Origin of the sequence: Klebsiella sp. w6, assembly GCF_033100215.1 — a bacterium.
GTDB classification, from domain to species: domain Bacteria; phylum Pseudomonadota; class Gammaproteobacteria; order Enterobacterales; family Enterobacteriaceae; genus Klebsiella; species Klebsiella variicola.
Genome location: NZ_CP136907.1, coordinates 1143408 through 1257947, shown reverse-complemented (window position 1 = coordinate 1257947; position 114540 = coordinate 1143408). Strand labels below are relative to the sequence as shown.

105 protein-coding genes, 1 tRNA gene, 3 rRNA genes, 1 other RNA gene and 1 other annotated feature (1 of these 111 cut by a window edge) are annotated in these 114540 nt (G+C 57.9%); of the genes, 40 read left to right on the top strand and 70 right to left on the bottom strand.

Annotated features, from left to right (window positions below; genetic code table 11):
• From iscA to trmJ, 5 genes are all read right to left on the bottom strand, one after another.
• Positions 1 to 249, bottom strand: the 5' portion of a protein-coding gene (gene iscA / locus R0140_RS06190) for an iron-sulfur cluster assembly protein IscA (protein ID WP_002913979.1). The gene continues 75 nt to the left of window position 1, outside the view; the window shows 249 of its 324 coding nt (coding positions 1–249); the start codon lies at positions 247 to 249; its stop codon lies off the left edge, out of view.
• 17 nt (positions 250 to 266) lie between these two features.
• Positions 267 to 653, bottom strand: a complete 387-nt coding sequence (gene iscU, locus R0140_RS06185; RefSeq protein ID WP_002913991.1) for a Fe-S cluster assembly scaffold IscU — start codon at positions 651 to 653, stop codon at positions 267 to 269.
• A 26-nt stretch (positions 654 to 679) separates the two neighbouring features.
• Positions 680 to 1894, bottom strand: coding sequence for a cysteine desulfurase (iscS, locus tag R0140_RS06180; RefSeq protein WP_008803791.1), 1215 nt, complete (start codon positions 1892 to 1894; stop codon positions 680 to 682).
• Positions 1895 to 2073: 179 nt separating this feature from the next.
• On the bottom strand, positions 2074 to 2565 hold the full coding sequence (iscR, locus tag R0140_RS06175) for a Fe-S cluster assembly transcriptional regulator IscR (RefSeq protein ID WP_008803790.1): 492 nt from the start codon (positions 2563 to 2565) through the stop codon (positions 2074 to 2076).
• 252 nt (positions 2566 to 2817) lie between these two features.
• Positions 2818 to 3552: a tRNA (cytosine(32)/uridine(32)-2'-O)-methyltransferase TrmJ gene (gene trmJ / locus R0140_RS06170; protein ID WP_008803789.1), complete on the bottom strand. Its 735-nt coding sequence runs from the start codon at positions 3550 to 3552 to the stop codon at positions 2818 to 2820.
• 120 nt (positions 3553 to 3672) lie between these two features.
• On the opposite strand from trmJ, the gene suhB reads away from it, so the two are divergent.
• Positions 3673 to 4476, top strand: a complete 804-nt coding sequence (gene suhB / locus R0140_RS06165; protein WP_008803788.1) for an inositol-1-monophosphatase — start codon at positions 3673 to 3675, stop codon at positions 4474 to 4476.
• A gap of 46 nt (positions 4477 to 4522) precedes the next feature.
• Here the strand turns inward: suhB and R0140_RS06160 are convergent, their stop codons facing one another.
• The 3 genes from R0140_RS06160 to R0140_RS06150 all read right to left on the bottom strand — a co-directional run bounded on the left by R0140_RS06160 (position 4523) and on the right by R0140_RS06150 (position 7068).
• Entirely contained in the window at positions 4523 to 5359 is an 837-nt protein-coding gene (locus R0140_RS06160) for a hypothetical protein (protein WP_016161641.1), read from the bottom strand.
• Positions 5360 to 5458: 99 nt separating this feature from the next.
• On the bottom strand, positions 5459 to 6439 hold the full coding sequence (locus R0140_RS06155) for a nickel/cobalt transporter (protein WP_012540864.1): 981 nt from the start codon (positions 6437 to 6439) through the stop codon (positions 5459 to 5461).
• Complete coding sequence (locus tag R0140_RS06150) at positions 6430 to 7068, bottom strand: DUF1007 family protein (RefSeq protein WP_012967437.1); 639 nt, start codon at positions 7066 to 7068, stop codon at positions 6430 to 6432. The genes R0140_RS06155 and R0140_RS06150 overlap by 10 nt, the downstream gene beginning before the upstream one ends.
• 124 nt (positions 7069 to 7192) lie before the next feature.
• Here R0140_RS06150 and csiE point away from each other — a divergent pair, with 124 nt between their 5' ends.
• Positions 7193 to 8470, top strand: coding sequence for a stationary phase inducible protein CsiE (csiE, locus tag R0140_RS06145; protein ID WP_012540862.1), 1278 nt, complete (start codon positions 7193 to 7195; stop codon positions 8468 to 8470).
• On the opposite strand, the gene R0140_RS06140 is transcribed toward csiE, so the two are convergent.
• Positions 8467 to 9603, bottom strand: a complete 1137-nt coding sequence (locus R0140_RS06140; RefSeq protein WP_317703957.1) for a 3-phenylpropionate MFS transporter — start codon at positions 9601 to 9603, stop codon at positions 8467 to 8469. The two genes, csiE and R0140_RS06140, sit on opposite strands and share 4 nt — an antisense overlap.
• Before the next feature lie 299 nt (positions 9604 to 9902).
• Here R0140_RS06140 and R0140_RS06135 point away from each other — a divergent pair, with 299 nt between their 5' ends.
• Positions 9903 to 10325, top strand: a complete 423-nt coding sequence (locus R0140_RS06135) for a DoxX family protein (protein WP_012540860.1) — start codon at positions 9903 to 9905, stop codon at positions 10323 to 10325.
• 55 nt (positions 10326 to 10380) lie between these two features.
• Here the strand turns inward: R0140_RS06135 and glyA are convergent, their stop codons facing one another.
• A complete protein-coding gene (gene glyA, locus R0140_RS06130) occupies positions 10381 to 11634 on the bottom strand; it encodes a serine hydroxymethyltransferase (protein ID WP_008803781.1) in 1254 nt (417 codons plus the stop codon).
• A 325-nt stretch (positions 11635 to 11959) separates the two neighbouring features.
• Between glyA and hmpA the strand changes: the two genes are divergently transcribed.
• Positions 11960 to 13150, top strand: coding sequence for an NO-inducible flavohemoprotein (hmpA, locus tag R0140_RS06125; protein ID WP_042947029.1), 1191 nt, complete (start codon positions 11960 to 11962; stop codon positions 13148 to 13150).
• Positions 13151 to 13224: 74 nt separating this feature from the next.
• Here the strand turns inward: hmpA and glnB are convergent, their stop codons facing one another.
• From glnB to purL, 5 genes are all read right to left on the bottom strand, one after another.
• Positions 13225 to 13563, bottom strand: coding sequence for a nitrogen regulatory protein P-II (gene glnB / locus R0140_RS06120; RefSeq protein WP_002914032.1), 339 nt, complete (start codon positions 13561 to 13563; stop codon positions 13225 to 13227).
• Between the two features lie 65 nt (positions 13564 to 13628).
• Entirely contained in the window at positions 13629 to 14966 is a 1338-nt protein-coding gene (gene glrR, locus R0140_RS06115) for a two-component system response regulator GlrR (RefSeq protein WP_110185209.1), read from the bottom strand.
• Positions 14953 to 15639: a two-component system QseEF-associated lipoprotein QseG gene (qseG, locus tag R0140_RS06110; protein WP_023298077.1), complete on the bottom strand. Its 687-nt coding sequence runs from the start codon at positions 15637 to 15639 to the stop codon at positions 14953 to 14955. The genes glrR and qseG overlap by 14 nt, the downstream gene beginning before the upstream one ends.
• Positions 15640 to 15668: 29 nt before the next feature.
• Positions 15669 to 17090: a sensor histidine kinase gene (locus tag R0140_RS06105; protein WP_022064869.1), complete on the bottom strand. Its 1422-nt coding sequence runs from the start codon at positions 17088 to 17090 to the stop codon at positions 15669 to 15671.
• 590 nt (positions 17091 to 17680) lie between these two features.
• Entirely contained in the window at positions 17681 to 21568 is a 3888-nt protein-coding gene (gene purL, locus R0140_RS06100; RefSeq protein ID WP_022064868.1) for a phosphoribosylformylglycinamidine synthase, read from the bottom strand.
• A gap of 175 nt (positions 21569 to 21743) precedes the next feature.
• Here purL and mltF point away from each other — a divergent pair, with 175 nt between their 5' ends.
• Entirely contained in the window at positions 21744 to 23360 is a 1617-nt protein-coding gene (mltF, locus tag R0140_RS06095; protein ID WP_317703956.1) for a membrane-bound lytic murein transglycosylase MltF, read from the top strand.
• Here mltF and tadA read toward each other — a convergent pair.
• Both tadA and yfhb read right to left on the bottom strand, forming a co-directional pair.
• Positions 23357 to 23866, bottom strand: coding sequence for a tRNA adenosine(34) deaminase TadA (gene tadA / locus R0140_RS06090; RefSeq protein WP_032700879.1), 510 nt, complete (start codon positions 23864 to 23866; stop codon positions 23357 to 23359). The two genes, mltF and tadA, sit on opposite strands and share 4 nt — an antisense overlap.
• A gap of 62 nt (positions 23867 to 23928) precedes the next feature.
• Positions 23929 to 24540, bottom strand: a complete 612-nt coding sequence (gene yfhb, locus R0140_RS06085) for a phosphatidylglycerophosphatase C (protein WP_212734955.1) — start codon at positions 24538 to 24540, stop codon at positions 23929 to 23931.
• Between the two features lie 236 nt (positions 24541 to 24776).
• Here yfhb and R0140_RS06080 point away from each other — a divergent pair, with 236 nt between their 5' ends.
• A complete protein-coding gene (locus R0140_RS06080; protein ID WP_004144349.1) occupies positions 24777 to 25625 on the top strand; it encodes a MurR/RpiR family transcriptional regulator in 849 nt (282 codons plus the stop codon).
• Positions 25626 to 25681: 56 nt separating this feature from the next.
• Positions 25682 to 25942, top strand: coding sequence for a YfhL family 4Fe-4S dicluster ferredoxin (locus tag R0140_RS06075; protein WP_004144350.1), 261 nt, complete (start codon positions 25682 to 25684; stop codon positions 25940 to 25942).
• Between the two features lie 12 nt (positions 25943 to 25954).
• Here R0140_RS06075 and acpS read toward each other — a convergent pair whose 3' ends face one another.
• From acpS to rseD, 12 genes are all read right to left on the bottom strand, one after another.
• Complete coding sequence (gene acpS / locus R0140_RS06070; RefSeq protein WP_008803771.1) at positions 25955 to 26335, bottom strand: holo-ACP synthase; 381 nt, start codon at positions 26333 to 26335, stop codon at positions 25955 to 25957.
• Positions 26335 to 27066, bottom strand: coding sequence for a pyridoxine 5'-phosphate synthase (gene pdxJ / locus R0140_RS06065; protein WP_016161646.1), 732 nt, complete (start codon positions 27064 to 27066; stop codon positions 26335 to 26337). The genes acpS and pdxJ overlap by 1 nt, the downstream gene beginning before the upstream one ends.
• An 11-nt stretch (positions 27067 to 27077) precedes the next feature.
• Entirely contained in the window at positions 27078 to 27815 is a 738-nt protein-coding gene (gene recO, locus R0140_RS06060) for a DNA repair protein RecO (protein ID WP_080923923.1), read from the bottom strand.
• 11 nt (positions 27816 to 27826) lie between these two features.
• Positions 27827 to 28732, bottom strand: a complete 906-nt coding sequence (gene era, locus R0140_RS06055) for a GTPase Era (RefSeq protein ID WP_008803768.1) — start codon at positions 28730 to 28732, stop codon at positions 27827 to 27829.
• Positions 28729 to 29409, bottom strand: coding sequence for a ribonuclease III (gene rnc, locus R0140_RS06050; protein WP_002914065.1), 681 nt, complete (start codon positions 29407 to 29409; stop codon positions 28729 to 28731). The genes era and rnc overlap by 4 nt, the downstream gene beginning before the upstream one ends.
• Positions 29410 to 29658: 249 nt before the next feature.
• Positions 29659 to 30633 carry a signal peptidase I gene (gene lepB / locus R0140_RS06045; protein WP_117127243.1) on the bottom strand — a complete coding sequence of 325 codons (975 nt, stop codon included), beginning with the start codon at positions 30631 to 30633 and terminating at the stop codon, positions 29659 to 29661.
• Positions 30634 to 30646: 13 nt separating this feature from the next.
• On the bottom strand, positions 30647 to 32446 hold the full coding sequence (lepA, locus tag R0140_RS06040; RefSeq protein WP_008803765.1) for a translation elongation factor 4: 1800 nt from the start codon (positions 32444 to 32446) through the stop codon (positions 30647 to 30649).
• Between the two features lie 185 nt (positions 32447 to 32631).
• Complete coding sequence (gene rseC / locus R0140_RS06035; protein WP_008803764.1) at positions 32632 to 33111, bottom strand: SoxR-reducing system protein RseC; 480 nt, start codon at positions 33109 to 33111, stop codon at positions 32632 to 32634.
• Positions 33108 to 34064, bottom strand: a complete 957-nt coding sequence (rseB, locus tag R0140_RS06030) for a sigma-E factor regulatory protein RseB (protein WP_012540854.1) — start codon at positions 34062 to 34064, stop codon at positions 33108 to 33110. Before rseB ends, rseC begins: the two co-directional genes overlap by 4 nt.
• Entirely contained in the window at positions 34064 to 34714 is a 651-nt protein-coding gene (gene rseA, locus R0140_RS06025) for an anti-sigma-E factor RseA (RefSeq protein WP_008803762.1), read from the bottom strand. Before rseA ends, rseB begins: the two co-directional genes overlap by 1 nt.
• 32 nt (positions 34715 to 34746) lie before the next feature.
• Positions 34747 to 35322, bottom strand: a complete 576-nt coding sequence (rpoE, locus tag R0140_RS06020; protein ID WP_002914074.1) for an RNA polymerase sigma factor RpoE — start codon at positions 35320 to 35322, stop codon at positions 34747 to 34749.
• Entirely contained in the window at positions 35319 to 35414 is a 96-nt protein-coding gene (gene rseD / locus R0140_RS27785; protein WP_121980491.1) for a rpoE leader peptide RseD, read from the bottom strand. The genes rpoE and rseD overlap by 4 nt, the downstream gene beginning before the upstream one ends.
• 328 nt (positions 35415 to 35742) lie before the next feature.
• On the opposite strand from rseD, the gene nadB reads away from it, so the two are divergent.
• Complete coding sequence (nadB, locus tag R0140_RS06015; RefSeq protein WP_008803761.1) at positions 35743 to 37362, top strand: L-aspartate oxidase; 1620 nt, start codon at positions 35743 to 35745, stop codon at positions 37360 to 37362.
• Here nadB and trmN read toward each other — a convergent pair.
• The gene (trmN, locus tag R0140_RS06010) at positions 37347 to 38084 is read right to left on the bottom strand and encodes a tRNA(1)(Val) (adenine(37)-N(6))-methyltransferase TrmN (protein WP_023323112.1); all 738 of its coding nucleotides are present in this window, start codon (positions 38082 to 38084) and stop codon (positions 37347 to 37349) included. The genes nadB and trmN overlap by 16 nt on opposite strands.
• A gap of 130 nt (positions 38085 to 38214) precedes the next feature.
• On the opposite strand from trmN, the gene srmB reads away from it, so the two are divergent.
• Positions 38215 to 39546, top strand: a complete 1332-nt coding sequence (srmB, locus tag R0140_RS06005; RefSeq protein WP_012540851.1) for an ATP-dependent RNA helicase SrmB — start codon at positions 38215 to 38217, stop codon at positions 39544 to 39546.
• Between the two features lie 45 nt (positions 39547 to 39591).
• Here srmB and grcA read toward each other — a convergent pair whose 3' ends face one another.
• Positions 39592 to 39975 carry an autonomous glycyl radical cofactor GrcA gene (gene grcA, locus R0140_RS06000; protein ID WP_002914084.1) on the bottom strand — a complete coding sequence of 128 codons (384 nt, stop codon included), beginning with the start codon at positions 39973 to 39975 and terminating at the stop codon, positions 39592 to 39594.
• 311 nt (positions 39976 to 40286) lie between these two features.
• Between grcA and ung the strand changes: the two genes are divergently transcribed.
• Entirely contained in the window at positions 40287 to 40976 is a 690-nt protein-coding gene (gene ung, locus R0140_RS05995; protein WP_012540850.1) for a uracil-DNA glycosylase, read from the top strand.
• A gap of 57 nt (positions 40977 to 41033) precedes the next feature.
• Here ung and R0140_RS05990 read toward each other — a convergent pair whose 3' ends face one another.
• A complete protein-coding gene (locus R0140_RS05990; RefSeq protein ID WP_016161649.1) occupies positions 41034 to 42119 on the bottom strand; it encodes a tRNA/rRNA methyltransferase in 1086 nt (361 codons plus the stop codon).
• Positions 42120 to 42322: 203 nt separating this feature from the next.
• On the opposite strand from R0140_RS05990, the gene trxC reads away from it, so the two are divergent.
• The 5 genes from trxC (at position 42323) to R0140_RS05965 (ending at position 48043) form a co-directional block, all read left to right on the top strand.
• Positions 42323 to 42748: a thioredoxin TrxC gene (gene trxC / locus R0140_RS05985; RefSeq protein WP_002914091.1), complete on the top strand. Its 426-nt coding sequence runs from the start codon at positions 42323 to 42325 to the stop codon at positions 42746 to 42748.
• A 69-nt stretch (positions 42749 to 42817) separates the two neighbouring features.
• A complete protein-coding gene (tapT, locus tag R0140_RS05980; protein ID WP_032740256.1) occupies positions 42818 to 43516 on the top strand; it encodes a tRNA-uridine aminocarboxypropyltransferase in 699 nt (232 codons plus the stop codon).
• Positions 43517 to 43550: 34 nt separating this feature from the next.
• Complete coding sequence (locus tag R0140_RS05975; protein ID WP_032755263.1) at positions 43551 to 46202, top strand: bifunctional acetate--CoA ligase family protein/GNAT family N-acetyltransferase; 2652 nt, start codon at positions 43551 to 43553, stop codon at positions 46200 to 46202.
• A gap of 120 nt (positions 46203 to 46322) precedes the next feature.
• Positions 46323 to 47678 carry a CDP-diacylglycerol--serine O-phosphatidyltransferase gene (gene pssA, locus R0140_RS05970; RefSeq protein WP_008803754.1) on the top strand — a complete coding sequence of 452 codons (1356 nt, stop codon included), beginning with the start codon at positions 46323 to 46325 and terminating at the stop codon, positions 47676 to 47678.
• Positions 47679 to 47719: 41 nt separating this feature from the next.
• On the top strand, positions 47720 to 48043 hold the full coding sequence (locus R0140_RS05965; RefSeq protein WP_008803753.1) for a YfiM family lipoprotein: 324 nt from the start codon (positions 47720 to 47722) through the stop codon (positions 48041 to 48043).
• A gap of 3 nt (positions 48044 to 48046) precedes the next feature.
• Here the strand turns inward: R0140_RS05965 and R0140_RS05960 are convergent, their stop codons facing one another.
• From R0140_RS05960 to rluD, 8 genes are all read right to left on the bottom strand, one after another.
• Positions 48047 to 49345, bottom strand: coding sequence for an MFS transporter (locus tag R0140_RS05960; RefSeq protein ID WP_012540846.1), 1299 nt, complete (start codon positions 49343 to 49345; stop codon positions 48047 to 48049).
• A gap of 410 nt (positions 49346 to 49755) precedes the next feature.
• Positions 49756 to 49871 (bottom strand): 5S ribosomal RNA (gene rrf, locus R0140_RS05955).
• 97 nt (positions 49872 to 49968) lie between these two features.
• Positions 49969 to 52872: ribosomal RNA gene (locus tag R0140_RS05950) — 23S ribosomal RNA — on the bottom strand.
• A gap of 319 nt (positions 52873 to 53191) precedes the next feature.
• Positions 53192 to 53267 (bottom strand) — tRNA-Glu (locus R0140_RS05945).
• An 85-nt stretch (positions 53268 to 53352) separates the two neighbouring features.
• Positions 53353 to 54892 (bottom strand): 16S ribosomal RNA (locus tag R0140_RS05940).
• Together the 16S, 23S and 5S rRNA genes with 1 tRNA gene alongside form the textbook arrangement of a ribosomal RNA operon.
• Positions 54893 to 55357: 465 nt before the next feature.
• Positions 55358 to 57931 (bottom strand): ATP-dependent chaperone ClpB, encoded by a 2574-nt coding sequence (gene clpB, locus R0140_RS05935; protein ID WP_008806080.1) that lies wholly within the window; start codon positions 57929 to 57931, stop codon positions 55358 to 55360.
• 129 nt (positions 57932 to 58060) lie between these two features.
• Positions 58061 to 58792 (bottom strand): purine nucleoside phosphorylase YfiH, encoded by a 732-nt coding sequence (gene yfiH / locus R0140_RS05930; protein WP_032740839.1) that lies wholly within the window; start codon positions 58790 to 58792, stop codon positions 58061 to 58063.
• Complete coding sequence (rluD, locus tag R0140_RS05925) at positions 58789 to 59769, bottom strand: 23S rRNA pseudouridine(1911/1915/1917) synthase RluD (protein ID WP_008806082.1); 981 nt, start codon at positions 59767 to 59769, stop codon at positions 58789 to 58791. The genes yfiH and rluD overlap by 4 nt, the downstream gene beginning before the upstream one ends.
• 131 nt (positions 59770 to 59900) lie before the next feature.
• Here rluD and bamD point away from each other — a divergent pair, with 131 nt between their 5' ends.
• The 4 genes from bamD to pheA all read left to right on the top strand — a co-directional run bounded on the left by bamD (position 59901) and on the right by pheA (position 62660).
• Positions 59901 to 60638, top strand: a complete 738-nt coding sequence (gene bamD / locus R0140_RS05920) for an outer membrane protein assembly factor BamD (protein WP_004145664.1) — start codon at positions 59901 to 59903, stop codon at positions 60636 to 60638.
• A gap of 271 nt (positions 60639 to 60909) precedes the next feature.
• Positions 60910 to 61245: a ribosome-associated translation inhibitor RaiA gene (gene raiA / locus R0140_RS05915; RefSeq protein WP_002914111.1), complete on the top strand. Its 336-nt coding sequence runs from the start codon at positions 60910 to 60912 to the stop codon at positions 61243 to 61245.
• 105 nt (positions 61246 to 61350) lie between these two features.
• Positions 61351 to 61475, top strand: a sequence feature (Phe leader region).
• On the top strand, positions 61352 to 61399 hold the full coding sequence (pheL, locus tag R0140_RS05910) for a pheA operon leader peptide PheL (protein WP_100632159.1): 48 nt from the start codon (positions 61352 to 61354) through the stop codon (positions 61397 to 61399). It overlaps the preceding feature by 48 nt.
• Positions 61476 to 61499: 24 nt before the next feature.
• Positions 61500 to 62660 carry a bifunctional chorismate mutase/prephenate dehydratase gene (pheA, locus tag R0140_RS05905; protein ID WP_012540845.1) on the top strand — a complete coding sequence of 387 codons (1161 nt, stop codon included), beginning with the start codon at positions 61500 to 61502 and terminating at the stop codon, positions 62658 to 62660.
• Here the strand turns inward: pheA and R0140_RS05900 are convergent.
• The 3 genes from R0140_RS05900 to aroF all read right to left on the bottom strand — a co-directional run bounded on the left by R0140_RS05900 (position 62657) and on the right by aroF (position 65793).
• Complete coding sequence (locus R0140_RS05900) at positions 62657 to 63529, bottom strand: SMP-30/gluconolactonase/LRE family protein (protein ID WP_012967424.1); 873 nt, start codon at positions 63527 to 63529, stop codon at positions 62657 to 62659. The genes pheA and R0140_RS05900 overlap by 4 nt on opposite strands.
• Positions 63530 to 63591: 62 nt before the next feature.
• Entirely contained in the window at positions 63592 to 64713 is a 1122-nt protein-coding gene (gene tyrA / locus R0140_RS05895) for a bifunctional chorismate mutase/prephenate dehydrogenase (RefSeq protein WP_008806085.1), read from the bottom strand.
• A 9-nt stretch (positions 64714 to 64722) separates the two neighbouring features.
• Positions 64723 to 65793 carry a 3-deoxy-7-phosphoheptulonate synthase AroF gene (aroF, locus tag R0140_RS05890; RefSeq protein ID WP_317703955.1) on the bottom strand — a complete coding sequence of 357 codons (1071 nt, stop codon included), beginning with the start codon at positions 65791 to 65793 and terminating at the stop codon, positions 64723 to 64725.
• Positions 65794 to 66135: 342 nt separating this feature from the next.
• Between aroF and R0140_RS05885 the strand changes: the two genes are divergently transcribed.
• The 3 genes from R0140_RS05885 to R0140_RS05875 are packed head-to-tail and all read left to right on the top strand — an operon-like array spanning position 66136 to position 68357.
• Positions 66136 to 66645, top strand: coding sequence for a regulatory sequestration protein YfiR (locus R0140_RS05885; protein WP_012540842.1), 510 nt, complete (start codon positions 66136 to 66138; stop codon positions 66643 to 66645).
• The gene (dgcN, locus tag R0140_RS05880; protein WP_008806088.1) at positions 66638 to 67861 is read left to right on the top strand and encodes a diguanylate cyclase DgcN/YfiN; all 1224 of its coding nucleotides are present in this window, start codon (positions 66638 to 66640) and stop codon (positions 67859 to 67861) included. Before R0140_RS05885 ends, dgcN begins: the two co-directional genes overlap by 8 nt.
• Before the next feature lie 13 nt (positions 67862 to 67874).
• A complete protein-coding gene (locus R0140_RS05875; RefSeq protein ID WP_008806089.1) occupies positions 67875 to 68357 on the top strand; it encodes an OmpA family protein in 483 nt (160 codons plus the stop codon).
• Positions 68358 to 68365: 8 nt separating this feature from the next.
• Here R0140_RS05875 and R0140_RS05870 read toward each other — a convergent pair whose 3' ends face one another.
• From R0140_RS05870 to ffh, 7 genes are all read right to left on the bottom strand, one after another.
• Positions 68366 to 69733 (bottom strand): PepSY-associated TM helix domain-containing protein, encoded by a 1368-nt coding sequence (locus R0140_RS05870; protein ID WP_008806090.1) that lies wholly within the window; start codon positions 69731 to 69733, stop codon positions 68366 to 68368.
• Between the two features lie 56 nt (positions 69734 to 69789).
• A complete protein-coding gene (locus R0140_RS05865; protein WP_032740840.1) occupies positions 69790 to 70248 on the bottom strand; it encodes a DUF2946 domain-containing protein in 459 nt (152 codons plus the stop codon).
• 118 nt (positions 70249 to 70366) lie between these two features.
• On the bottom strand, positions 70367 to 70714 hold the full coding sequence (gene rplS, locus R0140_RS05860; RefSeq protein WP_002914145.1) for a 50S ribosomal protein L19: 348 nt from the start codon (positions 70712 to 70714) through the stop codon (positions 70367 to 70369).
• A 39-nt stretch (positions 70715 to 70753) separates the two neighbouring features.
• Complete coding sequence (gene trmD, locus R0140_RS05855; protein WP_008806092.1) at positions 70754 to 71521, bottom strand: tRNA (guanosine(37)-N1)-methyltransferase TrmD; 768 nt, start codon at positions 71519 to 71521, stop codon at positions 70754 to 70756.
• A 31-nt stretch (positions 71522 to 71552) separates the two neighbouring features.
• Positions 71553 to 72101 (bottom strand): ribosome maturation factor RimM, encoded by a 549-nt coding sequence (gene rimM, locus R0140_RS05850; RefSeq protein WP_008806093.1) that lies wholly within the window; start codon positions 72099 to 72101, stop codon positions 71553 to 71555.
• Positions 72102 to 72119: 18 nt separating this feature from the next.
• Positions 72120 to 72368, bottom strand: coding sequence for a 30S ribosomal protein S16 (gene rpsP, locus R0140_RS05845; RefSeq protein WP_012540839.1), 249 nt, complete (start codon positions 72366 to 72368; stop codon positions 72120 to 72122).
• A gap of 270 nt (positions 72369 to 72638) precedes the next feature.
• The gene (ffh, locus tag R0140_RS05840; RefSeq protein WP_002914152.1) at positions 72639 to 74003 is read right to left on the bottom strand and encodes a signal recognition particle protein; all 1365 of its coding nucleotides are present in this window, start codon (positions 74001 to 74003) and stop codon (positions 72639 to 72641) included.
• A 163-nt stretch (positions 74004 to 74166) separates the two neighbouring features.
• On the opposite strand from ffh, the gene R0140_RS05835 reads away from it, so the two are divergent.
• Both R0140_RS05835 and R0140_RS05830 read left to right on the top strand, forming a co-directional pair.
• Entirely contained in the window at positions 74167 to 74958 is a 792-nt protein-coding gene (locus tag R0140_RS05835) for a cytochrome C assembly family protein (RefSeq protein ID WP_002914153.1), read from the top strand.
• A gap of 19 nt (positions 74959 to 74977) precedes the next feature.
• Positions 74978 to 76264 (top strand): HlyC/CorC family transporter, encoded by a 1287-nt coding sequence (locus R0140_RS05830; protein WP_012540838.1) that lies wholly within the window; start codon positions 74978 to 74980, stop codon positions 76262 to 76264.
• Between the two features lie 120 nt (positions 76265 to 76384).
• On the opposite strand, the gene grpE is transcribed toward R0140_RS05830, so the two are convergent.
• Positions 76385 to 76975 (bottom strand): nucleotide exchange factor GrpE, encoded by a 591-nt coding sequence (gene grpE / locus R0140_RS05825; RefSeq protein WP_008806096.1) that lies wholly within the window; start codon positions 76973 to 76975, stop codon positions 76385 to 76387.
• 124 nt (positions 76976 to 77099) lie between these two features.
• Here grpE and nadK point away from each other — a divergent pair, with 124 nt between their 5' ends.
• The 3 genes from nadK (at position 77100) to bamE (ending at position 80215) form a co-directional block, all read left to right on the top strand.
• Positions 77100 to 77978 carry an NAD(+) kinase gene (gene nadK, locus R0140_RS05820; protein WP_002914158.1) on the top strand — a complete coding sequence of 293 codons (879 nt, stop codon included), beginning with the start codon at positions 77100 to 77102 and terminating at the stop codon, positions 77976 to 77978.
• 86 nt (positions 77979 to 78064) lie between these two features.
• A complete protein-coding gene (gene recN, locus R0140_RS05815) occupies positions 78065 to 79726 on the top strand; it encodes a DNA repair protein RecN (RefSeq protein WP_012540837.1) in 1662 nt (553 codons plus the stop codon).
• A 147-nt stretch (positions 79727 to 79873) separates the two neighbouring features.
• Complete coding sequence (gene bamE / locus R0140_RS05810) at positions 79874 to 80215, top strand: outer membrane protein assembly factor BamE (protein WP_008806098.1); 342 nt, start codon at positions 79874 to 79876, stop codon at positions 80213 to 80215.
• 69 nt (positions 80216 to 80284) lie between these two features.
• Here bamE and R0140_RS05805 read toward each other — a convergent pair whose 3' ends face one another.
• A complete protein-coding gene (locus R0140_RS05805; RefSeq protein ID WP_004145682.1) occupies positions 80285 to 80575 on the bottom strand; it encodes an RnfH family protein in 291 nt (96 codons plus the stop codon).
• On the bottom strand, positions 80565 to 81002 hold the full coding sequence (locus R0140_RS05800) for a type II toxin-antitoxin system RatA family toxin (protein ID WP_008806099.1): 438 nt from the start codon (positions 81000 to 81002) through the stop codon (positions 80565 to 80567). Before R0140_RS05800 ends, R0140_RS05805 begins: the two co-directional genes overlap by 11 nt.
• A 149-nt stretch (positions 81003 to 81151) precedes the next feature.
• On the opposite strand from R0140_RS05800, the gene smpB reads away from it, so the two are divergent.
• Both smpB and ssrA read left to right on the top strand, forming a co-directional pair.
• Entirely contained in the window at positions 81152 to 81634 is a 483-nt protein-coding gene (gene smpB, locus R0140_RS05795; RefSeq protein ID WP_002914164.1) for an SsrA-binding protein SmpB, read from the top strand.
• Positions 81635 to 81777: 143 nt separating this feature from the next.
• Positions 81778 to 82140: a transfer-messenger RNA gene (gene ssrA / locus R0140_RS05790) on the top strand.
• Positions 82141 to 82418: 278 nt separating this feature from the next.
• Here the strand turns inward: ssrA and R0140_RS05785 are convergent.
• Both R0140_RS05785 and R0140_RS05780 read right to left on the bottom strand, forming a co-directional pair.
• Positions 82419 to 83219, bottom strand: coding sequence for a hypothetical protein (locus R0140_RS05785; protein ID WP_032740842.1), 801 nt, complete (start codon positions 83217 to 83219; stop codon positions 82419 to 82421).
• Between the two features lie 134 nt (positions 83220 to 83353).
• Complete coding sequence (locus tag R0140_RS05780; protein ID WP_032740844.1) at positions 83354 to 84238, bottom strand: LysR family transcriptional regulator; 885 nt, start codon at positions 84236 to 84238, stop codon at positions 83354 to 83356.
• A gap of 211 nt (positions 84239 to 84449) precedes the next feature.
• Between R0140_RS05780 and R0140_RS05775 the strand changes: the two genes are divergently transcribed.
• Positions 84450 to 85022: a flavin reductase family protein gene (locus R0140_RS05775; RefSeq protein WP_022065759.1), complete on the top strand. Its 573-nt coding sequence runs from the start codon at positions 84450 to 84452 to the stop codon at positions 85020 to 85022.
• A gap of 19 nt (positions 85023 to 85041) precedes the next feature.
• Here the strand turns inward: R0140_RS05775 and R0140_RS05770 are convergent, their stop codons facing one another.
• A complete protein-coding gene (locus R0140_RS05770; protein WP_048268071.1) occupies positions 85042 to 85395 on the bottom strand; it encodes a helix-turn-helix domain-containing protein in 354 nt (117 codons plus the stop codon).
• Between the two features lie 333 nt (positions 85396 to 85728).
• Here R0140_RS05770 and oqxA point away from each other — a divergent pair, with 333 nt between their 5' ends.
• Together oqxA and oqxB are read left to right on the top strand one after the other, a co-directional pair.
• Entirely contained in the window at positions 85729 to 86904 is a 1176-nt protein-coding gene (gene oqxA / locus R0140_RS05765; protein ID WP_023298089.1) for a multidrug efflux RND transporter periplasmic adaptor subunit OqxA, read from the top strand.
• 23 nt (positions 86905 to 86927) lie between these two features.
• Positions 86928 to 90080, top strand: coding sequence for a multidrug efflux RND transporter permease subunit OqxB (gene oqxB, locus R0140_RS05760; RefSeq protein WP_023298090.1), 3153 nt, complete (start codon positions 86928 to 86930; stop codon positions 90078 to 90080).
• Positions 90081 to 90146: 66 nt separating this feature from the next.
• Here the strand turns inward: oqxB and R0140_RS05755 are convergent, their stop codons facing one another.
• The 4 genes from R0140_RS05755 to R0140_RS05740 all read right to left on the bottom strand — a co-directional run bounded on the left by R0140_RS05755 (position 90147) and on the right by R0140_RS05740 (position 93110).
• Entirely contained in the window at positions 90147 to 90626 is a 480-nt protein-coding gene (locus R0140_RS05755) for an RrF2 family transcriptional regulator (protein ID WP_032736298.1), read from the bottom strand.
• 272 nt (positions 90627 to 90898) lie between these two features.
• Positions 90899 to 91291 carry a C-glycoside deglycosidase beta subunit domain-containing protein gene (locus R0140_RS05750; RefSeq protein WP_012967411.1) on the bottom strand — a complete coding sequence of 131 codons (393 nt, stop codon included), beginning with the start codon at positions 91289 to 91291 and terminating at the stop codon, positions 90899 to 90901.
• A gap of 11 nt (positions 91292 to 91302) precedes the next feature.
• The gene (locus tag R0140_RS05745; RefSeq protein WP_032740845.1) at positions 91303 to 92316 is read right to left on the bottom strand and encodes a sugar phosphate isomerase/epimerase family protein; all 1014 of its coding nucleotides are present in this window, start codon (positions 92314 to 92316) and stop codon (positions 91303 to 91305) included.
• A gap of 20 nt (positions 92317 to 92336) precedes the next feature.
• On the bottom strand, positions 92337 to 93110 hold the full coding sequence (locus R0140_RS05740; RefSeq protein ID WP_032736300.1) for a TIM barrel protein: 774 nt from the start codon (positions 93108 to 93110) through the stop codon (positions 92337 to 92339).
• A gap of 220 nt (positions 93111 to 93330) precedes the next feature.
• On the opposite strand from R0140_RS05740, the gene R0140_RS05735 reads away from it, so the two are divergent.
• The 3 genes from R0140_RS05735 (at position 93331) to R0140_RS05725 (ending at position 97933) form a co-directional block, all read left to right on the top strand.
• Positions 93331 to 94788, top strand: a complete 1458-nt coding sequence (locus tag R0140_RS05735) for an MFS transporter (RefSeq protein WP_023298093.1) — start codon at positions 93331 to 93333, stop codon at positions 94786 to 94788.
• Positions 94789 to 94916: 128 nt separating this feature from the next.
• Positions 94917 to 96416 (top strand): GMC oxidoreductase, encoded by a 1500-nt coding sequence (locus R0140_RS05730; RefSeq protein WP_012967407.1) that lies wholly within the window; start codon positions 94917 to 94919, stop codon positions 96414 to 96416.
• 269 nt (positions 96417 to 96685) lie between these two features.
• Complete coding sequence (locus R0140_RS05725; protein ID WP_317703954.1) at positions 96686 to 97933, top strand: MFS transporter; 1248 nt, start codon at positions 96686 to 96688, stop codon at positions 97931 to 97933.
• Positions 97934 to 97944: 11 nt separating this feature from the next.
• Here R0140_RS05725 and R0140_RS05720 read toward each other — a convergent pair whose 3' ends face one another.
• Positions 97945 to 98589 carry a TetR/AcrR family transcriptional regulator gene (locus R0140_RS05720; RefSeq protein WP_012967405.1) on the bottom strand — a complete coding sequence of 215 codons (645 nt, stop codon included), beginning with the start codon at positions 98587 to 98589 and terminating at the stop codon, positions 97945 to 97947.
• Positions 98590 to 98791: 202 nt separating this feature from the next.
• Here R0140_RS05720 and R0140_RS05715 point away from each other — a divergent pair, with 202 nt between their 5' ends.
• From R0140_RS05715 to R0140_RS05705, 3 genes are read left to right on the top strand one after another with little or no spacing between them, the layout of a single operon-like run.
• Positions 98792 to 99886, top strand: a complete 1095-nt coding sequence (locus tag R0140_RS05715; RefSeq protein WP_014907086.1) for an LLM class flavin-dependent oxidoreductase — start codon at positions 98792 to 98794, stop codon at positions 99884 to 99886.
• Positions 99887 to 99906: 20 nt separating this feature from the next.
• Entirely contained in the window at positions 99907 to 100530 is a 624-nt protein-coding gene (locus tag R0140_RS05710) for an NADPH-dependent FMN reductase (RefSeq protein WP_012967403.1), read from the top strand.
• A complete protein-coding gene (locus R0140_RS05705) occupies positions 100505 to 102949 on the top strand; it encodes a glycoside hydrolase family 3 protein (RefSeq protein WP_023298094.1) in 2445 nt (814 codons plus the stop codon). Before R0140_RS05710 ends, R0140_RS05705 begins: the two co-directional genes overlap by 26 nt.
• 135 nt (positions 102950 to 103084) lie before the next feature.
• On the opposite strand, the gene R0140_RS05700 is transcribed toward R0140_RS05705, so the two are convergent.
• The 8 genes from R0140_RS05700 to R0140_RS05665 all read right to left on the bottom strand — a co-directional run bounded on the left by R0140_RS05700 (position 103085) and on the right by R0140_RS05665 (position 111259).
• On the bottom strand, positions 103085 to 104395 hold the full coding sequence (locus tag R0140_RS05700) for a carbohydrate porin (protein ID WP_023323147.1): 1311 nt from the start codon (positions 104393 to 104395) through the stop codon (positions 103085 to 103087).
• Positions 104396 to 104592: 197 nt separating this feature from the next.
• Positions 104593 to 105795: an MFS transporter gene (locus R0140_RS05695; RefSeq protein WP_227502216.1), complete on the bottom strand. Its 1203-nt coding sequence runs from the start codon at positions 105793 to 105795 to the stop codon at positions 104593 to 104595.
• Positions 105796 to 106023: 228 nt separating this feature from the next.
• Positions 106024 to 106815 (bottom strand): cyclase family protein, encoded by a 792-nt coding sequence (locus R0140_RS05690; protein WP_023323149.1) that lies wholly within the window; start codon positions 106813 to 106815, stop codon positions 106024 to 106026.
• A 3-nt stretch (positions 106816 to 106818) separates the two neighbouring features.
• Positions 106819 to 107802, bottom strand: a complete 984-nt coding sequence (locus tag R0140_RS05685; RefSeq protein WP_032731116.1) for a fumarylacetoacetate hydrolase family protein — start codon at positions 107800 to 107802, stop codon at positions 106819 to 106821.
• On the bottom strand, positions 107780 to 108139 hold the full coding sequence (locus R0140_RS05680) for a Rieske (2Fe-2S) protein (RefSeq protein ID WP_012967397.1): 360 nt from the start codon (positions 108137 to 108139) through the stop codon (positions 107780 to 107782). The genes R0140_RS05685 and R0140_RS05680 overlap by 23 nt, the downstream gene beginning before the upstream one ends.
• Positions 108139 to 109059, bottom strand: coding sequence for a VOC family protein (locus R0140_RS05675; protein ID WP_012967396.1), 921 nt, complete (start codon positions 109057 to 109059; stop codon positions 108139 to 108141). The genes R0140_RS05680 and R0140_RS05675 overlap by 1 nt, the downstream gene beginning before the upstream one ends.
• Before the next feature lie 22 nt (positions 109060 to 109081).
• Complete coding sequence (locus R0140_RS05670) at positions 109082 to 110239, bottom strand: alpha/beta hydrolase family protein (protein ID WP_012967395.1); 1158 nt, start codon at positions 110237 to 110239, stop codon at positions 109082 to 109084.
• A 120-nt stretch (positions 110240 to 110359) separates the two neighbouring features.
• Positions 110360 to 111259, bottom strand: a complete 900-nt coding sequence (locus R0140_RS05665; RefSeq protein WP_032731117.1) for a LysR family transcriptional regulator — start codon at positions 111257 to 111259, stop codon at positions 110360 to 110362.
• A gap of 185 nt (positions 111260 to 111444) precedes the next feature.
• On the opposite strand from R0140_RS05665, the gene R0140_RS05660 reads away from it, so the two are divergent.
• On the top strand, positions 111445 to 112566 hold the full coding sequence (locus R0140_RS05660; RefSeq protein ID WP_023298097.1) for an FAD-dependent oxidoreductase: 1122 nt from the start codon (positions 111445 to 111447) through the stop codon (positions 112564 to 112566).
• A 177-nt stretch (positions 112567 to 112743) separates the two neighbouring features.
• Positions 112744 to 113367, top strand: a complete 624-nt coding sequence (locus tag R0140_RS05655; RefSeq protein ID WP_012967392.1) for a hypothetical protein — start codon at positions 112744 to 112746, stop codon at positions 113365 to 113367.
• A gap of 195 nt (positions 113368 to 113562) precedes the next feature.
• Here R0140_RS05655 and R0140_RS05650 read toward each other — a convergent pair whose 3' ends face one another.
• Entirely contained in the window at positions 113563 to 114474 is a 912-nt protein-coding gene (locus tag R0140_RS05650; protein WP_002914199.1) for a LysR family transcriptional regulator, read from the bottom strand.
• Positions 114475 to 114540 lie beyond the last annotated feature (66 nt).

The window sequence follows — 114540 nt, the reverse complement described above, 5'->3', positions numbered from 1 at the left end:
GCCTTCTTTGACGAAGTCCAGCTGAGTGCCGTCGAGGAATTGCAGACTTTTGCCGTCGATCACGACCTTCACGCCTTTGTCTTCAAACACGGTGTCTTCTGCCGCCGGCTCGTCAACAAACTCCAGTACATAGGCCATACCCGAGCAGCCGGAGGTTCTCACGCCCAGGCGCAGGCCAAACCCTTTACCGCGGTTCGCCAGAAAGGCATTGACTCGCGCTGCAGCACTGTCGCTAAGAGTAATCGACATAACAAAACCTCAACTAATTATTTTGCTTCACGTTTGCTTTTGTAATCCGCAATCGCGGCTTTAATCGCGTCTTCCGCCAGAATAGAGCAGTGAATTTTCACCGGCGGCAGTTCCAGTTCATCGGCGATATCGGTGTTCTTGATCGCCTGCGCTTCGTCCAGGGATTTGCCCTTCACCCACTCGGTGACCAGGGAGCTGGAAGCGATGGCGGAACCGCAGCCGTAGGTTTTGAAGCGCGCGTCTTCAATGATACCTTCATTGTTGACTTTAATCTGCAACTTCATCACGTCGCCGCAGGCCGGCGCGCCGACCATACCGCTGCCGACGTTCTCGTCGCTGTTGTCAAAAGAGCCGACGTTGCGCGGATTCTCGTAATGATCGATAACTTTTTCGCTGTATGCCATGTTGAATTCTCCTTATCGGTGCCGAATTAGTGATGTGACCATTCAATACTGTTCAAATCCACGCCCTGCTTAAACATTTCCCACAGCGGAGAAAGATCGCGCAGACGGCCGATGGAGTTACGAACCAGTTTGATGGTGTAGTCAATCTCTTCTTCGGTAGTGAAACGACCTAAAGAGAAACGAATAGAGCTGTGCGCCAGTTCATCAGTCATGCCTAACGCGCGCAGCACGTAGGATGGCTCAAGGCTCGCGGAAGTACAGGCTGAACCGGAGGAAACCGCCAGGTCTTTCAGCGCCATAATCAGCGACTCACCTTCAACGTAGTTGAAGCTGACGTTAAGAATGTTCGGCGCGCCCTGCTCGAGGTCGCCGTTGAGATAAACTTCTTCCATATCCTTCACGCCGTTCCACAGACGGTTGCGCAGCGTGCGCAGACGCGCCATTTCGCTTTCCATCTCTTCTTTGGCGATACGGTAAGCTTCACCCATGCCGACGATCTGGTGAACAGGCAAAGTACCAGAACGCATACCGCGCTCGTGGCCACCGCCGTGCATCTGCGCTTCGATACGGATACGCGGTTTACGGCGAACGTACAGCGCGCCAATGCCTTTCGGACCATAGATTTTATGGCCGGAGAAGGACATCAGGTCCACCTTCAGCTGGCTCAGATCGATAGGCAGCTTGCCCACGCTCTGGGTGGCGTCTACGTGGTAAATGATACCGCGGGCGCGACACATCTCGCCGATGGTAGCGATATCCTGCACCACGCCGATTTCGTTATTCACATGCATGATGGAAACCAGGATGGTGTCGTCACGCATCGCCGCTTCCAGCTCTTTGAGATCGATAATCCCGTTGCGCTGCGGCGCCAGGTAGGTCACCTCGAAGCCTTCACGCTCCAGCTGACGGCAGGTATCCAGAACCGCTTTATGCTCGGTTTTGCTGGTGATGATGTGCTTGCCTTTTTTCTGATAAAAGTTGGCTGCACCCTTGATCGCCAGGTTGTCGGATTCAGTCGCACCAGAGGTAAAGACGATTTCGCGCGGGTCGGCACCGACCAGCTCGGCAATCTGATTGCGGGCGATATCAACCGCCTCTTCAGCCTGCCAGCCAAAACGGTGGGAACGGGAGGCCGGGTTACCAAAGGTCCCGTCCATGGTCAGGAACTGCATCATTTTCTCGGCAACACGCGGGTCCACCGGCGTGGTTGCGGAGTAATCGAGATAAATCGGTAATTTCATTGCTCTTAAACTCCGTACATCACTCAATGCAAGGAATCAGGCAACCGGCTTGATGTACGACCGAGTACACGGAATGCTGGCGCATCCCGGCCTGATTCTGAAAGCTCTTTATAATCGTTGTCCCGACCGTTTCGTGCTGCCTCGCCCTGTCAGCCGCAGTCCGAAACGGGACGGGTCACTCAGGCGCGCAGCTTAACGTTGATCGCGTCCTGGGTGCGCGCATTGCGCTGGGTTTCGTGCTGATGCTGACGGCCGGACACATCAAGGATCTCCTGGTTATTCACCAGTTCACCCAGGGTGATATTGTTCAGGAAGCCGGTCAGGCGTTCGCTCAAATCGCGCCACAGCGCGTGAGTCAGGCACTTATCGCCGCCCTGACAGCCGCCTTTGCCCTGGCAACGGGTCGCGTCAACGGATTCGTCTACCGCGCTGATCACTTCGCCGACGGCGATGCTGCTGGCATCTTTACCTAACAGATAACCACCGCCTGGACCACGAACGCTGGAAACCAGGCCATTTTTACGCAGGCGAGAGAACAGCTGTTCCAGATAGGAAAGCGAAATTCCCTGACGCTCTGAAATATCTGCCAACGGCACCGGGCCCGTTTCAGAGTTGAGCGCAACGTCAAGCATCGCGGTCACGGCATAACGCCCTTTAGATGTCAGTCTCATGTCTTACTTAACCTCAAACTCGCCCCTGGCCGGGCTTTTTATTAATATGGGTATTGCATAGCAGGGCCAAGTCTGACATTCCCGAGTAATTTGGTCAACTATTTACTTGACTGTTTTAGTCAGGTATTTGGCTTTCCGTGCCGTTATTAATTTCGAGCCGCTCCCGGGGTCGGCCAAAGGCCTCGCCCGGGCTACAACAGAGATGTAGATTCGTAGGCCGGATAAGCGAAGCGCCATCCGGCGTTAACGCGCTTACTTACCTTTATTCTGCTGCTCAATAGACGCCAGCATGCCGCGCAGAATGTTCAGCTCCTGACTTTCCGGACGCGCGCGGGTGAACAGCCGACGCAGCTTGTTCATCACCTGCCCCGGATGATTCGGGCGGATGAAGCCCGTCGCCAGCAGCGTCTGCTCAAGATGGCCGTAGAAACGCTCCAGATCGTCCACCAGCGGGTACGGCGCCTCTTCATGGTCAACCGCAGGCTGCGCCTGCTCCTGCGTCGCCAGCCAGGCCATCCGCACTTCATAAGCGATAACCTGCACCGCCATCGCCAGGTTCAACGAGCTGTACTCCGGGTTCGCGGCGATCGCCACGTGGTAGTGGCACTTCTGCAGCTCTTCGTTGGTCAGGCCAACGCGTTCGCGGCCAAAGACCAGCGCCACCGGCGCATGCTGCCCCTCGGCGACGCTTTTCAGGCCGCATTCGCGCGGATCGAGCATTGGCCACGGCAGTGTACGGGAGCGCGCGCTGGTACCCACCACCAGGCTGCAGCCCGCCAGGGCTTCATCAAGGGTATCGACGATCTGCGCGTTACCGATCACATCGCTGGCGCCCGCGGCGAGGGCTATCGCCTGTGAGTCGGGTTTGACCAGTGGGTTGACCAGCCACAGGTTAGTTAAGCCCATGGTTTTCATCGCGCGGGCTACAGAGCCCATATTGCCGGTGTGGGAGGTTTCTACCAGTACGATTCGAATATTTTGCAGCATTATGGTTCTTCGGCTAAAGATTATTCGGGCATGCTACCATAAAACGGAGACATAAGCAGATTTCGCTGTTATTATATGCGCCGTTTTTTCCCGTTCTTTAACATCCAGTGAGAGAGACCGATGCATCCGATGCTGAACATCGCCGTGCGCGCCGCGCGCAAGGCGGGTAATTTAATTGCCAAGCACTACGAAACGCCAGACACCGTAGAAACCAGCCAGAAAGGCAGCAATGATTTTGTGACCAACGTCGATAAAGCCGCTGAAGCGATTATTATCGAAACCATTCGCAAATCTTACCCGCAGCACACCATTATCACCGAAGAAAGCGGTGAACACGCTGGTGAAGAGCAGGATGTTCAATGGGTTATCGATCCACTGGATGGCACCACCAACTTCGTTAAACGTCTGCCCCACTTCTCTGTTTCCATCGCCGTACGCATCAAAGGTCGTACTGAAGTCGCGGTGGTTTACGATCCGATGCGTAACGAACTGTTCACCGCGACCCGCGGCCAGGGCGCGCAGCTGAACGGCTACCGTCTGCGCGGCAGCAACGCTCGCGACCTCGACGGCACCATCATCGCGACCGGCTTCCCGTTCAAAGCGAAGCAGCACGCCACCACTTACATGAATATTCTCGGCAACATGTTTACCGAATGTGCCGACTTCCGTCGCACCGGCTCTGCCGCGCTGGATCTGGCCTATGTAGCCGCCGGCCGCGTTGACGGTTACTTTGAGATCGCCCTGAAGCCTTGGGATTTCGCCGCAGGCGAGCTGATCGCCCGTGAAGCTGGCGCGATTGTCTGCGACTTCACCGGTGGCCATAACTACCTGCTGACGGGCAACATCGTTGCCGGTAACCCGCGCGTGGTGAAAGCGATGCTGGCGAATATGCGTGAGCAGCTGAGCGATGCGCTGAAGCGTTAATCTCTTACAGATGTCAAAAAGGAAGCCGCGGCTTCCTTTTTTTATGTCATTTTATCATGTTGAGGATCTGGCGAATCACCGCATTGCCGCCGATGCACAGTACCGTCAGGCCGCTAAACAAGGCCAGCGGCCCGCGCCAGCGCAGGCAGCCCTGCGGTCCCAGCCAGCGCCGGAAACACAACGCTATTCCTACTGTCGCCAGGCGGGCTAACAGCACGCCGACCATCGCCGGAACCAGCAGCAGCCATCCCCACAGCGGCAACTCGAACTGCTGCGCACTGAGTAAAATCCATACCAGCTGAAACGGCAGATAAAAGCTCAGGGCAAAGATCAGCGGAATGCGAATATTGCTTGCCGGTGCGGAAACGCCTTGAAAGTCTCGCCAGCTATCGCGCAGCAGTATCCCAGCCAGCACCAGCGTGGCCAGATAGCAGACGTCGTTAAATATGCCCACGAACTGCATCAGCCGATAGCTGGTCAGCTTCCCCATGAAAGCAAAACGCCAGAAAATGATCACCAGGAAACCGAACTGCAATACCCAGCTGCGCAGGATCCAATCGACCATCTCCCGTAGCGAAGGCTGATTATGCACAGCCCAGGCAACAATGGGCAGTTTACTGTGCCCGGGGTGGCAAAAAGCCATGACGAAACCCGACAGCGTTAAGGTGGCGTAGGCCACCAGCGGGATATCCCCGATACGCGACACCCCGAATCCCATGACATACGACATGGCGTGGTAGACGCGCACCAGATCTGACGGCCACCAGCTGGCCAGCGCCGGAAACCAGTAGACGATCGCCAGGCCCGCCAGCAGCCCGGCGGCACCGGCGCAGCCATAATAAAACCGCCCGCTCGGTGCGGAAGAAACGATATTTGCGGCCATAGCGACTCCTTGTCATCCGCCGAAAAGCGGAAAACTAGAGCATCGCTTCGCCAGCGGCAAGCACAGGCGCCCACTTTCGGATTTGCGCCCGGCGTCTGACTAAAACGGGCGGATCCCACCGCCGGCCGGGACCGCGGTGAACCACATCACTCCTGCCGCCGCCAGCAAAATCACGCCGCCGGCCAGCGCCAGCGTCAGCCAGCCCACCTGACGCCACAGCGGCGGCGCCTGATGCTGACCCAACTTCACCGCCAGCTGGCGAAAACTGTGCACCAGCAGCGCCAGCGCCGTGATGGTCAACGAGGTTCCCGCCGCCATCGCCAGCGCCGCCGCCATTCCCCAACTGAACACCCCGATCACCTTGCTGAACAGCAGCACCATGATCGCTCCCGAGCAGGGGCGCATGCCCATCGACAGGACGATCGCGGCGCGTGCCCGCCAGTCGTCGCCGCTCTGAAGCTGATCCGGCGCCGGGAGATGCTGATGCCCGCAGCCGCAATGCTCGTGATGAACATGATGTGGGGTAAAAGCGGTAAACGTTGGCCGGCTCAGCAGCAGACGCAGCTTTTTTAACGCCCGCCAGCACAGCAGCAAGCCTAATGCGCCCACCAGCAGATAGCTGCCCTTCTCCAGCCAGAAACTGCTGAGATGCAGCTGGCGCGCCGGCAGCTGCAGCAGCGCCAGCACCACGACCACCAGCGCGATGGCCACCAGCCCCTGTAATAAAGAGGCGGCCAGCGTCAGGTTAATGCTTGATTTCAGCTTCGAGGGATGGGTGGCGAGCCAGGTAGTAATGACAATTTTGCCATGGCCGGGCCCTAAGGCATGCACTACACCATAAACGAAACTGAACCCGAGCAGCGACAGGCCCGCCGCTGCCGGGTTCTCCGCCACCGCCTGCAGCAGGCGGCTGAGTTCCAGATTCAACGAGCGCTGCCAGACCGCGCTCTGCATCAGCACCTGCGGCCACGCCCGCCATAGCCAAATGCCGCCGATGATGCTCACAGCCAGCAACAGCGCCAGCGGCCACAGCGCTTTCCAGCGCGAGGATCGCGCGCGGGGGGTGAAAATTACTGACATGTCAGGGTCACCTTCTGGGCAAAATAGCTGCCCAGCGCCATATCCTCCGGCGGCGCATCCGCTTTATCCAGCGACTGAGCGTACGAGAGCATTTTGTCGTTCGGTTTTGGCGTCATCACCGTTGCCTTACAGGCGGCCCGCAGCGCGGCGGGCAGGGAAAAATCGCTATCCTTGTCATAAAACATGTCGACGTAGTAGGTCGGGTCGAAGGTGGAAAAGGTAAACGTCTGCCCGGCAACGGGTTGCGGCGTCGCCAGCGGCAGCGTAAAGGTCAGTACCGCCTGCAGTCCGTCACGCTCGAGGCCATAGCCGTCGGGACGATTTTCAAATTTCACCCGCTGGCCGTTGTGCCACAGCTCGCTGAAATAGTGCTGGCCGAGTACGTTGGCCATCACCTCCGCCGCCAGCTTTTTCCATACTTCGCTGCCCGGTTTGGCGTTACCGGCGTCATAGAGCAGATCCGATGAGGTAATTTCATCCATGGTCCAGCGCATTTTAAACCCGCTCAGCAGACCATCTTTAACCACCGGCTCGCTCTGCAAACTAATGAAGCTATGCGGATGCGCGGCGGCTGAAAATGATAAAACCATGAAAAACGCCGCGCTGGTGCATTGTTTCACTCTGTTCATCTGTTCCTCACGTGAAAAATTCTGTGAACTTCACCAGCAATCCTGAGCTAAAGCGGGCGTTTCGCCCTGCCCCCGCCTCTGCCATTGTCTATTCTTAGCGAAAACCCTAACTGGAACTTACCAGATGATGACCGTCATTGAACCACCATCTGCGCTTTCCAGTCCACAGCGCCGTAGCCAGGTGCTCCTGATGTTTTATCTGCCCGGACAGTCGGTGACGACTGAACGGCTTGGCAGGATCAACCTCGTTGATGAGACCACGGCCCGGCAGGATATTGAGGAGACCGGACGCGAAATTCAGCGTTACCACCGTTTGACCCTCCGGTCAGAGGTGGACGGCAGCTATCGGATTGAAGGCGCCGCGCTCGACCAACGTTTATGTCTGCTGCATGCGCTGCGGCGGGGGCTACGCCTCTGCCCGCAGTTCGTCAATCATCATTTTACCCCTGCCCTGAAAACGCAGCTTAAACAGGAAGGCATTGCCCGTACCTTATACGATGATACCAATCTGCAGGCGCTGGTGAACCGCTGCGCGCGGGCGCTCAATCGCCAGTTTGACTGCCGCGACGTGCAGTTTCTGCGCTTATATCTGCAGTACTGTCTGCTTGAGCATCACCGGGGATACTCTCCGGACTTCAATGATGAACAGCAGCGTTGGGCCCAGACCGCCGCCGAGTTTACCCTGGCGCAGGAGATTGTCCGCCACTGGCAGCGCCGGGTCGGCGCTCCGCCGCATGTTGGAGAGCCCTTCTTCCTCTCGCTACTGTTTATGTTGCTCAAAACCCCCGACCCGGTCCGCGACGGTCACCCGCACGATCGCCGCCTGCGACTGGCTATCTCCGGCCTGATCCATCGCTTCCAGGTCCTCGCCGGCAGGGCTTTCAGTGATGAGCAGGGGCTCAGCGATCAACTCTATATTCATTTATCGCAGGCGTTGATCCGCAGCGTGTTTGCCATCGGCATCGACAGCACGCTCACGGAGGAAGTGAGCCGGCTCTATCCTCGCTTACTGCGTACCACCCAGGCGGCATTGAGCGAATTCGAGGAAGCCTGGCACATCCATTTTAATGAGGAAGAGACCGGCTTAATCGCGGTGATCTTTGGCGCCTGGCTGATGCAGAAAAGCGACCTGCACGAAAAACAGGTGCTGTTGCTAACCGATGACAACCCGGCTATAGAAGAGGCTCTGGAACAGCAGCTGCGCGAACTCACGCTGCTGCCGCTGAATATCAAATACCAGAGCGTAGAGCGCTTTCAGAAGGAAGGTGCGCCCAAAGGGGTGACGCTTATCGTCACCCCTTATGCGACGGCGCTACCGCTGTTTTCGCCGCCGCTGATCCACGCGGAGAACTGCTTCACTGAACGCCAGCAGCAGCATATCTGCGCGATGCTTGAGGACTAGGTCGCCACCGCTTTTGGCCGGATAATCAGCGCCGGGATCGTCAGCAGGGCCATTACCCAGAACACGCCCTGGTGCAGGTGCTGATAGAGGAAACCGGCGAAGACGGTCATGATGGCAATACTCCCGCCCATCGCCACCGCAGAATAGACGGCCTGCAGGCGGATCACTTCGCTGCCCTGACGGGCGGCGATATAGCGCATCGCCGCCAAGTGACACACCGTGAAGGTGCCACAGTGAAGGATCTGCGCAAGGAGGAGTCCCGGCAGCGCCGTGGTCCAGCCCATCAGTCCCCAGCGAATCAGCCCGCAGACGGCGGAGAGCAGCAGCAGGTCGCGTGCGCTGAAGCGGCGGAACACCTTTTTACTCAACGCGAAGATCACCACTTCCGCCACCACGCCTAACGACCACAGATAACCGACCGCCGAGGCAGAATAGCCGGCCTGCTGCCAGTAGATGGCGCTAAAGCCGTAGTAGGCGGCGTGCGCCCCCTGTAGCAAACAGACGCAGGCGAGAAAGCGCCAGCTCTGGCGTACCAGCGTCAGCCAGGCCGTCAGTCCTGCTCCCTGCTGCTGGCGCGACTCCCCGTGGGGCATCACCGACGGCTTAAGCAGCATACCCAGCAGCATCGAGGCGACACCCAGGCTTAACATCAGCAGGATCGCCCGGTAGTCAAACAGACTGACCAGCTTGCCGGTCAGCGCCGAACCGATGACAAAGGCAATGGAGCCCCATAGCCGTACCCGGCCATAGTCCATGGTGATCTGCTTTTGCCAGGTATTGGCCAGGGCATCCGTCAGCGGCACCAGCGGCGAAAAGAACAGGTTGAAGCCGATGATGACCGCCAGCAGCCATGCCAGGTGACTGCCGACCCAGAAGGCCAGCGCGAAAAGTAAGGTTAACAGGGCCAGCACGCGCAACGCGGCAATGAGCCGGGAGGGATCGCTGACCCGCGGGGCAATCAGCAGGCTCCCAAGAAAACGGGCCACCAGGCCGGCGCCAAGCAACAGGCCGATGGTTTCCGGAGTCAGCCCGTTTCCGGCCAGCCAGACGCTCCAGAAGGGCAGAAAAATACCGTAGCTAAAAAAGTAGGTGAAATAACTGAGCGCCAGCCAGCGCGTGGAGTGCAAGACCATGATTTCCTCCCGAATGGTGGCGACAGTCTGGCGACAAACCCCATCTTGAGTAAACCGGTGTCTCACTCTCTATATGGAAGTTGAGTACATTTGTCTTTAAATCGTGACACACATCACAGAGCGAGCACCATCCCATCGCCGGTTGTATTAAATAAAATCCGATAACCGGGCATCAAAGTGCGAGCAACCCGCAGCCAAATCCTGATGAAACGAAGCGCAACATTATTATTTTCTCACCATGGCGGCGGGCAAATTTGTGTATTACGTTTAAATCACACTTCTCTCATAACGAGCTGATTATGAACACACTCCGCTATTTTGATTTTGGCGCTTCCCGCTCCTTGCTGCTGCTCATCGCCCGCATCGCCGTGGTGGTCCTGTTTATCCTTTTTGGTTATCCGAAACTGTTAGGCTTTGGCGGTACGGTGCAGTACATGGCCGCCTCCGGCGCGCCGATGCCGACGCTGGCGGCGATTATCGCTGTGATAATGGAGGTCCCTGCCGCGATCTTAATTGTGTTGGGCTTTTTCACCCGCCCGCTGGCGGTCATCTTTATTTTTTATACGCTGGGTACGGCGGTGATTGGCCATCATTACTGGGATATGACCGGCGATGCGGTATTGCCGAACATGATTAATTTCTGGAAAAACGTCAGCATCGCCGGCGCTTTTCTGCTGCTGGCGATTACCGGCCCCGGAGCGATTTCGCTCGACCGCCGCTAATCGGCAGACACAAAAAAGGCCGCAATCGCGGCCTTTTTTATTGCAACGTTAACGCTTACGCATAAACCGGGAAACGGGCGCAGATATCCAGCACTTTGCCTTTCACACGTTCAATGACCGCTTCGTCATTGATATTGTCCAGCACGTCACACATCCAGCCAGCCAGCTCTTTAACTTCCGCTTCTTTGAAGCCGCGGCGAGTCACAGCCGGAGAACCGATACGGATACCGGAAGTCACGAACGGGCTCTTCGGATCGTTCGGCACGCTGTTTTTGTTCACGGTGATGTTGGCGCGGCCCAGGGCGGCGTCAGCTTCTTTACCGGTCAGGTTTTTATCCACCAGATCCAGCAGGAACAGGTGGTTCTCAGTACCGCCAGAAACCACTTTGTAGCCGCGGTTCAGGAACACTTCCACCATCGCTTTGGCGTTTTTCGCAACCTGCTGCTGGTAAACTTTAAACTCTGGCTCCATCGCTTCTTTCAGCGCCACCGCTTTCGCCGCGATAACGTGCATCAGCGGGCCGCCCTGCGCGCTTGGGAACACGGCAGAGTTCAGTTTTTTGTACAGCTCTTCACTACCGCCTTTCGCCAGGATCAGGCCGCCGCGCGGACCCGCCAGGGTTTTGTGGGTGGTGGTGGTCACAACGTGAGCATGCGGAACCGGGTTCGGATACACACCCGCGGCAATCAGGCCAGCCACGTGCGCCATATCGACGAACAGGTAAGCGCCGATGCTGTCGGCGATTTCACGCATTTTCGCCCAGTCAACGATACCGGAGTAAGCGGAGAAACCACCGATGATCATCTTCGGTTTGTGTTCCTGAGCCTGCTTCGCCATGTCGTCATAGTCAATTTTACCGGACTCATCAATACCGTAAGGGATGATGTTGTACAGTTTGCCGGAGAAGTTAACCGGAGAGCCGTGAGTCAGGTGGCCGCCCTGCGCCAGGTTCATACCGAGCACGGTATCGCCCGGCTGCAGCAGCGCGGTGTAGACCGCAAAGTTAGCCTGAGAGCCGGAGTGCGGCTGGACGTTAGCATAGTCAGCGCCGAACAGTTCTTTCGCGCGGTCGATAGCCAGTTGCTCAACCACGTCGACATATTCACAGCCGCCGTAGTAACGCTTGCCCGGATACCCTTCAGCATATTTGTTGGTCAGCTGAGAGCCCTGCGCCTGCATGACGCGCGGACTGGTGTAGTTTTCGGAGGCGATCAGTTCGATGTGCTCTTCCTGACGTACTTTTTCCTGCTCCATAGCCTGCCACAGTTCGGCATCATAATCGGCAATGTTCATTTCACGCTTTAACATCCGCATCTCCTGACTCAGCTAACAATAAAATTTCGGCCTAAAAAGGCGGTCCGATTGGACAACGGCCCACAGTATAACCTAATCATTCTGTGATAACAGGTCTTGACAAAGGATTTTACGCAAACGATTGGCTCCGCATGACACAAGGCTTTGAGCAATAACGTCTCTCTCATTATCAACGGATTTCTTTTCAGGTTTGTGATGCAAATTCTTCATGTTGTAACGGCATCGGGATTAAGTGTTAAAGAACCATTTACATAGCAGGGTTATTTCTATAAGATGCATTTAAAATGCATCAATAAGATAACACACAAGGAAGCACGCTATGCTCGACGCTCAAACCATCGCCACGGTCAAAGCCACCATCCCCCTGCTGGTAGAGACCGGCCCAAAGCTCACCGCCCATTTCTACGATCGTATGTTCGCGCATAATCCGGAGCTCAAAGAGATTTTCAACATGAGCAACCAGCGCAACGGCGATCAGCGCGAAGCGTTATTCAACGCCATTGCCGCCTACGCCAGCAATATCGATAACCTGCCCGCTCTGCTGCCGGCGGTGGAAAAAATCGCCCAGAAACACACCAGCTTCCAGATCAAACCGGAGCAGTACAACATCGTTGGCAGCCATCTGCTGGCGACCCTCGATGAAATGTTCAGCCCGGGCCAGGAAGTGCTCGATGCCTGGGGTAAAGCCTACGGCGTGCTGGCGAACGTCTTTATCGGCCGTGAAGCCGAGATCTATCAGCAAAACGCCAGTAAAACCGGCGGCTGGGAAGGGACCCGCGCGTTCCGCATCGTGAAGAAAACCCCGCGCAGCCAGCTCATCACCAGCTTTGAGCTCGAACCGGTCGACGGTCAGCCGGTCGCCGATTACCAGCCGGGGCAGTACCTGGCCATCTGGCTGAAACCGGAAGGCTTCGACTATCAGGAAATTCGTCAATACTCTTTAACCCGCAAAGCAGACGGCAAAGGCTACCGCATCGCGGTAAAACGTGAGGACGGCGGTCAGGTTTCCAGCTGGCTGCATAACCATGCCAGCGAAGGCGATGTGGTCTATTTAGCCGCCCCGGCGGGTGACTTCTTCCTTAACGTTGAACCGCAGACGCCGGTCACCCTGCTCTCCGGGGGCGTCGGGCAAACGCCGATGCTGGCGATGCTGGATGCGCTGGCGAAGAGCGGTCATCAGGGTCAGGTGAACTGGTTCCATGCGGCGGAAAATGGCGACGTTCACGCCTTTGCCGATGAAGTGAGTGCGCTTGGCGCGGCGCTGCCGGCGTTTACCTCGCACGTGTGGTATCGCAACCCGAGCGAAGCCGACCGTCAGACTGGACGTTTTGATAGCGAAGGTTTGATGGATTTAGCGGCAGTGGCGGACAATATTCGCGCCCCGCAGATGCAGTTCTATCTCTGCGGCCCGGTAGCGTTTATGCAGTTTGCAGCGAAGCAGCTGGTAGAATTAGGGGTTAATAAAGACAACATTCATTACGAATGTTTCGGCCCGCATAAGGTCCTGTAAGCCCCGACGACGCGGGGATTTGTAGGCCGGGTAAGCGCAGCCTCACCCGGCAATACTGCAGCGAGCGGCGAGGATTAAATCGCCGCGTCGTCTTCTTCACCGGTACGGATACGAATGACCCGCGCGACGTCGAAGACAAAGATCTTGCCGTCGCCAATCTTGCCGGTCTGCGCCGTACGGATGATGGTATCCACACAGGTATCGACGATATCGTCGGTCACCACGATTTCAATTTTTACTTTTGGCAGAAAATCCACCATGTACTCCGCACCGCGGTACAGCTCGGTATGACCTTTCTGGCGGCCAAAGCCCTTCACTTCCGTCACCGTCATCCCGGTGATGCCGACTTCGGCCAGCGCTTCACGCACGTCATCCAGTTTGAAAGGTTTAATAATCGCATCAATCTTTTTCATGGTGTTCCTGTCTTAGTCGCGTAACCGGTTGCTTACCGTATCATAACTTGCGCTATGTTACGGAGCTACTCTTTAAAGTCGTTGGCGTCGAGCTCATGGCGCGACAGCAGTTTATAGAATTCGGTGCGGTTGCGCCCTGCCATCCGCGCGGCGTGGGTGACATTGCCTTTAGTAATTTGCAGCAGCTTGCGCAGGTAGTTCAGCTCAAACTGATTGCGCGCCTCCACGAAGGTCGGCAGCGCGGTATTCTCTCCTTCCAGCGCCTGCTCCACCAGCGCGTCGCCAATCACCGGCGACGAGGTCAGGGCCACACACTGCTCAATCACGTTCACCAGCTGGCGCACGTTACCCGGCCACTTGGCGGCCATCAGCCGCTTCATCGCATCGCTGGAAAACGCCCGGACAAACGGCTTATGGCGATCGGCGGACTGGCGCAGCAAATGATTAGCCAGCAGCGGGATATCCTCAGCCCGTTCGGAAAGCGGTGGGATCTTCAGATTCACCACGTTGAGTCGGTAAAACAGATCTTCGCGGAACTCGCCGCGGGCCATCGCCTTCGGCAGGTCGCGATGGGTGGCGGAGATGATCCGCACGTTGATCTCGATATCGCGGTTGCTGCCCAGCGGACGCACCTTACGCTCCTGCAGGACGCGCAGCAGCTTCACCTGCAGCGCAACCGGCATATCACCGATCTCGTCGAGAAACAGCGTACCGCCCTCAGCGGCCTGGAATAATCCTTCACGGTTACTGACCGCGCCGGTAAAGGCGCCCCGCGCATGGCCAAACAGTTCGGATTCGAGCAGCTGTTCCGGCAGCGCGCCGCAGTTGATCGCCACGAACGGTTTATCATGACGCGGGCTGGCGTTATGGATCGCCTGGGCGACGATCTCCTTCCCGGTCCCACTCTGGCCGTTAATCAGCACGCTGACATCCGATTGCGCCACCATCCCGGTCTGCTCAAGCAGACGCAGCATCAGCGGGCTGCGGGTCACAATCGCCTGGCGCCAGGCTTCGTCGGTGGCCGGCGAGCGCTGCTCCAGCGCCTCATCAATGGCTTTATACAAGGCATCTTTATCGACCGGCTTGGTCAGGAAGCTGAACACCCCCTGCTGGGTCGCGGCCACGGCGTCGGGAATCGAACCATGGGCGGTGAGAATAATCACCGGCATGCCGGGCAGCCCTTTCTGGATCTCGCTGAACAGCTGCAGGCCATCCATTTCATCCATCCGCAGATCGCTAATCACCAGATCCACTTTCTCACGCCCCAGCACGCGCAGCGCTTCCGACCCGCTCTCGGCGGTGACCACGCTGTAGCCTTCGCTGACCAGGCGCATGCCCAGCAGCTTCAGCAGTCCCGGATCGTCATCCACCAGCAGCAAACGCGCCGGTTTACGGATCGTCATGGATCACCTCCGGCACTTTTTCGCTGCCGAAATTGCCGCCCGGCTTGCGGCTGGAGAGCTGACGCTCAATATCCGTCAGGTTCTCCAGCTTGCGGGTGGTCAGCTCCAGCTGTTCGCGCAGCGCCTGCTCCTGCTGTCGCAGCGTCTCCAGTTCGCTATCGCTTGACTGCTGAAGCTTCGCGTAACGGGCACGCTCTTCCACCAGCTGCAGCTGACGGGTCTGGCCGTCGCGCCAGAGCTGATACAGCGGGCGGACCTGAACGGCGATTTGCGGGCTGAAGGTATCGAGACGCGCCACCAGGTCGCGACGCTCGTCGGGAGTAATTTTGGCATCAGCAAGCAGGATGCCGCGACGGAACGCGTCCTGCCAGCTATCGTCGGTATGGCGTTTCGCCTCCGCCCGCGCCTGCGCCGGTGCGAGGCGATCGGCACAGTCAATGCCCCGCAGCCAGTAGAGGGGATTTTTGTCGCTGGCATCGCTGCTGTGCGCCCAGATGTCCGCGCAGTCTACCGCGACAAAATCGGCCACCTGATGCTGCGCCTGCCCGGGGGCGGCGGTACCTTCCGCAGTATGCGGTGAAAAGCCGGCGGAACACCCCGCCAGCGTCAGACAAGCAATGCCTGAAAGCAGCCATCCACGAAGGGAACGGCGCCAGGCCAGGAATTGTGACATAGTTCCCCGATATCGATTCATAAGTTGGATTATTCCGGCGCTGAGGGAAGCGTAATGCGAAAACAGACCTGCCCGGCGGGCGCGTCAACCAAGCTGAGCTCCCCTTGCATCTGCCGGACGCAGTCGCGGGCGATACTCAACCCCAGCCCACTGCCCTTAACGGCCCCTTTACGCTGGTGACTCCCCTGGTAAAAAGGCTCGAAAATCATATTCTTTTCCGCGGCCGGGATCGGTTCGCCGCTGTTGGCGACATCAATACGCACCTGCTCTCCGTGCCGGTAGCTGTGGATACGGATGTTACCGGATTCAGCGCCATAGTGCACCGCATTGGAGTAGAGATTATCCATTACGCTTATCAATAACGCAGGCTCTGCCAGGCAACGCCGCGCCTGCAGCGTCAGTTCAGTATGCATCAGTTTAGCCCGCGCGGGCAGGCTGTGCGCCGCCACGACACTTTCCACCAGGTCCACCAGGTCCACCGCTTCGCGAGCCACCGGGCCGTCGGCCTGTTTTCGGTTGTAGTCCAGCAACTGTTCAATCAGCTTTTGCAGGTTACGACTACTGCTGTCGAGGATCTCGACGATCTCCTGCTGCTCAGGGGTCAGTGGCCCGGCGACCCGGTCGGCCAACAGCTCGGTACCTTCACGCATACTGGCCAGCGGGGTTTTCAGCTCATGCGACAGATGACGAAGAAATTGATGCCGCTGCGACTCCAGCCACGCCAGGCGCTCGCTGAGCCAGATGATGCGCTTGCCCACCGAGCGCAGCTCGCGCGGGCCGGTAAACAATGCGGCGTCGTCCAGCGACTTCCCTGCTCCCAGCTGATTGATCATTCTTTCTATGCCTTTCACCGGACCGATAATCATGCGGGTGAAGAGCAGCACCAGCGCCAGGCTCAGCAGAAACAGCACCAGCGCCTGCCAGCCGAAAAACTGGCCGCGTTCGGCAATCTCCTGCTGCAGCTGCTGGCCGCGGGAATAGACGACTGCCCGGGTCGCCTGCACCATATCGCTGTTATTGCTGGCGAAAACTTCCAGTCTGGCGGCCGCCTGGGCATCGGGGCCGCTATTTTTACATTGCAACTGCGCCAGATCGCTGACGTCCTGACGCAGCGCCTGCCAGAGTTTCTCGTCCGGTAGCACGCCGGCATGGGCATCCAGCATCTGGCTGTAGCGCTGTCGCTGATTCTGATACACCCGCGCCAGCGTCGGATCGTCCAGCACGCAGTACTGGCGATAGCTGCGCTCCATCTCCAGCGCGGCATTGATCATCGCCTCGCTGCGTCGGGCATCGACCAGCGTAGTGCGGTTAATATGCGCCGCCTGGGCGCTAAGGGCATTCAGGCTCTGCCAGGCCTGCCACGCCAGCACCAACAGCGGCAGCAGGATCAGCACAAAGGAGAGCGTCACCAGTTGACGCAGCGAACGGGGAAAAAGAGAGAGTCGCTTCAAGGATGTTGTCTCAATCATTAGCTCTGGTCGATGCTAACTGAGGAGCGCGCCGGAGAAAAGCGCTACCGCTGGTTACTGCGCCGCAGAAACAACAAAGCCAGGCGCAAGGCCTGGCTTTGTTCAGGAATGAGGCGGTGCCTTACTCGACGTTTCGCCCGATGTCTGATAAAGCCAGGCTGTTATCAGGAGTTGGACGGCAGGCACCTGTTTGTGCGTCATTCGAAGTTTATGTAGCGCGTCCCGAAGGGGCTGACATAAGAAGGTGAATGAGCCACTGGTTAATATTATGCATGAACTATGCCACCTTTCAAAACATTTTATTAACACGCTGATATATATGATATTAGCTCACGATCATTGCCATACCGGAACCGTACATTTTTTATTCATATTGTCGCTAATTGACGACACTAAACAGGCGCCGCACCACTGCTCAATAAAATCAATATGTTAAGTGTCTCCTATTGACGACACCATAACATAGGGGTTGTCGGCAATTCCCGACACCCTGGCGTGCCGGCCATCACAGATAAAAAAGCCCCCTGCCTGAGCAGGGGGCTGATACATTCACATGAGGCGCTGCCGGAAGGTTAACCCAGCTGTTTACGCGCGTTACGGAAGATACGCATCCACGGGCTGTCCTCGCCCCAGTTCTCCGGGTGCCAGGAGTTGCTTACGGTGCGGAAGACGCGTTCCGGGTGCGGCATCATGATGGTCGCGCGCCCGCTTTCGCTGGTCACCGCGGTGATACCGTTCGGGGAACCGTTCGGGTTCGCCGGATAGGTTTCGGTCACTTTGCCAAAGTTATCCACGAAGCGCAGCGCCACCAGACCTTTGCTCTCCAGCTGGGCCAGATGCGCGCTGTCGCGCACTTCCACCTGACCTTCGCCGTGGGAGACCGCAATCGGCATCCGTGAGCCAACCATGCCTTCCAGCAGCAGGGATGGGCTTTGCGTCACTTCCACCAGGCTAAAGCGCGCTTCGAAGCGGTCAGACTGGTTACGCACAAAGCGCGGCCACAGGTCGCTGCCCGGGATCAGCTCGCGCAGGTTGGACATCATCTGACAGCCGTTGCACACGCCGAGCGCCAGCGTCTGCGGACGGTGGAAGAACGTCGCGAACTCATCGCGCACGCGCTCGTTGAACAGAATCGACTTCGCCCAGCCTTCACCCGCGCCCAGCACGTCACCATAGGAGAAGCCGCCGCAGGCCACCAGGGCATGGAAATCCCCCAGACCGGTGCGGCCCGCCAGCAGGTCGCTCATATGCACATCGATGGCGTCAAAGCCGGCGCGATGGAAAGCTGCCGCCATTTCAACGTGAGAGTTCACCCCCTGCTCGCGCAGGACGGCCACTTTCGGACGCGCGCCGGTGGCAATGTACGGCGCCGCAATGTCGTCATTAATCTCAAACGAAAGCTTCACATTGAGGCCCGGATCGGCGTCATTGGCTTTCGCCTCGTGCTCCTGATCGGCGCAGGCCGGGTTGTCGCGCAGACGCTGCATCTGCCAGGTGGTTTCCGCCCACCACATGCGCAGCGTAGTGCGGCTCTCGCTAAACACCGTCTGACCGTTGGCGGTCAGCACGAAGCGATCGCCCTCGACCGCTTTACCAAGGTAATGCACGCAGTCTGCCAGGCCGTTAACCGCCAGAATGGCTTCCACCGCCTCACGGTCTGCAGCGCGCACCTGGATCACCGCCCCCAGCTCTTCGTTGAACAGCGCGGCCAGACGATCATCGCCCAGCGCGGCGATATCTGCTTCCAGGCCACAGTGGCCGGTAAAGGCCATTTCCGCCAGAGTCACCAGCAGGCCACCGTCGGAGCGGTCGTGGTAGGCCAGCAGTTTACGCTGCGCCACCAGGGCCTGCATCGCGTCCCAGAAGCCTTTCAGCTGGGCAACATCACGCACGTCAGCCGGCTTGTCGCCGAGCTGGCGATAGACCTGCGCCAGGGCCGTCGCGCCCAGCGCGTTGTGCCCTTTACCGAGGTCGATCAGCAGCAGAGCGTTATCTTCTGTAGAAAGCTGCGGCGTGACGGTATGACGAACATCTTCGACACGGGCGAAAGCGGAGATCACCAGCGACAGCGGGGAGGTCATCTCGCGCTGCTCGCTGCCTTCCTGCCAGCGGGTTTTCATCGACATCGAGTCTTTACCGACCGGAATGGTCAGGCCCAGCGCCGGACACAGCTCTTCGCCTACCGCTTTTACCGCCTCATACAGGCCAGCGTCTTCGCCCGGGTGACCTGCGGCGGCCATCCAGTTAGCCGACAGCTTCACGCGGTTCAGTTCGCCAATCTGCGTGGCGGCGATGTTGGTCAGCGCTTCGCCGACGGCCAGACGGCCAGAGGCCGCGAAGTCCAGCAGGGCAACCGGGGCGCGCTCGCCCATCGCCATCGCTTCGCCGTAGTAGCTGTCGAGGCTGGCGGTGGTCACCGCGCAGTTGGCCACCGGGATCTGCCACGGGCCGACCATCTGGTCGCGGGCGACCATGCCGGTCACGGTGCGGTCGCCGATGGTCACGAGGAAGGTTTTCTCGGCCACCGTCGGCAGGTGCAGAACACGGTTTACCGCATCAGCAAGGGTAATCGGTTGGCGATCCAGCGCGCTGCCCTGGGCTTTCAGGGTCTGCACATCGCGGGTCATTTTCGGCGTTTTGCCGAGCAGAACGTCCAGCGGCAGGTCGATCGGCTGATCGTTAAAGTGGCTGTCGCTCAGGCTCAGGTGCTGCTCCGCGGTAGCTTCGCCGATAACGGCATAAGGCGCGCGTTCGCGGCGACACAGTTCGTCGAACAGCGGCAGGTGCTCCGGGGCGACCGCCAGAACATAACGCTCCTGCGATTCGTTACACCAGATCTCCAGCGGGCTCATCCCTGGCTCATCGCTGAGAATATCGCGCAGCTGGAATTTACCGCCGCGGCCGCCGTCGCTCACCAGCTCCGGCATGGCGTTGGAGAGACCGCCCGCGCCAACGTCGTGGATAAAGAGGATCGGATTGGCGTCGCCCAGCTGCCAGCAGCGGTCGATCACTTCCTGACAGCGGCGTTCCATTTCCGGGTTGTCACGCTGTACGGAGGCGAAATCGAGGTCGGCATCGGACTGGCCGGAGGCCATAGAAGAGGCCGCGCCGCCGCCGAGGCCGATGTTCATCGCCGGGCCGCCCAGCACGATCAGCTTCGCCCCGACGGTAATCTCGCCCTTCTGCACATGCTCGCCGCGGATGTTGCCGATACCGCCGGCCAGCATGATCGGTTTGTGGTAGCCGCGCAGCTCTTCGCCATTGTGGCTGGTGACTCTCTCTTCATAGGTGCGGAAGTAGCCGTTCAGCGCCGGACGACCAAACTCGTTGTTAAACGCCGCGCCGCCCAGCGGGCCTTCGGTCATGATGTCCAGGGCCGTGACAATGCGGTCCGGTTTACCGAAATCTTCTTCCCACGGCTGCTCGAAGCCCGGAATACGCAGGTTGGAAACCGAGAAGCCCACCAGGCCCGCTTTCGGCTTCGCGCCGCGGCCGGTGGCGCCTTCATCACGGATTTCGCCGCCGGAGCCGGTTGCCGCGCCCGGCCATGGAGAGATGGCCGTCGGGTGGTTATGGGTTTCCACTTTCATCAGAATGTGCGCCGGCTCCTGATGGAAGTCGTAGCGCCCGGTCTGGTGGTCGGCAAAATAGCGCCCCACTTCAGACCCTTCCATCACCGCGGCATTGTCTTTATAGGCCGACAGGACGTAGTCCGGCGTTTTTTCGAAGGTGTTTTTGATCATTTTGAACAGCGACTTCGGCTGCTGTTCGCCGTCGATGATCCAGTCGGCGTTGAAAATCTTGTGGCGGCAATGCTCAGAGTTCGCCTGGGCGAACATATACAGCTCAATATCGTTCGGGTTGCGGCCCAGACGGGTAAACGCATCCTGCAGGTAGTCAATTTCGTCATCTGCCAGCGCCAGCCCCAGACGGAGGTTGGCGTCAATCAGCGCCTGACGGCCTTCGCCCAGCAGGTCAACGCTGGTGACCGGCGTCGGCTGATGATGGGCAAACAGCGTCTCGCCCGCTTCCAGGGCGTCGAAGACGCTCTCCATCATGCGGTCGTGCAGTTCCGCCGCCACGGCAGTCCACTGCGCTTCGGTCAGGGTTGAGGCTTCAACGTAATACGCCACGCCGCGCTCCAGGCGCACGACCTGAGTCAGACCGCAGTTGTGAGCGATATCGGTAGCTTTAGAAGACCAGGGAGAGATGGTGCCAGGGCGAGGGGTCACGAGCAGTAATTTACCGGTCGGGGTATGGCTGCTTAAGCTCGGGCCATACTGAAGCAGTCGCGCCAGGCGCTCGCGATCGTCAGCGCTCAGCGGGGCGTTCAGATCGGCAAAATGAATATACTCGGCATATATGGCGCTTACCGGAAGGTTGGCCGCCTGAAATCGTGCCAGCAGTTTATTGATACGGAATGCCGACAGTGCAGGTGAACCACGCAAAATTTCCATCATAAGTCTCTCGTCTTCGAAGCTTTCAGGGTGAGCCAGGGGGGGAAACGGGCGTCATTATAGTGAATCCTGCGCCCCGACGAAACCGTTTGCGTAGAAATAAAATCATTGATGCTGTTTATCAATAAATGTGACGACCATCGCGAATAAGTTGCCAACTGGCGCATTCTTAAGCAGAATGCCGCACATTCGACGACAACCTTGCGTTTTTTCCGGACATCGCCTGCTGAGGAACCTGAAGCTGCAGAAGATTAACGCTCTGAAAAAATTAAAGATTAATTATCTGCTGATCGGCATTGTCACCCTTTTGCTGGCGGCGGCCCTGTGGCCGTCAATCCCCTGGTCCAGTAAACCCGAGAACCGGGTGGCGGGTATTATCGCTCGCGGCGAGCTGCGCATCAGCACCATCAACTCGCCGATGACCTTCGCCACCATGAACGATAAAACGTTCGGTCTGGATTACGAACTGGCGAAGCAGTTTGCTGACTATCTGGGCGTGACGCTTAAGATAACCGTCCGGCAGAATATCAGCCAGCTGTTTGACGACCTCGACGACGGTCAGGCCGATATGCTGGCTGCCGGTCTGGTTTATAACCAGGAGCGGGTGAAAAACTACCAGGCTGGCCCCACCTACTATTCTGTTTCCCAACAGCTGGTCTATCGTGTCGGTAATATCCGGCCGCGCACTCTCGCGTCGCTAACCGCCGAGCAACTCACTATCGCTCCGGGCCACGTGGCGATCAACGACCTGCAGGCCTTAAAAGCGGAGAAATATTCGGATCTTACCTGGCGCGTGGACGAGAAGCGCGGTACCACGGCGCTGATGCAGGCGGTGATTGACGGCAAACTCGATTACACCGTCGCCGATTCGGTGGCCGTCAGCCTGTTTCAGCGCGTCCATCCGGAGCTGGCGGTGGCCCTGGATATCACCGACGAACAGCCGGTCACCTGGTTTAGCGCCCGGGGCGAAGATAATTCGCTGTCGGCCGCAATGCTTGATTTCTTCAATAACATTAATGAAGACGGGACGCTGGCGCGCCTGGAGGAGAAATACCTCGGCCACGGCAACGACTTCGATTATGTCGACACCCGCACCTTCCTCCGTGCAGTGGAAAATATTCTCCCGGACGTGCAGCCACTATTTGAAAAGTACGCCCGCGAGATTGACTGGCGCCTGCTGGCCGCGATCGCCTGGCAGGAATCCCACTGGGATCCGCAGGCCACTTCCCCCACCGGCGTGCGCGGCATGATGATGCTGACGCGCAACACCGCGCAAAGTCTGGGACTGACTGACCGGACCGATGCGGCGCAGAGTATCGACGGCGGCATGCGCTATCTGCAGGATATGATGGATAAAGTGCCGGATTCGATTCCGAAAGACGAACGCATCTGGTTTGCGCTGGCTGCTTACAATATGGGCTATGCCCATATGCTGGACGCCATGGCGCTCACCCGCAAACAAAAAGGCAATCCCAACAGCTGGGCAGACGTTAAGCTGCGTTTACCCCTGTTGAGCCAGAAGCCCTATTACAGCAAACTTAAATACGGCTACGCGCGCGGCCATGAGGCCTACGCCTATGTGGAAAACATCCGCAAATATCAGATAAGCCTTGTCGGCTATTTGTCAGAGAAGGAGCGCCAGCAACAGCAAACGCTGGCCCTGGCGGAGGATTACCCGGCCGTGCTCCCGAATGAACTCGAACAGCCGCAGGAGACCACCCTGCCCTTTTTCAAGTTTCGCGCCGATAAGCAGATGGATAATGCCCGGTTAAAACTCCCCGGCCACCTGTATTAACCTTCTCCGGTCTGCTCCCGGGCTTTCTTCAGCGCTTTTTTCTCTTCCCGCCGCCAGCGAAAGAAGTCGCTCAGCATGGTAGAGCAGGACTCCGCCAGCACGCCTTCGCTTATTTCAACCCGATGATTCATTCCCGGATGGTGCAGGACATCTATTAGCGAGCCAGCGGCGCCGGTCTTGGCATCCCTGGCGCCAAAGACCAGGCGGGCGATACGGCTGTGCACCATGGCGCCAGCACACATGACGCAAGGCTCCAGGGTCACGTACAGCGTGGCGTCGATCAGGCGATAGTTTTGCAGCACCAGTCCGCCCTGGCGTAAAGCCATAATTTCCGCGTGAGCGGTGGGGTCGTGACGGCCGATCGGCCGGTTCCAGCCCTCGCCGATGACCTGGTTGTTATACACCAGCACCGCGCCCACCGGCACCTCGCCCTCTTCCCAGGCGCGCTTTGCCAGCGTCAGGGCATGACGCATCCAGTATTCATCATTGAGTTCGAGGTCAGACACAGCGGCCACTCCAGCAGAAAAAGCGGGGCGCATTATACATGGGCGCTATCAATTACACACTATTACTCCAGCTGCTGGAGCTCTCCCTGAGGCGTTACCCGCCAGCGATGCTGGCAAAAGCCGAGCAACGGGTTGTCCTGCTCGCTGTCGCTATAGCCGCTGTACAGCCGCAGCGGCGCGCCGATCTTTTTCTCCAGCTGCACCACTTTTTCATGCCCCAGGCAGCGCAGGGTCAATACCCAGCCGCCCCAGCGGCGCGCGGTGCGGCTGGCTATCAGATTCACCCGCGGCAGCCAGAGAGTATCGCGATAGACCTGCTCCACCAGCGACTGCGGCGAGCCGGTGATCAACCAGACGTCGGCATCGGTACTGGTCAGGTAGGCCGTGAGCCGCGCATGAACCACCGGAAACGCCGTCACATGATGGCGAAACCAGCCGACAAACTCCGCTTCCAGCCGCTTCAGTACCGCCTCGCGACGGCCAAAGGTTGACGCCCACAGCAGGAGGCTCATTGGCCAGCGCGCCGCCCGCCCACACACCGCCAGCCCGGCAAGGATCGCCGGCCCCATCGCCACCACCAGCAGCAGGTTTAGCGGCAGATTACGCAGCAGGTAGCGCAGGAAACTGCCGAACATATCCTGCTGATGCAAGGTTCCGTCCAGATCGAAAAACACCACTTTCCGTTCATTGTGCTGCAAACTGCCTCCTTATGTCAGGACTCGCTTCTCGTTAGGTTAAGCTTAACAGCCTTACGCCGCGAAGAGGGAAAACATCCCCTGCCGTTAAGGAACAATTAAATTAGCAGGCGAAGGAAAAATTGTGGCTCAAGAATTTTTAATTCGTGGTATACCCCTTATAATAGAATAAAAATTCTGTCAGTCACGAGCCGGACGGCTCCAGCGGAGCTCCAATGAACTGTTTAACGCGTATTCGTCAGCGCTATCCCACCCTGGCGGCGAGCGACAAAAAGTTGGCCGATTATATTCTGAGCCAGCCCGATGAGACCCGGCACCTCAGCTCGCAGCAGCTGGCGGCGGAAGCCGGTGTGAGTCAGTCCAGCGTGGTTAAATTTGCCCAGAAACTGGGGTTCAAAGGCTTTCCGGCGCTGAAGCTGGCGCTGAGTGAAGCGCTGGCCAGCAGCCCGGATCCGCACTCGGTTCCGGTACATAACCACATTCGCGGTGACGACCCGCTGCGTCTGGTCGGCGAGAAACTCATTAAAGACAATGTCGCCGCCATGCATGCCTCGCTGGACGTCAATACTGAAGAGACGCTGCGGGAAGCCGTCACGCTGCTGCGCAACGCCCGGCGGGTGATCGTCACCGGCATCGGCGCGTCCGGTCTGGTGGCGCGTAACTTTAGCTGGAAGCTGATGAAGATCGGCATCAACGCGGTTTCTGAGCAGGATATGCACGCCCTGCTGGCGACAGTGCAGGCCATGTCCAGCGACGATCTGCTGCTGGCGATCTCTTACTCCGGTGAGCGCCGGGAGATCAATATGGCGGCAGGTGAAGCGCTGCGCGTGGGCTGCAAGATCCTGGCGATCACCGGCTTTAGCCCTAACGCCCTGCAGCAGCAGGCAACCCACTGCCTGTATACCATTGCCGAAGAGCAGGCGACGCGCAGCGCGGCCATCTCCTCCACCAGCGCGCAAATGATGCTCACCGACCTGCTGTTTATGGGGCTGGTGCAGCAGGATCTGGAGCGGGCGCCGGAGCGCATTCGCCATAGCGAAGCGCTGGTGAAAAAGCTGGTCTGAGCAGAAAATGGGCGTATAATGCCCGCCCTGTTTGTGTTGTTTCTGAGACTTTCCTGATGGCGCTGTTAATTACCAAAAAATGCATCAACTGCGATATGTGCGAACCGGAGTGCCCGAATGAGGCCATTTCGATGGGTGATAGCATTTATGAAATTAACAGCGACCGCTGCACCGAGTGCGTGGGTCATTACGACACGCCAACCTGCCAGAAAGTGTGCCCGATCCCGAATACGATCCTGAAAGATCCGGCACACGTCGAGAGTGAAGAACAGCTGTGGGATAAATTCGTGCTAATGCACCACGCGGATAAAATTTAACCGCCATCCTGGCTAGCTTTCGACAATCACCGTGGCGCAGGCGTAGTGGCGTTCATCGGCGAGGGTGACATGAATAGCCCTTACCCCCATTCGTTCCGCCAAAAGCTTTGCTTCGCCCCATAGTCGCAGCTTCGGCTTGCCCAGCTCGTCGTTGTATACCTCGAACTGATTAAACGCTAGTCCGTTACGGATCCCGGTTCCCAGCGCTTTCGCCGCCGCTTCCTTGACCGCAAAGCGTTTCGCCAGGAAACGCACCGGCTGCTGATGCTGCTCCCAGATGCTCCATTCATGGTCGCTCAGCACCCGGCGGGCAAGGCGATCGCCGCTGCGGGCGATCACCGCTTCGATGCGGGCGATCTCGACGATGTCGGTACCCAGCCCGAGAATGGCCATTAGCCGCGCGCTTCCAGCATCAGACGCTTCATTTCCGCGACCGCCTCTTTCAGGCCACTCATCACTGCGCGACCGATAATCGCATGGCCGATATTCAGCTCATGCATTTCCGGCAGCGCAGCAATCGCTTTCACGTTGTGATAGGTCAGACCGTGGCCGGCATTCACCTTCAGGCCAAGGCTGGCGGCATAGGTGGCCGCTTTGGCAATACGTTCCAGCTCCTTCGCCTGCTCAGCATCGGTTTTGGCATCAGCATAGCAGCCGGTGTGAATTTCGATATAGGGCGCGCCAACGTCTGCCGCCGCTTTGATCTGCTCGTTATCCGCATCGATAAACAGAGAGACCAGGATACCGGCATCCGCCAGACGTTGGCAGGCATCGCGCATCTTGTCGCGCTGCCCGGCCACGTCCAGTCCGCCTTCGGTGGTGACTTCCTGACGTTTCTCCGGCACCAGGCAGCAGAAGTGCGGTTTGGTTTCGCAGGCGATCGTCAGCATCTCTTCGGTGACCGCCATTTCAAGATTCATCCGGGTGTGCAGCGTCTCGCGCAGGATACGCACATCGCGATCGGTAATATGGCGGCGGTCTTCACGCAGATGTACGGTGATGCCGTCGGCGCCGGCCTGCTCGGCAATGAAAGCTGCCTGAACCGGATCCGGATAGGCAGTGCCGCGCGCGTTACGCAAGGTCGCGATATGGTCAATATTGACCCCTAACAGTAATTCAGCCATGACAATCCTCGTTAATCATTATTCGTATTATCCGCCCGCGGCTTCCGCGAGGGCATAAACTGGCGAAACAATTCCCGACTCTTAAGCGGTTTGCCGCCAAGATAGGGCTTCAGGGCGATACGGGTAAAGCGCTTCGCGGCGCGCAGCGTATCAACATCTGGAAATTCGCGACTCGCCAACGCTTTCAAATGGTGCCCGGTAAACGTGTTGTTATCAATCACCAGGCTGGCAATAAAGCCCTTTTCTTCGCGATAGCGATAGGTCATGGTGTCATCCACCGGCTCACCGCTGCCCGCGCAGTGAAGAAAATCCACGCCATAGCCCAGGTGCCCGAGCAGCGCCAGCTCAAAACGCCGCAACGCGGGCTCCGGCGAGCCGCTGGTTCCGGCAAGCGCCTGAATGCAGTGCAGATAGTCAAAAAAGAGTTCGGAGAAGCGTGTTTCGTGCTCCAGCACGCGGGAGATAAGCTCGTTCACATAGAGACCGCTGTAGAGCGTGATACCACTGAGCGGCAGCGCCAGCGAGACGGCTTCCGCGCTGCGCAGGGTTTTGACTTCGCCGCGGCCGCCGAAGCGAACCAGTAATGGGGTAAAGGGCTGTAAAGCGCCTTTGAGATTAGAGCGTTTGGAGCGTGCGCCTTTGGCCACCAGGCGCACACGACCCGATTCTTCCGTGAAGACGTCCAGCATCAGGCTGGTTTCGCTCCACGGTCGGCTATGCAGGACAAAGGCGCGCTGCCATCCATCCACGTTGCGTTAACTCAGAGGTCGTCAACGTAACCGAGACTGCGCAGGGCGCGCTCGTCATCGGCCCAGCCGGATTTCACTTTGACCCACAGCTCGAGGTGTACCGGCGCTTCAAACATGTCCTGCATGTCCTTACGCGCTTCGATACCGATGGTTTTAATTTTGGCGCCTTTATTGCCAATCACCATCTTCTTCTGCCCTTCGCGCTCGACGAGGATCAGGCCGTTGATATCGTAGCCGCCGCGCTCATTGGTTACGAAACGTTCGATTTCCACAGTGACGGAGTACGGCAGCTCAGCACCGAGAAAACGCATCAGTTTTTCACGGATGATCTCGGAGGCCATAAAGCGCTGGGAACGATCGGTAATATAATCTTCCGGGAAGTGATGGATCGCTTCCGGCAGATGCTTACGCACGATCGCCGCGATAGTATCGACGTTGGTGCCGGTTTCCGCAGAGATCGGCACAATGTCGAGGAAGTTCATCTGGCTGGCGAGGAACTGCAGGTGCGGCAATAGCTCCGCTTTGTCCTGCACGTTATCCACCTTATTGACCGCGAGGATCACTGGCGCTTTCGCGTCACGCAGCTTGTTGAGCACCATCTCGTCGTCTTGCGTCCAGCGAGTGCCTTCCACCACGAAAATGACCAGTTCAACATCGCCAATTGAGCTGCTGGCCGCTTTGTTCATTAAGCGGTTAATAGCACGCTTCTCTTCCATATGCAGGCCCGGGGTATCGACGTAAATCGCCTGATACGGCCCTTCGGTATGGATACCGACGATGCGGTGACGCGTCGTTTGCGCTTTTCGGGAAGTGATCGAAATCTTCTGCCCAAGCAGCTTATTCAACAGCGTGGATTTGCCAACGTTTGGACGACCAACGATGGCGACAAATCCGCAATAACTTTTTTCTTCGCTCATTCCAGCTCCAGTTTTTTCAGCGCCTGTTCGGCGGCAGCCTGCTCCGCCTTGCGACGGCTGGAACCTGTGCCAACCACCGGTTCACTCAGGCCACTGACCTGGCAGTGGATAGTAAATTCCTGATCGTGCGCTTCGCCACGTACCTGGACCACCAGGTAGGACGGCAGCGGCAGATGACGTCCCTGCAGATACTCCTGCAGACGCGTCTTCGGATCCTTTTGCTTATCGCCCGGACTGATTTCGTCCAGACGGGTCTGGTACCAGGAGAGGATTAAGCGTTCAACGTTCTGAATATCGCTGTCGAGGAAAACCCCGCCAATTAACGCTTCAACGGTGTCCGCGAGAATGGATTCGCGACGGAAACCGCCGCTTTTCAGTTCGCCCGGCCCGAGGCGCAGACACTCACCCAGTTCAAACTCGCGAGCGATCTCCGCCAGCGTGTTGCCACGCACCAGCGTCGCGCGCATGCGGCTCATATCGCCTTCGTCTACGCGAGGAAAACGATGATAGAGCGCATTCGCGATCACAAAACTTAAAATGGAGTCACCTAAAAACTCCAGGCGCTCATTATGTTTGCTGCTGGCACTGCGGTGAGTTAATGCCTGTTGCAACAGCTCCTGATGATGAAAAGTGTAGCCCAGCTTTCGTTGAAGCCGATTAATTACGATGGGGTTCATGCGTTACCAATAAATGAATGCGTCAAAGATGCAGCACACGAAACCGACCTGAGCATACGCTTCATACAGCAAGTTGAAACAGTCCAATACGCTTTCGTGTGCAGTGTCACCCGGCAGAGCGACAACCAAAAACTTCGGGGGGATATTCTATACGCAACGACACGTGATGTCGTTAGTTTGAATGGATTTAAATATTAAATAATTCACGTCGCTGCGGTTATCGCAGCGACGTGAATTCAACAGGGGAAATTAATGAATTCCACCAATGCGCGATAACCGCACGCCGGTCGGCCATTCACCTTCCTGTTTTTCAAAACTCATCCAGATAGCGGTCGCTTTTCCGACCAGGTTCGCTTCCGGCACAAAGCCCCAGTAGCGGCTGTCGGCGCTGTTATCCCGGTTGTCACCCATCATAAAATACTGACCGGGCGGTACAATCCAGGTGGCCAGCGGCAGGCCGGACTGATGGTAGTACATCCCAACCTGATCCTGGGCAATCGGCACCATCAGAATACGGTGCGTGACGTCGCCCAGCGTCTCCTGACGCTCGATCAGACGAATGCCGTCAGCTTTGGTTTCGCCCTTCGGCAACTGCCAGAAACCGCTGGACGCTTCGCCGCCGTTGCTGCGGGAGAAGGTCTGAACGAAATCGCTCGGCTCAACATTGGAATAGGTCACCGGCAGCGCGTTGCCGCAGGCCTGTCCGGAGCTGCAGCCCGGCTGAATAGTGACCTGCTTGGCAACCGGATCGTAGGTGACTTTATCGCCCGGTAATCCCACCGCGCGCTTAATGTAGTCGAGACGCGGATCTTCCGGATATTTAAACACCACGATGTCGCCGCGCTTTGGATGACCCGTTTCGATCAGCGTTTTCTGGTAGATCGGATCTTTAATGCCGTAAGCGAATTTCTCCACCAGGATGAAATCGCCAATCAGCAGGGTCGGCATCATCGAACCTGACGGGATCTGGAAAGGTTCATAGATAAACGAACGCACAATCAGCACAATCGCCAGCACCGGGAAGACCGAGGCGCCAGTTTCCAGCCAGCCCGGTTTCGGGCCCACTTTCTTCAGCGTTTTCTTATCCAGTTGCTCGCCGGTCGCTGCCTGAGCAGCGGCCTGACGCTCACGACGTTTTGGTGCGAAGATGAACTTATCCAGACACCACAACAGCCCTGTCACAAGGGTCGCAATGACCAAAATCAGGGCAAACATGTTCGCCATGCCAACTCCTTAATTATTTGCCGTCTTTACCAACGTGCAGAATGGCGAGGAACGCTTCCTGCGGCAGTTCAACGTTACCGACCTGCTTCATACGCTTCTTACCTTCTTTCTGCTTCTGCAGCAGCTTTTTCTTACGGCTGACGTCGCCGCCGTAGCATTTCGCCAGGACGTTTTTACGCAGCTGTTTCACAGTAGAGCGCGCGATGATGTGGTTGCCGATAGCCGCCTGAATGGCGATATCGAACTGCTGACGCGGGATCAGCTCTTTCATCTTCTCGACCAGTTCGCGACCACGATAAGGGGCGTTGTCGTTGTGGGTGATCAGCGCCAGCGCATCGACACGCTCGCCGTTGATCAGCACGTCAACGCGCACCATGTTCGAGGCCTGGAAGCGTTTGAAGTTATAATCCAGCGACGCATAGCCACGGGAGGTAGACTTCAGACGGTCGAAGAAGTCGAGAACCACTTCCGCCATCGGGATTTCGTAGGTCAGCGCCACCTGTTTACCGTGGTAAACCATGTTGGTCTGCACACCACGCTTCTCGATACACAGGGTGATCACGTTGCCGAGGAACTCCTGCGGCAACAGCATGTGACACTCGGCGATAGGCTCACGCAGCTCCTGAATATTATTCAGCGGCGGCAGCTTGGACGGGCTATCGACGTAGATAACTTCTTTGGAGGTCGTTTCCACTTCATAGACTACCGTCGGCGCCGTGGTAATCAGGTCAAGATCGTACTCACGCTCCAGACGCTCCTGAATGATTTCCATGTGCAACAGGCCGAGGAAGCCGCAGCGGAAGCCGAAGCCCAGCGCCGTTGAGCTTTCCGGCTCATAGAACAAGGAAGCATCGTTCAGACTCAGTTTACCCAGCGCATCACGGAAGTTTTCATAGTCATCAGAGCTCACCGGGAACAGACCGGCATAGACCTGCGGCTTCACTTTTTTGAAGCCCGGCAGCGCTTTATCCGCTGGATTACGCGCCGCGGTCAGGGTATCGCCCACCGGCGCGCCGAGGATGTCTTTGATCGCGCAGACCAGCCAGCCTACCTCGCCGCATTTCAGCTCGGTACGGTCGACCTGTTTCGGGGTGAAGATGCCCAGACGGTCGGCGTTATAGACCTGGCCGGTGCTCATCACTTTAATTTTATCGCCCTTGCGCATGGTGCCGTTTTTAATACGCACCAGCGACACGACGCCTAAGTAGTTATCGAACCAGGAGTCGATGATCAGCGCCTGCAGCGGCGCGTCCGGATCGCCTTCCGGCGGCGGAATATCGCGCACCAGACGTTCCAGCACGTCCGGCACGCCAACGCCGGTTTTCGCCGAGCAGCGAACCGCGTCGTGAGCATCGATACCGACGATATCTTCAATCTCGTCCGCTACGCGCTCCGGATCGGCCGCAGGCAGGTCGATCTTGTTGAGCACCGGAACGACTTCGAGGTCCATTTCCATGGCGGTATAGCAGTTCGCCAGGGTCTGGGCTTCTACGCCCTGCCCGGCGTCAACCACCAGCAGCGCGCCTTCGCACGCCGCCAGGGAGCGCGATACTTCATAGGAGAAGTCAACGTGGCCCGGGGTGTCGATAAAGTTGAGCTGATAAGTTTCACCATCGCTGGCTTTATAGTCCAGGGTGACGCTCTGCGCCTTGATGGTAATCCCGCGCTCACGTTCAAGGTCCATGGAGTCCAGAACCTGGGCCGCCATTTCGCGATCAGAAAGGCCACCGCAAATCTGGATGATACGGTCAGACAGCGTCGACTTACCGTGGTCGATGTGAGCGATGATCGAAAAGTTACGTATATTCTTCATATTTAGAGTTAATTATGCCTTACGAGTATCATGAGGCCGCTGTACTGTGCCTGACGTTTTTTAATCCGAAAACGCCGCATTCTACACTACATCCGTGAAACCAGGAAATGCTGTTAGATCCAGCATAACGGCAGAAATTGTGGCGTTGTTACAGGAAGAGTAAATAAAGATGAGGGGCAGTGAAATCACTGCCCCATTTCAGAGGAGGGCGTATCAACACGCAGCAGATCCGGCGGCAAACCGACGCTTAAAATCACCGGCTGCCATGACTGGCGAGCAGCCAGCTGCGGCGACAGACCGCGCGCCACCAGGAAGCCGCCGACGCCGCCCAGCAGCGCGCCGCAAAGTGACGCGATATCGCTGGCAAACAGCACCTGGAAAATGGACGCCATCACAAACAGCCCCACCAGCGGCGCCATATAGACGAGCAGCGCTGAGCCCAGCAGGCTACTTTCAGCGATCCCCAGCTCCACTTTTTGCCCCGCGGCCAATGGCTGCTCGCAGGGCACGCTAATGGTATGGCTGGTCTGCGGCCCCAGCTTGTTTAACACCCGGCTACCGCAGCCGGCACGGGAAGCGCAGCTGCTGCAGGAGGCTTTAACGTCGCAGTGCACCTGCGCCACGCCGTTATGCCAGGAAACCACGGTGGCCCACTCTTTAATCATTGTACTGCCTTGAATTTAATACTGTCAGAGATACGCTTCGCCGTCTGCGGCGGCAGTTCGCCCACCACGGTGATCTCCGCGTTATCGCGTACCGTCGTGCTGACGGTACGTCGGCCGGTGCGCAACAGCTGGTCGCTGCTGGCCGCCGTGGCGCGGTTGATATTGATCGAGAAGCTGAACAAGCCGTCGGAATAGAGACGTGATTCGACTGGACCGTCAAAAGTGGGCAGACGGCGCTGACTGCTGGAAACTTCAGCCATCCCCTGGGGAAGCCATGTTGGCGCCCAGTTGAAGTTGGCTTTGTCGCCCCCTTCAGGGACGGACAGCTGCGGCGGTAGATTCGCTTTTGCCAGCGTCTCCATGCTGGCGCTGACGTTATCGCCAACGTTGAAGGAGACAACCCGGAACTGCTCCAGCGTTTCACCGTCGCGGTCGAGCAAATCGACGCGCAGAGGCAGTTTGGTCTCGGCGTCCAGCCAGGCGATAAAGCTATAGCGCGTACCGTCGCGAGCTACGACGCGGATCACGTCGCAGAGGCGATCAGCGATACGAGTACGGCCAACGGAGATAAAATCATACGCAGCGGAGAGGCGTTTGAAATCGCTATAAACCAACGATGGCAGCGAATCGACGATGTAGTCGCCGTTGAGGGTGAAAGGATCGAGACCGGGTTCAAAATAGCTGATTTCCGTGCCGCGCAGGACCACTTCCCGGCGCGGGCCGTCCAGCTGCAGCAGTTGCGCCAGCGGTTGATTGTTCAGTCGCGCATGACGATAGCGCAGCGACTCAACGCCTTGTTTATTGATGCTGACGAAAGACAGCTCATAATTGAGGGACTGGCTGGCCAGGTTCATCTGCTGCAACAACGCCCCGGACGATGTATCAGCCGAGGCGTTGACAGAGAACAACAGGCTGCCTGCCATGAGCGACATGGCACACCAAAGTTGCTTCATTACTGCGATTGCGTTCCTAAAGTTTGATAACCCGGCACCTGGACTGCTGCCTGCTGAGTCTGGGCCTGGCCAAACTGCAGCTGCTCAGCGTGCAGGCGGCGCTGCAGTTCATAGTCCTGCAACATGGCGTTAATCCGGCGGCGCTGTTCCTGGACTTGCGCCTGCTGGCCGCTACCCGCTGATGCGTCAGCCGGCACGCCAAGGCTTACCGGGCTCGCTTTACCCATCATCGGCAGGGTATTGAACACTGGCGCCTCTGGCTGCTGAGTCGCATCAGATTGCCCATTATAGTGCTGGACGCCGACGATAACCGCAAGCGATACGCAGGCGGCAACGCCCATTTGGGTGAGTGAGCTGGCCCATGGACGCACTTTGTTCCAGAACGGCATCTGCCGCCACTGGTGGGGTGCGGGCTGAGATTCAGGAATAAGCGGCGCCGTCTGACGAACGGGCTCATTTTCAATGGCGGCCATCACCCGGGCGGAGATATCGAATTGCAGCACCTCTGCGGTATCGCCACGCAGCGTATCGCGAATGAGGTGATAGCTCTCCCAGGTTTTTTGCATCTCAGAGGAACGGCTCAGCTCGTTGAGCAGTTCTTTATCCAGCGTTTCACCATCCATTAAAGCCGAAAGTTGTTCTTTCTGCATGCCTGATACCCTTTTCCAGTATTCCGCTATCGTCAACGCCTGATAAGCGGTTGAACTTTATTATCAATAGCTTCTCGCGCCCGGAAGATACGCGAACGCACCGTCCCAACCGGACAATCCATGATAGCGGCTATCTCTTCATAGCTCAGGCCATCCAGCTCCCGTAACGTAATTGCCATGCGTAAATCTTCCGGGAGCGATTCAATGGTACGAAAAACTATTTGTCTCAGTTCTTCTGACAACATTAAGTTCTCAGGGTTCGAAATTTCTTTCAACGCCCCGCCGCTTTCGAAGTTTTCCGCCTCGTTGGCGTCAACATCGCTGGACGGCGGACGGCGTCCCTGAGCAACCAGATAATTCTTCGCCGTGTTGACGGCGATACGGTATAACCAGGTGTAAAAAGCGCTATCTCCCCGGAAAGAGTCCAGCGCACGCCATGCCTTAACGAACGATTCCTGAACAACGTCAGCGATATCGCCCGGCGGTACATAGCGGGAAACCAGACTCGCGACCTTATGCTGATAGCGCACCACCAGCAAATTAAACGCTTTCTGATCTCCTTTCTGGACCCGTTCAACAAGGACCTGATCCGTTAACTGCTCGCTCATCCGAGGTAATGTCTCCCCAAACCCAATTCCCATGCGTCTTCAAAACACCACCCAAAATCTGCATTATGAGCAAGCTGACTGTTGGAGTGCATGAAAACAATAAAGTTCCGTTACGCTTTTGTTTTTTGTCTGGCAACGGCGGCAGATCGTTATCAATCATTATATGCCCAGGTTGCTAAACAACAGGTTAGTCAATAAGAAAAAGCGCAGGCCCGACTGAAGGGTATCGTAACACAGTGTTTATTTCACTATAAAATCCAATGCTAACAACCTGCTCCACTTCTCTTTTTTACCGCACAACGCCCCTTTTCCCGGCCCCTTCTGTTTAGCCGTCACAACACCAAGCAAAAAAATATGTACGATTCCTCACGCGCTGGTGCTATTGTGAGCTAAATGTGTTTAGTAAATTAAACAAAGACGATGAATACCACTCCTGACTTCTCTTGTGATGTGTTGATTATCGGCAGCGGCGCTGCCGGTCTCTCCCTCGCGCTGCGCCTGGCGGAGCACAGTTCGGTGACGGTGCTGAGTAAAGGGCCGATCAGCGAAGGTTCGACGTTCTATGCGCAGGGCGGGATTGCCGCCGTCTTCGATGAGACGGACAGTATCGAATCCCATGTTGAAGATACGCTGATCGCCGGCGCGGGACTCTGCGATCGCCATGCGGTCACCTTCGTCGCCAGCAACGCCAGACCGTGCGTACAATGGCTTATCGATCAGGGCGTGCTGTTTGACACCCAGGTCCAGGCCAATGGCGAAGAGAGCTACCATCTCACTCGCGAAGGGGGGCACAGCCATCGACGCATTCTTCACGCCGCCGACGCTACCGGCAAAGCGGTAGAGACAACGCTGGTCGATAAAGCCCTTGCTCATCCGAATATCCGCATCATTGAGCGCAGCAATGCCGTTGATTTGATCGTCTCGGACAAGATTGGCCTGCCGGGCACGCGCCGGGTGGTCGGGGCCTGGATCTGGAACCGCAATAAAGAGCGGGTAGAAACCTGCAGCGCGAAGGCGGTGGTGCTTGCGACCGGCGGGGCCGCCAAGGTTTATCAATATACCACTAACCCTGACGTCTCTTCCGGAGACGGCATTGCGATGGCCTGGCGGGCGGGCTGCCGGGTAGCGAATCTCGAATTCAACCAGTTCCACCCCACCGCGCTGTATCATCCACAGGCGCGCAATTTCCTGCTTACTGAAGCGCTGCGCGGCGAAGGCGCCCACCTTAAACGCCCGGACGGCACCCGCTTTATGCCGGACTTTGACGAGCGCGGCGAGCTGGCCCCGCGCGATATCGTCGCCCGCGCCATCGACCATGAAATGAAGCGCCTGGGCGTTGATTGTATGTTCCTTGATATCAGCCATAAACCCGAGGCGTTTGTTCGCCAGCACTTCCCGATGATTTACGAAAAGCTGCTCGGTCTGGGAATTGATTTAACCAAAGATCCGGTGCCGGTCGTCCCCGCCGCGCATTACACCTGCGGCGGCGTGATGGTGGATGATAATGGCCGTACTGACGTCGATGGCTTATACGCCATCGGCGAAGTCAGCTATACCGGGCTGCACGGCGCCAATCGCATGGCCTCGAACTCGCTGCTGGAGTGTCTGGTCTACGGTTGGTCCGCCGCGGAGGATATCGCCCGGCGCCTGCCGCTGGCTCAGAAGGTCACCACCCTGCCGGCGTGGGATGAAAGTCAGGTGGAGATCCCGGATGAACTGGTGGTTATCCAGCATAACTGGCACGAGCTGCGCCTGCTGATGTGGGATTATGTCGGCATTGTGCGCACAACGCGCAGACTGGAGCGCGCCCTGCGGCGCATTACCATGCTCCAGCAGGAGCTGGATGAGTATTACGCCCGCTTCCGCGTCTCGAATAATCTGCTGGAGCTGCGCAATCTGGTGCAGGTGGCGGAGCTTATCGTACGCTGCGCGATGTTACGTAAGGAGAGCCGCGGGCTGCACTATACCCTCGACTATCCGCAGCCGCTGCCGAACAGCGGCCCGTCGATACTGTCGCCCCTGGCTCACATAAAGAGATAAAAATCCCCGGTCAGAGCAGTAAACCCTTCAGAGTACTGCTGCTCTGGCCCGCGGATCGCCAGTCTGTCGCTGAAACACTCTCCTGCCGTCGGGGAGAACGCCAGCAGCACCCGGTGCGGCGGCCGCAGTTCGGTCTCCGCCACGTCAGTGCGCAGTCGCAAATGCCACCCCATCGCCGTTGCCCGCTCGATAAACGCATTACCGATATCCACCGGCAGCACCACGCAAAAAAAACCTTCTTCGGTGATATGCTCTGCGGCACAGGTCAGCAGGGAGGCGTGATCGAGCGTCGTGGTATACCGCGCCTGCTCCCGCTGCGAGGTAGCGCATGGCACGCCTTCGGCAAAAAAAGGCGGGTTACTGATTATCAGTTCATAGCGTCGGGTTTGCGACGGCTGCCACTGATGGATATCGGCCTGGCAGACTTCTATGCGCGAAGACCACGGTGACGCGAGGGCATTTTCCCGCGCCTGAGCGGCTGCCTCCTCGTCCAGTTCGACCGCATCGACTTGCACATCGTGACCGGTACGCTGGGCGAGCATTAGCGCCAGCAGGCCGCTGCCCGCGCCAATATCCAGCACATGCTTCACCCCGGCAATCGGCGCCCAGGCGCCAAGCAAAATGCCATCAGTGCCCACCTTCATCGCGCAACGATCGTGGGCGACAAAGAACTGTTTGAAGGTAAAACCATTGCGCGGCAGCGCAAACTTCGACTGAGACATCCTCAATAACCTTGCCGACAAAACTCCTGAACGTAAGGCTATGCACAATACCGGAGAACAGATAGCCTTACAAACAGATGAACATTACGTCAGTAACGTCTATAATCGGCGGCCCACTCAGAGGTAGAACATGACTGTAACGACTTTTTCCGAACTTGAACTCGACGAAAACCTGCTGGAGGCCCTCCAGGATAAAGGTTTCACTCGCCCGACAGCCATTCAGGCCGCCGCTATTCCGCCTGCGCTCGATGGCCGTGACATTCTCGGTTCAGCGCCGACCGGCACCGGTAAAACGGCGGCGTATCTGCTGCCAGCGTTGCAGCACCTGCTCGATTTCCCGCGTAAGAAATCCGGGCCGCCGCGCATTCTTATCCTGACGCCGACCCGTGAGCTGGCGATGCAGGTGGCTGACCACGCCCGCGAGCTGGCGAAGCATACCCATCTGGATATCGCCACCATTACCGGCGGCGTAGCGTACATGAACCACGCGGAAGTGTTCAGCGAAAACCAGGATATCGTGGTCGCTACCACCGGTCGCCTGCTGCAGTATATTAAAGAAGAGAACTTTGACTGCCGCGCCGTCGAGACCCTGATCCTCGATGAAGCCGACCGCATGCTGGACATGGGCTTTGCTCAGGATATCGAAACCATCGCCGGTGAAACCCGCTGGCGCAAGCAGACCATGCTGTTCTCCGCCACGCTGGAAGGCGATGCGATCAAAGATTTTGCCGAACGCCTGCTGGAAGAGCCGGTTGAAGTCTCCGCTACCCCATCGACCCGCGAACGTAAAAAAATTCATCAGTGGTACTATCGCGCCGACGATATCGAGCATAAAACCGCGCTGCTGATTCATTTGCTGAAGCAGCCGGAAGCAACCCGCTCCATCGTCTTCGTGCGTAAGCGCGAGCGCGTTCACGAACTCGCCGCTAAGCTGCACGAAGCAGGGATTAACACCTGCTGGCTGGAGGGCGAGATGGTGCAGATTAAGCGCAACGAAGCGATTAAACGCCTGACCGATGGTCGCGTGAACGTGCTGATCGCCACCGACGTCGCCGCACGCGGTATTGATATCCCGGATGTCAGCCACGTGTTTAACTTCGACATGCCGCGCACCGCCGATATCTATTTGCACCGTATCGGTCGTACCGGCCGCGCCGGTAAAAAAGGCATCGCCATTTCGCTGGTTGAAGCGCATGACCACCTGCTGCTGGGCAAGATCGGCCGCTACGTTGAAGAACCGCTGAAAGCCCGCGTGATTGATGAACTGCGACCGAAAACCCGCGCGCCGAGCGAGAAGTTAACCGGTAAACCGTCGAAGAAAGTATTGGCGAAGCGCGCCGAGAAAAAAGAGAAAGAAAAAGAGAAACCGCGGGTGAAGAAACGCCACCGCGACACCAAAAATATCGGTAAGCGCCGTAAGCCAAGCGCGGCCGGGACGCCATCAACGTCCACTGAAGAGTAAAAAAAACGCCGGGACATCCCGGCGTTTTCACATCTGGCTTCAGCCTTACAGGCTTTCGGTAAAGGTACGGGCGATAACGTCGCGCTGCTGTTCCGGAGTCAGGGAGTTGAAGCGTACCGCATAGCCGGAAACACGAATGGTCAGCTGCGGGTATTTTTCCGGGTGCTCAACCGCGTCCAGCAGAGTTTCGCGACGCAGCACGTTCACGTTCAGGTGCTGACCGCCTTCCACGCGAACTTCTGGTTTCACGTCTACCGGAATTTCACGGTATTCGATTTCACCCAGTTTGCTCACCGCCACCACGTCGTCTTCCGCAAAACCACCTTTGGCACACAGGCAGCGCGCTTCGCCTTTTTCGCTGTCCAGCAGCCAGAAAGAGTTCAGCAGGTCGTCGTTTGCCGCTTTAGTAATTTGGATACCAGTAATCATTTGATGCCTCCCAGGCAGTGTTTATTCGATTTTGGCCTCTTCGCGGCCAATTGGTAAAACCATTGTTGTATGAGTGTATATATATCAGCCGCACCCTCGGCATTCCTTGATATAAATCAATAAAAACCACTCACACAAAGTGGGTATAGGGGGATTTTATTGTTTTACATCAAGTTAGGCCATGGGGTCTCATAAATAATTTTGTAAATTTTCAATTTTTTTTGCATAAAAGCCCACATCAAGCCGTGCCGATTTTGTTCTGTAGAAAGAAGCCGTTAAGCTATAGCGATGACCCTTTGCAGGAGAGCAAGATGACCACCTCTTTAACCTGGCATGACGTGCTGGCGGATGAAAAGCAACAACCCTATTTTCTCAATACACTGAAGACCGTCGCCGAAGAGCGCCAGTCCGGGATCACCATCTACCCACCGCAAAAAGACGTCTTCAATGCGTTTCGCTTTACCGAGCTGGGCGACGTCAAAGTCGTCATTCTCGGCCAGGATCCCTATCACGGCCCGGGTCAGGCCCACGGTCTGGCATTCTCGGTTCGCCCGGGCGTCGCGATCCCGCCCTCGCTCTTGAACATGTACAAAGAGCTGGAGGCCACGATCCCCGGCTTTACTCGCCCCACTCACGGTTATCTCGAAAGCTGGGCGCGTCAGGGCGTACTTCTGCTTAATACGGTCCTGACCGTCCGCGCCGGGCAGGCGCACTCGCACGCCAGCCTTGGCTGGGAGACCTTTACCGATAAAGTTATCGCGTTAATCAATGAGCATTGCGAGGGGGTGGTCTTTCTGCTGTGGGGTTCTCATGCGCAGAAGAAAGGCGCGATTATCGATCGTCAGCGCCACTGCGTGCTGAAGGCGCCGCACCCATCGCCGCTCTCTGCGCATCGCGGCTTCTTTGGCAGCAACCATTTCGTACAGACCAACCAGTGGCTGGCTGACCGCGGCGAAGCGCCGATCGACTGGATGCCGGTCCTCCCCGCCGAAAGCGAGTGATCGACAGCCATAAAAAAAGCCAGCATCAGCTGGCTTTTTCGCATTCAGGCAGGCGAATTACGCCTTGTTCTGACGCCACCATTCTGCCAGCAGGACGCCGGTCGCCACAGAGACGTTCAGGCTTTCGACATTGCCGGTACCGTTGATGGCAACGCTGAGATCGGAGCTGGAAATCGCCGCATCGGACAGACCATCACGCTCCTGGCCTAACACCAGCACCATTTTCTTCGGCAGCTCGGCTTTAAAAAGCGGCGTACCATTATGGCTGGACGTTGAGACAATCGCGTAGCCCGCTTTGCGGAACTGATCCAGGGTATCGATAAAGCTGTCGCCGGTGATCGGTTCAACATGCTCCGCCCCGCCCTCCGCCGTACGGATCGCCGCCCCGGACTCCAGCACGCCAGCATCCTGAACCACCACGCCCTTCACGCCGAAGTGCGCGCAGCTGCGCATGATCGCCCCGAGGTTGTGCGGGTTACCCACGTCTTCCAGCGCCAGAACGCAATCTTCTTCTGCCGCCTTCGCGACCCACTGGGCAACAGAGGTGCCGTGGCGTTTTTTGATCAGGAAGCAGACCCCGCCGTGGTGCTCGGTGCCGGAAGCTTTCGCCAGTTCGGCTTCGTCCACCACATGATAGGCTTTACGGTTGGCCGCCATCCAGCGCAGCGCCTCTTTAAAGCGGGGCGTGACGCTCTGAATAAACCAGGCGCGAACGATAGCTTCCGGACGGCTCTGGAACAGCGCCTGGCAGGCGTTTTCGCCATACACGCGGGTCTCTTCCGCACGCTGACGACGCAGCACTTCCGGATCGATAAAGCTCTTCCCGCTGATCCCGCCGTGATCTTCTTTTACCGGCGTCTCATCGCCAGGAGCACGGGAAACGGTACGCCACGGAGACGCATCGTCACGATGAAAATCATCGCGCTTGCGATCGTCACGCTTACGGTCGTCACGTTTGCGATCGTCGCCGCGGCTGTTTCGTTCGTCACGCGCAGGGCGGCTGCGGCCGTCAACACGAGATTTTCCTGGACGACCTCCCCCTTTCCCGGTACGTGGGTTATGGGTGCGTTTGTCAGAATCATCATCACTGCGGACATACATCACTTTGACCTTGCCGCTTTTATTTTTCAGTTCGTCGCTCATCAATTTTCTCCACCTGCGCTGCGCGAAGCGCGCAGATTACCCGATGTGTCATCGCTTCGCCATGATTTCGTTTAAAAGCCGGCCTCTATTGCACTCATCGAACAAAACGCATTGTCCTTAAATAACACTTAATCGATAATATGTAACATCACAGAAACATATCGGCCACGTGCCACGTTGCAACCCATAACCAGAGGTTAGTTATGAATACCGTTTGTGCCAGTTGTCAGGCTCTGAACCGCCTCCCGGACGATCGTAGCGCGGATGGCGCAAAGTGCGGACGCTGCGGTCACGATCTTTTTGACGGCGACGTCATCAACGCGACCGGGGCAACGCTGGATAAACTCTTAAAGGACGATCTGCCGGTCGTTGTCGATTTCTGGGCGCCATGGTGCGGCCCCTGCCGTAGCTTCGCGCCGATCTTTGAAGATGTCGCGGAAGAGCGTAGCGGGAAGATGCGTTTTGTGAAAGTCAACACCGAAGCGGAACGTGAGCTTAGCGCCCGGTTTCGTATCCGCAGCATCCCGACCATTATGATGTTCAAAAATGGCGAAGTGATCGACATGCTCAATGGCGCGGTGCCAAAAGCGCCATTTGATAGCTGGCTGAACGAAGCCGGCCAACAGTAATCCTTCCGGGGCACCGCTTGTGCCCCGTTTTCACCTCTGCGACAATAGCGTTTTTCTCTAGCGACTCCCATGATTGAAAACGCAGTCCTTCGCCTGCGCGCTGAACGCCTCGCGCGTGCTACCCGGCCTTTCCTTGCTCGCGGCAACCGCATCCGCCGCTGTCAGCGCTGCCTGCTGCCGCTCAAGCAGTGCCTGTGCGCGACGTTAGTGCCCGCGCAGGCCACCAGCCGCTTCTGCCTGGTGATGTTTGATACGGAACCGATGAAGCCCAGCAACACCGGCCGGCTCATCGCCGATATTCTGCCTGATACCGAGGCTTATCAATGGTCGAGAACCGAGCCGCCGCAGGCGCTGCTCGATCTGGTCGCGCATCCTGATTATCAACCGATGGTGGTTTTCCCTGCCTCCTATGCCGGGCCGGAGCGCCAGGTCCTGAGCGCGCCGCCGTCCGGCAAGCCGCCGCTGTTTATTATGCTCGACGGCACCTGGACCGAAGCGCGCAAAATGTTCCGCAAGAGTCCTTATCTTGACGCGCTGCCGATAATCTCCGTCGATCTGTCACGCATCTCTGCCTACCATCTGCGCGAGGCGCACGCCGACGGACAATACTGTACCGCGGAAGTGGCCATCGCCCTGCTGGATTTGGCGGGAGATTCCCCGGCCGCCGCTGCGCTTGGCGAGCACTTCACCCGCTTCCGGACCCGCTATCTGGCGGGAAAAACCCAGCATAAGGGCAGTATCACAGCGGACCAGGTGGAAAACGTTTAAAATCATTCGGTCACTGGGATGAAAGGAGACCGGTATGAGCCAACGAGGCCTGGAAGCACTGCTGCGACCAAAGTCCATCGCCGTTATTGGCGCATCAATGAAGCCGCAGCGCGCTGGCTATCTCATGATGCGCAACCTGTTAGCCGGCGGTTTCAATGGCCCGGTACTGCCGGTGACCCCCGCCTGGAAGGCGGTGCTCGGGGTGCTGGCATGGCCCACGATTGAGAGCCTGCCGTTTACGCCGGATCTGGCGGTGCTCTGTACTAACGCCCGGCGTAATATCGAATTGCTCGAAGCCTTAGGGCAGAAAGGGTGTAAAACCTGCATCATTCTCTCTTCGCAGCCGGAACAGTATCCGGCGCTGCTCGAATGCGCCGCGCGCTATCAGATGCGCCTGCTCGGCCCGAACAGCCTGGGACTGCTGGCGCCGTGGCAAGGCCTGAACGCCAGCTTCTCGCCGGTCGCGATCCATCGCGGTAAACTGGCCTTTATCTCGCAGTCGGCCGCCGTCTCTAATACCATCCTTGACTGGGCGCAGCAGCGCGAGATGGGGTTTTCCTACTTCATCGCGCTGGGCGATAGCCTGGACATTGATGTCGATGACCTGCTGGACTTTCTGGCCCGCGACAGCAAGACCAGCGCCATTTTGCTTTACCTCGAGCATCTTAGCGACGCGCGTCGGTTTGTCTCCGCCGCGCGCAGCGCTTCGCGAAACAAGCCTATCCTGGTGATTAAAAGCGGCCGTAGTCCCGCGGCGCAAAAGCTGTTGCACGTCAACTCCGGGATGGATCCGGCATGGGATGCAGCCATTCAGCGTGCTGGCCTGCTGCGGGTGCAGGACACCCATGAGCTGTTCTCCGCCGTGGAAACGCTCAGCCATATGCGCCCGCTGCGTGGTGAAAAGCTGATGATCGTCAGCAATGGCGCGGCACCGGCGGCACTGGCGCTGGATGAACTCTGGCTGCGTAATGGCAAACTGGCGGTCCTCAGCGAGGAAACCCGCGACGCCCTGCGCCAGGCGTTGCCGGTTGGCGTCGAGATCGCCAACCCATTAGATCTGCGGGATGATGCCAGCAGCGAACATTATCAGCAGGCCGTGAATATTTTGCTCGACAGTCAGGACTATGACGCGCTGCTGGTGATCCACTCGCCCAGCGCGGCCGCGCCGGGCACGGAGAGTGCGCTGGCCCTGATTGACGCTCTGAAGCATCATCCGCGCGGTAAATATGTCACCGTGCTGACCAACTGGTGCGGCGAATTTTCCTCGCAGGAAGCGCGACGTTTATTCAGCGATGCCGGCCTCCCAACCTACCGTACGCCAGAGGGCACGATCACCGCTTTTATGCATATGGTGGAATACCGTCGCAACCAGAAACAACTGCGCGAGACGCCGGTGCTACCGGATTCGTTAACCGCCAATACCAGCGAAGCGCATGCTCTGCTGCAGCAAGCGATAGATGACGGCGCCACCACGCTGGATACCCATGAGGTCAGCCCGGTGCTCCGGGCCTATGGCATCCATACTCTGCCGACATGGATTGCCGCTGACAGCGCAGAAGCAGTGCATATCGCTGAGCAGATAGGCTATCCGGTCGCGCTGAAGCTGCGTTCTCCGGATATCCCGCACAAATCGGAAGTACAGGGGGTCATGCTCTATCTGCGTACCGCCGCCGAGGTGCAGCAGGCGGCAGATGCGATGATCGATCGCGTCAGACTGGCCTGGCCCCAGGCGCGCATCCATGGTCTGCTGGTGCAGAGTATGGCTAATCGCGCCGGCGCCCAGGAGCTGAGAGTGGTGGTTGAACACGATCCCGTCTTCGGCCCGTTGATTATGCTGGGCGAAGGCGGCGTGGAGTGGCGGGCCGAGGATCAGGCCGCGGTGGCGCTGCCGCCGTTGAATATGAACCTGGCGCGTTATCTGGTGATCCAGGCGATCAAAAATAAAAAGATCCGCGGTCGCAGCGCATTGCGCCCGCTGGATATCGCGGGCCTGAGCCAGCTGCTGGTTCAGGTATCGAATCTGATCGTCGACTGCCCGGAGATCCAGCGCCTGGACATTCATCCCCTGCTCGCCTCCGGCAACGAGTTTACGGCGCTGGACGTCACGCTAGGCCTGGCCCCCTTTGACGGCGACAGTGAAAGCCGCCTTGCGATTCGTCCCTATCCGCACCAGCAGGAGGAGTGGGTGGTAATGAAAAATGGCGATCGCTGCCTGTTTCGGCCGATCCTTCCGGAAGATGAGCCGCAGCTGCTCGCGTTTATCGCTCAGGTCACCAAAGAAGATCTCTATTATCGCTATTTTAGTGAGATCAACGAATTTACCCACGACGATTTAGCCAATATGACGCAGATCGACTACGATCGTGAAATGGCGTTTGTTGCCGTCAGGACCACCGCAGAGAAAAGCGAAATTCTCGGCGTGACGCGGGCGATCTCCGATCCCGACAATATTGACGCCGAGTTTGCCGTTCTGGTCCGTTCAGATTTAAAAGGGTTAGGCCTGGGGCGAAGGCTGCTGGAAAAGCTGATCGCCTATACGCAAAGCCATGGCCTGCAACGCCTTAATGGCATTACGATGCCGAATAACAGAGGCATGATCGGCCTGGCCAGAAAGCTGGGATTCACCGTTGATATTCAGCTGGAAGATGGGATTGTCAGTCTATCGCTGCCCCTGAATCAGGGATAATCGCGCCACGCTGACCGCAATTGTTGACCACATTAGCGGGTAGTAATGGTATTATTGCCCGCTTACGTCGTCTGCATGGTACAGAAGACCCTTCAATAAACAGAGAAGAAACGCACTGTGATGTTGTCAAAATTTAAGCGTAATAAACATCAACAACACCTTGCCCAACTCCCTAAGCTTTCTCAGTCAGTTGATGATGTAGAGTTCTTTTACGCCCCTGCGGATTTCAGGGAAGCGTTACTGACCCGGATTGCCCACGCCACTCAGCGTATATGCATTATTGCGCTCTACCTGGAGCAAGATGATGGCGGAAAAGGAATTTTGCAGGCTCTCTACGACGCCAAACGCCAGCGTCCGGAACTGGATGTCCGCGTTCTGGTAGACTGGCACCGTGCTCAACGTGGTCGTATCGGCGCCGCCGCCTCCAACACCAATGCCGACTGGTATTGCCGGATGGCCGATGAAAACCCAGGTGTGGATATCCCCGTTTACGGCGTGCCGATTAATACCCGGGAGGCGCTCGGCGTTCTCCATTTCAAAGGCTTTATTATCGATGACAGCGTCCTCTACAGCGGCGCCAGCCTGAACGATGTTTATCTGCATCAGCACGACAAGTACCGTTATGACCGCTATCAGTGCATCCGTAACGGCAAAATGGCGGACGTCATGTTCGACTGGGTCGACAATAATCTGGTTCAGGGGCGCGGCGTTAATCGTCTCGACAGACCGGATCGGCCAAAAAGCCCGGAAATCAAAAACGACATTCGCCAGTACCGTCAGGAGCTCCGCGACCGCAGCTACCATTTTGTCGGCACCGCTGGTGACGAAGAACTCTCCGTCACCCCGCTGGTAGGACTGGGGAAATCCAGCCTGCTGAACAAAACTATTTTTCACCTGATGCCTTGTGCCGAGCACAAGCTGACGATCTGCACCCCCTACTTCAACCTCCCTGCCGTACTGGTGAGAAATATCATCCAGCTGCTGCGGGACGGTAAACAGGTGGAGATTATTGTCGGCGATAAAACCGCTAACGATTTCTACATTCCGGAAGATCAACCGTTTAAAATTATCGGTGCGCTTCCCTATCTGTATGAGATCAACCTGCGGCGTTTCCTCAGCCGACTGCAATATTATGTCAATACCGATCAGCTGATCGTTCGCCTGTGGAAGGATGACGATAACAGCTACCATCTGAAAGGCATGTGGGTTGACGATGAGTGGATGCTGCTCACTGGCAACAACCTTAACCCACGCGCCTGGCGGCTCGATCTGGAAAACGCCATTCTGATCCACGATCCAAAGCGGCAGCTGGGGGCCATGCGGGAAAAAGAGCTGAAGCTCATCCGCACCCACACCACGGTAGTGAAACATTATCGGGATCTGCAAAGTATCGCCGACTATCCGGTGAAAGTGCGAAAACTGATCCGCCGCCTGCGACGGATCCGCATTGACCGGTTGATCAGCCGTATTCTCTGACTATCAGCCCCGCGTCGACGGGGCTTTTTTCTGGAAGCGCTATGCGTTCGATAATAGTGATGACATCGCTGCTGTTAACGGGCTGCAGCCACATGGCAAATGATGCATGGTCCGGTCAGGACAAAGCCCAGCATTTTCTGGCCTCGGCGATGCTGTCTGCCGCCGGCAATGAGTATGCGCAACATCAGGGTTACAGCCGGGACCGCAGCGCCGCCATTGGCCTGATGTTTTCCATCAGTCTTGGCGCGTCAAAAGAGCTTTGGGACAGCCGCCCGGCAGGGAGCGGCTGGAGCTGGAAAGATTTCGCCTGGGATGTCGCCGGCGCGACCACCGGCTATGCTGTGTGGCAACTGGCGCACCAGTAAGCGTTACAGGCGCAGGCCTTTTCCCTTGCGATGCAGCATCAGGGAAACCAGGAAGGCGATGGCCGCCATCACCGTCACATACCAGTAGAACGCGTGCTCTATCCCCGCCGACTTAAGCGACAGCGCGACATACTCCGCAGAGCCGCCGAACAGCGCGTTCGCGACGGCATAGGAAAGCCCTACCCCAAGCGCGCGGACCTGAGCCGGGAACATCTCTGCTTTCAGGATGCCGCTGATAGAGGTATAGAAACTGACGATCAGCAAGGCGCAGATCACCAGTCCGAAGGCGGCATACGGTGAGCTCACCTTCTGCAGAGCACTGAGAATAGGCACGGTAAATAACGTCGCCAGCACGCCAAAGCACAGCATGGAGGTGCGACGGCCAACTTTATCCGAAAAGGCGCCGAACAGCGGCTGAACCAGCATATAAACGAATAGCGCCGCGGTCATGATCACGCTGGCGGTGCTAGCCGTCATGCCCGCCGTGTTGACCAGATACTTTTGCATATAGGTAGTAAAGGTGTAGAAGGTCAGCGATCCGGCGGCGGTAAAGCCCAACACCATCACGAAGGCCCGGCGATTGCGCCACAACCCTTTAAATGATCCAGCCTCTTTCAGCGCCCGGGTCTCCTGCTTTGAGGTTTCGTCCAGCTGGCGACGCAGCCACAGCGCGACGATAGCCAGTACCGCCCCAAGAGCAAAAGGAATACGCCATCCCCAGGCATGGAGATCTTCATCGCTGAGCACCTGCTGGAGCGCGACAACCACTAATACCGCCAGCAGTTGACCGCCAATCAGCGTAACGTACTGGAAGGAGGCATAGAAGCCTTTCTTACCTTCCACCGCGACTTCACTCATATAGGTCGCACTGGTGCCGTATTCTCCGCCAACAGACAGCCCCTGGAACAGACGCGCCAGCAGCAGCAGCGCCGGGGCCCAGGTGCCGATGACCGCATAACCCGGCAGACAGGCAATCACCAGTGAGCCAAAGCACATCATGCACACCGAGATAAGCATAGAGGCTTTACGTCCGCGGCGGTCGGCGATTCGACCAAACAGCCATCCGCCGATGGGACGCATCAGGAATCCGGCGGCAAATACGCCTGCCGTCTGCAGCAGTTGGGTGGTGGTATTGCCAGATGGAAAAAAGATATGGGCGAAATAGAGCGAGCAGAATGAATAAACGTAAAAATCAAACCACTCAACCAGATTCCCCGAGGAAGCGCCAACTATTGCCCAAATACGACGACGGGTATCGGCCTGATCCGGCGCGCCCCGTTCGGTAATGCTACTTTCTGTCATTGTTATATTGCTCCAGCAAAGACTGCAATCTGTCTTGTCGGGCGTACCACGTCACGTAGACAAATTAGTTAGTGAACTAAATGTTATATAATTGTTATATCTTTATATGTGACTGTATTCACATTTTTTTTCGTAAGAGTGGTTTTCGCGATTAACGCCAGCGCAGGGGCAAGGAAAAAGTAGATTATGATGAAGGGATTACCATGACGGGGTTTTATTTTGCGTTGAAAGGAGATAATGGAGCGGGCATGGCGTAATTTTCGCCGGAGGCGGTGCTGCGCACTTTGTCCGGGGTACGGTTTTGTAGCCCCGGTAAGCGCAGCGCCACCGGGGAGACATGCCGGCACGGTTGCCGGACCACTGAAACGCAAAAAGCCCATCCGGCAGGATGGGCTTTTTACTTGTTTGATGCCTGGCAGTTCCCTACTCTCACATGGGGAGACCCCACACTACCATCGGCGCTACGGCGTTTCACTTCTGAGTTCGGCATGGGGTCAGGTGGGACCACCGCGCTATCGCCGCCAGGCAAATTCTGTTTTCAACACGTCTCACGGACGCATCGATTAATCTGTATCAGAGCTGAAAATCTTCTCTCAAATCCGCCAAAACAGCTTCGGCGTTGTAAGGTTAAGCCTCACGGTTCATTAGTACCGGTTAGCTCAACGCATCGCTGCGCTTACACACCCGGCCTATCAACGTCGTCGTCTTCAACGTTCCTTCAGGAGACTTATAGTCTCAGGGAGAACTCATCTCGGGGCAAGTTTCGTGCTTAGATGCTTTCAGCACTTATCTCTTCCGCATTTAGCTACCGGGCAGTGCCATTGGCATGACAACCCGAACACCAGTGATGCGTCCACTCCGGTCCTCTCGTACTAGGAGCAGCCCCCCTCAATTCTCCAGCGCCCACGGCAGATAGGGACCGAACTGTCTCACGACGTTCTAAACCCAGCTCGCGTACCACTTTAAATGGCGAACAGCCATACCCTTGGGACCTACTTCAGCCCCAGGATGTGATGAGCCGACATCGAGGTGCCAAACACCGCCGTCGATATGAACTCTTGGGCGGTATCAGCCTGTTATCCCCGGAGTACCTTTTATCCGTTGAGCGATGGCCCTTCCATTCAGAACCACCGGATCACTATGACCTGCTTTCGCACCTGCTCGCGCCGTCACGCTCGCAGTCAAGCTAGCTTATGCCATTGCACTAACCTCCTGATGTCCGACCAGGATTAGCTAACCTTCGTGCTCCTCCGTTACTCTTTGGGAGGAGACCGCCCCAGTCAAACTACCCACCAGACACTGTCCGCAACCCCGATAAGGGGCCAACGTTAGAACATCAAACATTAAAGGGTGGTATTTCAAGGTTGGCTCCACGCAGACTGGCGTCCACGCTTCAAAGCCTCCCACCTATCCTACACATCAAGGCTCAATGTTCAGTGTCAAGCTATAGTAAAGGTTCACGGGGTCTTTCCGTCTTGCCGCGGGTACACTGCATCTTCACAGCGAGTTCAATTTCACTGAGTCTCGGGTGGAGACAGCCTGGCCATCATTACGCCATTCGTGCAGGTCGGAACTTACCCGACAAGGAATTTCGCTACCTTAGGACCGTTATAGTTACGGCCGCCGTTTACCGGGGCTTCGATCAAGAGCTTCTCCTTACGGATAACCCCATCAATTAACCTTCCGGCACCGGGCAGGCGTCACACCGTATACGTCCACTTTCGTGTTTGCACAGTGCTGTGTTTTTAATAAACAGTTGCAGCCAGCTGGTATCTTCGACTGGTCTCAGCTCCGTCCGCAGGGACTTCACCTACACACCAGCGTGCCTTCTCCCGAAGTTACGGCACCATTTTGCCTAGTTCCTTCACCCGAGTTCTCTCAAGCGCCTTGGTATTCTCTACCTGACCACCTGTGTCGGTTTGGGGTACGATTTAATGTTACCTGATGCTTAGAGGCTTTTCCTGGAAGCAGGGCATTTGTTACTTCAGCACCGTAGTGCCTCGTCATCACACCTCAGCGTTAAAAGGTACCGGATTTACCTGGAACCTCCGCCTACATGCTTAAACCGGGACAACCGTCGCCCGGCTAACATAGCCTTCTCCGTCCCCCCTTCGCAGTAACACCAAGTACAGGAATATTAACCTGTTTCCCATCGACTACGCCTTTCGGCCTCGCCTTAGGGGTCGACTCACCCTGCCCCGATTAACGTTGGACAGGAACCCTTGGTCTTCCGGCGAGCGGGCTTTTCACCCGCTTTATCGTTACTTATGTCAGCATTCGCACTTCTGATACCTCCAGCAACCCTCACAGGCCACCTTCGCAGGCTTACAGAACGCTCCCCTACCCAACAACACATAGTGTCGCTGCCGCAGCTTCGGTGCATGGTTTAGCCCCGTTACATCTTCCGCGCAGGCCGACTCGACCAGTGAGCTATTACGCTTTCTTTAAATGATGGCTGCTTCTAAGCCAACATCCTGGCTGTCTGTGCCTTCCCACATCGTTTCCCACTTAACCATGACTTTGGGACCTTAGCTGGCGGTCTGGGTTGTTTCCCTCTTCACGACGGACGTTAGCACCCGCCGTGTGTCTCCCGTGATAACATTCTTCGGTATTCGTAGTTTGCATCGGGTTGGTAAGTCGGGATGACCCCCTAGCCGAAACAGTGCTCTACCCCCGAAGATGAGTTCACGAGGCGCTACCTAAATAGCTTTCGGGGAGAACCAGCTATCTCCCGGTTTGATTGGCCTTTCACCCCCAGCCACAAGTCATCCGCTAATTTTTCAACATTAGTCGGTTCGGTCCTCCAGTTAGTGTTACCCAACCTTCAACCTGCCCATGGCTAGATCACCGGGTTTCGGGTCTATACCCTGCAACTTAACGCCCAGTTAAGACTCGGTTTCCCTGCGGCTCCCCTATACGGTTAACCTTGCTACAGAATATAAGTCGCTGACCCATTATACAAAAGGTACGCAGTCACACCCGAAGGTGCTCCCACTGCTTGTACGTACACGGTTTCAGGTTCTTTTTCACTCCCCTCGCCGGGGTTCTTTTCGCCTTTCCCTCACGGTACTGGTTCACTATCGGTCAGTCAGGAGTATTTAGCCTTGGAGGATGGTCCCCCCATATTCAGACAGGATACCACGTGTCCCGCCCTACTCTTCGAGTTCACAACCTGTGCATTTTGGTGTACGGGACTATCACCCTGTACCGTCGGACTTTCCAGACCGTTCCACTAACACACAAGCTGATTCAGACTCTGGGCTGCTCCCCGTTCGCTCGCCGCTACTGGGGGAATCTCGGTTGATTTCTTTTCCTCGGGGTACTTAGATGTTTCAGTTCCCCCGGTTCGCCTCGTTAACCTATGTATTCAGTTAACGATAGTGCAACGAATTGCACTGGGTTTCCCCATTCGGACATCGCCGGTTATAACGGTTCATATCACCTTACCGACGCTTTTCGCAGATTAGCACGTCCTTCATCGCCTCTGACTGCCAGGGCATCCACCGTGTACGCTTAGTCGCTTAACCTCACAACCCGAAGATGTCTTATTCTGTCCGGTTCGTTGCGCATCGTGAATCCTGCGTTGTTCCGTACTCGCGATGCTCATGGACATATAGTCCACTCCGCTCGCTGCGTGCGGTACGCCTTGGCTTCACTTTGCTCACGTCACCTTTTACAGTGCCATCTTCTGATTGCGAAAATTTGAGAGACTCGAACACACTTAAACAGTGTGTCGTTTCAATTTTCAGCTTGATCCAGATTTTTAAAGAGCAAATATCTCAAACATCACCCGAAGATGAGTTTTGAGATACATCGGCACGCGTCTTTCACTCACGAACCAGCAAGTGGCGTCCCCTAGGGGATTCGAACCCCTGTTACCGCCGTGAAAGGGCGGTGTCCTGGGCCTCTAGACGAAGGGGACACTGAAGTCTCAATCGCAAGACGCCTTGCTTCTTTACTTTCATCAGACAATCTGTGTGGACACTACAAAGGCAGGTTCTTTAAGGTAAGGAGGTGATCCAACCGCAGGTTCCCCTACGGTTACCTTGTTACGACTTCACCCCAGTCATGAATCACAAAGTGGTAAGCGCCCTCCCGAAGGTTAAGCTACCTACTTCTTTTGCAACCCACTCCCATGGTGTGACGGGCGGTGTGTACAAGGCCCGGGAACGTATTCACCGTAGCATTCTGATCTACGATTACTAGCGATTCCGACTTCATGGAGTCGAGTTGCAGACTCCAATCCGGACTACGACATACTTTATGAGGTCCGCTTGCTCTCGCGAGGTCGCTTCTCTTTGTATATGCCATTGTAGCACGTGTGTAGCCCTGGTCGTAAGGGCCATGATGACTTGACGTCATCCCCACCTTCCTCCAGTTTATCACTGGCAGTCTCCTTTGAGTTCCCGGCCTAACCGCTGGCAACAAAGGATAAGGGTTGCGCTCGTTGCGGGACTTAACCCAACATTTCACAACACGAGCTGACGACAGCCATGCAGCACCTGTCTCACAGTTCCCGAAGGCACCAATCCATCTCTGGAAAGTTCTGTGGATGTCAAGACCAGGTAAGGTTCTTCGCGTTGCATCGAATTAAACCACATGCTCCACCGCTTGTGCGGGCCCCCGTCAATTCATTTGAGTTTTAACCTTGCGGCCGTACTCCCCAGGCGGTCGATTTAACGCGTTAGCTCCGGAAGCCACGCCTCAAGGGCACAACCTCCAAATCGACATCGTTTACAGCGTGGACTACCAGGGTATCTAATCCTGTTTGCTCCCCACGCTTTCGCACCTGAGCGTCAGTCTTTGTCCAGGGGGCCGCCTTCGCCACCGGTATTCCTCCAGATCTCTACGCATTTCACCGCTACACCTGGAATTCTACCCCCCTCTACAAGACTCTAGCCTGCCAGTTTCGAATGCAGTTCCCAGGTTGAGCCCGGGGATTTCACATCCGACTTGACAGACCGCCTGCGTGCGCTTTACGCCCAGTAATTCCGATTAACGCTTGCACCCTCCGTATTACCGCGGCTGCTGGCACGGAGTTAGCCGGTGCTTCTTCTGCGGGTAACGTCAATCGATGAGGTTATTAACCTCACCGCCTTCCTCCCCGCTGAAAGTGCTTTACAACCCGAAGGCCTTCTTCACACACGCGGCATGGCTGCATCAGGCTTGCGCCCATTGTGCAATATTCCCCACTGCTGCCTCCCGTAGGAGTCTGGACCGTGTCTCAGTTCCAGTGTGGCTGGTCATCCTCTCAGACCAGCTAGGGATCGTCGCCTAGGTGAGCCGTTACCCCACCTACTAGCTAATCCCATCTGGGCACATCTGATGGCATGAGGCCCGAAGGTCCCCCACTTTGGTCTTGCGACGTTATGCGGTATTAGCTACCGTTTCCAGTAGTTATCCCCCTCCATCAGGCAGTTTCCCAGACATTACTCACCCGTCCGCCGCTCGTCACCCGAGAGCAAGCTCTCTGTGCTACCGCTCGACTTGCATGTGTTAGGCCTGCCGCCAGCGTTCAATCTGAGCCATGATCAAACTCTTCAATTTAAGTTTGATGCTCGTGAATTAAACTTCGTAATGAATTACGTATGTTCACTCAGAGACTTGGTGTTCATTTATTGTCCGAAGACATTAAGAATCCATGTCACTTTGAGTGCCCACACAGATTGTCTGATAAATTGTTAAAGAGCAGTTGCGACGCGCTTTAGCGCTCTGTCGCGAGGTCCCGTATAATACGTTTTCCTCATGCAGAGTCAAGCGCTTATTTTGCTTTTCTCTGTCGGCTTTCAACGTCGATTTCCGTCGTTGAATCCTCCTGACCCGGCGGCTTGTTTGCCGTTGTTCCGTGTCAGTGGAGGCGCATTATAGGGAGTAATTCTGAAGTGACAAGGATAAATTCAAAAAAAGAATTCAACCGCTCACTTTTCAACCAAACCATGTGTTGAGCTTTAATTCTTGCCTGGTTTTTAAACAAAAACGAGCCCGTTGGGCCCGTTTTTGTCGTTTTGTGATTTACTGCACTGCCACAATACGGTCGTCTTTCACCACCAGCTCGACAGCTTTCCCCGGAACCAGCTCACCGGAAAGGATCTGCTGGGCTAACGGGTTCTCAATCTGCTGCTGAATAGCGCGTTTCAGTGGCCGCGCGCCGTATACCGGATCGTAACCGTTGGCGCTCAGCAACTTCAGCGCCTCATCGGACATCCGCACTTCATACCCACGCTCTTCCAGGCGTTTATACAAACGCTGCAGCTGGATCTGGGCAATAGAAGCAATGTGTTTCTCACCCAGAGGATGGAAGACCACCACTTCGTCGATACGGTTAATAAACTCCGGACGGAAGTTCTGGCTTACCACTCCCAGTACCAGATCCTTCATATGACCGTAGTCCAGTTCGCCAAACCGTTCCTGAATCAGATCGGAACCGAGGTTCGAGGTCATGATGACCACCGTATTACGGAAGTCGACCGTTCTCCCCTGCCCGTCGGTCAGACGCCCGTCGTCGAGTACCTGCAGCAGAATGTTGAACACATCCGGGTGCGCTTTTTCCACTTCATCCAGCAGAATGACGGAATAAGGACGACGACGCACCGCCTCGGTCAGGTAACCACCCTCTTCATAGCCGACGTATCCCGGAGGCGCACCGACCAGACGCGAGACGGAGTGTTTCTCCATAAACTCGGACATATCGATACGCACCATCGCGTCGTCGCTGTCGAACATAAAGTTAGCCAGCGTTTTACACAGCTCGGTTTTACCGACCCCGGTTGGACCGAGGAACAGGAACGAACCAATCGGCCGGTTCGGATCGGATAGCCCAGCGCGGCTACGGCGAATGGCGTTCGATACCGCTTCAACCGCCTCATCCTGGCCAATCACCCGATGATGCAGCTCCTGCTCCATACGCAGCAGTTTGTCGCGCTCGCTTTCCATCATCCGGGAGACAGGGATACCGGTCCAGCGGGCCAGCACTTCGGCGATCTCAGCATCCGTCACTTTATTACGCAGCAGACGCATGGTTTTCCCTTCGGACTGAGTGGCAGCCGCCAGCTGTTTCTCCAGTTCCGGAATTTTGCCGTACTGCAGCTCGGACATCCGCGCCAGATCGCCGACGCGACGCGCCTGTTCGATAGCGATTTTCGCCTGTTCCAGCTCGGCTTTAATAGTCTGGGTGCCGGAGAGAGAGGCTTTTTCCGCTTTCCACTCTTCTTCCAGTACCGAGTACTGACGCTCTTTATCCGCCAGCTCCTCGTTGAGCATATCGAGACGTTTCAGGCTCGCTTCATCAGACTCTTTCTTCAGCGCCTGCTGTTCCAGTTTCAGCTGGATAATACGTCTATCGAGACGGTCCAGCTCTTCCGGCTTGGAGTCGATCTGCATACGAATGCTGGACGCCGCCTCATCGATAAGGTCGATGGCTTTATCCGGCAGCTGACGGTCGGCAATATAGCGATGCGACAAGGTCGCCGCCGCGACAATCGCCGGGTCAGTGATCTGCACGTGGTGGTGCAGCTCGTAACGTTCTTTCAGGCCACGCAGAATAGCGATGGTATCTTCTACCGTCGGCTCGGCGACGAACACTTTCTGGAAGCGACGTTCCAGCGCGGCGTCTTTTTCGATGTACTGACGGTATTCATCAAGCGTTGTCGCCCCGACGCAGTGCAGTTCACCACGCGCCAGCGCCGGCTTCAGCATGTTACCCGCATCCATCGCGCCGTCGGCTTTACCAGCGCCCACCATGGTATGCAGTTCGTCGATAAACAGAATGACGTTGCCTTCCTGTTTTGACAGGTCAGTCAGCACGCCTTTCAGACGCTCTTCAAACTCACCGCGGTATTTCGCCCCGGCCACCAGCGCCCCCATATCCAGCGCCAATACCCGACGGCCTTTCAACCCTTCTGGTACTTCGCCGTTGACGATACGCTGCGCCAGTCCTTCGACGATTGCCGTTTTACCCACCCCGGGTTCACCAATCAGTACCGGGTTGTTTTTGGTACGACGCTGCAGTACCTGGATGGTACGGCGAATCTCTTCATCACGGCCGATCACCGGATCCAGCTTGCCCTGCTCGGCTCGCTCGGTCAGATCGACGGTAAATTTCTTCAATGCCTGACGTTGGTCTTCGGCACCCTGATCGTTCACGCTTTCACCTCCGCGCATTTGTTCAATCGCCTGAGTCACGTTGGCGGTTGTTGCTCCGGCGGATTTTAAAAGGTCGGTCAGCGTACCGCGCGATTCAAGCGCCGCCAGAACGAACAGTTCCGACGAAATAAAGTTGTCCTTTTTCTTTTGCGCCAGCTTGTCGCAAAGGTTCAGGATCCGCACTAAATCCTGAGAAGGTTGTACATCGCCGCCGGTGCCTTCCACCTGCGGTAAACGGCTCAAGGCCTGCTCGATGTCAGTGCGTAGTTTCCCGGCATTGACGCCCGCCGAGGTTAATAAAGGACGTACCGATCCCCCTTCCTGATTCAGTAAGGCGCTCATTAAATGAAGAGGTTCGATGAATTGGTTGTCGTGCCCGAGTGCGAGTGACTGGGCATCGGCAAGAGCAAGCTGGAATTTATTGGTAAGACGATCCAGACGCATAACTCCTCCCATAAACAGGTCAAATTTGCTACTGGAGATTAAATGAGGTCATCCCTCAATTATTCAAGGTTAAAGACCTGAACTATGCGAAAAATAAGTTTGCCTTCTGGATCGTCTTGATTCTCTAGGTTATATCAGCCAAATGAAACTTGCCATACGACCGGTGGTCTTGTCGCGCCGGTAAGAGAAAAAATCATCCTTTTCGCTTAGCGTGCAGCGATCGCCGCCGAAAATCTGCTCAACGCCGACGTTTGCCAGACGCTGCCGAGCCAGTTGATAGATATCAGCAAAATATTTCTCGCCTGCCGGACGAAAAGCCCGGTGCGCGTTCTCGTCTTTCGCCATAAAGGCATCCCGGACTTCCGGCCCCACCTCAAATGCCTGCGGACCAATGGCAGGGCCCAGCCACGCCATCATGTTTTCGGCTTTATCGGCGAAACGGGCGACCGTCTCTTCCAGAACCCCTTCGCATAAGCCGCGCCATCCCGCATGCGCCGCGGCGACTTCGGTGCCGTCGCGGTTACAGAACAGGACCGGCAGGCAGTCGGCGGTCATCACCGCACAGACGGTGCCGGGCGCACGACTATAAGAAGCATCTGCGCGTTTCGATGGATAGGGTCCGCCGTCCAGCGTCAGAACATCGGTGCCATGAACCTGCTCCAGCCAAACCGGGTAAGACGGCAAGCCACCGGCGGCAAACATCCGCCGCCGGTTTTCTTCAACATGCTGCAGATTGTCTCCGCAATGGGCGCCCAGGTTGAGCGAGTCATAGGGCGGCAGACTCACGCCGCCAATGCGGGTCGAACTACAGGCCGCCACGCTGCGGGGCATCGGCCACTGCGGTACAATCAGTTTAGTCATAACCAGTCAATATCGTCCTTATGGGCTTCAAAATCGGCACGCATCGCCTCGATGAGCTCGACCATATCCTGTGGGATGGGCGCGTGCCACTCCATTTCAATGCCGGTGATCGGGTGATACAGACGCAACATCGTGGCGTGCAGCGCCTGACGGTCGAATTTACGCAACGCGGTGATGAACTCCTCCGACGCGCCCTTCGGCGGGCGCGGCCGGCCGCCATATACCTGGTCACCCACCAGCGGATGGGTGATATGCGACATATGCACACGGATCTGGTGCGTACGACCGGTTTCCAGGCGCAGGCGCAGGCGGGTATGGATGCGGAAATGTTCCATAATCCGGTAGTGGGTCACCGCCGGTTTGCCCATCGGATGCACCGCCATATGGGTACGTTTTGTCGGATGACGACTGATCGGCTCTTCCACTGTGCCACCGGAAGTCATGTGGCCGATGGCCACCGCTTCATACTCGCGAGTGATCTCGCGCAGCTGCAGCGACTCCACCAGCCGGGTTTGTGCCGGAATGGTTTTCGCCACCACCATCAGACCGGTGGTGTCTTTATCCAGACGGTGCACGATCCCCGCGCGCGGCACATCGGCAATCGGCGGATAGTAGTGCAGCAGCGCATTCAGCACAGTACCGTCAGGGTTGCCCGCGCCAGGATGCACAACCAGATCGCGCGGTTTGTTAATCACGAGGATGTCATCATCTTCGTAAACGATATTGAGCGGAATATCCTGCGGCTGGAAGCGCGCCTCTTCTTCGATTTCGACATCGATAGCGATGTGCTCTCCCCCCAGCACTTTTTCTTTCGGCTTATCGCCAATGTTGCCATTGACTAATACGCGTTGGTCCAGGATCCATTCTTTTATCCGCGATCGCGAATAATCAGGGAACAATTCGGCCAAAGCCTGATCTAAGCGTTGACCGAGTTGATTTTCGGTCACCGTTGCGGTGAGTTGTACTCGTTGTGCCATATACAGCTTCTTCGTTTAACGTTGGGTTTTACGGCTTTGCCGTTTAATATAGTGTGCTATTGTAGCTGGTCTTAATCGGGAGCAGGAACAGAGATTCTCCCGCATAAACATTTTGAGGAAGTCAAAACGTCATGACGCGCATGAAATACCTGGTGGCAGCCGCCACACTGAGCCTGGCTTTGGTGGGTTGCTCCGGCTCTAAGGAAGAGGTGCCTGATAATCCGCCGAATGAAATCTACGCGACCGCCCAGCAAAAACTGCAGGACGGTAACTGGAAACAGGCGATAACGCAACTGGAAGCGTTGGATAACCGTTATCCATTCGGCCCTTATTCCCAACAGGTACAGCTGGATCTGATTTATGCGTATTACAAAAACGCCGATCTGCCGCTGGCTCAGGCGGCCATCGATCGCTTCATGCGTTTGAACCCCACCCACCCGAATATCGATTACGTCATCTATATGCGCGGCCTGACCAACATGGCCCTGGATGACAGCGCCCTGCAGGGCTTCTTTGGTGTCGATCGCTCTGACCGCGATCCACAGCACGCGCGCGATGCCTTCAATGACTTCTCCAAACTGGTGCGTGGTTACCCGAACAGCCAGTACGCCACTGACGCCTATAAACGTATGGTGTTCCTGAAAGATCGCCTGGCCAAATATGAGCTGTCGGTCGTGGATTACTACACCGACCGTGGCGCATGGGTTGCCGTCGTGAACCGCGTGGAAGGTATGATGCGTAACTATCCGGATACCCAGGCCACCCGCGATGCCCTGCCGAAGATGGAAAACGCCTATCGTCAGATGCAAATGAACGCCCAGGCGGACAAAGTCGCGAAGATAATCGCCGCGAACAGCAAGAACACCTGAGTCTGATTCATGGATCGCAAACGGCAGCCACTGGCTGCCGTTTTTTTATACTTTATCCCGTCAAGCTGAAGCGGTTTAGCGCCGGGTTAACTCATCAAATATGGCCTGCTTTACCGGGTTCGACAAGTAAAATCTCACTTCTTCCTGCCCTGTCTCACAAAATGAATTCGTTGACAAAAAGTGACAATAAAATGTGATTTAGATCACGCTTTTTGACATTGGGAAAGGTATGCTGGATTCACCAAGACGGGAAAGACAAGAGGTAAAATTTATGACAATGAACATTACCAGTAAACAAATGGAAATTACTCCGGCAATCCGCCAGCATGTCGCAGACCGTCTCGCCAAACTGGATAAGTGGCAAACTCATTTAATCAACCCGCACATCATTCTGTCTAAGGAGCCGCAGGGTTTTATCGCTGATGCAACCATCAATACGCCAAACGGTCATCTGGTTGCCAGTGCGCGTCATGAAGATATGTACGCCGCCATTAACGAATTGATCAACAAGCTGGAACGGCAGCTGAATAAAGTGCAACACAAAGGGGAAGCCCGCCGCGCCGCAACATCGGTGAAAGAGGCAGGCTTTGTGGAAGAAGAAGAGTAATCCTTAACTTAAGTTGTGTCATGCCACGCGCCTTCGGGCGCGTTTTTTATTGACAGAATGAAAACAGTACAGGTACTGTAATCCCCACTACCTCAAGGAATTTACCATGAAACGTGTCCCGTTCTTCTTCGCATTCTTTTTTACCTTCCCCTGACCGGGAGGCAATTCGTCGTATAAGAAAGAATGCGAAGACGAACAATAAGGCCTCCCACCCGGGAGGCCTTTTTTATTTGATAACAACAAAGGCAACATCTATGACCGAGGAAAACCCATTACTGGCGCTGCGCGATAAGATAAGCGCACTGGACGAGAAACTGCTTGCTCTGCTGGCGGAGCGCCGCGGGCTGGCTGTTGAGGTTGGTAAAGCCAAACTGGCCTCTCACCGTCCAGTGCGTGATATTGACCGCGAACGCGATCTGCTGGAGCGTCTGATGACCATCGGCAAGCGCCATAATCTGGATGCGCACTACATCACCCGCCTGTTCCAGCTGATCATCGAAGACTCCGTCCTGACCCAACAAACCCTGCTGCAGCAGCATCTGAATAAAATTAATCCGCATTCGGCCCGCGTGGCCTTCCTTGGCCCTAAAGGCTCTTATTCGCATCTGGCGGCGCGTCAGTACGCCGCTCGCCATTTTGAGCAGTTTATTGAGAGCGGCTGCGCGAAGTTCGCCGATATTTTTAATCAGGTAGAGACCGGCCAGGCCGATTACGCCGTGGTGCCGATTGAAAACACCAGCTCTGGCGGGATCAACGACGTCTACGATCTGCTGCAGCACACCAGCCTGTCGATCGTTGGCGAGCTGACGATCCCTATCGATCATTGCGTGCTGGTTAGCACCTCGACGGATGCCGATAAAATTCAGACCGTCTACAGCCATCCGCAGCCGTTCCAGCAGTGCAGCCAGTATCTGAGCCGCTACCCGCACTGGAAGATTGAATATACCGAGAGCACCTCGGCGGCAATGGAAAAAGTGGCGCAGGCGAACTCCCCGGCCGTTGCGGCACTGGGCAGCGAAGCGGGTGGCGCCCTGTATAGCCTGCAGGTGCTGGAGCACTGCCAGGCCAACCAGACGCAGAACATCACGCGCTTCCTCGTCCTGGCGCGCAAAGCGGTGAACGTCTCCGATCAGGTTCCGGCCAAGACCACGCTGTTAATGGCGACCGGTCAGCAGGCGGGCGCCCTGGTGGAAGCCCTGCTGGTGCTGCGCAACCACAATCTGATCATGACCAAACTGGAATCTCGCCCGATCCACGGCAATCCCTGGGAAGAGATGTTTTATCTCGATATTCAGGCCAACCTGGACTCGCTGCCCATGCGCAAGGCATTAAAGGAGCTGGCGGAAATCACCCGCTCCATGAAGGTCCTCGGTTGCTACCCCAGCGAAAACGTGGTGCCAGTGGATCCGGTTTAACGTTCGCGGAACGGTAATTTCTTCATCCCTGCCACCGCAACCGGCAGGGTGAAGATGGTGCCTGACAGCGGGTACTTCGCCAGCTCATCGTCCTCCATGTTTTCCCGGGTTGTGGTGATATAGAGCGTTTTCATATCCGCCCCACCGAAGCAGACCATTGTCGGACAACGAACCGGCATCGGGTAAGTCTCCAGCTCCTCGCCCTGCGGCGAGAAACGAGCAATCCGCCAGCCGTCAAACATCGCGCTCCAGTAACAGCCCTCCACATCGATCGCCGCCCCGTCAGGGATGCCTTCGCCCGGCTGGAAACGGCGAAACACCTCGCGTCGTCCAGGCTCACCCTGTTCATCCAGCGGCGTACGGTAGATCACGGCGTTCGGCGTATCAGAGGTATACATCCAGCGCTGGTCGGCGCTAAACGCCAGACCGTTGGCGCCATGGATATCACACTGGATCACTTTCGGCTTCAGGTCATTATCGACTCGCATCAGCAGCGCGCCGTTGTAATCCCCCGGCCCCCAGAAGGTGCCGGCATAAAAACGCCCCTCGCGATCGGTCCCACCATCGTTAAACCGCGCCAGCTCCGGATTGCTCGGATTATCACAGACTTTCCGCCGCAGCAGGCCGTGGGCGTCGGTCAGCCAGATGCCACTGCGTAATGCAACGATAAATCCGCCCTTCTCACGCAGGGAGAAACAGCCGACCTCCTCCGGAAACTGCAGCACCTGGTGTTCGCCGCTGCGGGTATCGTAGCGGTGGATTTCACACTCCATGATATCGGCCCAGTAGAGGGCCTGTTCAGCCTCGCTCCAGGTCGGGCATTCCGGCAGGTATCCGGTGTAGTCAAACAGCGGTTGTGGTTCAGCCATCGTTGTCATCCCTATAAAAAAAGCCAGCGGTCGCTGGCTTTATTGTATACATCTTTTTCGCTTTACTGCCGATTATCGTTCGCCTGACGCAGCAGCGTGCGGCTCTCGCTCTGGAAACGCTGAGCGTAATCGCCAAACCAATGTTCGACTTTACGGAAGCTGTCGATAAACGCCTGCTTATCGCCCTGCTCCAGCAAGCCAATCGCTTCGCCGAAACGCTGGTAATAGCGCTTAATCAGCGCCAGGTTATTTTCCGATGACATAATAATGTCGGCGTACAGCTGCGGATCCTGGGCAAACAGGCGCCCCACCATCGCCAGCTCCAGCCGGTAAATAGGTGACGAAAGCGCCAGCAGTTGCTCAAGACGCACATTCTCTTCTGCCAGGTGCAGACCATAGGCGAAGGTGGCAAAGTGGCGCAGCGCCTGAATAAACGCCATGTTCTGATCGTGCTCAACGGCGCTGATGCGGTGCAGCCGCGCGCCCCAAACCTGAATTTGTTCGAGGAACCACTGATAGGCCTCCGGCTGGCGGCCATCACAATAGACCACCACCTGCTTCGCCAGGCTGCCGCTGTCCGGACCGAACATCGGGTGCAGGCCAAGAACCGGGCCCTGATGCGCTGCCAGCATCGCCTGCAGCGGCTCCGCTTTCACCGAGGCAAGGTCAACCAGAATGCAATCCGCCGGCAGCGGCGGCAGCCTGCCGATCGTCTCCACGGTGGTGTGAATCGGTACGCTGACGATGACCATGCCGGCATCGGCGACGATATCCGCCGCCCGGGCCCAATCGTCTTTTTCCAGAATACGCACCTGGTAGCCGGACAGCGTTAACATCTTCTCAAACAGACGCCCCATCTGCCCGCCGCCGCCGACGATGACCACCGGCCGCAGATTCGGGTGCAGGGTTTTGAAGCCTTTGTCGTTTTCGCTGGAATAGGATTCCCGCATCACGCGACGCAGAACATCCTCGATCAGATCCGGCGGTACGCCGAGCGCAGCCGCCTCTTCACGCCGGGAGGCAAGCATCGCCGCCTCGCGCTCCGGGACGTAAATCGGCAGACCATACTGGCTCTTCACCTCGCCGACTTCGGCCACCAGTTCCAGACGCTTAGCCAGCAGGCTAAGCAACGCTTTATCCACTTCATCAATTTGATCGCGTAACGCGGTCAGTTCAGCAACCATACTTTCCTCTTACACCAAACGGGCCGCCAGATGGCCGCGGAGATCCTTATCCAGTTCACGCAGCAGCGCATCGGTGGTTTCCCAGCTGATGCAGGCATCCGTCACCGAAACGCCGTATTTCATCGTCTCACGCGGCTGTTCAGAGGACTGATTGCCTTCGTGGATATTACTCTCGATCATCAGGCCGATAATGGAGCGGTTGCCATCTTTGATCTGTGCGACAACGGATTCAGCCACGGCTGGCTGGCGGCGGAAATCTTTATTGGAGTTCCCATGACTGCAATCTACCATCAGCGACGGTTTCAGTCCCGCCTGCGCCATCTCTTTTTCGCATTTCGCCACATCTTCCGGACCGTAGTTCGGCGCCTTACCTCCGCGCAGGATCACATGGCCGTTCGGATTACCCTGCGTTTGCAGCAGGCAGACCTGCCCGGCCTGGTTGATGCCGACGAAACGGTGCGGCATCGCCGCGGCGCGCATGGCGTTGATGGCCGTCGCCAGACTACCGTCGGTACCGTTTTTAAAGCCGACCGGCATCGACAGGCCAGAGGCCATTTCGCGGTGCGTTTGTGATTCCGTGGTACGTGCGCCGATAGCGGACCAGCTGAACAGATCGCCAAGGTATTGCGGGCTGTTCGGATCCAGCGCTTCCGTCGCCAGCGGCAGTCCCATATTGACGAGCTCGACCAGCAGACGACGCGCAATCTTCAGGCCGCCTTCAACATCAAACGAACCATCCATGTGCGGATCGTTAATCAGCCCCTTCCAGCCGACAGTGGTACGGGGTTTTTCAAAGTAGACGCGCATCACCAGGTAGAGGCTATCGCTGACCTCTGCGGCAAGAGCTTTAAATCGACGAGCATATTCAATCGCGGCTTCCGGATCGTGGATCGAGCAAGGGCCGCAAACCACCAGCAGGCGCGGATCGCGGCCGGCGATAATATCGGAGATAGTCTCACGGGCAAGCGCAATCTGCGCTTCCTGTTCAACGCTTAGCGGGAATTCCGCCTTCAGTTGCTCCGGGGTCATTAACACATGTTCGTCGGTAATATGTACGTTATTCAGCGCGTCTTTTTGCATGATTGCGATCCTGTGTAGCTCGTTTGCGATAAAGGGTGCCTCAGCGGGCATGGCGTAACGATACCACACAAAGTAAAGAATTCAATCCATATTCCGTAAATTTTAATTTACACCAACAAATTAATTGCCACTTAACTCGACAAAATATGTACAAAAATGTTTACAAAGCCAAAATTCACAGCAAACTTGCGCGCTATCGCGATCGCGATTACGAAAAATCCTGGTGAGATTTGTCCCAAAGCAAAGGGCGCATGTAATGACGGGTTTTGTTAACAGTGGTATTCTGCGCCGGGCATCGGCAGCGGCTTTTCCCGCGCTATGGCGAATTTGACGGAAGCGTTAATGACAGTATTACACCGTCTTTTATTGACTGTATTTTTTCTCATCGCGGTATCTCCTGTTTTTGCTGCCGGACCTTCAGAACATGTTCGCGCTATTGTTTCCGGGATCGTGACCTACACTCGTTGGCCGGCATTAACAGGGGCGCCGAAGCTGTGCATTTTTGCCTCATCACGCTTCACCCATAGCCTGGCTCATGAAGATCCGGATGCCTTGCCCTATCAACCGGTGATAGTACGTAATAGTGAAGAAGCGTTAAAAACAACCTGCGATGGTTTTTATTTTGGCAGCGAATCGCCGACCCAACAGTCGGAATTAACTCGCCGCTATGGCCCGAAGCCGCTTTTACTCATCGCAGAACAAAATACGGATTGCTCCATTGGTAGCGCGTTTTGCCTGATCATCAACGACGACAGGGTCCGCTTCTCCGTTAATCTGGACGTTCTGACGCACAGCGGGGTCCGGGTTAACCCGGACGTCCTGATGCTTGCCCGGAAAAAACCACATGAATAAGGACTTTTCACAGACCGCGCGCCCGACATTTAAACGCGCGCTTCGTCGAATTAGCGTGATAAGCGTGGTGATCTCCATGACGCTGGTCTGGCTGCTGCTAAGCACAGCCTCAATCTTCACGCTCAAGCAGTATGCGCAGAAAAATCTAGAGCTCACTGCCGCGACCATGGGTCGCAGCCTCGAAGCCGCCCTGGTGTTTGGCGATAGCGCGGCGGCGGAGGAGACCCTTGCTTCGCTGGGGAAGCAAGGGCAGATTTCCCAGGCGATTGTACTCAACGGCCAGAAGCAGCACTTCGCCGCATGGCGCCATGAACCGCTGGCCAACAAAGAACAAGTGAGCGGCCTTATCAGTCAATGGCTGTTTCCGGAGCCCACGGTGCAGCCCATCTGGCACCAGGGCAAACAAATCGGCGAGCTGCGACTGACCGCGCTTGATGAACTGATCAGCCACTTTCTCGGTATCTCGATTCTGGTACTGACCGGCAGCATTCTGCTCGCCTCGTTCATCGCCCTGCTGCTGACCCACTCCCTGCACCGGGGGATCGTCACCGCCCTGCAGAGCATCACCGAGGTTGTGCACGATATTCGTGAAAACCGTCATTTCTCACGTCGGGTGCCCGAGGAGCGTATTGAGGAATTCCATCTTTTCGCCCAGGACTTTAACAGCCTGCTGGGGGAGATGGAGGACTGGCAGCGCCAGCTGCAGGCCAAGAATGCCCAGCTGTTGCGTAGCTCGCTTCATGACCCGCTGACCGGCCTGGCTAACCGCGCCGCCTTTCGCAACGCGCTCGCCGAACTGATGAAGAACGAGGTGGATCACCAGACCTCGGCATTACTGTTTCTTGACGGCGATAACTTCAAGCTGATCAATGACAACTGGGGGCACGCGGCAGGCGATAAAGTGCTGACGGAGGTCGCCAGCCGCCTGATGGCCTTCGCCGGAAAACGCCATCTGGCATGGCGTCTCGGCGGCGATGAGTTTGCCGTTCTGCTGCGTGAGGTGCGCTCGGAAGCCGAAGTGCAGGCTCTGTGCCAGGCGCTGTCGGAACAATTTCTTCCGCCATTCAACCTGCACAATGGCCATAGCGCCACGCTCTCGCTGAGCGTCGGTTATGCCCTGGCGTGGGAGCACGCCACCGCGGAATCACTGCAAGAACTTGCCGATCAGAATATGTATCGCATGAAAAACCAACGTATCCAGCAGACGCTGAAATAATAAAGGACTCATTATGCTCAGAAAATATTTCGTCCCCGCCCTGATGGCGGCGGCGCTTTTGACAGGTTGCCAGGCTCCTCAGGGAAAATTTACCCCCGAGCAGGTGGCGGCGATGAAATCTTACGGCTTCACTGAAAGCAATGGCGATTGGTCCCTGGGCTTATCCGATAGCATCCTGTTTGACAAGAATGACTACCGACTACGTCCCGACAGCCGCCAGCAGATCACCACGATGGCCTCGCGGCTGGCGGCGACCGGGATCACCCATAGCCGCCTTGAAGGCCACACCGATAATTACGGTGAGGATAGCTATAACGAAGCCCTGTCGCTTAAGCGCGCCAATAGCGTAGCCGATGCCTGGGCGGAAGGCGCCCATGTCCCGCGCAGTCATTTAGTCACCCGCGGCCTTGGCAAGAAATACCCGATCGCCAGCAACGACACGGCGGCCGGGCGCGCTGAAAACCGCCGGGTCACGGTGGTCATCAGCACGCCGTAAGCCTTCGCTTAATCGCTGGACTTCGCCATCCTCATTGCCGTTGCCGCGCGCCAGCGCAGGTAGTCAACGGCAATGAACAGCACCAGACTTGCCCCCATCAATGGCATGGCCAGACCCAGGGCTAACGCTATCCCCAGTACCAGCCCACGGGCAGGCCAGGCGAGCGACAGCCATGCCTGCAGCAGCGAATGCGCCGGATCCCAGACCGCCTGAGGCGGACGGCGGATCCACCACAGCCGGTAGCCCACGCCGATGGTGACGCACAGCGCGCAGCCGAACCCTACCAGCAGCAACTGATTCACCAGACCAAAGAGGACCCCCATGTGGAAATCGACGCCCCAGCGGGTGAGCTTCGCCATCAGCGGGAAGTCGGCGAACCGGGTGCGATCCACCACCTGCATCGTGGCGCCATCGATCGCCACCGCGTCCACCTGCGTCGGCCAGCGGCGGTCGATCTCATTTACCGTCCAGGCTCGTTCCTTCGAAACCGGCGGACGGATCTCCAGCCGGCTGGCGTTCAGCCCCGCCTGACGGGCCACCGCCAGTACCAGGTCAAACTGCGCTGGCTGCAGCACTGACTGATGCTGCATGGCCATCCCGTCCATATGATGCCCGGCGTGGGGATCGTGCGCCATCGGCGCCTCACCGTGCAGCAGGGTATTCACCTGCGGCGTCCACCAGCCGAAAGCCGCCCGCATTTTATCCACATTACCGCCAGCCCATTGCGACCAGGTCAGGCCGGTGGCGGAGAAGAGCAGCATGCCCAGCAGTAAGCCCCAGCCCAGCGTCACGTGCAACCGACGATGATTCTGCAGGACGTTATTGATCCGCCGTTTTGGACGTGTCATCGCCCACAGGGCAATGCCACCCAGCGCGGCAACCCACATCCATGAGGCAGCCAGTTCGCTGTATAACCTCCCGCTGTCGCCCAGCAGTAGCGAACGATGCGCATAATCAATCCACTGGCGCAGCGGCAGGATGCCGCTGGTACCGTAGACCGTCATATCGCCCTTCACCCGTAGCGAGATCGGATCGACGAAAATGGCCCGGGATTCTGACTCGCCCAGGCTCGGGTCAACAAACATAATCCGGGTGGTCTCCCCCATCGCGGGGGCCGGCCGCACCGCCAGCAGCCGCAGATTACCCTGGGTCGCTTCTTCCGCCACTGCAATCTGGGCGCTGAGCGGCTGCGGGGTCCCGTCGGCAAGGCCATGCAGCGCGTCGTGATAGAGCCAGTTTTCCAGCTGCGGCGTCGCCACGTACAGCGTGCCGGTCAGGGCAGCGACAAAGATAAACGGTCCGATAAACAGTCCGATGTAGAAATGGAGGCGACGCAGCAGGTTTAACCATGCCGCGCGCGAGGTGCAGGTTGTCATACTCTTCCTTTTTTAAAGCAAAAGAGGTTATTGCGCCGTGCGCAGATTGATTTTTATTAAAGGGAAAAAGCAGACAGCCGCGGCGGGGCGCGGGTTTCAGGGTAGAGCCAGGGGAAGTAGTGCCAGTGTTTTAATACCGGGCGAGAAGCCGGCAGGCGAATACGCCGCAGGAGCATGGCGACGAACAGCGCCAGCGCGAAAAGCAGCCCCGGGACATGGGCTAACAGCACGCAATAGCCACACGCTTCGGCATGGTCCAGCGGCAGTTCGTGTCCGGTATGCGTGGCGCCGTCTGTGCTATGCATCATCGCCATCTCGTGCTCGGGCATTTGCGCCATGCTCGCGGACGAGCTGTCCATCATCATGGCGTGATGCATGCCGGGCATCGCGCTCATGGGGTCTTTTTGCAGGGAGATGGAGATCAGGGGGGCCACGACGATCAACAGGATCGCCAACAGTGCCAGCCAGGCGGCTCGCCGTTTAGGTGTCGTTTGCTGGAAACTGTTGCTGACCACCGCCCCTCCGAATAGAGGGCGTATTGTAAATGATTTACATCACGATGGTTACAACAAAGATAAAAAAAGGGCCAGCCATCTGGCCAGCCCTTCTGTCAGGATGTCGCGAAAGCGAATCTTAGTTAAGACGCTCTTTGATACGAGCAGACTTACCAGTACGCTCACGCAGGTAGTACAGTTTAGCTTTACGTACAGCACCACGACGTTTAACAGCAATGCTGTCAACTACCGGAGAGTGAGTCTGGAAGACACGCTCAACGCCTTCGCCGTTGGAAATTTTGCGAACAGTGAATGCAGAGTGCAGACCGCGGTTACGAATAGCGATAACCACGCCCTCGAATGCCTGCAGACGTTTTTTGGAACCTTCAACAACCCATACTTTCACTTCCACGGTATCACCCGGACGGAAGGAAGGTACGTCCTGCTTCATCTGTTCTTGTTCAAGTTGCTTAATAATGTTGCTCATAATTTAATCTCTTATCCTGGGTAAACTGATATTGGGGGCTCACGCCTGCCCATCATGTTTATGCTGCTGTTGCGCGTGTTCGCTTTTGAACTGCGCCAGCAACTTTGCTTGCTCTTCAGTCAGAGCCAGGTTTTCCAGAAGTTCAGGTCTTCTAAGCCAGGTGCGGCCCAGCGACTGCTTCAGACGCCAGCGACGTATCTCAGCATGGTTTCCCGACAGCAATACTGGCGGTACTTCCATCTCTTCTAACACTTCAGGACGGGTATAGTGCGGGCAATCCAGCAACCCATCAGCAAAGGAATCTTCCGTTGCCGAAGCTTCATGGCCCAGTACTCCCGGAATGAACCGGGAAACGGAGTCAATCAGCGTCATTGCCGGTAACTCACCACCGCTGAGAACGTAATCGCCGATTGACCATTCTTCGTCAATTTCGGTTTGGATTACGCGCTCGTCTATCCCTTCGTAGCGACCGCACACCAGAATCAGTTTCTGATTCGTTGCCAGTTCGCTGACGCCCGCTTGATCAAGCTTGCGTCCCTGAGGTGACAGATAAATCACCTTCGCGCCTTCACCTGCCGCGGCTTTTGCTGCATGAATAGCATCCCGTAAAGGTTGCACCATCATTAGCATCCCCGGTCCGCCGCCGTAAGGACGATCGTCCACGGTACGGTGCCGGTCATGAGCGAAGTCGCGAGGACTCCAGCTTTCGATGCTCAGCAGGCCATTTTTTACTGCCCGGCCAGTTACCCCGTAATCGGTAATTGCGCGGAACATTTCAGGAAACAGGCTAATTATGCCAATCCACATAGCGCCGTCTTTTACCGTTTATCCGGAGAATTTAAAAACCAGGATCCCAATCTACTTCGATAGTACGCGTAGTGAGATCGACTTTCTTGATAACCTGCCCATCGAGGAACGGAACCAACCGCTCCTTGATGCCAAATGCATCTTTCAGGTTTGCCTTGATGACGAGTACGTCATTAGACCCGGTTTCCATCATATCAATGACTTTACCGAGGCTATAGCCTTCCGTTGTCACTACCTGGCAGCCCATCAGGTCTTTCCAGTAGTAGTCACCCTCTTCCAGCTCCGGCAACTGCGATGAATCCACGATAATTTCGCAATTAGTCAGTAGATTCGCGGCATCACGATCGTCAACGCCTTTCAGCTTGATGATGATGTCCTGATTGTGGTGGCGCCAGCCTTCCAGCTCAACAACCTGCCACTGACCCGCCTTCTGGATTAACCAGGGCTGATAGTCAAAAATGCTTTCGGCGTCTTCGGTGGAGGAAAACACTCTGAGCCAACCACGGATACCGTAGGAAGAACCCATTTTCCCCAATACGATCGGATCAACAGGTGCTTGTGCGGTGTGTTGCTTGCTCATCATGACCACCGTGACAGATTAAGCTGCTTTGTTAGCGGCTTTGATCAGCGCGGCAACGCGATCGGAAACAGTAGCGCCCAGGCCAACCCAGTGAGCGATACGATCCAGATCCAGGCGAGTTTCTTCTTCCGCGCCGCTAGCGATCGGGTTGAAGAAACCAACGCGCTCGATGAAGCGACCGTTGCGTGCATTACGGCTGTCGGTGACAACAACCTGGTAGAACGGACGCTTTTTAGCGCCGTGACGTGCTAAACGAATAGTTACCATAACATCCTCTTGTGTGAATAAAACAACCGGGCCCCATCGAGGAACGGAGCCCGGTGTCATATTAAAAGCCCGAAAATTTTACTGATTTCTGGGGAAAATGCAATCAGCATCTTGGTACTGAGCATTAAACAAGGGATAGAAGGCGTATATCGGTGCAGCTAGTTTAGTTCCGGCGTGCGCGCAGAAAGCGGAGCGTACACGTAGTACGTGAGCATTTCGAGCACACCCCGGAGCTAAAATGGCAAACAAGATAGCCTTATACCCTTGTTTTTAGCGGCCCGGGAAGCCTGGCGGCATCATCCCTTTCATCCCACGCATCATCTTCATCATGCCGCCTTTCGACTTCATCTTCTTCATCATGCGCTGCATGTCGTCGAACTGCTTGAGCAGACGGTTCACATCCTGCACCTGCATCCCGCAGCCGGCGGCGATACGGCGCTTACGTGAACCTTTGATGATTTCCGGTTTGGCGCGCTCTTTCAGGGTCATCGAGTTGATGATGGCTTCCATACGCACCAGCACTTTGTCGTCCATCTGCGCTTTCACGTTGTCCGGGATCTGGCCCATACCCGGCAGCTTGCCCATCAGGCTGGCCATACCGCCCATGTTTTTCATCTGACGCAGCTGCTCAAGGAAGTCGGTCAGATCGAAACCGTCACCTTTCTTCAGTTTGGAGGCCAGCTTCTCGGCCTGCGCGCGGTCAACTTTGCTCTCGATATCTTCGATCAGCGACAGCACGTCGCCCATGCCGAGGATACGGGAAGCGACGCGGTCCGGATGGAACGGCTCCAGCGCTTCGGTTTTCTCGCCGACGCCGAGGAATTTAATCGGCTTGCCGGTGATATGGCGAATCGACAGCGCCGCGCCGCCGCGGGCGTCGCCGTCCACTTTGGTCAGCACCACGCCGGTCAGCGGCAGCGCTTCGTTAAAGGCCTTCGCGGTATTCGCCGCATCCTGGCCGGTCATCGCATCGACGACAAACAGGGTTTCAACCGGATTAATGGCGGCGTGGACGTGCTTGATTTCGTCCATCATCGCTTCGTCAACGTGCAGACGACCGGCGGTATCCACCAGCAGCACGTCGTAGAATTTGAGTTTCGCTTCTTTCAGCGCCGCATTGACGATATCCACCGGCTTCTGGCCGACGTCAGACGGGAAGAAATCGACGCCGACCTGCTCAGCAAGGGTTTCCAGCTGTTTGATCGCCGCCGGGCGGTAAACGTCCGCGGAAACGACCAGCACTTTCTTCTTGTGCTTCTCGCGCAGGAATTTCCCCAGCTTACCGACGCTGGTGGTTTTACCGGCACCTTGCAGGCCCGCCATCAGCACCACGGCCGGCGGCTGCGCGGCCAGGTCGAGCGTCTGGTTCTCTTCGCCCATCGCCGCCACCAGCTCGTTGCGGACGATTTTGACGAACTCCTGACCCGGGGTCAGGCTTTTATTGACTTCATGGCCGACCGCGCTCTCTTTCACGCGGCTGATGAAATCACGAACCACCGGAAGCGCAACGTCCGCTTCCAGCAGCGCCATGCGCACTTCGCGCAGGGTGTCTTTAATATTGTCTTCTGTAAGGCGTCCGCGGCCGCTAATGTTGCGCAGCGTACGCGACAAACGATCGGTTAAATTATCAAACATTGTCTCTCGCCTGAGGTGGAAACGGTCGGTCGCCGCAGCGACACACAAAACGAATGTGGCGGAGTATAACACGACATCAATCTGAATGTGCTGCAACGGTTGGAGCAGAGGCCTGCTGACGTTATACTGCTTCTCTTTCTTATTTAGCCAACAGCCGACACCTATGCCTGTTTTTGCTCTACTCGCCCTTGTCGCCTACTCCGTCAGCCTCGCGCTGATTATCCCCGGCTTGCTGCAAAAAAACAGCAGCTGGCGGCGAATGGCGATTTTATCTGCGACTATCGCGTTGATCTGCCATGCTTTTGCGCTGGAAGCACGGATATTCCCCGGCGGCGAGAGCGGGCAAAACCTCAGCTTACTGAACGTCGGGTCGCTGGTCAGCCTGATGATCTGTACGGTGATGACTATCGTGGCCTCGCGCAATCGCGGCTGGCTGCTGCTGCCTATCGTCTATGCCTTCGCACTGATCAATCTGGCCTTCGCCACTTTCGTGCCTAACGAATATATCACCCACCTGGAAACCACCCCGGGGATGCTGGTGCATATCGGCCTGTCGCTCTTCTCGTACGCCACGCTGATCATCGCCGCGCTGTATGCGCTGCAGCTGGCGTGGATCGACTACCAGTTAAAGAATAAAAAGCTGGCCTTCAGCAGCGAAATGCCGCCGCTGATGAGCATCGAGCGCAAAATGTTCCACATCACCCAGGTCGGCGTGGTGCTGCTGACTCTGACGCTGTGCAGCGGCCTGTTCTATATGCACAATCTGTTCAGCAGCGAAAACATTGATAAAGCGGTGCTGTCGATTATTGCGTGGTTCGTCTATATCGTTCTGCTGTGGGGCCACTATCATGAAGGGTGGCGCGGACGTCGCGTGGTCTGGTTCAGCGTCGCTGGCGCCGGTCTGCTGACGCTGGCCTATTTTGGTAGCCGCGTGCTGCAGCAGTTCGTGAGCTAAGTCTTTTAAGGAATCCTACGTGGAACATATCTCCACCACCACGCTGATCATAACGCTGATCGTCATGGTGATTATCTCTGCCTATTTCTCCGGCTCCGAAACCGGCATGATGACGCTGAACCGCTATCGGCTGCGTCATATGGCGAAACAAGGCAACCGCCCCGCCAAGCGCGTGGAGAAGCTGCTGCGCAAGCCGGACCGCCTGATTAGCCTCGTGCTCATCGGCAATAACCTCGTCAACATTCTCGCCTCGGCGCTGGGCACCATCGTCGGCATGCGCCTGTACGGCGACGCCGGCGTCGCGATCGCCACTGGCGTGCTCACCTTTGTGGTACTGGTATTTGCCGAGGTGCTGCCGAAGACCATCGCCGCGCTCTATCCGGAAAAGGTCGCCTACCCCAGCAGCTTCCTGCTGGCGCCCCTGCAGGTGCTGATGATGCCGCTGGTGTGGCTGCTGAATACCATCACCCGCATGCTGATGCGCATGATGGGCATCCGCACCGATACCGTCATCAGCAGCGCTTTGAGCAAAGATGAACTGCGCACGATTGTGAATGAATCCCGTTCACAAATCTCCCGGCGCAACCAGGATATGCTGCTGTCGGTCCTGGATCTGGAAAAAGTCAGCGTTAACGACATCATGGTGCCGCGCAATGAGATTGTCGGCATCGACATCAATGATGACTGGAAATCTATCGTCCGCCAGCTGACCCACTCGCCGCATGGCCGCATCGTGCTCTACCGCGATTCACTGGACGATGCCATCAGCATGCTGCGCGTTCGCGAAGCCTACCGTCTGATGACGGAGAAGAAAGAGTTCACAAAAGAGATCATGCTGCGGGCGGCAGATGAGATCTACTTTGTTCCGGAAGGGACGCCGCTCAGCACCCAGTTGGTGAAATTTCAGCGCAATAAAAAGAAAGTCGGTCTGGTGGTCGATGAATACGGCGATATTCAGGGGCTGGTCACCGTCGAAGATATTCTTGAAGAGATTGTCGGCGACTTCACCACCTCCATGTCACCCACCCTGGCGGAGGAAGTGACCCCGCTTAACGACGGCACGGTGATTATCGACGGCAGCGCCAACGTTCGCGAAATCAACAAAGCGTTTAACTGGCACCTGCCGGAAGATGAAGCGCGCACCGTCAACGGTATCATCCTCGAAGCGCTGGAAGAGATCCCGGTCCCGGGCACCCGCGTGCGCATTGAGCAGTACGATATAGATATCCTCGACGTGCAGGACAACATGATCAAACAGGTGAAAGTGATGCCGGTGAAATCATTACGCGAGAGCGTCGCGGAGTAGCGCGAGCGAAGGAATTAACATCACGGTGGGCTGCGGCCCGCCGTTTTTTTATCTCGCGCCGGGAGCGGTGGCATAAAAAAACGGCCGCCCGCGGGCAGCCGTTGAGCAATGCAGCAGACGTTATTTCGCTTTCGCTACCGTCACCATCGCGGCGCGAATAGTACGGCCGTTCAGGGTATAACCTTTCTGCATCACGGCCAGCACGTTGCCCGCCGCCACGTCTTCAGATTCGACCATCGCAATGGCCTGGTGGACGTTCGGATCCAGCGGAACGTTGGTGTCGGCGATCACTTCCACGCCGAACTTACGCACCACGTCCAGCATGGATTTCAGGGTCAGTTCGATCCCTTCCACCATCGGCGCCAGGTCCGGATTAGCCTTGTCGGCCACTTCCAGCGCGCGGTCCAGGCTGTCGATCACCGGCAGCAGTTCATTGACGAATTTTTCCAGCGCGAATTTGTGCGCTTTCTCGATATCCTGCTCGGTACGGCGACGCAGGTTATCTTCGTCGGCTTTGGCACGCAGCATCACTTCACGTTCACGTTTCTGCGCTTCAGCCAGCTGGGCTTCCAGATTCGCAATTTTTTCATCGCGCGGATCCACCTGCTCAGCCGAAACTTCAGGCTCTACTGCCTCAACGTCGTCGTGCTGCTCCGTGATAATTTCTTCCGGGGCTTGCCCCTCAGGCGTTTTCTGTTCTTTACTACTCATGAATTTCTCCGCGTTTTTTTCGCATTCATCTCGCTAACTTCGCTTATTATGGGGATCAGTTTCCGGGTTTCAAGGGAAGCGGACAGATTGTCACTATTTCATTTAACGCAAGGACATCCAGATCATGAAGAACCATTTCAAGTGTATCGGCATTGTGGGACATCCTCGTCACCCCACCGCCCTGACCACACATGAAATGCTCTGGCGCTGGCTGTGCAGCAAAGGGTATGAAGTGCTGGTTGAACAGCAGATCGCCCATGAACTTCAGCTCAGCAACGTGAAAACCGGCACGCTGGCGGAGATTGGCCAACAGGCCGACCTCGCGGTGGTGGTGGGCGGCGACGGCAATATGCTCGGCGCGGCGCGGACCCTGGCCCGTTACGACATTAACGTCATCGGCATTAACCGCGGCAACCTCGGCTTTCTCACCGACCTTGACCCGGACAACGCCCTGCAGCAGCTCGCCGACGTGCTGGAAGGCCACTACATCGCCGAGAAACGCTTTCTGCTGGAGGCCCAGGTGTGCCAGCAGGATTGCCAGAAACGCATCAGCACCGCCATCAACGAAGTAGTGCTGCACCCCGGCAAAGTGGCGCATATGATTGAGTTCGAAGTCTATATCGACGAAGTCTTTGCGTTCTCTCAGCGCTCTGATGGCCTGATAATCTCCACCCCGACCGGCTCCACCGCTTATTCATTGTCGGCCGGCGGCCCGATCCTCACGCCGTCGCTGGACGCTATCACCCTGGTGCCGATGTTCCCGCACACCCTTTCAGCGCGACCGCTGGTGATCAATGGCGACAGTACTATCCGCCTGCGCTTCTCTCATCGCTGCAGCGATCTGGAGATCAGCTGCGACAGCCAGATTGCCCTGCCGATTCAGGATGGCGAAGACGTTCTCATTCGCCGCTGTGATTATCACCTCAATCTGATTCACCCTAAAGATTACAGCTATTTCAATACATTAAGCACCAAGCTCGGCTGGTCGAAAAAATTGTTCTGATTTACATCGCTGCCTCTTTACTGGATAAAAAACCAGTCTATACTGTACGAAAACACAGTATTGGTTTTTCATACAGGAAGGCAGCTATGTTGGCGCAACTCACCATCAGTAATTTTGCTATCGTTCGTGAACTGGAAATTGATTTCCACAGCGGTATGACCGCCATCACCGGGGAAACCGGCGCCGGGAAATCCATTGCCATCGACGCGCTGGGGCTGTGCCTCGGCGGCAGAGCGGAAGCCGACATGGTGCGTCGCGGCGCCACCCGCGCCGACCTGTGCGCGCGCTTCGCGCTGAAAGATACTCCGGCCGCCCAGCGCTGGCTGGAAGAGAACCAGCTGGAGAGCGGGCGTGAGTGTTTACTTCGTCGGGTGATCAGCGCTGACGGCCGCTCTCGCGGCTTTATCAACGGTACCGCCGTCCCGCTCTCTCAGCTGCGCGAGCTGGGCCAGCTGCTGATCCAAATCCACGGCCAGCATGCGCACCAGCTGTTGACCAAACCCGAACACCAGAAAACGCTGCTCGACGGCTATACCGGTGAGTATGCGCTCACTCAGCGCATGGCCGAGCATTACCGCCAGTGGCACCAGAGTTGCCGCGAGCTGGCCCTGCACCAGCAGCAGAGCCAGGAGCGCGCCGCCCGCGCCGATCTGCTGCAGTACCAGCTTAAAGAGCTGAACGAATTTAACCCGCTGCCGGGAGAATTCGAGCAGATTGACGAAGAGTACAAGCGTCTGGCCAACAGCGGCCAGCTGCTCAGCACCTGCCAGCACGCCCTGACGGTACTGGCGGACGGCGAAGAGGCCAATCTGCAGAGCCTGCTTTATACCGCGAAGCAGCTGGTCAGCGAGCTGGTGGGTATGGACAGCAAGCTTTCCGGCGTGCTGGATATGCTGGAAGAGGCGGCCATTCAGCTCAGCGAGGCCAGCGACGAGCTGCGCCACTATCACGACCGTCTGGATCTCGATCCGAACCGTCTGTTCGAACTTGAGCAGCGGATTTCCCGGCAAATCGCGCTGGCGCGTAAACACCAGGTAATGCCGGAAGAGCTGCCGGCGGTTTATCAGGCGATGCTGGAAGAGCAGCGTCTGCTGGACGATAGCGCCGGCTCGCTGGAATCCCTCAGCCAGCAGGTGGTCGAACATCATCAGCTGGCGCTGGAGACCGCGCGTCAGCTGCACGCCCTGCGCCAGGCCAGCGCCGACGAGCTGACCCAGCTTATCACCGAGAGTATGCACTCACTTTCGATGCCGCACGGGATCTTCGCGATTGAGGTCGCTTTCGATGAACGCCATCTCACCGCCGACGGCGCCGATCATATTGAGTTCCGCGTCACCACTAACCCCGGTCAGCCGCTGCAGCCGATCGCCAAAGTTGCCTCCGGCGGCGAACTGTCGCGTATTGCGCTGGCGATTCAGGTGATCACCGCGCGTAAAATGGAAACCCCGGCGCTGATCTTCGACGAAGTGGACGTCGGCATCAGCGGCCCGACCGCCGCCGTGGTCGGCAAGCTGCTGCGTCAGCTGGGCGAGTCCACGCAGGTGATGTGTGTGACCCACCTGCCGCAGGTTGCGGGCTGCGGCCACCATCATTTCTTTGTCTGCAAAGAGACCGATGGCGAGATGACCGAAACCCATATGCAGCCGCTGGATAAGCGCGCTCGTCTGCAGGAGCTGGCTCGCCTGCTGGGCGGCAGCGAGGTCACGCGCAACACCCTGGCGAACGCGAAAGAGTTGCTTGCGGCGTAAACTTTTTGATTTTCACAGGGTCATAGTGAACAGCAAATTGCCTGCTGACCTGCAGCCGGAGGTTTCCATCGGCGCGAAGGTCTATTATTATCGGCATATTACAGATGAGCCACGTACTGCTCGGGCCCAAAAAGGAATCAAATCACTATGCGCTGTAAAACGCTGACTGCTGCCGCAGCGGTTCTTCTTATGTTGACCGCAGGCTGTTCCACTCTGGAACGAGTGGTTTACCGTCCTGACATCAACCAGGGTAACTATCTGGCACCTAACGATGTAGCGAAAATTCGTGTCGGTATGACGCAACAGCAGGTTGCTTATGCTCTCGGAACGCCAATGATGTCGGATCCGTTCGGCACCAACACCTGGTTCTATGTATTCCGTCAGGAGCCGGGCCACGAGAAAGTGACTCAGCAGACCCTGACCCTGACGTTCAACAGCGGCGGCGTGTTAACTAACATTGATAACAAGCCCGCGCTGACCAGTCAGTAAGGCCCGGAAAAGCAAAAAGCGCTCAGTGAGCGCTTTTTTTATGGCTGATAGCCGGTCTGCTGCTGTGGGTTACTTCGCAGCGCTTTTCTCTGCCCGCTGGCGACGCAGCTCTTTCGGGTCTGCGATCAGCGGGCGATAGATTTCGACCCGGTCGCCGTCGTGAACTTCGTCATGCAGCTTAACCGGACGACTGTAGATACCCAGCTTGTTCTTCGCCAGATCGATATCATCACGCAAGGCCAATAGCCCGCTGGCGATAATCGCCTGCTCGACCGTCGCTCCCTCGTCCAGGGTGACTCGCTGCAAATACTGCTTTTCAGGCAGCGCATAAGCGACCTCAACACGAATATTAGCTGGCACTGTAGACCTCTTTGGCGCGCGAAGTGAACGCCTGCACCATGTTGGCGGCCAGTTCCTTGAAGACCCGACCAAAGGCCATCTCAATCAGCTTATTGGTAAATTCAAAATCGAGATGGAATTCGATTTTGCACGCCTCGGGGCTCAGCGGAATAAACTTCCAGCCGCCAATCAGCTTCTTGAACGGGCCATCCACCAGGCTCATCAAAATGCTCTGGTTGCTGGTCAGTGTATTCCGGGTCGTGAAGGTCTTACTGATGCCGGCTTTGGACACATCAACCGCCGCCGTCATTTGCGTCGGCCCGAATTCCAGCACGCGGCTACCGGTGCAGCCTGGCAGAAAATCAGGATAGGACTTCACATCGTTTACCAGTTGATACATCTGTTCCGCGCTGAAAGGCACCAGCGCAGTACGGCTAATCTGAGGCATAGCAGGTTCCACATTTAAACACAGTGCAAATAATATCATTTATCTGCTGCTAAAAAAAACGCTGTGCCGCAACTCGTGCTAAGATGCGCAGTACACCTCGCAGGATGCGATCGAGGTAACTGTGTATAAGACGATGACTTCAGGACATTATGACTAAGAAAAAAGCCCACAAACCTGGATCAGCCACCATTGCGCTGAATAAACGCGCCCGTCACGAATACTTTATCGAAGATGAATACGAGGCTGGTCTCGCCCTGCAGGGCTGGGAAGTCAAATCCCTGCGTGCAGGCAAAGCCAACATCGGCGATAGTTATGTCATCCTGAAGGATGGCGAAGCCTTCCTGTTCGGCGCCAACTTTACGCCCATGGCCGTGGCTTCCACCCACTATGTGTGCGACCCGACGCGCACTCGTAAGCTGCTGCTTAACCAGCGCGAACTCGACACGCTGTACGGCCGCATTAACCGCGAAGGTTATACCGTTGTCGCCCTGTCGCTGTACTGGAAGAACGCCTGGTGCAAAGTGAAAATCGGCGTCGCCAAAGGTAAGAAACAGCACGACAAGCGTACCGACCTGAAGGATCGTGAATGGGCGCTGGATAAGGCGCGGATTATGAAGCACGCCGGACGCTAACCCCCTCCCCTGAGGGCCAGCTCTCGCTGGCCCTTACGCTATATCCTTGTTGATGCTGCTTTTTCATCCACCCCGTTGAAACAATCCTGCGTAATGGGGCTGGTAACGACATTCACAAATCTGTTATACTTGACCTACACATTGGGGCTGATTCTGGATTCGACGGGATTTGCGAAACCCAAGGTGCATGCCGAGGGGCGGTTGGCCTCGTAAAAAGCCGCAAAAAATAGTCGCAAACGACGAAAACTACGCTTTAGCAGCTTAATAACCTGCTCTGAGCCCTCTCTCCCTAGCTTCCGCTCTTAAGACGGGGATCAAAGAGAGGTCAAACCCAAAAGAGATCGCGTGGATGCCCTGCCTGGGGTTGAAGCGTTAAATCTAATCAGGCTAGTTTGTTAGTGGCGTGTCTGTCCGCAGCTGGCAAGCGAATGTAAAGACTGACTAAGCATGTAGTGCCGAGGATGTAGGAATTTCGGACGCGGGTTCAACTCCCGCCAGCTCCACCAAAATTCTCCATCGGTGATTACCAGAGTCATCCGATGAAGTCCTGAAAGCCCGCACGGCGCAAGCCCTGCGGGCTTTTTTGTGCCTTGAATTTATCCCGCGAAGTCCGAAGAGAACTCATTAAATCCGAACCTTTTAGGCCCATTGATAGGCCCAACGAAAAGCTCTGTTGTTTTCGCGCTACCAATTACCCGCCAACCCCCCCTCTCAGAATTAGACCTCCCACGACACTCGCACAACCCTTTCACCTCCGGCCGCGTCCGCGGCCGGAGGGATAGATTTACTCCCTGTCAGAATACGCGTCCAGCATGGCAAGGACCGCCCGACGCGCCGCATCGTCTGCAATATTGTCAGGCAGCGCATCAGCCCGCAGAGTGACATAAGCGTCAGCAGCCCTTCGAATGGCAATCCCGACGGAGTGACGATCGTGCGTTGCCAGGGTGGAAGTCAGCAGGCCATCGGGATCAATGCCAAGGGCTTCTATTCGGCGAACGCCGCGTTGCGGTAGATTGGCGCGACGGAACAGCATCGGTCCCAGCACTTGTTCCCGGAAGAAGGACAGCATCCCCAGCGCTTCGAAGAGTTCGCCCCTGCCCAGTTTAACCACGGCATAATGCAGCCAGATCCAGGCTCGGGACTCAAACCACTCCGGCGTCATGTTCGGCCAGTGCGCGCTAAATTTTGCCAGCTGTCGCTCGAGAGCATCATTATCACGGGTAAATAGCACGGCAGGCTCCTCAACGCGCTGAGTGAGCATGTCCAGGGTGATAAATTTCATATCGACATGCAGAAGTTGCGGGCCAAACAGGCAGATCAGCAGGCGAGGCTCACCGACGTGTTCCCCGGTGAAAGCATGCAGCAGATGGCCGAGCGTTCCGGCGAACGCCATACGCTTAGCCATGATTTCGTCATAATAGAGAGGGTCGACCACCACCACAAAATCCAGATCGGAGTATTGATCAAACCCGCCATGGATAAACGAGCCGCCAGCGAGAAGGGCGTGGATCCGCGAATCAGACTGTAATTTAAGCTTCAGTTGCTCTGCAAAACTTCTGTGTAAATCGGGTAGCGTATTAAGCATACTTTTTCCTGTTCACAAAAAAGACAAAGCATTACAGAATATCCAGCGATTCATCAGCAGACCAGATATTTCTGCTGGAACCCTCCCCTCCCTGGCGGGGCTCCCGACGCGCTATATCGGAAGCAATACCTCCCTCAAACCACCTCGCTCATCCACTCAGCAAACGCCCGTACAGCGGGAGAGAGAAAGCGCTGGTGCGGATAGAGCAATGTGACGGGTACCGGGGGCGGCTGCCAGTCCGTCAGCACTTCCACCAGTCTCCCCTCCTGCAGGTGGTCAGCAACGATATTCTCCGCCAGCTGCGCCAGCCCGAAGCCCGCCAGGCACATTTTTATATAGAGCCCCGTTTCATTCACCGCGGCGTTGCCGCTGACGGGTACAGAAAAGGTCTCCCCGTGGCGAACGAAGCGGAACTCATCGGCCCGCCTCGCCTGGCCGGAGAAATAATGCACAGCCCGGTGCTGAGAGAGCGCCTCCGGTGACGACGGCACGCCATATTCCCTGAGATAGTCCGGCGACGCGCAGGTTACCCAGCGAAAGCGGCCCAGAGGGCGGGCCACCAGGCTGGAGTTGTTCAGCTCTCCCATGCGTATCACGCAGTCGACGCCTTCCTGAATGAGATCGACCTGGCGATCGCTGACGCCGATCATCAGGTAGATATCGGGATAGCGCCGGTAAAAGTCCGGCAGATGCGGCATGACGATGAAATGCGCGATGCCCGCGGGCATATCAACCCGCAGGCGCCCCTGAGGCCGCGCGACAGACTCGCTCAGGGTGGATTCACTATGTTCGATGAGGGCGAGAATTTCCCGGCACTGCGCCAGATACTGCATCCCTTCCGGGGTAAGGCTCACCCGCCTTGTGGTCCGGTTCAGCAGCCGCACCTTCAGGTATTTCTCAAGGTTTTTAATGGTACTGGTGACAGTGGAGGCAGGCAGGGAAAGGGTTTCCGCGGCGCGCACGAAGCTCCCTGCCTCCGCGACGCGCATAAACATCTGCATAGCCTGGATACGATCCACCTTCTTTCTCTCCTGAAGCAAGCAACTTACCGACAGACGGCATGATTATTCGTTAATTATGAATAATGAAAACAATTTACGCACCTTTTTGCGCTTAATAGCCTGGCGTATCGTTGCGCTATGGGTATCGCGTGAGGGGCCCAAAATGGCCACGCCCTCAATAAATATCCAGAGAATCATAACGTTAAATAACACGCATAAAGGAAAAACCATGTCCGTTCAGCCTGTCGAATTAAGTAAGGCCTATCGTTTATTGCAGGTCGGGTCCACCACCATGATTTCCGCAAAATATGATGGCGTCGAAAATGTCATGTCAGCCGCCTGGGTTGGGCTGGCAGGCGAGCGAAAAGTGGTGGCCTATATCGGCCCCCAGGCCTTCACACGTCAGCTGGTGGAAAAGAGCGGCTATTTCGTGGTGCAGATCCCCGTAGTCAGCCAGATGGCAACCGTCCTCTACGCTGGCGGGCGCAGCTATGCCGACGCGCCGGATAAAAATGACTCCATCCCCTTCATTTATCAGCCGGGGTTCGACATCCCCCTCGTGGCAGGCTGCGCGGGCTGGCTGGTGTGCAAAGTGATGCCCTACCCGGACATTCAGCAACAGCACAATCTGTTTATGGGCGATATCGTCGCCGCCTGGAGCGATGATCGGGTATTCCGTAACGGACACTGGATTTTTGATGATGCGCCGGACGAGCTGCGGACCGTTCACTATGTCGCAGGCGGGCAGTTCTATGCCATCGGCAAAGGCAGCAAATTTGATCATGGACCGGGTCAGGACTGATCCTCCCCGGTCATGAAGATCACTGACGAGATGCCTGCCCTGCAGAGCGGCTGATACTCCGGCGCCAGACGCCGGGCGCCTGGCCATACTGGCGCTTGAAGCTGCGGTTGAAGGATTGCTGGGAGTCAAAGCCGAGGGCGATCGCCACGTTGAGGATCGGCTCGTTGCTGTGGGCTAAGCGTTCGACCGACTTTTGCAGCTTTTGCGCCCGAATATATTCTCCGAGGGGCTGCCCGGTATGTTCTTTGAAGATCCGCTGCAGGTGCCACTTCGAATAGCCGGATCGTCGGGCAACGGTGTCAATATCCAGACGGCTATCAAGATGGTTGTCGATCCAGTCGATCAGATCCTGAATGATGGCGCCAGTGTTCATCATGTTACCTCCGCGCAGCCGGTTAAAAGCATCTTTGTCAGTTGCATTTAAAGGTGGCCTGTTTTTACACAAAATGCAAGTTTTATTGTTACATTTAAATCCACGCCGGGATCGCGGTTTTTGTCTCCAGCCAGGACCGCACATAAAGTGCAACAATTATTCTTGCACTTAGTTAAGCGCCTTCCTACAATCGCCGCGATAGTGTATTCGAAATTGTTACAGTTTTGTGGCGATGATCGACACAAATGGCCTTAAGCCAGCCCGGACAAAGGAAGTGGCGCGGCCTCTCACGCTGCGTCTTGCCCGGCGGCTACAATTACCGGAATAAAAATAATGAGCCTGCAAAAAACCTGGGGAAACATTCACCTGACCGCGCTCGGCGCGATGATGCTCTCCTTTCTGCTCGTCGGCTGCGACGACAGCGTCGCGCAAAATGCCGCGCCTCCCGCCCCGACGGTCAGCGCCGCTAAGGTGCTGGTGAAGTCGATCAGTCAGTGGGATAGTTTTAACGGTCGCATTGAAGCAGTGGAGAGCGTTCAGCTTCGCCCCCGTGTCTCGGGATACATTGATAAAGTGAATTACACCGACGGTCAGGAGGTGAAAAAGGGCCAGGTGCTGTTCACCATAGATGACAGAACCTATCGCGCCGCGCTGGAGCAGGCGCAGGCGACGCTGGCGAGAGCCAAAACGCAGGCCAGCCTGGCGCAAAGCGAGGCGAACCGCACCGATAAATTAGTCCATACCAATCTTGTCTCCCGTGAAGAGTGGGAGCAGCGCCGGTCAGCCGCGGTTCAGGCGCAGGCTGATATTCGCGCCGCGCAGGCGGCGGTGGATGCCGCGCAGCTTAACCTCGACTTCACCAAAGTGACCGCCCCTATTGACGGCCGCGCCAGCCGGGCGCTGATCACCAGCGGTAACCTGGTCACCGCGGGCGACACCGCCAGCGTGCTCACCACTCTGGTCTCGCAGAAGACGGTGTACGTCTACTTTGACGTCGACGAGTCAACCTACCTCCACTATCAAAACCTCGCCCGCCGTGGGCAAGGGGCGTCCAGCGATAATCAGGCGCTCCCGGTGGAGATTGGCCTGGTTGGCGAGGAGGGTTACCCCCATCAGGGCAAAGTGGATTTTCTCGATAATCAGTTAACGCCGAGTACCGGCACCATCCGCATGCGCGCGCTGCTGGATAACTCGCAGCGTCTGTTCACACCGGGGCTGTTTGCCCGCGTGCGTCTGCCGGGCAGCGCCGAGTTCCAGGCTACGCTTATCGACGACAAAGCGGTACTGACCGATCAGGATCGGAAATACGTCTATATCGTTGATAAAGATGGTAAAGCGCAGCGACGTGATATTACCCCGGGGCGTCTGGCAGACGGTTTACGCATCGTTCAGAAGGGGTTGAACCCTGGGGATAGCGTCATCGTCGACGGGTTACAAAAAGTGTTTATGCCGGGTATGCCGGTGAATGCCAAAACCGTTGCCATGACCACCAGCGCCGCCCTCAACTGATCCCTAATCAGAGAATCCAACACATGGACTTTTCCCGCTTTTTTATCGACAGGCCGATTTTCGCCGCGGTGCTGTCGATTTTAATTTTTATCACCGGGTTAATCGCTATCCCGCTGCTGCCGGTGAGCGAATATCCGGACGTCGTCCCGCCGAGCGTCCAGGTGCGCGCGGAGTATCCCGGCGCCAACCCGAAAGTGATTGCCGAGACCGTGGCGACGCCGCTGGAGGAAGCGATCAACGGCGTTGAAAACATGATGTACATGAAATCGGTCGCTGGCTCCGACGGCGTGCTGGTCACCACCGTCACCTTCCGCCCGGGTACCGACCCGGATCAGGCGCAGGTTCAGGTGCAGAACCGGGTCGCGCAGGCGGAAGCGCGTCTGCCGGAGGATGTACGCCGTCTGGGCATCACCACCCAGAAACAGTCTCCGACGCTAACCCTGGTGGTGCATCTGTTTTCGCCAAACGGTAAGTACGACTCGCTGTATATGCGCAACTACGCCACGCTGAAAGTGAAGGATGAGCTGGCGCGCCTGCCCGGCGTCGGCCAGATCCAGATTTTTGGCTCCGGTGAATATGCGATGCGCGTCTGGCTGGATCCCAATAAGGTCGCGGCCCGCGGTCTGACAGCCTCGGATGTGGTGACGGCGATGCAGGAGCAAAACGTCCAGGTGTCTGCCGGACAGCTTGGTGCCGAGCCGCTGCCGCAGGAGAGCGATTTCCTGATCTCCATTAACGCCCAGGGCCGTCTGCATACCGAAGAAGAGTTTGGCAATATCATTCTGAAAACGGCGCAGGATGGCTCGCTGGTCCGCCTGCGCGACGTGGCGCGCATCGAGATGGGTTCCGGCAGCTATGCGCTGCGCTCCCAGCTCAACAATAAGGATGCGGTCGGGATCGGTATCTTCCAGTCGCCGGGGGCTAACGCCATCGATCTGTCGAACGCGGTACGCGCCAAAATGGCCGAGCTGGCCACCCGCTTCCCGGAAGATATGAAATGGGCGGCGCCGTACGACCCGACGGTTTTCGTGCGCGACTCCATCCGCGCGGTGGTGCAGACGCTGCTGGAAGCAGTGGTGCTGGTGGTGCTGGTGGTGATCCTGTTCCTGCAGACCTGGCGCGCGTCGATTATCCCATTGATCGCCGTGCCGGTATCGGTGGTGGGTACCTTCAGCATTCTCTATCTGCTGGGCTTCTCGCTGAATACCCTGAGCCTGTTCGGGCTGGTACTGGCTATCGGTATCGTGGTGGACGACGCCATCGTGGTGGTGGAGAACGTTGAGCGTAATATCGAAGAGGGGCTTGCGCCGCTTGCCGCGGCGCATCAGGCGATGCGTGAGGTCTCCGGGCCGATTATCGCCATTGCGCTGGTGCTGTGTGCGGTGTTCGTGCCGATGGCGTTTCTCTCCGGGGTCACCGGCCAGTTCTACAAACAGTTTGCGGTGACCATCGCCATCTCGACGGTGATCTCGGCCATCAACTCGCTGACGCTCTCCCCGGCGCTGGCGGCCCTGCTGTTAAAGCCGCACGGCGCGAAGAAAGACCTCCCTACCCGGCTGATCGATCGTCTGTTTGGCTGGATTTTCCGTCCGTTTAACCGCTTTTTCCTGCGCAGCTCGAACGGCTATCAGGGACTGGTGAGCAAAACCCTCGGACGCCGTGGCGCGGTGTTTGTGGTGTATTTGCTGCTGCTCTGCGCCGCTGGGGTGATGTTTAAAGTCGTCCCCGGCGGGTTTATTCCCACCCAGGATAAGCTGTATCTCATTGGCGGCGTGAAGATGCCGGAAGGTTCGTCGCTGGCGCGCACCGATGCGGTGATCCGCAAAATGAGCGAGATCGGGATGAATACCGAAGGGGTCGATTATGCGGTCGCTTTCCCGGGGCTTAATGCGCTGCAGTTCACCAACACGCCGAATACCGGGACGGTCTTTTTTGGCCTGAAACCGTTCGACCAGCGCAAACACACGGCGGCGGAAATTAACGCGGAGATCAACGCCAAAATCGCGCAAATCCAGCAGGGCTTTGGCTTCTCCATCCTGCCGCCGCCGATTTTAGGACTGGGTCAGGGTTCCGGCTACTCCCTGTACATCCAGGATCGCGGTGGGCTGGGCTATGGCGCGCTGCAAAGCGCGGTGAATGCGATGTCCGGGGCGATTATGCAGACGCCGGGGATGCACTTCCCGATCTCGACTTACCAGGCTAACGTGCCGCAGCTGGACGTGCAGGTCGATCGCGATAAGGCGAAAGCGCAGGGGGTGTCGCTAACCGATCTGTTCGGCACGCTGCAGACCTATCTCGGCTCGTCTTATGTCAATGACTTTAACCAGTTCGGGCGTACCTGGCGCGTGATGGCCCAGGCCGATGGGCCATTCCGCGAGAGCGTGGAAGATATTGCTAATCTGCGCACCCGCAATAATCAGGGCGAAATGGTGCCGATCGGCAGTATGGTGAATATCAGTACCACCTACGGGCCGGATCCGGTGATCCGCTACAACGGTTATCCAGCGGCGGACCTGATTGGCGATGCCGATCCGCGGATCCTCTCTTCTTCGCAGGCGATGACGCATCTGGAGGAGCTGTCGAAGCAGATCCTGCCGAATGGGATGAATATTGAGTGGACGGATCTGAGCTTCCAGCAGGCCACCCAGGGCAACACGGCGCTGATCGTCTTCCCGGTGGCGGTGCTGCTGGCGTTCCTCGTGCTGGCCGCACTGTATGAAAGCTGGACCCTGCCGCTGGCGGTGATCCTTATCGTACCGATGACGATGCTCTCCGCGCTGTTTGGCGTCTGGCTGACCGGGGGCGATAACAACGTCTTCGTGCAGGTGGGTCTGGTGGTCCTGATGGGCCTGGCCTGTAAAAACGCCATTCTGATCGTCGAGTTTGCCCGCGAGCTGGAGATCCAGGGGAAAGGCATCATGGAAGCGGCGCTGGAGGCATGCCGCCTGCGTCTGCGCCCGATCGTGATGACCTCCATCGCTTTTATCGCCGGGACCATTCCGCTGATCCTCGGCCACGGTGCAGGAGCGGAAGTCCGCGGTGTCACCGGGATCACGGTGTTCTCCGGGATGCTGGGCGTAACGCTGTTCGGTCTGTTCCTGACGCCGGTGTTTTACGTGACGCTGCGGAAACTGGTGACCCGCAGGAAGCCGGTCCAGGAGGATCTGCCCGCCTAGCCTGCAGCAGATAACAAAAAACCGCCTTCACAATGAAGGCGGTTTTTTTTCGTCATCAGATAGGAATTAAAGCGCTTTCTTAAAGCGGGCGATCATTTCCGGCACCGGATCGCAGCCGCTGGTATCGGCGTTTTTGACCGCCTCCAGCGCGCTGGCCACGGTGTGACGAGCAAGGACGTTTAGCGAAGCCTGCTCTGCTTCATCGGCAATCGATTTGAAGTACCAACAGGCGTTGGCGCTGACCACGCAGCGAGCCGGAACTTCAGGACGCGACGCCCACAGCTTTTTATCTTCAATAACCGAAAGATAGATATCACGCAGGGTGATCTTGTCCGCCGGGCGGCCAAGATGAATAGAGCCGTTGCGGCCAAGCGTGGAGACGATGATGCCGTCACGAGTAAGCGGAACCATTAGTTTACGGATAAAGCTCGGGTTCGCTTCCAGGCCGTAGGCCAGAATCGCACTCGTCGAACGTTCACCCATCTGCTCCGCCATTGCTACGCTGAGAACCATCTGCAAAGCTGTCGGGAAGCGGTAATCTAACATGGTATTGTCCTGGGTTGCGGTGAATCTTGTTCTTTTTGGCACCGCAGAGGTGAATAATCAATGAACAACAATATAACAAATACGGGAATTTTTTTGAAGCAATCTGCGGTTAGCCTGCGAAGTAAATTTTCTGATTTCGTCGGCAAAGGCAGGCTGAGAAAACGCGCCCTTCCGTACCGGTTTTCCTGAACGGCAATCGCCTCACCGCTCCCCAGTGGCTGCCCCGTGTTATAGAAATCCGCTGCCATAACGGCAGCGGATCCTGCGGGGTGTTAGGCCGTTAATTCCAGCTCGGTTTCAAAGGTGGTCACCGGCACAAACGGCAGGTAAGAGATCCGCAGCCTCTCGGCCACCTTCAGGCGATGCCATCCGGCCGGCAGGCCGCCTGGTTTGAGTACGGTGATGGTGGCCTTTTCGCCGAAGTTCCACCGGTCATCGTAGACGCTCTCCAGCTCGTCGAGCGTCCACTCCCGGCCGCGCAGCGCCAGGCGGATCGCCTGCCGTGGGATAGCTTCGCCGTTGAGGGTCACGGCGATATCTTCCACCATCGACAGCCCCAGGCCACGGTAGTAAGGCAGACGAGCCAAAAAGCGCACGCCGATAATTTCCCCGTCGCGGGTGACGTTGTCGAACCCTTCACGGCAGATAATATGCTGATCAAACATGATAATGCTCCTTACTGGCCCAGCAGCGCCGGGGGTGGGGTTTCATCTAACAGGCGGCAGAACATCAGCTGCTGGCGGCGGACCTGCTCCAGGCTGTCCACCTCCTGCGCGTCTTCCACCCAGCGGTTACCTTCGTACTCGGAGCACACATATCCCTCATAGCCACCCTTCTGCAGCACGCGGAAGATCTCATCGTAGGGAATCGACCACTCGGTTATCTCGTCGGTCATCTCATAGAATTTGGCATGGATGTTGTGGATCCGCGGCATAAAATCGAGCATCCGCTTCGGCTCGAACGCCGCGTTGTGGCGCAGGGTTTCCGCCATCGCCAGCTGCGGGCCCGGCCCCCATTTTTGCATCACATCCAGGATCACGTATTCGCTGAGCGTCCGGTCTTCATAGGCTTTCTCAATAAAGTCCGCCGCCGCCTGGGGACAACCGTTACGAATAAAGCGTTCTTTCCACACCCGCGGGAAGCGGGCTAAAAACATCCCCATATCCGGCAGGAAACCCAGCGCCCGGGTATGGGCTTTTTCATAGGCTTCGGCATGGCGAATAATCCACGGATGATCGAAATGCAGCGGGGCGTGCACTTCCAGCAGAATCGTGATCCCTTTGTCTTCCGCATAAGGCGCCGCCGCCACCAGCACCTCCGGCGCCACGGAAACCAGGGAGCGGATATAGCGCATGCCCAGCCGGGCGGCAAAGTCGATGTCGTTTTGTACGCTGCGCACCTGCTCGTCAAACAGCATCGGCCGGTCTTTATATCGCTTATAGTCGAGCATAAAGTCATGGCATACCGGCACCGTATCATGGCGCTGCATCAGGCGATGCCAGTCGGCGATCGCCGCCTCCGGCATGCCGCATTCGGGCCAGCCGGCGAAGGTCTGTTCGCCGACGACTTCAATGCCGCGGGCGCCGAACGCCGCGCAGTGACCGATCGCCTGATCGAGTGACATTTTGCCAAGGTAGGTCTCATTCTGAAAACTATACAGACTGACGCCGCGTTTTATTTTCTGAGTCATAAAAGTACCAGGTAAGTTGTTTAACAGGATAAGCCGGTCGCTTCGCGGGCGCGAGCTACCGAGGCCGCTGCGGGCAGCGACGGTTTGTACTCCAGACCAATGGCCCCGTTGTAGCCCAGCCGTTGCAGCCTGGCGATCAGCGCTGGCCACTCGCCGCTGCGCGGATCCGGTTCGTTACGATCCGGCGCCTGGGCTATCTGCACGTGCCCCACCAGATGCATTCTGCCGGCGAGCACCTCCTCCATCTCCTCTTCCATTACCATCGAGTGATAGACATCAAACAGCAGCTGCAGCCGCGGGCTGTCGACCGCCTCGATAATGTCCAGCGCCAGCCGGGTATCGTTTAAGAACATCCCCGGATGATCGATGCGGGTGTTGAGCGGCTCCAGCAGCAAGGTGACCCCGGCGGCTTCCGCCAGCGTCGCCGCCTGACGCAGGATGTGCACCGCCTGCGCCCGCTGCTCGGCAATATCGACCCCTTCACGACTGAAGCCGGAGGCTACCACCAGCGGTGGCGACCCCAGCTGACGTGACACCGCCAGGCTGTCGCTCACTGCCGCCAGAAACTGCTCATGCTCCGCCGGATCCACCAGGCTGCGCCGGGGCTCCACCACGAAGCTCGACAGCATCACGCCCGTCTCCTCCAGCGCCTGCGCCAGCGCTGCCAGCGGTTTATCGCGCCAGAGATGAAACTCAACGTGGCTGAATCCCTGCGCTTTCGCCGCCCGGACCCGATCGCTGAAATCGGGATACTCTTCACGAAACAGCCATTCAATACATGCGGACAAATACATCCGACCCCCTTCTCTACTTGCCAGATCAAAACAAACAAAATTAGAATAAGAATTCTTATTCTGTTTCGGAGCGGCAGTGTGACGCCTTCCCCTCTGGCTTATCGGTCAACGGCAGGATCTGACGCGGCATAACCAGAATGAGTGCTCTAATTCTAATCTCTGATTGCTATAAATTGTCAATATTATTTAACAAGTATTTAACTAAATCTGAAGGTACATCATGCTCAATAACGCTTCGGCGGCCACAGTTCAGGCGCCTCCCTACACCAGCGAACGGCAGCGCACGCTGGCCACGCTGGTGGTTTCGATAGCGCTGGTGCTGGAGATCATCGACGTTTCAATCATCAATGTCGCCATCCCGGTGGTACAGCGCGACCTGCTCGCCAGCCCGCGGCAAATCGAATGGGTGGTCACCGGCTACCTGTTCTTTTTCTCCATTCTGCTGCTTACCGGCGGCCGTCTCGGCGATCTGTATGGCTACCGGCGGATGTTCATTAGCGGCCTGCTGGCGTTTGGCGCCGCGTCGGCCGGTTGCGGGCTGGCCACCAGCCCGGAAATGCTGGTCGCGATGCGTATTGTGCAGGGGGCCAGCGGGGCGATGATGGGCCCGCAAATCCTCTCCCTGATGCAGGTTCTGTATCGCCCGCACGAGCGTTTTCGGGTGATGAGTATTTTCGGCCTGCTCGGCGGCGCCGCCGGGATCCTCGGCCCGGTACTTGGCGGGATCATCATCGAAAGCAATCTTTTCGGCCTCAGCTGGCGGCCGATCTTTTTGATCAACGTGCCGGTGATCGCCATCGCCGTCGCTCTGGCGTGGCGGGTGCTCCCGGCGGTGCGCAGCCCGGAGGCGAAAGGCATCGATCCGCTGGGAACCCTGCTGGCGGTGGTGGGCGGCGGCGCGCTGCTGCTCACCCTGATCGAAGGCCCCGCCCTGCGCTGGCCGGCCTGGATGGTGCTGCCGCCGCTGCTGTCGGTCATCACGGTGTCACTCCTCTGGCGCCATCTGCTGGGACGCGAACGCCGGGGCGGCACGCTGTTGTTGCCGCCAGCCGTACTGCGCGACCGCTTTTTTCGCGCCGGGATTATCATCACCCTGCTCTATCAGCTGACCACCGCCTCGCTGCTGCTGGCCACCGCGCTGGTGCTGCAGAGCGGACTGGGCTTCAGCCCGTTCCACACTGCCCTGATGCATATCCCCTTCGCGCTTGGGGCGATGTTTTCCATCGCCGTCGCTGGACGCCGGCTGTCACTTCGTCTTGGGCGCAACGTGACGCTGGTTGGGGTGGCGGTACAGATGAGCGGCCTACTGCTGATGGGCTACGGGATCGCCGCAGCGCCGGGGACGCTGCCGCTGACCGCGCTGGGTCTTGGGTTCGGCCTGTGCGGCTGTGGGATGGGGCTTATCTCCGCCCCGCTGCCGGCCTTTGCTATGGCGGCGATACCGGTGGCCCACGCCGGCGCGGCGTCGGGATTATTTCGCACCGGCCAGCAGTTTGGCGCCGCCCTCGGCATGGCGACCCTCGGCGGATTCTATCTGGCGCAAAGCGCCTCCGCACCGGAGGCCTGGCGCGGGGCCTTTATCACCCTGCTGACCCTTGGCGCCCTGATCCTGCTGGCGATTGCCGCCCTCAGCCGCCTGCTGCCCGCCTCAGTGCTTCCCCCGGCGGGTAAGCCATGACCTATCGCGTCCGGCAATGGCTGCTATCATGAGGAACCATTTATCAGGACGCACCAGGCTGTAGTACCTATTTTCTGTACACCTGCAACGGGCATACGCCCGGAGAACAATAAAAGGTAAGAACTGATATGGATGAAAACATCGATGTACTGATTATTGGCAGCGGCCCGGTGGGCGCCGCCTTTGCCCGCCGAATTGCCGATCGCAGCGCCGCGCGGATCCTGGTGGTGGAGGCTGGCGAAGCGCTGACCCCCGCGACCGGCGTCAATATCCGTAACCTGGCGCCTGAGCAGCGGGAAGCGGCGTACGCCAGCGCCCGGGCGTTTCCGCTGGCCGCCCTGCCGGAGAGCCTGCCGGCAGACGCTCTGCAGGCGCGGCCGGGCACCCACCTCCTCGACCCGGCGTCGCCCCACAGCGGCATGCCGGCCGCCGCGCTCTCCACTAACCTCGGCGGCATGGGCGTCCACTGGACCTGCGCCTGTCCGCGTCCGGGCGGCAGCGAAGTCATTCCTTTTCTCGATCCCCGAGAGATGGCTGACGCCTGGGAATCGGCAGAGCATTATCTGCAGGTGACCCGCGAAGGATTTCCGGCCACCGCCATCGGCCGGCAAATCGTCGATGCCCTTAACCAGCACTTCGCCAGCGACCGTCCCCCGGCGCGGCTGGCGCAGCCTATGCCGCTGGCCTGCGCCGCGACGCCGGAGGGCAAACCGCGCTGGTCCGGCGTCGACGCGGTGCTCGGCGAGCTGGCGGAGGAAGAGACCCGCCGCCAGCGCGGGGTGGAGATCCGCACCGCCACCCTGTGCACCCGGATCCTCAGCGAGAACGGCGTCGCCCGCGGAGCGGAGATGCGCGATCTGCGCAGCGGTGAACAGTACGTGGTGACGGCCAAAGCGGTGGTGGTCGCCGCCGATGCGCTGCGCACCCCACAACTGCTGTACGCCTCAGGCATCCGCCCGCGGGCGCTGGGCCGCTGGCTCAACGATCAGCCACAGGTGATCGCCCTGATTGAAGTGGACGCCCCGCCTGCCGTCGCCGCGCAGGCCAACCCGGTGCGCGACGGACGGGACAATGTCTCCGGCGTCACCTGGCTGCCGTTTCATGAGCCCGATTTCCCGTTCCACGGTCAGCTGATGCAGATGGATACCTCACCGATCGCCTTTACCCAGCCGCCGGGGAGCCCGACGAAGCCGGTGGTCGGTCTGGGGCTGTTTCTCGCTAAGGAGCTACGCGAGGAGGATCGGATCGTCTTCAGTGATAACACCGACGCCGTAGGGCTGCCGAAAATGCAACTGAACTATCAGTTAACCGACGGCGATCGCCGCCGGTTACAGCAGGCGGTGGCGGTGACCGAACGCGTCGGCGTCGCGCTGGGCCGCGTGGCGCCCGGTGGAGAAGCCATTATCCTGCCGGCAGGCACCTCGCTGCACTACCAGGGAACCTGTCGCCTGGGAGAAGCAAACGACGGCAGCAGCGTGGCCGATCGTCACTCGCGGGTCTGGGATTTTCACAATCTGTACGTCGGCGGCAACGGCGTGATCCCCACCTCAACCGCCTGCAACCCGACGCTGACCAGCGTCGCCCTGGCGATCCTTGCCGCGGATGATATCGTGGCGCGGCTGCTGTAGCGCCTCTGGCTTACCGGGGTAAAAGCGGCCCTGGTTCCCCGCGAAAGGCGACATCGGTCGCCTTTTTTATTGCCGCAAAACCACAACAACTCAATGGTATTTTTGTTTGTGATGGATCACATACGTAATCACAATTTTTCCCCGCGCCGTTCCTGCTCCTACTCTTAAATCCGCGGCGATTCCCGCCGCCACCTGTATCCCTGACCTGCATACTAAAAAACCGCGCCACCGCCGACGACAGGCGACCCGCGCGATAAAAGGAGAACGTCGTGAGCCATAGCCTGAATCCGCCCCACGCGCCGCAAGCCGGCGCGATCCAGGGCATCATCATCGCCCTGACCGCCTTTCTACCCATCCTGGCGATCGTTTCCCTGGCGCCGGCGGTCCCGACGCTGATCCAGCACTTCGCCGGCGTGCCTTATGTCGAAACCCTGGTACCGCTGATGCTCACCGCGCCCGGTCTGGTGATCGCCATCGCCGGGCCCTGCACCGGCTGGCTGGCGGATAAATTTGGCCGCCGTAAACTGCTGCTCAGCGCCACGCTGCTGTATGGCATCTGCGGCACAATTCCGCTCTACATCACCTCCCTGACCGGCATCTTTTGCAGCCGCCTCGGCGTCGGACTGGCGGAGGCGGTAGTGCTGACCATCGCTAACACCATGCTGATCGATTACTTTGACGACAAACAGCGCCGCTTCTGGCTGACGGTGCAGGGGGTAATTGGCCCGGCGCTGGCGGTGCTGGTGCTGGCCAGCTCCGGCTATCTGACCGCCCTGCGCTGGAACGGCGCCTTTATGATCTACTTTGTCGCCATCCTGCTGTTCCTGGCGATGTACTTCTGGATGTTCGAACCGGCTCAGGCGGCCCGTCCGCAGCACGCTGCCCAGGCGGCGCAGCATAATCAGTTTCCGTGGCCGCGAGTGATCACCCTCAGCGTGCTGACGTTTGTCTGCGCCATCATTTATTACGTGTACACCATCAATGGCGCCAACGCCTTTCATACTCTGCAAAATGCCACTCCGCAGCGTATCGGCCTGATTATGTCGCTGGTCAGCCTCGCCGTACCTGTCGGTTCGCTGCTGTTCGGTCTGGTCTCCCGCCGCTATACGCCGGAGCGCGTGCTCGCCATCATGCTCTGCCTGATGGGGATCGGGATGCTGGTGGTGGGCGAATCGCGGACGGTGATCGCCATGGGGATCGGCTCCGCCATCCAGCAGCTGGGGGCCGGAATGGCGATTAACGCGATGATTTACTGGGTAGGGTCGCTGATTCCGCCCGCCTACTGCGGCCGGGCGATGGGCGCCTGGTCCGGGGCCTTCTTCGCGGGCATGTTCGTCAGCCCGATTATTGTCGGCGCGATCCGCCTTCGGGCCGGGAACGATGTGCTGAGCGCCTTCCTGACGCTCGGCATCGCGGCGCTGGTTCTGGCCGCCGCGATATTTCTTTATACCTTCTCCCGTCATAGCCAGCGCCTGCGTCAGCATAAGCAGGCCAGCGCCTGGCAGTTAGCGAAGTAAGATCCCGCGGCTTAGCCGGCCTCGACGGGGGTGACCAGATAGCTCAGACACATCATGCCCAGATGGCGTTTGAGCTGTTCCCAGTCGCCCTCACCGGCAGCTTCTGCCGCCGACCCCAGGCCGAGGAAGCGGGCCAGCGCGGCATACGAAACCGTAAAGCAGAAGCGGGCGGCCTGTTCCGGCTCGGGGTGGCGGATCTCCGCCGCGGCATCGAGCAGCTGGTCGATAAAGGTCTGTTCGTTTTTCTGATAAGCGGCTTTACCAATCCCCGCCACGCGCTCGTCATCCGCCCGCGCCATAAACGGCCGCAGGATCCCGGCATGGCGGCGCAGATACTCCGCCTGGACATCCATCAGCGCCGGAAGCCGCTGGCGCAGCGGCAGATTGCGCGCGTGCAACTGCTGGATCAGTTGCTGCCATTCGGCGTCCAGCTCCTGCATCACCTCCATCATGACGGCGATAAACAGATCTTCTTTGCCGCCAAAGCGGGCATAAATCGAGCCGACAGAAACGCCCGAGCGTTTACTGATTTCAGCAATGGTCAGCAGCTCAAAGGTGCCTTCATGCAGGATTTCACGGCTGGCGGCCATCAGCCGCTCCAGCGCCACCCGGCTCCGGTCCTGTTTCGGCTGGCGCATCGCGGGAAGATCGGTCATCGCAGTTCTCACCTCTTTATCCATAGAAAACCCCCGCAGTGTATTGCAGTTAGCAACCGCGCTGCAAATTACCCGCCCGACTCACCTGTGGGCCATGTGGCAAAAGTGTGATGGCGGTCATTTTCATTCTTTGATAAACAACTAGAATCATAATTCTAGTTCTATTTAATAATAACAACCACCACACAACCCAGGAGTTGCTATGCGTTTCTCTGTTTTCCTCGTCGGCCGTTCCACTGCCCCCGAGCAGGATCGTTTCGTGATGCAGTCACTGATCGATCACGCGCGCCAGGCCGAAGATCGCGGTTTCGATGCGGTCTTTATGCCAGACCATCACTTTACCGGCTATGCGCCGATGTCCAGCGATCCGTTTGTCTTCGCCGCGTACCTGGCGGGACAGCTGAAAAAGATCCACTTTGGCATGTCAGTCACCACCGTCCCGCTGCACCACCCGGTGCGCTTCGCCGAGCGCGTAAACCTGCTGGATCAACTCACCGAAGGCCGCCTGCTGGTGGGCATCGGCAGCGGCACCACGCCGGAAGAGATGATCGGCTTTGGCGTGAACTACAAGGACGCCTCCAGCCTGCTGCAGGAGAACCTCGATCTGGTCCAGCGGCTGTGGGAGAAAAACATTGAAGACGATCCGATCATCTTCGAGACCGGCCACTATAAGGGCGCGGTGGTCCAGCGCATCGTTCCTGCCCCCTGGCAAAAACCGTTTAACCGCATCATGCCGGTGGCCCTGCGTGAAACCAGCATGCAGCGCGCCGCCGACAACGGCTGGCCGGCCTTTATACCCGCGTTTACTCCGCCGATCCCGGCCAGCAACGATCCGTTTGGCCAGCTGACCCACTATTTCACCCGCTACCGCGATGCCCTGCTCAACGCCGGCCATAGCGACGAGGTGGTGAACCACTGCCTCTCGTGGACCACCCATACCTGGCAGTGCGTCCATATCGCCCCCACCGACGAGCAGGCCCGCGAGGAGATGCTGCAGATCATGGGCTGGTACCAGCAGGCCATCGACCGGGAATATGAGTACAACAAGCGGGCGGAAGAGTTTAGCGGCGTTACGCTGCACCGCCATCCGGACTGTTTCAGCGAAGAGTGGATCAAAACCTGGTGCCTGTACGGCAGCCCGGAGACCGTCGCCGAAGAGCTGGAACGCCACCAGCAGCTGGGCATCGGCAACGTGCTGCTCGGCTTCACCAACGGCCCGCTGACCGAGGAGCGCCTGCGCCTGAGCCAGCAGTCGATCTCGTTGTTCGCGGACCAGATCCTGCCGCGCTTTCGCTAATCCGACCGGGAGATCCTGCTATGAATAAGCCTGTTTTCTCGCGCCCGCCGCTGCTGATCGGTATCGGCGGCACTACCCGCCCGGGCTCCAGCACCGAGCGCGCCCTCGCCGCCGCGCTGGCCCATGCCCGCACGCTCGGCGCGCAAACCCAGCTGTTCGGCGGCGCTGAACTGGCGGCCCTGCCGCCGTTTAACCCGGAAGTGACCACCCGCACGCCGCAGGAGGTAGCGTTTGTGGAAGCCGTGCGCCAGGCCGACGGCATTCTGCTGGCCTCGCCGGGCTACCACGGCGGCGTGTCTGGCCTGGTGAAAAACGCCATCGACCTGCTGGAAGATTTGCGCGGCGACAGCCGGGTCTATCTCGATGGCCGGGCGGTGGGCTGCATCGTTACCGCCGCCGGCTGGCAGGGGTGCAACACCACCCTCGGCGCCATGCGCGGTATCGTTCATGCCCTGCGCGGCTGGCCGACCCCGCTGGGGGTAACCCTCAACACCGCCGGCGTGTCGCTGTTCGACAGCGAGGGCCGCTGCACCGACGACGCGGTCCAGCGCGCGCTGGCCACCGTAGCCGAACAGTCGCTGGCCTTCACCCCTGACGCCCTCTTACGGAGACATGCCGATGCCTGCGCTCAGTCTGTCGCTTAGCGTTGCCGAAAAAGTACGGCTCACCGCCGGGATGGGGATGTGGTCTACCCACCCTATCCCGCACTCCACGCTGGGATCGGTCACCTTGTCCGATGGCCCGATGGGGATCACCGGCGGCCGGGTTGACGAGCGGGATATTGCCCTGCTCAGCCCCTGCGGGCTGGCGCTTGGCGCCAGCTGGGACCGCCAGCTGGTCAGCCGGGTGGGCGGCGTCATCGGTCAGGAGGCGCTGCGCACCGGGACGCAGGCGCTGCTGGCGCCTAACCTGAACCTGTTGCGCAGCCCCCTTGCCGGCCGCGCGTTTGAGCTTTTTGGCGAAGACCCGCGGCATATCGCCGAGCTGGGCGCGGCGTGGATCGACGGCGTTCAGCGCCAGGGAGTGGGCTGTATCGTCAAACATATGGTCTGTAACGATTCAGAAACCGATCGGCGGACCATGAACGTGGTCGTCGATGAAGCCACCCTGCGCGAAGTCTATTTCTGGCCGTTCGAAGTGGCGGCCAGCCGCGGCGTCTGGGGCATGCTGACCGCCTATAACCGGGTGAACGGGATCTATTGCGCCGAGCAGCATCAGGCCATCAGCCAGTGGCTGAAGCGCGATCTCGACTGGGACGGGCTGGTGATGTCCGACTGGTTCGGCACCCAGAATGGCCCGGCCAGCTTCCGCGCCGGACTGGATCTGGAGATGCCGGGCCCGGCCCGCCATATGGGCGACCACCTGCTGCCTGCGCTGATGGATACCGACAGCGATGCCCGGCGTCTCGACGATGCCGCCGCCCGGCTGGCGCGGCTGGCCGAACGGGTCAGCCATCCTCTGCCGTGGGATGGCTCTGCGGCCGCCCAGGCGCAGCGGTGCCACACGCTGGAGGAAGCCGCGGCGGCGGGGTTTGTCCTGCTGCACAATCGCCAGCGGCTGCTGCCTCTCGACGCGCAGGCGGGACAGCGGCTGGCGGTGATGGGTCCCAACGCCACGACGCCCTGCTTCCAGGGCGGGACCTTTGCCAGAGTGGCGCTGATGCCGGGACTGATCTCCCCCCTGGAGGCCATTCGTCAGCGCTTCTCCGCCGCCGGGGTTGAGATAAGCTATGCCCAGGGGGTGGAGAGCGATTACCGCATCCCGCCTCTGCATCATCTGCCGCTGCGCACCGCCGCCGGCGAACGCGGACTGGACGTTGCCTACGCCACCGCCGCCGGGGAGGTGGTTCACCGGGAGGTGCGCGATGCCTCCTCGCTGATCTGGTTTCGCGATATGCCGGGCGTCGGCGACATGCTGCGCCTGACCGAACGCGCCACCGTGACAGTAAGCTGCCAGTTCACCGCGCCGGTCAGCGGCCGCTACGGCTTCTGGATCGGCGGCACCGGGGAGGTCGCCCTGCAGCTGAACGGCGAACGCGTGGCGACCTTCAATGGCGAGGCGCTGGACGGGGATATCATGGGCAAGCTGATGCAGGCCCCCCATACTCGCCTTGAATTTCCGCTACAGGCCGGGGAATCCCTGACCTTCCGGGCCGAGATGGCGCTCGGTAGCAGTATCGCCCACGGCATCTGGTTTGGCTGCCAGCCCCCGCAAACCATCGATCTGCTGCAGCAGGCGGTCGACCATGCCCGGGCGGCCGACAGCGTGGTGCTGGTGATTGGCGAAACGGCCGATGCCGGTCTGGAGAGCATCGACCGGGACGCTACCGCGCTGCCGGGGCATCAGGTCGCCCTGATCCGCGCCGTCTGCGCGGCGAACCCGCGGACGGTGGTGGTGCTGAACGTTGCCCATCCGGTGGATACCGGGTGTCTCGCCGACGCGGCGGCGGTGATGGTCGTCTGGTATCCGGGCCAGGAGTTTGGCCCGGCGCTGGCCTCGGTGCTGGCCGGAGATCGTGAACCTGGCGGTCGCCTGCCGGTCACCTTCGCCCAGCGCCTGGATGACTATCCGGTACGCAGCCTGACGCCGGACGCCGCGGGCGATCTCTGGTATCACGAGCGCCAGCAGGTCGGCTATCGCTGGTTTAGCGCCCGCGAACGTCCCGCCGCCTGGGCCTTTGGCCACGGTCTGGGGTATGCCGATATCACCCTCAATGCCGCCGCACTGACAGGCGACGAGGTGGACGGGCTGCAGCTGCGCTGCCAGTTGCAAAACCGCGCCGCCCGCGACGGGAAAGCGGTGGTCCAGCTCTACCTGCGGGGGCCGCAGACGGCGTGGTCGGCGCTGGCGGAGTTTGCGGCAGTCAGCGTCCCGGCGCACGACGAAGCCACCCTGACCCTTGACCTGCCGCGTCACGCGCTGCAGCGCTGGCAGGTGCCTGCCCAGGAATGGCAACTGGCCAGCGGCCCCTGGCAGCTGGCGGTGGGTTTCGCCAGCGACGATATCCGGGCAACCTTCGATTTCGTGCTGACCCCCGACGGGAAAATCAGCCACCGGGGCTAAGCCCGGATCGATGGCAAAGAGGGTCGGCAACGTGCCGACCCTCTTTTTTTGTCCATCCGCCAACCGGTTCGCGAAAAAAACCGCCCGGCGGCAGCGTACCGGCGGGCGGGGTTAAAATCCTCAGGGGGTCTGTGGTCAGAAGTTCCAGTACATGGAGGACTGCCAGAGAACCGCCGACTCATGCTTCGGTACCAGCGTCGGGTTATCCTGCCAGGTGATACCGTTGATCCAGTAAATGCCTTTGGTCAGGCGCAGAGCGTGCGACAGGGAGATGGCGTTGATGCTCTGCGGCGCCTCCATCCCCGCCTCGCCGACATAATCGCGGAACTTTTTACTGATAAAGGAGCGGGTATAGCCCAGCGAGGTCATATCCTGCTCGCGGCCGGGAAACAGGCCGATATCAAAGAAGGTGACCTGGAAGTCGCTGGTGTAAGCGTTGCGATCGTCCGGAGCATAGTCCGCTTTCACATCAAGATACAGCCCCAGCGGAAGCCCTTTTTTCGGCTGGGTCAGCTGCACAGTGTTGGCGACATAGAACGCGTAGTTACTGCTGCTGTCGCCGGGCTGGTCAAAATACTGGTAGTGCGAGGTGTTGTAGATTGCCCCGGCGCGGAACCACAGCGAGCGCTGCGACTCGCCCGCCGGCTGCTTAAAGCCAAACTCATCCACCAGAATCGGGTTGGCGCCATCAACGTGCCATTTCAGGCCCGAGGGGTTCTGCTCCACATCGTCGAGGTGCCCGGCAGGCGACATACTGCGGCTGACGGCAAAGTTGTTATAAAACTTCTTTTCGCTATCGCGGACGATGGCGGTGAAGGTCGGCGTCGGCGCGTTAAGACTGATCCCCACCTGCACCGGGATCACGCTGGTCGGCCCCAGCGCGGCTGATGAAGAGTTGCCCCCCAGCACCATGCCGTAAAACTGGCGAATTAACGGATAAAAACCATATTGCAGCTCCAGCTGGCCGTTTAATAAGGGTTGGTTCACCGCCAGCACCGCAATATTATGCAGTTCCGGATAACTGTCATGATAATTCGAGGTCGCCCACTGGGGAGAGAAAGTAAATTGCGCGTCTTTAGTAAACCCAATTCGGCTTAAATCGTAGGTGACGTTCAGCGACATATTTTGCGACCAGGTAAAACTTTGCCCGGCATATTGTTGCGGGTCGGCGGACTGGCCTTTCAGATCGTACATCACCATCGGGTTCCAGCTTAACTGGACGCCCCAGCCGCGGTCGGCCAGCGCGCTGCGAAAGCCGCCAATATCGCCGATAAGCGATTCGCAGGTCGATGGAGGGCTGACAACCTGCGCGGAGCGGGTATTGAGTTTATCCAGTTGCTCACAGGTCCAGGTATCCGCCAGCGCGGTACTGGAGAATATCGCCAGCGTCAGCGCCGAAAGGGGAAAAATTATTTTCTTACTTACGTCGGTACAGCAGAGACTCATAATAAACCCTCATTTTTATTTTTTGCAGGTAAGATGCGCCATATCGTGAAAAATAAATTCGTCACAATACGTTTATTAACAGGGATTAATTAGGCTGAAAGTTAATGCTAAATAAGGTGTAGGCTTTTTTTAAATAATGACCTCCCGTTCCCGCCGGGAGGCCGGCGGGCGTATGGTGATATCGTCGTCAGGTGAAATTAGCGGGCCAGCGCGCGGCGGCCCCCCATCCGGGCGCTGGCGATGCCCGTCATACCGGCGATAGCCAGCGTCAACAGCGCAAACCACAGCAGGCTGTGCTGCAGGCTGCCGGTAACGCCATTCAGCAAGGTCATCAGAACCGGACTGATGAACATGCCGAGGAAAAAGAAGGTATGCCAGATGCCGATCCCCGTCGCGCGGTGCGGCGCCGGCAGGGTCTTCATCATCCAGGCCAGCATCAGGGGGATCAGCATTCCGTTACCGATTTGCGCGACGAACCCGGCCGCCACGCCGGCCAGCGGATTGCGGGCCACAGCGATAAACAACAGGCCGAAACCAAAAATGGCGTAAAACAGCAAAAACTGCCTTTCGATACGCTGCTTCGCGCTGCGGCCATACAGCCAGGCCCCCAGCGGCACCCCCACCCCAGCCATGGCGGTAGCGATGCCGATCTGGCTACTGGAGGTCAGCCCGAGCTGACTGAACACCAGGCTTATCTGCAGCGGCTCGAGAAAGTAGAGGATTGCGCTGCCAAGGGTAATCAGGCCGATCGCCGCCATTTTGCGCCGCGGAAAAGCGACGCCCTTCTCGTCAGCGATATTGTCCGCGCGATGGCGGAGTGCCGGTTCAGCGGTGAACAGACACAGGCCGATAAAGACCGGGATCGCCAGGGCATACAAATAGATCGGCCCATACCAACCCAGGGTCCCCAGCAGGCCAGCGCCCAGCACAATCAGCGTCGACAGTACCGACCCCATGCCGCTCTGCACCGCCAGCCATTTACTGCGCGCCTCGCCGGCAAAGTAGTCGCCAATCAGCGCATTGGCGGTGGTGAGGATAAAAGCGTCGGCGATGCCCATCACCAGCCGCGCCAGCAGAATGGTATGCAGATCGTCGAGCATCACCGGTAGCAGGCCAAACACCGCGTACACGCCGGTGGCGGCGATCAGCAGACGGCGACGACTCAGGCGATCGCCCACCATTCCGGCCAGCGGCGCCAGCAGCGCCATGCTCACCGCCGGTAAGGTGATGATCATCGGCACCAACAGCTGAGCGTGCGGCTGCGCGGCAAAATGGCCGAACAGGATCGGCATCACCGGCAGCATGGTCAACGTCCCCATGATCGGCAGCAGGGCCGCCAACATCAATAACATCGCCTGTACGACCCCCGCCTCGCGCGGGGTTGCTGAAACCTTGTGCATCACCATTTTCCGCTCTCCGTCACTGCTCTTTATTTAGAATATGAATTACAGTTCTATTTTTTATCGATAAAGAAAGGCGTTTTGCGCCCCGGCATACTGGCTGACAACGCATTAGCGAACTCAGCACACATACCGTTCTACCCTACCGGATGCAGGTGGCGTGGACTGCGATTGCTATCACAATTAACACAATACATTCACATTAAATTAACATAACCTTCCGTAGTTTCAGGCGTCGACAATCGCCACCGCGCGGATAAACCCGGCCGAACCGCGGCGGATCTTGTAGGGAAAGCAGCTCACCCAGAAGCCGTAGTCGGGAAGCTGCTCCAGGTTGCTCAGCTTCTCCATTTGCCCATAGGCGATCTCCCTGCCGGCTTTATGCCCCTCCCAGATCAGCCCGGCGTCGCCGCTGGCCTGAAAGCGTTCGCGGGTAAAGTGGAAGGGTGCATCCCAGCTCCAGGCGTCGGTGCCAACAACCCGCACGCCCTGCTCCAGCAGCCACAGCGTCGCCGCCCGACCAATACCGCAGCCGCGCTGGAGATAGTCCGGCTGGCCGTAGCGGGCGCCGGCTGCGGTATTGATTAACACGATATCCAGCGGCGACAGGCAATAGCCTATCCGCGCCAGCTCGCGCTGCAGATCCTCCGGCTGCAGGATCGCCCCGTCGGCGACGTGGCGGAAATCCAGCCGGACGCCGGGGCGCAGGCACCACTCCAGCGGCAGCTCATCGATGCCAAACGCCGGTTCGCCGCCGTTGGTGGTCGAGCTGTAGTGCCAGGGGGCGTCCATATGGGTGCCATTGTGCGGCGTCACGGTCAGGCGCTCGGAGGCCCAGGCCTCCTCTCCCGGCATCTGCGATTTTTCCAGTCCCGGGAACATCGCCGCCATTTCCGGCCACCCCTGCTGATGATCCTGATATTCAATGTTCGGCAGCAGCGGCGGCGGATCGGTCCAGGGATTGTTGTCCAGGGTGACGGAAAGATCGACCAGCCGACGCCCTTGTAAAAGATTGATCATGGTTTACTCCATTAACATCACAACGTGTTGATCCAGCACGCCAAACAGCGGCCGGCCATCGGGGGCGTGGGCTGCCATCGTCACCCGCTCCCCTGGGGACAAAAACGGCGTACGCGGTTCACCATGGGCCAGCATCTCCATGGCCCGCACCTCGGCGATACAGCTGGCGCCGCGGCTGGCGTCCGGCCCGGACACCGTGCCGGAGCCCACCACCGTCCCGGCGCGCAGGCGGCGGGTCTGCGCCGCATGGGCAATCAGTTCGCCAAAATGGAAATGCATGTTACTGCCTGACTGGCAGCCAAACGGCTCGCCATTGCGCATCACCTGCAGCGTCAGCGCCACCCGCCCATGCTGCCAGGCCTCCCCCAGTTCATCCGGGGTAAGGGCCACCGGCGCAAAAGCCGACGCGGGTTTGGCGTGAATAAAACCAAACCCGGTCTGCATCTCGCGCGGCGCCAGCGCCCGCAGACTGATATCGTTGAGCAAGACGATCAGGCGGATATAGCTCAGTGCCTGCTGCGGCGAGCAGCCCTGCGGCACCTCGTCGACCACCACCGCGAATTCGCCCTCAAAGTCGAGGCCATCCTCGACCCGGCGGCAGCTTATCCCGGCGTGAGGGGGAAGAAAGTCGTCCCCGCTGCCCTGATACATCAGCGGCGTCTGGTCGGCGCCGGCAATCGGCGGCAGATGAAAGGCCCGCTGCATGCGCTCGCCATGGCTGAGGAAGGCCGATCCGTCCAGCCACTGCCAGGCGCGGGGCAGCGGCGCCAGCAAACGCCAGGGATCATAGGGTTGTGCCGCCGGGTAGCGGCGCGCATTGAGCGCCTGATAGCGCGCCTGCAGCGCAGGCCAGACGCGCGGGGCCAGCTCCAGCGCCTGCTGGAGCGTCGGAGCGATATCCGCCGCATCGGCCATCAGCGTCAAATCACGCGAGACCACCACCAGGCAGCCGTCGCGTTCACCGTTATCTCGTGTTGCCAGTTTCATGATCTGCCTCCTCCTGCAGACAGAGCCAGCCGTCGGCGTCCACGTCGCCAGCCAGCGGACTCAGACGTTGGCCGGCGCAGGCGCCCTGCACGCAAAGGCCGCTGTCCGGCATAAAAATCGCCCCGTGGGCGAAGCAGACCAGCCGGTCGCCCCGGGCGTTGAGAAAAGCGTCCTGCCGCCAGTTCATCGGGGTATCCAGATGCGGACAGCGGTTGCGCCACAGATAGAGTGTCCCCTGATAGCGGCAGGCAATCACCGTCGCCTGCCCGCTGCCCGTAGGGTCAAATCCCCGCGCCTGGCCCTCGGCCAGGCTGTCGGCACGGCACAGACGAACCATCAGCGGGCGTTATCCGGACCGGGGGCCCACTTCTCACGATACCCCAGCAGGAAATATTGCGAGTTATCGGCCCCCGGCAGTGCTTCGCGCGGCTGCCAGTGGTCGTCGTGCTGATCCATATCGGCGTCATATTCGATATGACACCCGAGCGGGCTGTTGAAGTACCAGAACCAGTTCGATCCCAGCTGATGGCGCCCCGGCCCCCAGAAGGTCTGATACCCCTTCTGCTGAAAGCGGCTACCGGCCATCATCAGCTCGGTTGGGCCGCCGAGATGGAAGGTAAAGTGTTCAATACCGGTCATAAACGGCGGAGCCTGGATCAGAAACAGGGTATGGTGATCCTGGGTGCCGGCGGGCCGCAGGAAGGGGCCGACGTGGGTGAAGCGATCGGTACAGACAAAGCCCAGCCGTTGATAGAAGGCTTCAGCGCGCGCGGCGTCCGGCACAAAATAGACCACATGGGAAAGCGAACGCGGCTCTGCCGCCATGTCAGCGCTGGCCCCGGTCTGGTTGACCGGCCGCCCGGCGTGATCCCCCGGGGCATTGATTTTCTCCCCTTCCCGCTGCAGCGGCTGGCGCTGGCTGACGCGAAAACCAAGGGCAAAGCCGGCATCATCGACGCAGCGCAGTACGCCGTCGGCGCCAAGCTTCACCTCACGATCGCGGCGCAGCGTCTCGGCAATCGCCTCCAGCGTGGCGCTATCCGCCACGCCATAGACGGTTTCCCGCAACTGACTGCCGCTGGGCAGCGCCGCGGGCAGCGACGGATCGTCACGCTCCCGCAGCAGCACGCCGGTACCATCCAGCGCGCTAAAAAAACCGTTCTCCTGCTCGCGTAAACCGTAGTCGAGAAGAAATTGCCGGCAACCCGCCAGGTCATCGACGCCAAATACCAGATAATCCGGACCAAGAATATTCATCGCGGTTGTTCCTTATGCGTGTTCAGGCCACCCGGCCGCCGAGGGTTTCCGCCACCCAGTCAGCGATGTAGTGCCCGGCGTTAATCGAGTTGTCGAAGCTGGAGTGCTGCACACCGCCCTCGCGGTCTGTGAAAATTTTCAGCTCGCGGCGTGGGCTGTTCACCAGCTGGTCGTAGGTGCGCTGCGCCCATTTCACCGGGATCTGCGAGTCCTTTTCACCATGGGTGACGAGGAAAGGCACCCGTATGCGGTCGAGTACGCCGTCGAGATGGACGTTCTCCGCAAGGCGCATAAAAGCGTCGATATCCTCGCCGCCCCAGACCCAGCGCACGTGCTGCCAGTAGTGCGGTACCGGAAAATCCCCTTCGCGTTCGCGGCGGCGCTGCTGCACCTCACGCCAGTCGTGATTCGCCCCCCACACCACGCCGCAGGCGAAGCGCGGCTCAAACGCCACCGCCCGCGGGCAGTAATAGCCGCCCAGCGAGACGCCTTCCATGCCGATGCGCCCGGCATCCACCTCCGGGTGCTGCTCCAGCCAGTCAACGATCCGGCTGGCCCAGTGCTCGCTGTCATAGCGGGCCTTCATGTCGTGAAGACGCAGCGCTTCGCCGGTTCCCGGCTGGTCGACCACCAGCGAGGAGACCCCGCGCTGCGCCAGCCACTGCGGTAATCCCACCAGATATTTCATCTCTTTGGTGGAGTCGAGACCGTTGACCTGCACCAGCAGCGGCGCGCGGCCGGTCACCCCTTCGGCGCGGACGTAGAGTGCCGACAGGGTTTTGCCCTCGTAGGGGATGGTTACCCGCTGACAGTTGGCATGGGTATGGTGCAGCCCGGCGGCAAAGACATCGAGAAAGCGGCGGTACAGCGCATCGCGGTCCGGTGCGCCATGCGCCTGCAGGCGTTCGCAGGTCAGGTAATAGTTGGCCGCCCGGAGATACTTCTCTCCCGCCGACAGCCGCCGTCCCCGCGCTTCATCTTCGCCCGCCAGCGCGCATAATTTATCGGCCATTCGGGACCAGGTTTCCCGGAACGCGCGGGTGCCTTCGGCGTCGGGATGCTCGGACGCAGCCAGCAGCGGCGCGCACATCTCTTCGATCTCACCGATGCGGGCGCCCATCTCGATGGAGAGATCCACCGACAGGTTCCAGACATAGTTTTTAGGGAAATAGCGAAACATAGGGTCATCCTTCAACATTCAGTCGCAGTCGCTTTAGCGCAGGCACTGTCACATAAAGCACCTGCGGGCGACCAATCATGTCTCAGGATGTCAGGTATCGACGGGAGCAATACCCGTGGGTTAGCGTGCGCTGGCGACGATTTTTGCCTTCAGCCAGCCGAAGATAGGATCGTTATCCAGCGAGCGGTGCCAGCCGATAAATTCGCGCATCATCGGCAGGGTCACCGGGACCGGGAAAAGACGCAGCGGCAGCATCGCCGCGTACTGCTCCGCCAACCGCCGGTGCAGCGTGGCGATCCGCGAAGTGCCGAGCAGCAGCTGCGGAACGCAATGGTAGCTGTGAGTCACCACCTCGATACGACGACTTAGCCCCGACTCGGCAAACAGATTGCCCTCCAGCCCCGGCTGCCGCTCACGGCCAAAGACCACCGACACATGCCCCAGCTGTTGCCAGGCGTCGAGGGTCAGCATCTCGCCGGTGTGGGGATTGTCCGCCCAGGCCAGGCAGACAAACTCTTCGTCAAACAGCGCTTCGGCAGGATGGTCGGCGGCCATAAAACGTTCCGGCGCCACGATGATATCCAGCTCGCCGCGGTTGAGCATGCCGGTGGACTGGGCGTCAGGCGAGAAAAACTCAAAGGTCATACTCGGCGCTTCCTGATGTACCGCCTGCAGCGCATCCTTCAACATCACGTTGATCACGTAATCCGAGGCCATAATGCGAAAATGGCGCTTGCTGGTTGCCGGCTCATCCACCGGCCGGCGGGCAATAGAGGTCTGAATTTTCATCAGCACGTCGCGAACCGGCTCCCGCAGCTCTTCCGCCAGCGGCGTGGGCCGCATCTTTCTGCCCACCTGGGTGAGCAGGTCGTCCTCAAAGTAGGTGCGCAGCCGGTTGAGTACCCCGCTGGTGGCAGACTGGGTCATATGCAACCGGCCCGCCGCGCGCGTAATGTTCTGTTCATCCAGTAACACATCCAGTGCCACCAGTAAGTTCAGGTCAAGATGTTGATAACGCATGGGTCCCCCGGCGAGAAATGGCGTGCTTATCCTGTGGCTTAATTTAACTTTTCTGCAACTTTTTGTTTTCAATTTCCACGGCGATATTGTTTTTTGCGATAGCGATCATTCTTTATCGCGATTAGTCAGCGTGCCGCTCCGTTGGTTAACGTCCTGCTCTCTGTCCCCTTGAGAAAACACCTACGATGAATATCCATAACGCATTAATCGTTGGCGGCGGCATCGGCGGATTATGCACCGCCATCGCTCTCCGCCAGGCCGGTGTCGCCGTCGATGTGGTGGAGATCCAGCCGCAGTGGCGGGTCTACGGCGTCGGTATCATTCAGCAGAACAATGTTGTGCGCGAAATGCAGCGGCTTGGCGTGCTGGAACGCTATCTGGACGCCGCCTGGCCGTTTGACAGCGTCTCGGTGCATACCCTGAGCGGCCAGCAGTTAGCCAGCTTTCCCGGCGAGCGGCTGGCGGGCGAACAGTTCCCGGCCAACGTCGGTATCTCCCGCCTGGCCCTGCACCACGTACTCTGCTCCACCGCGCAGGAGCTGGGGGCCAGGCTGACCACTGGCGAGAGCATTGACGCCTTCCGTCAGCATGATGATGCCGTGGAGGTGAGCTTCAGCCGCGGCGGCGAGGGGCGCTACGATCTGCTGGTCGGCGCCGACGGGATCTACTCCCGGGTGCGCGGCATGCTCTACGGCGAGCGCTATCAACCTCGCTTTACCGGCCAGGGCGTGTGGCGCTACAACTTTCCGCGGCCGCCGGAGGTGGATCATCTGATGTGCTTTATGGGCGAGGGCTGCAATTGTGGGCTGGTGCCGCTGGGGGAAGATCTGATGTATCTGTTTATCACCTCCCATGAAGCGGATAACCCCCGCTACACCCGCGACCAGCTGGCGGCGGAGATGCGCCGCCGTCTGCCGCCCGGCGCGGGGTTACCGGGCAGCCTGCGCGAGCATATCGTTAACAACGACGAGGTCGTCTATAAGCCGCTGGAGGAGCTGTTCGTCGACGATCCCTGGTATCAGGGGCGGGTCGTGCTGGTGGGCGACGCGGTTCACGCTACCACTCCGCATCTCGGTCAGGGGGCGGGCATGGCGATTGAGGATGCCATCGTGCTGCGCGAAGCGCTGCAGCAGACCGACAGCGTAGCAGCCGCGCTGGCGCACTTTGACGCCCGCCGCCGGCCGCGCTGTCAGCAGATCTGGGCCGCCTCGCTGCAGGTGGGCGAGAGTGAGATCCACCGCGATCGCCATTTTAACCGCCAGCAGGCGATCAGCGATATGATGGCCCTGACGGCGAGGCCGATATAAGCCCTGCCCGGCCCCCTCCGCCGGCCACGCTGGCGGATTTTTCCCCCTTTCCCCAGACGCTAATCTCTTATCACCGAAGATATTCTTCCCGCGCAGCGTGATATTTGACACCTCTCCGCTCACATGGCTAAGGTATATTTCAGTTTTCCCCTTCATCATGGAAAGGAATATACGGATATGAATATTCTCTCGGCAGAGTTTTTCAAATATGCGATAGCGATTATCACGTTGATTATTCAGATTGTCGCCGTGCGTTCAGGTTGGGTATTTCCCAAAGATAAAATATTCACCTCGCGCAAAAATATCAGTGAATTCGCCGCCGCACTGCACAAAAATAGTGACGACCCCGATCTGCAACGGATCGCATACGAATATGGTATCGCCGCGCTGACCAAAGATAAAAACCTGACCATGGCGCAAAGAAAGATATTGTTGAAATGCAAAAATCCGGTCAGCGATATTGATAACTACAGTAAATGCCAGCATCTGATTTCGGTCAATGATGAGAAACGCATATTCAAATGGAAAAAATGGGGTTACCGCTTCTGGTTATACCGTAAGGCTGTCGAAGTCATCAGTCTGGTGCTCTATTTTATTGGCGGCTTCTTAACGGCGCTGCCTTTCCTGTATGAAGGCCTCGCCAGCCCGGCGGTGATTGACAGAATTAATCATTTATCGCGTCTGCAAAAATTGAGTATGGCGAGTTATCTGTTTGCCTGCGGGATTTGTCTGGCGCTGATCTGCCTGCACAAACTCTCCACCATCGCGATTGCGGAAAAAACCATTAAAGCGAATCGCTAACGACTGCGCTGCCCGGCGACCTGTCCACACCAGCGGCGCCTAACCCTGTGGATAACCTGGAGGCAGTTGCCTGGCAGCCGCAGCCCGGGCGGGCTACCGGCTACTGTTCGTTTTTTAAACAGGAGAAATGCCACCGCCGGGCTGCGCGCTGAGCGCCAGAGCCACCACCGCGGCGGAGGGAAGCCCCTACCCCACTCAGTAATTCCACTTCGGCCGCGCCACCGTGTTTTTCTTCAACAGGTCGCGGAACGCTTTCAGGTAGGGCTCATTGCTGCGCCCGCGCTTACAGATAGCCGAGAACGGCGACTGAAAGCCAAACTCGTTGGGCAGCAGCACCCGCAGGCGGTTCTCTTTGATCCACGGCCAGGCGTAATGCTCCGGCAGATAGCCAATATATTTCCCCGAGAGGATCAGCAGCAGCTGGGCGTCGACGGTCTCGACGGTGGCGCTGCCTTTGCTGAAGCCCCGGCGGCGCAAATCGCTGGTGTTCCAGTAGCTGCGGGTCACCAGCGGGCACTGGCTGATCTGCTCTTTATCCAGCTGACGGCTGAAGAACATCGGGTGCAGATCGCTGCAGTAGAGCCAGTGCTGTTCGCGGTACAGCGGCTCGCTGATGATGTTATGCACCTGCGAGTTGTAGCTGCCGATGGCCAGGTCGATATGGTTGTTCAGCACGCCGTTCAGTTGCTCCGCCGGGGTGCGAATAATCAGTTTGATATGCACATGGGGAAATTTGTCGCTGAAGCTGCGCAGAACCACCGGCAGCGAGAGCGCCGTTTCGGTCTCGATGGAGTCGAGCGTCGAGATGCACAAGGTGCCGCTGTGCTCCCCTTTGAGCAGCGCCGACTGCCGCTCCAGCTCATTGAGTTCGCTCAGCACGCGGATCGCCTGCTGTAAAAACTGCTGGCCTTTCTCGGTCAGGGAAAAGCCGCCGCGCCCGCGCTGGCAGAGGGTGAAGCCAAGCTGTCCCTCCAGCTGCGACATGGCATTGCTGATGGCGGAGACCGAAATGCCCAGCTCCTGCTGGGCCCGGCTATAGCTCTCCAGGCGGGCCACCGCCTCGAAAACCTGCAGCTGTCGAATATTAAGGCTGGCGTCGTGATGCATCGTATTTAGTTCACCAATAAATGAACTGAGTATTTACGTCAGACGATGTAAAGTCCAGCGCGGGTT

Excerpts from the sequence above, each read along its gene's own strand:
- iscU (WP_002913991.1), bottom strand. The coding sequence starts at position 653 with ATGGCATACAGCGAAAAAGTTATCGATCATTACGAGAATCCGCGCAAC.
- iscS (WP_008803791.1), bottom strand. The coding sequence starts at position 1,894 with ATGAAATTACCGATTTATCTCGATTACTCCGCAACCACGCCGGTGGAC.
- iscR (WP_008803790.1), bottom strand. The coding sequence starts at position 2,565 with ATGAGACTGACATCTAAAGGGCGTTATGCCGTGACCGCGATGCTTGAC.
- trmJ (WP_008803789.1), bottom strand. The coding sequence starts at position 3,552 with ATGCTGCAAAATATTCGAATCGTACTGGTAGAAACCTCCCACACCGGC.
- suhB (WP_008803788.1), top strand. The coding sequence starts at position 3,673 with ATGCATCCGATGCTGAACATCGCCGTGCGCGCCGCGCGCAAGGCGGGT.
- R0140_RS06160 (WP_016161641.1), bottom strand. The coding sequence starts at position 5,359 with ATGGCCGCAAATATCGTTTCTTCCGCACCGAGCGGGCGGTTTTATTAT.
- R0140_RS06155 (WP_012540864.1), bottom strand. The coding sequence starts at position 6,439 with ATGTCAGTAATTTTCACCCCCCGCGCGCGATCCTCGCGCTGGAAAGCG.
- R0140_RS06150 (WP_012967437.1), bottom strand. The coding sequence starts at position 7,068 with ATGAACAGAGTGAAACAATGCACCAGCGCGGCGTTTTTCATGGTTTTA.
- csiE (WP_012540862.1), top strand. The coding sequence starts at position 7,193 with ATGATGACCGTCATTGAACCACCATCTGCGCTTTCCAGTCCACAGCGC.
- R0140_RS06140 (WP_317703957.1), bottom strand. The coding sequence starts at position 9,603 with ATGGTCTTGCACTCCACGCGCTGGCTGGCGCTCAGTTATTTCACCTAC.
- R0140_RS06135 (WP_012540860.1), top strand. The coding sequence starts at position 9,903 with ATGAACACACTCCGCTATTTTGATTTTGGCGCTTCCCGCTCCTTGCTG.
- glyA (WP_008803781.1), bottom strand. The coding sequence starts at position 11,634 with ATGTTAAAGCGTGAAATGAACATTGCCGATTATGATGCCGAACTGTGG.
- hmpA (WP_042947029.1), top strand. The coding sequence starts at position 11,960 with ATGCTCGACGCTCAAACCATCGCCACGGTCAAAGCCACCATCCCCCTG.
- glnB (WP_002914032.1), bottom strand. The coding sequence starts at position 13,563 with ATGAAAAAGATTGATGCGATTATTAAACCTTTCAAACTGGATGACGTG.
- glrR (WP_110185209.1), bottom strand. The coding sequence starts at position 14,966 with ATGACGATCCGTAAACCGGCGCGTTTGCTGCTGGTGGATGACGATCCG.
- qseG (WP_023298077.1), bottom strand. The coding sequence starts at position 15,639 with ATGTCACAATTCCTGGCCTGGCGCCGTTCCCTTCGTGGATGGCTGCTT.
- purL (WP_022064868.1), bottom strand. The coding sequence starts at position 21,568 with ATGATGGAAATTTTGCGTGGTTCACCTGCACTGTCGGCATTCCGTATC.
- mltF (WP_317703956.1), top strand. The coding sequence starts at position 21,744 with ATGCCGCACATTCGACGACAACCTTGCGTTTTTTCCGGACATCGCCTG.
- R0140_RS06080 (WP_004144349.1), top strand. The coding sequence starts at position 24,777 with ATGAACTGTTTAACGCGTATTCGTCAGCGCTATCCCACCCTGGCGGCG.
- R0140_RS06075 (WP_004144350.1), top strand. The coding sequence starts at position 25,682 with ATGGCGCTGTTAATTACCAAAAAATGCATCAACTGCGATATGTGCGAA.
- acpS (WP_008803771.1), bottom strand. The coding sequence starts at position 26,335 with ATGGCCATTCTCGGGCTGGGTACCGACATCGTCGAGATCGCCCGCATC.
- pdxJ (WP_016161646.1), bottom strand. The coding sequence starts at position 27,066 with ATGGCTGAATTACTGTTAGGGGTCAATATTGACCATATCGCGACCTTG.
- era (WP_008803768.1), bottom strand. The coding sequence starts at position 28,732 with ATGAGCGAAGAAAAAAGTTATTGCGGATTTGTCGCCATCGTTGGTCGT.
- rnc (WP_002914065.1), bottom strand. The coding sequence starts at position 29,409 with ATGAACCCCATCGTAATTAATCGGCTTCAACGAAAGCTGGGCTACACT.
- lepB (WP_117127243.1), bottom strand. The coding sequence starts at position 30,633 with ATGGCGAACATGTTTGCCCTGATTTTGGTCATTGCGACCCTTGTGACA.
- lepA (WP_008803765.1), bottom strand. The coding sequence starts at position 32,446 with ATGAAGAATATACGTAACTTTTCGATCATCGCTCACATCGACCACGGT.
- rseC (WP_008803764.1), bottom strand. The coding sequence starts at position 33,111 with ATGATTAAAGAGTGGGCCACCGTGGTTTCCTGGCATAACGGCGTGGCG.
- rseB (WP_012540854.1), bottom strand. The coding sequence starts at position 34,064 with ATGAAGCAACTTTGGTGTGCCATGTCGCTCATGGCAGGCAGCCTGTTG.
- rseA (WP_008803762.1), bottom strand. The coding sequence starts at position 34,714 with ATGCAGAAAGAACAACTTTCGGCTTTAATGGATGGTGAAACGCTGGAT.
- rpoE (WP_002914074.1), bottom strand. The coding sequence starts at position 35,322 with ATGAGCGAGCAGTTAACGGATCAGGTCCTTGTTGAACGGGTCCAGAAA.
- rseD (WP_121980491.1), bottom strand. The coding sequence starts at position 35,414 with ATGCACTCCAACAGTCAGCTTGCTCATAATGCAGATTTTGGGTGGTGT.
- nadB (WP_008803761.1), top strand. The coding sequence starts at position 35,743 with ATGAATACCACTCCTGACTTCTCTTGTGATGTGTTGATTATCGGCAGC.
- trmN (WP_023323112.1), bottom strand. The coding sequence starts at position 38,084 with ATGTCTCAGTCGAAGTTTGCGCTGCCGCGCAATGGTTTTACCTTCAAA.
- srmB (WP_012540851.1), top strand. The coding sequence starts at position 38,215 with ATGACTGTAACGACTTTTTCCGAACTTGAACTCGACGAAAACCTGCTG.
- grcA (WP_002914084.1), bottom strand. The coding sequence starts at position 39,975 with ATGATTACTGGTATCCAAATTACTAAAGCGGCAAACGACGACCTGCTG.
- ung (WP_012540850.1), top strand. The coding sequence starts at position 40,287 with ATGACCACCTCTTTAACCTGGCATGACGTGCTGGCGGATGAAAAGCAA.
- R0140_RS05990 (WP_016161649.1), bottom strand. The coding sequence starts at position 42,119 with ATGAGCGACGAACTGAAAAATAAAAGCGGCAAGGTCAAAGTGATGTAT.
- trxC (WP_002914091.1), top strand. The coding sequence starts at position 42,323 with ATGAATACCGTTTGTGCCAGTTGTCAGGCTCTGAACCGCCTCCCGGAC.
- tapT (WP_032740256.1), top strand. The coding sequence starts at position 42,818 with ATGATTGAAAACGCAGTCCTTCGCCTGCGCGCTGAACGCCTCGCGCGT.
- R0140_RS05975 (WP_032755263.1), top strand. The coding sequence starts at position 43,551 with ATGAGCCAACGAGGCCTGGAAGCACTGCTGCGACCAAAGTCCATCGCC.
- pssA (WP_008803754.1), top strand. The coding sequence starts at position 46,323 with ATGTTGTCAAAATTTAAGCGTAATAAACATCAACAACACCTTGCCCAA.
- R0140_RS05965 (WP_008803753.1), top strand. The coding sequence starts at position 47,720 with ATGCGTTCGATAATAGTGATGACATCGCTGCTGTTAACGGGCTGCAGC.
- R0140_RS05960 (WP_012540846.1), bottom strand. The coding sequence starts at position 49,345 with ATGACAGAAAGTAGCATTACCGAACGGGGCGCGCCGGATCAGGCCGAT.
- clpB (WP_008806080.1), bottom strand. The coding sequence starts at position 57,931 with ATGCGTCTGGATCGTCTTACCAATAAATTCCAGCTTGCTCTTGCCGAT.
- yfiH (WP_032740839.1), bottom strand. The coding sequence starts at position 58,792 with ATGACTAAACTGATTGTACCGCAGTGGCCGATGCCCCGCAGCGTGGCG.
- rluD (WP_008806082.1), bottom strand. The coding sequence starts at position 59,769 with ATGGCACAACGAGTACAACTCACCGCAACGGTGACCGAAAATCAACTC.
- bamD (WP_004145664.1), top strand. The coding sequence starts at position 59,901 with ATGACGCGCATGAAATACCTGGTGGCAGCCGCCACACTGAGCCTGGCT.
- raiA (WP_002914111.1), top strand. The coding sequence starts at position 60,910 with ATGACAATGAACATTACCAGTAAACAAATGGAAATTACTCCGGCAATC.
- pheA (WP_012540845.1), top strand. The coding sequence starts at position 61,500 with ATGACCGAGGAAAACCCATTACTGGCGCTGCGCGATAAGATAAGCGCA.
- R0140_RS05900 (WP_012967424.1), bottom strand. The coding sequence starts at position 63,529 with ATGGCTGAACCACAACCGCTGTTTGACTACACCGGATACCTGCCGGAA.
- tyrA (WP_008806085.1), bottom strand. The coding sequence starts at position 64,713 with ATGGTTGCTGAACTGACCGCGTTACGCGATCAAATTGATGAAGTGGAT.
- aroF (WP_317703955.1), bottom strand. The coding sequence starts at position 65,793 with ATGCAAAAAGACGCGCTGAATAACGTACATATTACCGACGAACATGTG.
- R0140_RS05885 (WP_012540842.1), top strand. The coding sequence starts at position 66,136 with ATGACAGTATTACACCGTCTTTTATTGACTGTATTTTTTCTCATCGCG.
- dgcN (WP_008806088.1), top strand. The coding sequence starts at position 66,638 with ATGAATAAGGACTTTTCACAGACCGCGCGCCCGACATTTAAACGCGCG.
- R0140_RS05875 (WP_008806089.1), top strand. The coding sequence starts at position 67,875 with ATGCTCAGAAAATATTTCGTCCCCGCCCTGATGGCGGCGGCGCTTTTG.
- R0140_RS05870 (WP_008806090.1), bottom strand. The coding sequence starts at position 69,733 with ATGACAACCTGCACCTCGCGCGCGGCATGGTTAAACCTGCTGCGTCGC.
- rplS (WP_002914145.1), bottom strand. The coding sequence starts at position 70,714 with ATGAGCAACATTATTAAGCAACTTGAACAAGAACAGATGAAGCAGGAC.
- trmD (WP_008806092.1), bottom strand. The coding sequence starts at position 71,521 with ATGTGGATTGGCATAATTAGCCTGTTTCCTGAAATGTTCCGCGCAATT.
- rimM (WP_008806093.1), bottom strand. The coding sequence starts at position 72,101 with ATGAGCAAGCAACACACCGCACAAGCACCTGTTGATCCGATCGTATTG.
- rpsP (WP_012540839.1), bottom strand. The coding sequence starts at position 72,368 with ATGGTAACTATTCGTTTAGCACGTCACGGCGCTAAAAAGCGTCCGTTC.
- ffh (WP_002914152.1), bottom strand. The coding sequence starts at position 74,003 with ATGTTTGATAATTTAACCGATCGTTTGTCGCGTACGCTGCGCAACATT.
- R0140_RS05835 (WP_002914153.1), top strand. The coding sequence starts at position 74,167 with ATGCCTGTTTTTGCTCTACTCGCCCTTGTCGCCTACTCCGTCAGCCTC.
- grpE (WP_008806096.1), bottom strand. The coding sequence starts at position 76,975 with ATGAGTAGTAAAGAACAGAAAACGCCTGAGGGGCAAGCCCCGGAAGAA.
- nadK (WP_002914158.1), top strand. The coding sequence starts at position 77,100 with ATGAAGAACCATTTCAAGTGTATCGGCATTGTGGGACATCCTCGTCAC.
- recN (WP_012540837.1), top strand. The coding sequence starts at position 78,065 with ATGTTGGCGCAACTCACCATCAGTAATTTTGCTATCGTTCGTGAACTG.
- bamE (WP_008806098.1), top strand. The coding sequence starts at position 79,874 with ATGCGCTGTAAAACGCTGACTGCTGCCGCAGCGGTTCTTCTTATGTTG.
- R0140_RS05800 (WP_008806099.1), bottom strand. The coding sequence starts at position 81,002 with ATGCCTCAGATTAGCCGTACTGCGCTGGTGCCTTTCAGCGCGGAACAG.
- smpB (WP_002914164.1), top strand. The coding sequence starts at position 81,152 with ATGACTAAGAAAAAAGCCCACAAACCTGGATCAGCCACCATTGCGCTG.
- R0140_RS05785 (WP_032740842.1), bottom strand. The coding sequence starts at position 83,219 with ATGCTTAATACGCTACCCGATTTACACAGAAGTTTTGCAGAGCAACTG.
- R0140_RS05775 (WP_022065759.1), top strand. The coding sequence starts at position 84,450 with ATGTCCGTTCAGCCTGTCGAATTAAGTAAGGCCTATCGTTTATTGCAG.
- R0140_RS05770 (WP_048268071.1), bottom strand. The coding sequence starts at position 85,395 with ATGAACACTGGCGCCATCATTCAGGATCTGATCGACTGGATCGACAAC.
- oqxA (WP_023298089.1), top strand. The coding sequence starts at position 85,729 with ATGAGCCTGCAAAAAACCTGGGGAAACATTCACCTGACCGCGCTCGGC.
- oqxB (WP_023298090.1), top strand. The coding sequence starts at position 86,928 with ATGGACTTTTCCCGCTTTTTTATCGACAGGCCGATTTTCGCCGCGGTG.
- R0140_RS05755 (WP_032736298.1), bottom strand. The coding sequence starts at position 90,626 with ATGTTAGATTACCGCTTCCCGACAGCTTTGCAGATGGTTCTCAGCGTA.
- R0140_RS05750 (WP_012967411.1), bottom strand. The coding sequence starts at position 91,291 with ATGTTTGATCAGCATATTATCTGCCGTGAAGGGTTCGACAACGTCACC.
- R0140_RS05745 (WP_032740845.1), bottom strand. The coding sequence starts at position 92,316 with ATGACTCAGAAAATAAAACGCGGCGTCAGTCTGTATAGTTTTCAGAAT.
- R0140_RS05740 (WP_032736300.1), bottom strand. The coding sequence starts at position 93,110 with ATGTATTTGTCCGCATGTATTGAATGGCTGTTTCGTGAAGAGTATCCC.
- R0140_RS05735 (WP_023298093.1), top strand. The coding sequence starts at position 93,331 with ATGCTCAATAACGCTTCGGCGGCCACAGTTCAGGCGCCTCCCTACACC.
- R0140_RS05730 (WP_012967407.1), top strand. The coding sequence starts at position 94,917 with ATGGATGAAAACATCGATGTACTGATTATTGGCAGCGGCCCGGTGGGC.
- R0140_RS05720 (WP_012967405.1), bottom strand. The coding sequence starts at position 98,589 with ATGACCGATCTTCCCGCGATGCGCCAGCCGAAACAGGACCGGAGCCGG.
- R0140_RS05715 (WP_014907086.1), top strand. The coding sequence starts at position 98,792 with ATGCGTTTCTCTGTTTTCCTCGTCGGCCGTTCCACTGCCCCCGAGCAG.
- R0140_RS05710 (WP_012967403.1), top strand. The coding sequence starts at position 99,907 with ATGAATAAGCCTGTTTTCTCGCGCCCGCCGCTGCTGATCGGTATCGGC.
- R0140_RS05705 (WP_023298094.1), top strand. The coding sequence starts at position 100,505 with ATGCCTGCGCTCAGTCTGTCGCTTAGCGTTGCCGAAAAAGTACGGCTC.
- R0140_RS05700 (WP_023323147.1), bottom strand. The coding sequence starts at position 104,395 with ATGAGTCTCTGCTGTACCGACGTAAGTAAGAAAATAATTTTTCCCCTT.
- R0140_RS05695 (WP_227502216.1), bottom strand. The coding sequence starts at position 105,795 with ATGCACAAGGTTTCAGCAACCCCGCGCGAGGCGGGGGTCGTACAGGCG.
- R0140_RS05690 (WP_023323149.1), bottom strand. The coding sequence starts at position 106,815 with ATGATCAATCTTTTACAAGGGCGTCGGCTGGTCGATCTTTCCGTCACC.
- R0140_RS05685 (WP_032731116.1), bottom strand. The coding sequence starts at position 107,802 with ATGAAACTGGCAACACGAGATAACGGTGAACGCGACGGCTGCCTGGTG.
- R0140_RS05680 (WP_012967397.1), bottom strand. The coding sequence starts at position 108,139 with ATGGTTCGTCTGTGCCGTGCCGACAGCCTGGCCGAGGGCCAGGCGCGG.
- R0140_RS05675 (WP_012967396.1), bottom strand. The coding sequence starts at position 109,059 with ATGAATATTCTTGGTCCGGATTATCTGGTATTTGGCGTCGATGACCTG.
- R0140_RS05670 (WP_012967395.1), bottom strand. The coding sequence starts at position 110,239 with ATGTTTCGCTATTTCCCTAAAAACTATGTCTGGAACCTGTCGGTGGAT.
- R0140_RS05665 (WP_032731117.1), bottom strand. The coding sequence starts at position 111,259 with ATGCGTTATCAACATCTTGACCTGAACTTACTGGTGGCACTGGATGTG.
- R0140_RS05660 (WP_023298097.1), top strand. The coding sequence starts at position 111,445 with ATGAATATCCATAACGCATTAATCGTTGGCGGCGGCATCGGCGGATTA.
- R0140_RS05655 (WP_012967392.1), top strand. The coding sequence starts at position 112,744 with ATGAATATTCTCTCGGCAGAGTTTTTCAAATATGCGATAGCGATTATC.
- R0140_RS05650 (WP_002914199.1), bottom strand. The coding sequence starts at position 114,474 with ATGCATCACGACGCCAGCCTTAATATTCGACAGCTGCAGGTTTTCGAG.